Source organism: Streptomyces sp. NPDC029041 (assembly GCF_040637515.1).
GTDB lineage: Bacteria > Actinomycetota > Actinomycetes > Streptomycetales > Streptomycetaceae > Streptomyces.
In genome coordinates this window covers 503,424-617,139 of the sequence record NZ_JBEZWO010000001.1, presented here as the reverse complement: position 1 = coordinate 617,139, position 113,716 = coordinate 503,424, and the positions used below count along the sequence as shown (strand labels likewise).

The 113,716-nt window shown below is 72.2% G+C and carries 95 protein-coding genes, 1 tRNA gene and 8 pseudogenes; 51 read left to right on the top strand and 53 right to left on the bottom strand.

The genetic code is table 11. The features are described from left to right. Window positions 1-71 precede the first annotated feature (71 nt). Window positions 72-1,403 carry a DUF2254 domain-containing protein gene (locus tag AB0F04_RS02670; RefSeq protein ID WP_362036937.1) on the bottom strand — a complete coding sequence of 444 codons (1,332 nt, stop codon included), beginning with the start codon at window positions 1,401-1,403 and terminating at the stop codon, window positions 72-74. 142 nt (window positions 1,404-1,545) lie between these two features. On the opposite strand from AB0F04_RS02670, the gene AB0F04_RS02665 reads away from it, so the two are divergent. Then, window positions 1,546-1,630: transfer RNA gene (locus tag AB0F04_RS02665), tRNA-Leu, on the top strand. A 78-nt stretch (window positions 1,631-1,708) separates the two neighbouring features. On the opposite strand, the gene AB0F04_RS02660 is transcribed toward AB0F04_RS02665, so the two are convergent. Then, window positions 1,709-3,424 (bottom strand): helix-turn-helix domain-containing protein, encoded by a 1,716-nt coding sequence (locus AB0F04_RS02660; RefSeq protein WP_362036935.1) that lies wholly within the window; start codon window positions 3,422-3,424, stop codon window positions 1,709-1,711. A 306-nt stretch (window positions 3,425-3,730) separates the two neighbouring features. Here AB0F04_RS02660 and AB0F04_RS02655 point away from each other — a divergent pair, with 306 nt between their 5' ends. The 6 genes from AB0F04_RS02655 to fusA all read left to right on the top strand — a co-directional run bounded on the left by AB0F04_RS02655 (window position 3,731) and on the right by fusA (window position 11,770). After that, window positions 3,731-5,479, top strand: coding sequence for an FAD-dependent monooxygenase (locus AB0F04_RS02655; RefSeq protein WP_362037329.1), 1,749 nt, complete (start codon window positions 3,731-3,733; stop codon window positions 5,477-5,479). Between the two features lie 45 nt (window positions 5,480-5,524). Then, complete coding sequence (locus tag AB0F04_RS02650; RefSeq protein WP_362036933.1) at window positions 5,525-6,394, top strand: dioxygenase; 870 nt, start codon at window positions 5,525-5,527, stop codon at window positions 6,392-6,394. Next, entirely contained in the window at window positions 6,391-7,497 is a 1,107-nt protein-coding gene (locus tag AB0F04_RS02645) for a maleylacetate reductase (protein ID WP_362036931.1), read from the top strand. The genes AB0F04_RS02650 and AB0F04_RS02645 overlap by 4 nt, the downstream gene beginning before the upstream one ends. Window positions 7,498-7,506: 9 nt before the next feature. Then, on the top strand, window positions 7,507-8,349 hold the full coding sequence (locus tag AB0F04_RS02640; protein WP_362036928.1) for an NAD(P)H-binding protein: 843 nt from the start codon (window positions 7,507-7,509) through the stop codon (window positions 8,347-8,349). Between the two features lie 138 nt (window positions 8,350-8,487). Continuing rightward, window positions 8,488-9,402 carry a YceI family protein gene (locus tag AB0F04_RS02635; protein WP_362036926.1) on the top strand — a complete coding sequence of 305 codons (915 nt, stop codon included), beginning with the start codon at window positions 8,488-8,490 and terminating at the stop codon, window positions 9,400-9,402. 325 nt (window positions 9,403-9,727) lie between these two features. Continuing rightward, complete coding sequence (gene fusA / locus AB0F04_RS02630) at window positions 9,728-11,770, top strand: elongation factor G (RefSeq protein ID WP_362036924.1); 2,043 nt, start codon at window positions 9,728-9,730, stop codon at window positions 11,768-11,770. A 104-nt stretch (window positions 11,771-11,874) separates the two neighbouring features. Here fusA and AB0F04_RS02625 read toward each other — a convergent pair. Next, window positions 11,875-12,672, bottom strand: a pseudogene (locus AB0F04_RS02625) (coagulation factor 5/8 type domain-containing protein); the annotation flags it as partial. Window positions 12,673-12,674: 2 nt separating this feature from the next. Continuing rightward, window positions 12,675-13,133, bottom strand: a pseudogene (locus tag AB0F04_RS02620) (AAA family ATPase); the annotation flags it as partial. Between the two features lie 423 nt (window positions 13,134-13,556). Here AB0F04_RS02620 and AB0F04_RS02615 point away from each other — a divergent pair. Next, window positions 13,557-15,224 carry a hypothetical protein gene (locus tag AB0F04_RS02615; RefSeq protein ID WP_362036922.1) on the top strand — a complete coding sequence of 556 codons (1,668 nt, stop codon included), beginning with the start codon at window positions 13,557-13,559 and terminating at the stop codon, window positions 15,222-15,224. Window positions 15,225-15,369: 145 nt separating this feature from the next. On the opposite strand, the gene AB0F04_RS02610 is transcribed toward AB0F04_RS02615, so the two are convergent. Beyond that, a complete protein-coding gene (locus tag AB0F04_RS02610; protein ID WP_362036920.1) occupies window positions 15,370-16,932 on the bottom strand; it encodes a hypothetical protein in 1,563 nt (520 codons plus the stop codon). A 257-nt stretch (window positions 16,933-17,189) separates the two neighbouring features. Further along, the gene (locus tag AB0F04_RS02605) at window positions 17,190-17,477 is read right to left on the bottom strand and encodes a hypothetical protein (protein ID WP_362036918.1); all 288 of its coding nucleotides are present in this window, start codon (window positions 17,475-17,477) and stop codon (window positions 17,190-17,192) included. An 11-nt stretch (window positions 17,478-17,488) separates the two neighbouring features. Here AB0F04_RS02605 and AB0F04_RS02600 point away from each other — a divergent pair, with 11 nt between their 5' ends. Then, entirely contained in the window at window positions 17,489-18,454 is a 966-nt protein-coding gene (locus tag AB0F04_RS02600; protein ID WP_362037328.1) for a hypothetical protein, read from the top strand. Between the two features lie 321 nt (window positions 18,455-18,775). Here AB0F04_RS02600 and AB0F04_RS02595 read toward each other — a convergent pair whose 3' ends face one another. After that, a complete protein-coding gene (locus tag AB0F04_RS02595) occupies window positions 18,776-19,111 on the bottom strand; it encodes a hypothetical protein (protein WP_362036916.1) in 336 nt (111 codons plus the stop codon). Between the two features lie 120 nt (window positions 19,112-19,231). Beyond that, complete coding sequence (locus tag AB0F04_RS02590) at window positions 19,232-19,855, bottom strand: HD domain-containing protein (RefSeq protein ID WP_362036914.1); 624 nt, start codon at window positions 19,853-19,855, stop codon at window positions 19,232-19,234. 171 nt (window positions 19,856-20,026) lie between these two features. Here AB0F04_RS02590 and AB0F04_RS02585 point away from each other — a divergent pair, with 171 nt between their 5' ends. Then, window positions 20,027-20,569, top strand: coding sequence for a hypothetical protein (locus AB0F04_RS02585; RefSeq protein WP_362037326.1), 543 nt, complete (start codon window positions 20,027-20,029; stop codon window positions 20,567-20,569). 30 nt (window positions 20,570-20,599) lie between these two features. On the opposite strand, the gene AB0F04_RS02580 is transcribed toward AB0F04_RS02585, so the two are convergent. Then, complete coding sequence (locus AB0F04_RS02580) at window positions 20,600-21,559, bottom strand: ATP-binding protein (protein ID WP_362036912.1); 960 nt, start codon at window positions 21,557-21,559, stop codon at window positions 20,600-20,602. Between the two features lie 125 nt (window positions 21,560-21,684). On the opposite strand from AB0F04_RS02580, the gene AB0F04_RS02575 reads away from it, so the two are divergent. Continuing rightward, window positions 21,685-23,196 carry an ABC transporter substrate-binding protein gene (locus AB0F04_RS02575; protein WP_362036909.1) on the top strand — a complete coding sequence of 504 codons (1,512 nt, stop codon included), beginning with the start codon at window positions 21,685-21,687 and terminating at the stop codon, window positions 23,194-23,196. Between the two features lie 9 nt (window positions 23,197-23,205). On the opposite strand, the gene AB0F04_RS02570 is transcribed toward AB0F04_RS02575, so the two are convergent. Further along, window positions 23,206-23,607, bottom strand: coding sequence for a RidA family protein (locus tag AB0F04_RS02570; RefSeq protein ID WP_362036906.1), 402 nt, complete (start codon window positions 23,605-23,607; stop codon window positions 23,206-23,208). Window positions 23,608-23,734: 127 nt separating this feature from the next. Here AB0F04_RS02570 and AB0F04_RS02565 point away from each other — a divergent pair, with 127 nt between their 5' ends. Beyond that, window positions 23,735-24,115 (top strand): helix-turn-helix domain-containing protein, encoded by a 381-nt coding sequence (locus tag AB0F04_RS02565; protein ID WP_362036904.1) that lies wholly within the window; start codon window positions 23,735-23,737, stop codon window positions 24,113-24,115. A 20-nt stretch (window positions 24,116-24,135) separates the two neighbouring features. Here AB0F04_RS02565 and AB0F04_RS02560 read toward each other — a convergent pair whose 3' ends face one another. Further along, a complete protein-coding gene (locus AB0F04_RS02560) occupies window positions 24,136-24,897 on the bottom strand; it encodes a CDP-alcohol phosphatidyltransferase family protein (protein WP_362036902.1) in 762 nt (253 codons plus the stop codon). Between the two features lie 108 nt (window positions 24,898-25,005). Between AB0F04_RS02560 and AB0F04_RS02555 the strand changes: the two genes are divergently transcribed. From AB0F04_RS02555 to AB0F04_RS02535, 5 genes and pseudogenes are all read left to right on the top strand, one after another. After that, window positions 25,006-25,986 carry a zinc-binding alcohol dehydrogenase gene (locus AB0F04_RS02555; RefSeq protein WP_362036900.1) on the top strand — a complete coding sequence of 327 codons (981 nt, stop codon included), beginning with the start codon at window positions 25,006-25,008 and terminating at the stop codon, window positions 25,984-25,986. A gap of 170 nt (window positions 25,987-26,156) precedes the next feature. After that, window positions 26,157-26,555 carry a 6-carboxytetrahydropterin synthase gene (locus AB0F04_RS02550; protein ID WP_053675065.1) on the top strand — a complete coding sequence of 133 codons (399 nt, stop codon included), beginning with the start codon at window positions 26,157-26,159 and terminating at the stop codon, window positions 26,553-26,555. A 29-nt stretch (window positions 26,556-26,584) separates the two neighbouring features. Next, window positions 26,585-27,757: a glycosyltransferase family 4 protein gene (locus AB0F04_RS02545; protein WP_362037324.1), complete on the top strand. Its 1,173-nt coding sequence runs from the start codon at window positions 26,585-26,587 to the stop codon at window positions 27,755-27,757. Continuing rightward, window positions 27,754-28,881 (top strand): class I SAM-dependent methyltransferase, encoded by a 1,128-nt coding sequence (locus tag AB0F04_RS02540; RefSeq protein WP_362036899.1) that lies wholly within the window; start codon window positions 27,754-27,756, stop codon window positions 28,879-28,881. Before AB0F04_RS02545 ends, AB0F04_RS02540 begins: the two co-directional genes overlap by 4 nt. Further along, a pseudogene (locus AB0F04_RS02535) lies at window positions 28,878-30,173 on the top strand (lysylphosphatidylglycerol synthase transmembrane domain-containing protein); the annotation flags it as partial. The gene AB0F04_RS02540 and the pseudogene AB0F04_RS02535, both read left to right, overlap by 4 nt. Window positions 30,174-30,325: 152 nt before the next feature. Here AB0F04_RS02535 and AB0F04_RS02530 read toward each other — a convergent pair. Further along, window positions 30,326-31,054 (bottom strand): creatininase family protein, encoded by a 729-nt coding sequence (locus AB0F04_RS02530; protein WP_362036897.1) that lies wholly within the window; start codon window positions 31,052-31,054, stop codon window positions 30,326-30,328. A gap of 41 nt (window positions 31,055-31,095) precedes the next feature. On the opposite strand from AB0F04_RS02530, the gene ribA reads away from it, so the two are divergent. Beyond that, window positions 31,096-31,755: a GTP cyclohydrolase II gene (gene ribA, locus AB0F04_RS02525; protein WP_362036896.1), complete on the top strand. Its 660-nt coding sequence runs from the start codon at window positions 31,096-31,098 to the stop codon at window positions 31,753-31,755. A 144-nt stretch (window positions 31,756-31,899) separates the two neighbouring features. Further along, window positions 31,900-32,961 (top strand): saccharopine dehydrogenase, encoded by a 1,062-nt coding sequence (locus tag AB0F04_RS02520; RefSeq protein WP_362036894.1) that lies wholly within the window; start codon window positions 31,900-31,902, stop codon window positions 32,959-32,961. An 84-nt stretch (window positions 32,962-33,045) separates the two neighbouring features. On the opposite strand, the gene AB0F04_RS02515 is transcribed toward AB0F04_RS02520, so the two are convergent. Beyond that, window positions 33,046-34,305 (bottom strand): serine hydrolase domain-containing protein, encoded by a 1,260-nt coding sequence (locus AB0F04_RS02515; RefSeq protein WP_362036892.1) that lies wholly within the window; start codon window positions 34,303-34,305, stop codon window positions 33,046-33,048. A gap of 233 nt (window positions 34,306-34,538) precedes the next feature. On the opposite strand from AB0F04_RS02515, the gene AB0F04_RS02510 reads away from it, so the two are divergent. Beyond that, complete coding sequence (locus AB0F04_RS02510; protein ID WP_362037322.1) at window positions 34,539-34,949, top strand: VOC family protein; 411 nt, start codon at window positions 34,539-34,541, stop codon at window positions 34,947-34,949. A gap of 94 nt (window positions 34,950-35,043) precedes the next feature. Here the strand turns inward: AB0F04_RS02510 and AB0F04_RS02505 are convergent, their stop codons facing one another. Further along, window positions 35,044-35,709: a TetR/AcrR family transcriptional regulator gene (locus AB0F04_RS02505; protein WP_362036890.1), complete on the bottom strand. Its 666-nt coding sequence runs from the start codon at window positions 35,707-35,709 to the stop codon at window positions 35,044-35,046. Between the two features lie 124 nt (window positions 35,710-35,833). Here AB0F04_RS02505 and AB0F04_RS02500 point away from each other — a divergent pair. Then, window positions 35,834-35,995, top strand: a pseudogene (locus AB0F04_RS02500) (shikimate dehydrogenase); the annotation flags it as partial. A gap of 37 nt (window positions 35,996-36,032) precedes the next feature. On the opposite strand, the gene AB0F04_RS02495 reads toward AB0F04_RS02500, so the two are convergent. The 8 genes and pseudogenes from AB0F04_RS02495 to tkt form a co-directional block, all read right to left on the bottom strand. Further along, window positions 36,033-37,499, bottom strand: coding sequence for a membrane-associated oxidoreductase (locus AB0F04_RS02495; protein ID WP_362036889.1), 1,467 nt, complete (start codon window positions 37,497-37,499; stop codon window positions 36,033-36,035). A gap of 58 nt (window positions 37,500-37,557) precedes the next feature. Then, window positions 37,558-38,145: a histidine phosphatase family protein gene (locus tag AB0F04_RS02490; RefSeq protein ID WP_362036887.1), complete on the bottom strand. Its 588-nt coding sequence runs from the start codon at window positions 38,143-38,145 to the stop codon at window positions 37,558-37,560. A gap of 3 nt (window positions 38,146-38,148) precedes the next feature. Beyond that, window positions 38,149-39,033, bottom strand: a complete 885-nt coding sequence (gene gnd / locus AB0F04_RS02485) for a phosphogluconate dehydrogenase (NAD(+)-dependent, decarboxylating) (protein WP_362036884.1) — start codon at window positions 39,031-39,033, stop codon at window positions 38,149-38,151. Between the two features lies 1 nt (window position 39,034). Further along, window positions 39,035-40,699 carry a glucose-6-phosphate isomerase gene (gene pgi, locus AB0F04_RS02480; RefSeq protein ID WP_362036881.1) on the bottom strand — a complete coding sequence of 555 codons (1,665 nt, stop codon included), beginning with the start codon at window positions 40,697-40,699 and terminating at the stop codon, window positions 39,035-39,037. Then, entirely contained in the window at window positions 40,692-41,627 is a 936-nt protein-coding gene (gene opcA, locus AB0F04_RS02475) for a glucose-6-phosphate dehydrogenase assembly protein OpcA (RefSeq protein WP_362036879.1), read from the bottom strand. Before opcA ends, pgi begins: the two co-directional genes overlap by 8 nt. Next, window positions 41,624-43,297, bottom strand: a complete 1,674-nt coding sequence (gene zwf / locus AB0F04_RS02470; RefSeq protein WP_362036877.1) for a glucose-6-phosphate dehydrogenase — start codon at window positions 43,295-43,297, stop codon at window positions 41,624-41,626. The genes opcA and zwf overlap by 4 nt, the downstream gene beginning before the upstream one ends. Further along, window positions 43,294-44,440, bottom strand: a pseudogene (gene tal / locus AB0F04_RS02465) (transaldolase). Before tal ends, zwf begins: the two are co-directional and overlap by 4 nt. A gap of 19 nt (window positions 44,441-44,459) precedes the next feature. Next, a complete protein-coding gene (tkt, locus tag AB0F04_RS02460) occupies window positions 44,460-46,535 on the bottom strand; it encodes a transketolase (protein WP_362036875.1) in 2,076 nt (691 codons plus the stop codon). A gap of 157 nt (window positions 46,536-46,692) precedes the next feature. On the opposite strand from tkt, the gene AB0F04_RS02455 reads away from it, so the two are divergent. Next, a complete protein-coding gene (locus tag AB0F04_RS02455; protein ID WP_362036873.1) occupies window positions 46,693-47,574 on the top strand; it encodes an AraC family transcriptional regulator in 882 nt (293 codons plus the stop codon). Between the two features lie 51 nt (window positions 47,575-47,625). Here the strand turns inward: AB0F04_RS02455 and AB0F04_RS02450 are convergent, their stop codons facing one another. After that, on the bottom strand, window positions 47,626-49,020 hold the full coding sequence (locus AB0F04_RS02450; protein ID WP_362036871.1) for a glycoside hydrolase family 16 protein: 1,395 nt from the start codon (window positions 49,018-49,020) through the stop codon (window positions 47,626-47,628). A gap of 249 nt (window positions 49,021-49,269) precedes the next feature. Between AB0F04_RS02450 and AB0F04_RS02445 the strand changes: the two genes are divergently transcribed. From AB0F04_RS02445 to AB0F04_RS02430, 4 genes are all read left to right on the top strand, one after another. Beyond that, window positions 49,270-49,779 carry an SRPBCC family protein gene (locus AB0F04_RS02445; protein WP_362036869.1) on the top strand — a complete coding sequence of 170 codons (510 nt, stop codon included), beginning with the start codon at window positions 49,270-49,272 and terminating at the stop codon, window positions 49,777-49,779. Continuing rightward, complete coding sequence (locus AB0F04_RS02440) at window positions 49,772-51,391, top strand: NAD(P)/FAD-dependent oxidoreductase (RefSeq protein WP_362036867.1); 1,620 nt, start codon at window positions 49,772-49,774, stop codon at window positions 51,389-51,391. Before AB0F04_RS02445 ends, AB0F04_RS02440 begins: the two co-directional genes overlap by 8 nt. A 50-nt stretch (window positions 51,392-51,441) precedes the next feature. Further along, window positions 51,442-52,323, top strand: a complete 882-nt coding sequence (locus AB0F04_RS02435; protein WP_362036865.1) for an SDR family oxidoreductase — start codon at window positions 51,442-51,444, stop codon at window positions 52,321-52,323. Between the two features lie 74 nt (window positions 52,324-52,397). Beyond that, complete coding sequence (locus tag AB0F04_RS02430; protein WP_362036863.1) at window positions 52,398-53,249, top strand: oxygenase MpaB family protein; 852 nt, start codon at window positions 52,398-52,400, stop codon at window positions 53,247-53,249. Window positions 53,250-53,331: 82 nt separating this feature from the next. On the opposite strand, the gene AB0F04_RS02425 is transcribed toward AB0F04_RS02430, so the two are convergent. The 4 genes from AB0F04_RS02425 to AB0F04_RS02410 all read right to left on the bottom strand — a co-directional run bounded on the left by AB0F04_RS02425 (window position 53,332) and on the right by AB0F04_RS02410 (window position 57,299). Next, window positions 53,332-54,075 (bottom strand): IclR family transcriptional regulator, encoded by a 744-nt coding sequence (locus AB0F04_RS02425; protein WP_362036861.1) that lies wholly within the window; start codon window positions 54,073-54,075, stop codon window positions 53,332-53,334. Further along, window positions 54,072-55,451: a prolyl oligopeptidase family serine peptidase gene (locus AB0F04_RS02420; protein ID WP_362036859.1), complete on the bottom strand. Its 1,380-nt coding sequence runs from the start codon at window positions 55,449-55,451 to the stop codon at window positions 54,072-54,074. The genes AB0F04_RS02425 and AB0F04_RS02420 overlap by 4 nt, the downstream gene beginning before the upstream one ends. Further along, window positions 55,448-56,794: an MFS transporter gene (locus tag AB0F04_RS02415; RefSeq protein WP_362036857.1), complete on the bottom strand. Its 1,347-nt coding sequence runs from the start codon at window positions 56,792-56,794 to the stop codon at window positions 55,448-55,450. The genes AB0F04_RS02420 and AB0F04_RS02415 overlap by 4 nt, the downstream gene beginning before the upstream one ends. 79 nt (window positions 56,795-56,873) lie before the next feature. Further along, complete coding sequence (locus AB0F04_RS02410) at window positions 56,874-57,299, bottom strand: MarR family transcriptional regulator (RefSeq protein ID WP_362037320.1); 426 nt, start codon at window positions 57,297-57,299, stop codon at window positions 56,874-56,876. 210 nt (window positions 57,300-57,509) lie between these two features. On the opposite strand from AB0F04_RS02410, the gene AB0F04_RS02405 reads away from it, so the two are divergent. Genes AB0F04_RS02405 through AB0F04_RS02390 form a run of 4 tightly spaced genes read left to right on the top strand, consistent with a single transcriptional unit; the run spans window position 57,510 to window position 61,291 of the window. Then, window positions 57,510-58,427 carry an SDR family oxidoreductase gene (locus AB0F04_RS02405; protein ID WP_362036854.1) on the top strand — a complete coding sequence of 306 codons (918 nt, stop codon included), beginning with the start codon at window positions 57,510-57,512 and terminating at the stop codon, window positions 58,425-58,427. Window positions 58,428-58,438: 11 nt separating this feature from the next. Then, window positions 58,439-59,314 carry an amidohydrolase family protein gene (locus AB0F04_RS02400; protein WP_362036852.1) on the top strand — a complete coding sequence of 292 codons (876 nt, stop codon included), beginning with the start codon at window positions 58,439-58,441 and terminating at the stop codon, window positions 59,312-59,314. A 10-nt stretch (window positions 59,315-59,324) separates the two neighbouring features. Beyond that, window positions 59,325-60,827, top strand: coding sequence for a long-chain fatty acid--CoA ligase (locus AB0F04_RS02395; RefSeq protein WP_362036850.1), 1,503 nt, complete (start codon window positions 59,325-59,327; stop codon window positions 60,825-60,827). A gap of 8 nt (window positions 60,828-60,835) precedes the next feature. Next, window positions 60,836-61,291, top strand: coding sequence for a MaoC family dehydratase (locus AB0F04_RS02390; protein ID WP_362036848.1), 456 nt, complete (start codon window positions 60,836-60,838; stop codon window positions 61,289-61,291). Here the strand turns inward: AB0F04_RS02390 and AB0F04_RS02385 are convergent. The 9 genes from AB0F04_RS02385 to AB0F04_RS02345 all read right to left on the bottom strand — a co-directional run bounded on the left by AB0F04_RS02385 (window position 61,282) and on the right by AB0F04_RS02345 (window position 73,980). Then, complete coding sequence (locus AB0F04_RS02385; protein WP_362036846.1) at window positions 61,282-62,109, bottom strand: PaaX family transcriptional regulator C-terminal domain-containing protein; 828 nt, start codon at window positions 62,107-62,109, stop codon at window positions 61,282-61,284. The two genes, AB0F04_RS02390 and AB0F04_RS02385, sit on opposite strands and share 10 nt — an antisense overlap. Window positions 62,110-62,161: 52 nt before the next feature. Next, window positions 62,162-63,844, bottom strand: a complete 1,683-nt coding sequence (locus AB0F04_RS02380; RefSeq protein ID WP_362036843.1) for a PHP domain-containing protein — start codon at window positions 63,842-63,844, stop codon at window positions 62,162-62,164. Between the two features lie 21 nt (window positions 63,845-63,865). Beyond that, on the bottom strand, window positions 63,866-65,692 hold the full coding sequence (locus AB0F04_RS02375; RefSeq protein WP_362036841.1) for a LamG-like jellyroll fold domain-containing protein: 1,827 nt from the start codon (window positions 65,690-65,692) through the stop codon (window positions 63,866-63,868). A 52-nt stretch (window positions 65,693-65,744) separates the two neighbouring features. Continuing rightward, window positions 65,745-68,678, bottom strand: coding sequence for a glycoside hydrolase family 2 TIM barrel-domain containing protein (locus tag AB0F04_RS02370; protein WP_362036839.1), 2,934 nt, complete (start codon window positions 68,676-68,678; stop codon window positions 65,745-65,747). After that, window positions 68,675-69,622 carry an alkaline phosphatase family protein gene (locus AB0F04_RS02365; protein WP_362036837.1) on the bottom strand — a complete coding sequence of 316 codons (948 nt, stop codon included), beginning with the start codon at window positions 69,620-69,622 and terminating at the stop codon, window positions 68,675-68,677. The genes AB0F04_RS02370 and AB0F04_RS02365 overlap by 4 nt, the downstream gene beginning before the upstream one ends. 124 nt (window positions 69,623-69,746) lie before the next feature. Then, window positions 69,747-70,595 carry a carbohydrate ABC transporter permease gene (locus tag AB0F04_RS02360; RefSeq protein ID WP_362036835.1) on the bottom strand — a complete coding sequence of 283 codons (849 nt, stop codon included), beginning with the start codon at window positions 70,593-70,595 and terminating at the stop codon, window positions 69,747-69,749. Then, window positions 70,592-71,476: a sugar ABC transporter permease gene (locus tag AB0F04_RS02355; protein ID WP_362037319.1), complete on the bottom strand. Its 885-nt coding sequence runs from the start codon at window positions 71,474-71,476 to the stop codon at window positions 70,592-70,594. Before AB0F04_RS02355 ends, AB0F04_RS02360 begins: the two co-directional genes overlap by 4 nt. A 126-nt stretch (window positions 71,477-71,602) precedes the next feature. Beyond that, window positions 71,603-72,880 carry an extracellular solute-binding protein gene (locus tag AB0F04_RS02350; RefSeq protein WP_362036833.1) on the bottom strand — a complete coding sequence of 426 codons (1,278 nt, stop codon included), beginning with the start codon at window positions 72,878-72,880 and terminating at the stop codon, window positions 71,603-71,605. 47 nt (window positions 72,881-72,927) lie between these two features. Beyond that, complete coding sequence (locus tag AB0F04_RS02345) at window positions 72,928-73,980, bottom strand: carbohydrate kinase family protein (protein WP_362036831.1); 1,053 nt, start codon at window positions 73,978-73,980, stop codon at window positions 72,928-72,930. A gap of 149 nt (window positions 73,981-74,129) precedes the next feature. Here AB0F04_RS02345 and AB0F04_RS02340 point away from each other — a divergent pair, with 149 nt between their 5' ends. From AB0F04_RS02340 to AB0F04_RS02330, 3 genes are all read left to right on the top strand, one after another. After that, the gene (locus AB0F04_RS02340) at window positions 74,130-74,894 is read left to right on the top strand and encodes a DeoR/GlpR family DNA-binding transcription regulator (protein ID WP_362036829.1); all 765 of its coding nucleotides are present in this window, start codon (window positions 74,130-74,132) and stop codon (window positions 74,892-74,894) included. A gap of 184 nt (window positions 74,895-75,078) precedes the next feature. Then, window positions 75,079-76,419 carry a 6-phospho-beta-glucosidase gene (locus AB0F04_RS02335; protein ID WP_362036827.1) on the top strand — a complete coding sequence of 447 codons (1,341 nt, stop codon included), beginning with the start codon at window positions 75,079-75,081 and terminating at the stop codon, window positions 76,417-76,419. Between the two features lie 57 nt (window positions 76,420-76,476). After that, a complete protein-coding gene (locus tag AB0F04_RS02330) occupies window positions 76,477-79,518 on the top strand; it encodes a glycoside hydrolase family 38 C-terminal domain-containing protein (RefSeq protein WP_362036825.1) in 3,042 nt (1,013 codons plus the stop codon). A gap of 440 nt (window positions 79,519-79,958) precedes the next feature. On the opposite strand, the gene AB0F04_RS02325 is transcribed toward AB0F04_RS02330, so the two are convergent. Continuing rightward, window positions 79,959-81,227, bottom strand: coding sequence for an MFS transporter (locus AB0F04_RS02325; RefSeq protein WP_362036823.1), 1,269 nt, complete (start codon window positions 81,225-81,227; stop codon window positions 79,959-79,961). A 52-nt stretch (window positions 81,228-81,279) separates the two neighbouring features. Then, window positions 81,280-82,395, bottom strand: a complete 1,116-nt coding sequence (locus AB0F04_RS02320; RefSeq protein ID WP_362036821.1) for a DUF5937 family protein — start codon at window positions 82,393-82,395, stop codon at window positions 81,280-81,282. Between AB0F04_RS02320 and AB0F04_RS02315 the strand changes: the two genes are divergently transcribed. Both AB0F04_RS02315 and AB0F04_RS02310 read left to right on the top strand, forming a co-directional pair. Then, window positions 82,394-82,558, top strand: coding sequence for a hypothetical protein (locus AB0F04_RS02315; RefSeq protein ID WP_362036819.1), 165 nt, complete (start codon window positions 82,394-82,396; stop codon window positions 82,556-82,558). The genes AB0F04_RS02320 and AB0F04_RS02315 overlap by 2 nt on opposite strands. A gap of 77 nt (window positions 82,559-82,635) precedes the next feature. Continuing rightward, window positions 82,636-83,154 (top strand): cupin domain-containing protein, encoded by a 519-nt coding sequence (locus AB0F04_RS02310; RefSeq protein WP_362036817.1) that lies wholly within the window; start codon window positions 82,636-82,638, stop codon window positions 83,152-83,154. A 4-nt stretch (window positions 83,155-83,158) separates the two neighbouring features. Here AB0F04_RS02310 and AB0F04_RS02305 read toward each other — a convergent pair whose 3' ends face one another. Continuing rightward, window positions 83,159-84,298, bottom strand: a complete 1,140-nt coding sequence (locus tag AB0F04_RS02305) for an ATP-grasp domain-containing protein (RefSeq protein ID WP_362036815.1) — start codon at window positions 84,296-84,298, stop codon at window positions 83,159-83,161. A 258-nt stretch (window positions 84,299-84,556) separates the two neighbouring features. Between AB0F04_RS02305 and AB0F04_RS02300 the strand changes: the two genes are divergently transcribed. After that, window positions 84,557-85,417 (top strand): metallophosphoesterase, encoded by an 861-nt coding sequence (locus AB0F04_RS02300; RefSeq protein WP_362036813.1) that lies wholly within the window; start codon window positions 84,557-84,559, stop codon window positions 85,415-85,417. Continuing rightward, complete coding sequence (locus AB0F04_RS02295; protein ID WP_362036811.1) at window positions 85,414-86,073, top strand: 4'-phosphopantetheinyl transferase superfamily protein; 660 nt, start codon at window positions 85,414-85,416, stop codon at window positions 86,071-86,073. Before AB0F04_RS02300 ends, AB0F04_RS02295 begins: the two co-directional genes overlap by 4 nt. 36 nt (window positions 86,074-86,109) lie before the next feature. On the opposite strand, the gene AB0F04_RS02290 is transcribed toward AB0F04_RS02295, so the two are convergent. From AB0F04_RS02290 to AB0F04_RS02280, 3 genes are all read right to left on the bottom strand, one after another. Next, window positions 86,110-86,334, bottom strand: a complete 225-nt coding sequence (locus AB0F04_RS02290) for a hypothetical protein (protein ID WP_362036809.1) — start codon at window positions 86,332-86,334, stop codon at window positions 86,110-86,112. A gap of 177 nt (window positions 86,335-86,511) precedes the next feature. Continuing rightward, complete coding sequence (locus tag AB0F04_RS02285; protein ID WP_362036807.1) at window positions 86,512-87,042, bottom strand: toxin-antitoxin system, toxin component; 531 nt, start codon at window positions 87,040-87,042, stop codon at window positions 86,512-86,514. A 32-nt stretch (window positions 87,043-87,074) separates the two neighbouring features. Further along, on the bottom strand, window positions 87,075-87,734 hold the full coding sequence (locus AB0F04_RS02280; protein ID WP_362036805.1) for a helix-turn-helix transcriptional regulator: 660 nt from the start codon (window positions 87,732-87,734) through the stop codon (window positions 87,075-87,077). A gap of 238 nt (window positions 87,735-87,972) precedes the next feature. On the opposite strand from AB0F04_RS02280, the gene AB0F04_RS02275 reads away from it, so the two are divergent. The 7 genes and pseudogenes from AB0F04_RS02275 (at window position 87,973) to AB0F04_RS02245 (ending at window position 94,403) form a co-directional block, all read left to right on the top strand. Beyond that, window positions 87,973-88,632: a hypothetical protein gene (locus tag AB0F04_RS02275; RefSeq protein WP_362036803.1), complete on the top strand. Its 660-nt coding sequence runs from the start codon at window positions 87,973-87,975 to the stop codon at window positions 88,630-88,632. Window positions 88,633-88,700: 68 nt separating this feature from the next. Next, on the top strand, window positions 88,701-89,855 hold the full coding sequence (locus tag AB0F04_RS02270) for an FAD-binding oxidoreductase (protein WP_362036801.1): 1,155 nt from the start codon (window positions 88,701-88,703) through the stop codon (window positions 89,853-89,855). Next, window positions 89,852-90,148, top strand: a pseudogene (locus AB0F04_RS02265) ((2Fe-2S)-binding protein); the annotation flags it as partial. The gene AB0F04_RS02270 and the pseudogene AB0F04_RS02265, both read left to right, overlap by 4 nt. A gap of 287 nt (window positions 90,149-90,435) precedes the next feature. After that, on the top strand, window positions 90,436-91,800 hold the full coding sequence (locus AB0F04_RS02260) for an FAD-dependent oxidoreductase (RefSeq protein WP_362036798.1): 1,365 nt from the start codon (window positions 90,436-90,438) through the stop codon (window positions 91,798-91,800). Then, complete coding sequence (locus tag AB0F04_RS02255; RefSeq protein WP_362036796.1) at window positions 91,797-92,687, top strand: dihydrodipicolinate synthase family protein; 891 nt, start codon at window positions 91,797-91,799, stop codon at window positions 92,685-92,687. The genes AB0F04_RS02260 and AB0F04_RS02255 overlap by 4 nt, the downstream gene beginning before the upstream one ends. A 5-nt stretch (window positions 92,688-92,692) precedes the next feature. Then, window positions 92,693-93,694, top strand: a complete 1,002-nt coding sequence (locus tag AB0F04_RS02250; RefSeq protein ID WP_362036794.1) for a proline racemase family protein — start codon at window positions 92,693-92,695, stop codon at window positions 93,692-93,694. A gap of 37 nt (window positions 93,695-93,731) precedes the next feature. Continuing rightward, window positions 93,732-94,403 carry a GntR family transcriptional regulator gene (locus AB0F04_RS02245; RefSeq protein WP_362036792.1) on the top strand — a complete coding sequence of 224 codons (672 nt, stop codon included), beginning with the start codon at window positions 93,732-93,734 and terminating at the stop codon, window positions 94,401-94,403. A gap of 28 nt (window positions 94,404-94,431) precedes the next feature. Here the strand turns inward: AB0F04_RS02245 and AB0F04_RS02240 are convergent, their stop codons facing one another. The 3 genes from AB0F04_RS02240 to AB0F04_RS02230 are packed head-to-tail and all read right to left on the bottom strand — an operon-like array spanning window position 94,432 to window position 96,610. Next, a complete protein-coding gene (locus AB0F04_RS02240; protein ID WP_362036790.1) occupies window positions 94,432-95,367 on the bottom strand; it encodes a PDR/VanB family oxidoreductase in 936 nt (311 codons plus the stop codon). Continuing rightward, on the bottom strand, window positions 95,364-95,543 hold the full coding sequence (locus AB0F04_RS02235) for a hypothetical protein (protein WP_362036788.1): 180 nt from the start codon (window positions 95,541-95,543) through the stop codon (window positions 95,364-95,366). Before AB0F04_RS02235 ends, AB0F04_RS02240 begins: the two co-directional genes overlap by 4 nt. Next, the gene (locus AB0F04_RS02230) at window positions 95,540-96,610 is read right to left on the bottom strand and encodes an aromatic ring-hydroxylating dioxygenase subunit alpha (protein WP_362036786.1); all 1,071 of its coding nucleotides are present in this window, start codon (window positions 96,608-96,610) and stop codon (window positions 95,540-95,542) included. The genes AB0F04_RS02235 and AB0F04_RS02230 overlap by 4 nt, the downstream gene beginning before the upstream one ends. Before the next feature lie 161 nt (window positions 96,611-96,771). On the opposite strand from AB0F04_RS02230, the gene AB0F04_RS02225 reads away from it, so the two are divergent. From AB0F04_RS02225 to AB0F04_RS02210, 4 genes and pseudogenes are all read left to right on the top strand, one after another. After that, a complete protein-coding gene (locus AB0F04_RS02225) occupies window positions 96,772-97,152 on the top strand; it encodes a hypothetical protein (RefSeq protein ID WP_362036784.1) in 381 nt (126 codons plus the stop codon). Window positions 97,153-97,209: 57 nt separating this feature from the next. Continuing rightward, window positions 97,210-97,347: pseudogene (locus AB0F04_RS02220) on the top strand (LysM domain-containing protein); the annotation flags it as partial. A gap of 36 nt (window positions 97,348-97,383) precedes the next feature. Beyond that, a pseudogene (locus AB0F04_RS02215) lies at window positions 97,384-97,635 on the top strand (peptidoglycan-binding protein); the annotation flags it as partial. A gap of 311 nt (window positions 97,636-97,946) precedes the next feature. After that, entirely contained in the window at window positions 97,947-98,810 is an 864-nt protein-coding gene (locus AB0F04_RS02210) for a hypothetical protein (RefSeq protein WP_362036781.1), read from the top strand. On the opposite strand, the gene AB0F04_RS02205 is transcribed toward AB0F04_RS02210, so the two are convergent. Continuing rightward, window positions 98,789-100,072, bottom strand: a complete 1,284-nt coding sequence (locus AB0F04_RS02205) for an MFS transporter (protein ID WP_362036779.1) — start codon at window positions 100,070-100,072, stop codon at window positions 98,789-98,791. The genes AB0F04_RS02210 and AB0F04_RS02205 overlap by 22 nt on opposite strands. A 169-nt stretch (window positions 100,073-100,241) precedes the next feature. On the opposite strand from AB0F04_RS02205, the gene AB0F04_RS02200 reads away from it, so the two are divergent. Further along, window positions 100,242-102,293 (top strand): phosphocholine-specific phospholipase C, encoded by a 2,052-nt coding sequence (locus AB0F04_RS02200; protein WP_362036776.1) that lies wholly within the window; start codon window positions 100,242-100,244, stop codon window positions 102,291-102,293. On the opposite strand, the gene AB0F04_RS02195 is transcribed toward AB0F04_RS02200, so the two are convergent. Together AB0F04_RS02195 and AB0F04_RS02190 are read right to left on the bottom strand one after the other, a co-directional pair. Beyond that, window positions 102,283-103,230 (bottom strand): hypothetical protein, encoded by a 948-nt coding sequence (locus AB0F04_RS02195; protein ID WP_362036774.1) that lies wholly within the window; start codon window positions 103,228-103,230, stop codon window positions 102,283-102,285. The genes AB0F04_RS02200 and AB0F04_RS02195 overlap by 11 nt on opposite strands. After that, window positions 103,227-104,030, bottom strand: coding sequence for a phosphatase PAP2 family protein (locus AB0F04_RS02190; protein WP_362036772.1), 804 nt, complete (start codon window positions 104,028-104,030; stop codon window positions 103,227-103,229). Before AB0F04_RS02190 ends, AB0F04_RS02195 begins: the two co-directional genes overlap by 4 nt. A gap of 167 nt (window positions 104,031-104,197) precedes the next feature. On the opposite strand from AB0F04_RS02190, the gene AB0F04_RS02185 reads away from it, so the two are divergent. Beyond that, window positions 104,198-104,806 carry a TetR/AcrR family transcriptional regulator gene (locus AB0F04_RS02185; protein ID WP_362036770.1) on the top strand — a complete coding sequence of 203 codons (609 nt, stop codon included), beginning with the start codon at window positions 104,198-104,200 and terminating at the stop codon, window positions 104,804-104,806. 153 nt (window positions 104,807-104,959) lie between these two features. Here AB0F04_RS02185 and AB0F04_RS02180 read toward each other — a convergent pair whose 3' ends face one another. Next, window positions 104,960-106,261, bottom strand: coding sequence for a DUF2510 domain-containing protein (locus tag AB0F04_RS02180; RefSeq protein WP_362036768.1), 1,302 nt, complete (start codon window positions 106,259-106,261; stop codon window positions 104,960-104,962). 674 nt (window positions 106,262-106,935) lie between these two features. Here AB0F04_RS02180 and AB0F04_RS02175 point away from each other — a divergent pair. After that, a complete protein-coding gene (locus AB0F04_RS02175) occupies window positions 106,936-109,620 on the top strand; it encodes an AAA family ATPase (protein WP_362036766.1) in 2,685 nt (894 codons plus the stop codon). A gap of 195 nt (window positions 109,621-109,815) precedes the next feature. Here AB0F04_RS02175 and pcaD read toward each other — a convergent pair whose 3' ends face one another. Genes pcaD through pcaH form a run of 4 tightly spaced genes read right to left on the bottom strand, consistent with a single transcriptional unit; the run spans window position 109,816 to window position 113,608 of the window. Next, complete coding sequence (gene pcaD / locus AB0F04_RS02170; protein WP_362036764.1) at window positions 109,816-110,934, bottom strand: 3-oxoadipate enol-lactonase; 1,119 nt, start codon at window positions 110,932-110,934, stop codon at window positions 109,816-109,818. Next, window positions 110,931-112,226, bottom strand: coding sequence for a 3-carboxy-cis,cis-muconate cycloisomerase (pcaB, locus tag AB0F04_RS02165; RefSeq protein WP_362036762.1), 1,296 nt, complete (start codon window positions 112,224-112,226; stop codon window positions 110,931-110,933). The genes pcaD and pcaB overlap by 4 nt, the downstream gene beginning before the upstream one ends. Continuing rightward, entirely contained in the window at window positions 112,223-112,828 is a 606-nt protein-coding gene (pcaG, locus tag AB0F04_RS02160; RefSeq protein ID WP_362036760.1) for a protocatechuate 3,4-dioxygenase subunit alpha, read from the bottom strand. The genes pcaB and pcaG overlap by 4 nt, the downstream gene beginning before the upstream one ends. A gap of 6 nt (window positions 112,829-112,834) precedes the next feature. Next, window positions 112,835-113,608, bottom strand: coding sequence for a protocatechuate 3,4-dioxygenase subunit beta (pcaH, locus tag AB0F04_RS02155; protein ID WP_362036758.1), 774 nt, complete (start codon window positions 113,606-113,608; stop codon window positions 112,835-112,837). Window positions 113,609-113,716: the final 108 nt, after the last annotated feature.

Genomic DNA, 113,716 nt, shown 5'->3' with positions numbered 1-113,716 from the left:
CCGAGGGCCGGCAGAGGGCCGGTACGTGGGTGCGGCCCGACGTGGCGCGGCCCAGCGCTTCGAGACGTCGCTCAGCCGATGCCCTGCCGGTCCGGGCGCAGGGCGAAGTCCCGGTCCGGCACGGTCGCCGCCGCGAGATCGACGGCCTGCCGGAGCAGTTCGCGATGGCGCAGCAGCGGCTCGCGGCGCTCCGGCGGCGCGAGCAGGAGCAGGTCGTCGAGACCTGCCAGCATGCGCCGGGAGACCTGTGGGCTGCCGATGGCGCACCCCCGTGCCTCGGTGAACCCGAGATCCACCAGCTCGGTCCAGCCGGGCACGGGCTGCACCAGCCGCACCGCACCGGCCCGGTCCCGGTGCAGGGCGGCGTCCAGCGGGCGCCGGCTCAGCGCGGCCAGGAACTGGACGATGCGGTCCAGCGCCTGGACGGCGGTCGTCGGATCGTTGACCGCGGGGGACAGGCCGCGCAGCGCGATGTCGGACAACTGCCGCAGCCCGAAACCGAGATCCTGGTGGTAGGTCCGCTCCACCCCCACCGAGATCGCGTGGCGCAGCGCCCGGCGCGGCGGTACCGGCCCGCCGTGCACCGCCAGCACGGGCATGCCGGGCACCATGAAATCCCCGATCCGAGGAATCAGCCGCAGCACGACCCCGTGCTTGCGCGCCGCCCGCACCAAGCGCGCGATGTGCACGTCCCGCAGCACCCCGGCCCGGCCTTCGTGCGGCACCCACGCCGTCTCCGCGCCGAGCACCGCGGCCTCCTGCCCGCTCACCGGCACGGGCATCGAGGCGACCACCCGGAACGACTCCGAGGCGATCCGCGCGATCACATGGCTGATCCGCATCAGCCGCAGGGTCGCGTTCACGTACAGCACGAAGAGCAGCAGGCTCAGGGCGACCATGCAGAGCGTGAGAACCGACTGCACCAGAGGCACCGTCGTGACGGCCCGGGGATCGTCGACGGTGTCGAAGCTCGTCAGGACCAGGAGGGTCAGCACGAAGGTCGACAGGAAGACCGCGAAGGTCGCCTTGGTGATCCGGCTCCGCACGAAGAGCCGCACCACGCGCGGGGTGAACTGCCCGCTCGCCATCTGCACGGCCACCAGCGAGATGCTGAAGACCACACCGATGAAGGTCATCATCGCCGAGCCGACCGCGCTCACCACGGCCTTCGCGTCCTCGGCGAACCGCAGCAGCTCGCCGAGCGTGTCGTAGTCACGGTCCTGCCGGAGCGCGTCGACGATGGCCGTGTCGAGTGCCTCGGCCCCCACCCAGACCACGAAGACACTCACCATCGCCGCGGTGGGAGCGAACCAGAACGTGTCGCGCAGATGTTCCCTGAGCGGCGACAGCGCACGCGGTCGAAGCCCGCGCGGGGAGCCCTGCGTAACCATCCAGTCGCTCATGGTGTGACCCTAGACGCATCGGAGCGCAAGGTCCCGGACCCCCGCCAGGCGCACGGAAACGCAGGTGAAAGGCACTCCGAAAGCTTGGTATGGTTGTCCATGTCGCCGCGGGGAACACCCCTGGCACGGCGGCAGGCACCTGGTCCGGGTGGCGGAATGGCAGACGCGCTAGCTTGAGGTGCTAGTGCCCTTTATCGGGCGTGGGGGTTCAAGTCCCCCCTCGGACACAGAACAGATCAGCTCGGGCGGGTCGAGATCTTTCTCGACCCGCCCGAGCTGTTGTGTATCGCCCCCGGGCCGAGGGATCAGCGCCGGTACCCCCGCAGCTTGCGGTACAGCGTCGCCCGGCCGATCCCCAGCGCGGTCGCCGCGCGCGCCTTGTTGCCGCCGTGGCGGCGCAGCGCCTCCAGGATCGCGGCCCGCTCGGCATGTTCCATCGGGCTGAGCGGACGAGTGGCCGGTCCTTCCCGGACGGCGTCCGGCAGCTCCGCCCGGCGGACCGGCCCGGACACCCGCCGGTGCTCCGCGATGGCCCGTACGACATGGGCCAGCTCGGTGACGTTGCCGGGCCACGGGTACCGTTCCAGCGCGTGCAGGGCGTCCAGGGTCCAGGTCAGCGGGGGCTGCCCGGGTGCGGGGCGGGGAGTGAGGACCGGCAGGAGTTCCCGTACGTCCTCGGAGCGTTCCCGGAGCGGTGGCAGGGTCACCGAGCGGGCCGACAGTTTGTCCAGCAGGCGCTGCAGGCAGGGGCCGACGGGCGAGCCGGGTGTGTAGGTGATCAGCAGCCGGGTGTCCGGGTGCTGGTCGAGCAGGGAGTTGAGCGCGGCCACGCCGGGCTGCGCGAGGCGCTCGGCGTGCCGGAGCAGGAACGGGCGATCGGAGCGCCACGCGGGCAGGGCCTGGTCGAGGCCGGTGTCCCGCGCTGCGTCGGCGACCTGGACGGGGCCCGGCCCGAACAGCTCCCGCGCCAGCGCGGACTTGCCGGTACCGCGCTCACCGGTGAGCAGCAGCGGCTCCCGGGAGCGGGCCAGTTGCACGGCCCGCCCGACGGTGTGCCGCCAGGGGACCGAGGAGCCGGTCAGGGCGACCGGCGGGGACGAGGCCGAGGCCTTGGGAGCCGGATCGTCGAGCGGGTCCAGGGCGGCCAGGATCCCGATGGTCCTGCCGTCCACACGCACCGGAGTGACGCGTGCGGTGCACCCGGCTCCCTCCGGCAGCTCCGCGTAGCCCGTGACGTCCGATCCCCGCGCGTGGAGCGCCGTACGCTCCAGCACCCCGAGTACTTCGGGCGTCACCAGTCGCTGCGCCGCCTCACTGACCAGCCGGTTGCGGCCGTCGAGTGCCGTCACGGCCCGGTCCGGCCCCCGCGCCGCCCGCACATAGGCGTCCAGCAGCACCGATTCGTCCCACCCGGTCCGTGCCCGCAGTTCCGTCTCGATCGCCGTGACCGTCGCCTCGGCGAAGGCCGCCTGCGGGTGCGGGGTTCCGGCGGCGCACAGGGGTGTCGCGACGGTCAGGGTGCCCAGCACCTGACCGCTCTCCGGCCCGAGCACCGGGACGCTGACCGCTGACACGTCCTGCCACCGGTCGAGGAAGTGCTCGGGACCGTGCACCTCGGCCCGGCCCCGGGTGCGCACGGCGAGTGCCGCGCTGTTGTTGCCGACCTCCTGCTCCGACAGGACGGGGCACGTGCCGAACCCCGGTGCGCTTCCCGCCTTCCACAGCACACGCAGTCGCTCGTCGGTCAGGACGAGCAGCGCCCCGCCCCCGCCCAGTGCCGGGACGATCCGGTCGAGCACCGGCCGGGCGACGCCGAGCAGCGTCGGCTCCCCGGTGAGCGGGGGGCCTGCCGCCGGCTCCGCCAAGTCGTGGGGCACGCCGAAGAATCGCGCCCGCCGCCACGCCGCGACGACCTCCTCCGGCACGCCCCGGGGCAGCGGACGCCCCGACAGGAACCGCTCGCGGGCCAGGCGCAGCGAGGGCCGGGCGGTGGCTGTGGGGGAAGGGTCTGTGGTGGTCACGGCACGGCCCACCGTAGCGGGTTCGGTTGAACAGGAAACAACTGCGGTCCGGGTGCCGCCTTGGCAGGCGCCGCGGTGCCCCGTCATGGAGGAACAGGTGCCGTCTTCGCAGGCTCCGCGGTGCCCCTTCATGAGAGGAACCGGCGCCGCCCTTCGCAAGCTCCGCGCTGCCCGGTCGTAAGGAACCGGCGCCGCCCTTCGTCGGGATCCGGTGTCTCGTAATGAGACACCCGCGCGCGGCCGGAGCACTCCATGATCATGCACGTCCCGCAACCGTCGCCCGACCCCTTCTCGCAGGAGCGCCGCATGGCCACCGTCGTCCAGACCGACGTCCTGATCGTGGGCAGCGGCCCGGCCGGTGCCGCGGCCGCGCTGGCCCTGAGCACCTACGGCGTCCCCAACATCGTCGTGACCCGCTACGCGCGCCTCGCCGACACACCCCGCGCACACATCACCAACCAGCGCACCATGGAGGTGCTGCGCGACCTCGGCGTCGAGCAGGAGGTCGTCGCGCAGGCCACCCCCCAGCACCTGATGGGCAACACGACCTTCTGCACCAGCCTGGCGGGCCAGGAACTGGGCCGGGTGCGCTCATGGGGCAACGACCCGCTCGTGCAGGCCGAGCACGAACTCGCCAGCCCCACCCGCATGTGCGACATGCCGCAGCACCTCATGGAGCCGGTCCTCGTGAACGCGGCCGTCGCTCGCGGCACCCGGCTCCGCTTCGAGAACGAGTACCTCTCCCACACCCAGGACGCCGACGGCGTCACCGCCACCGTCCGCGACCGGCTGCGCGGGGACACGTACGAGATCCGCGCCAAGTACCTGATCGGCGCCGACGGCGGACGGTCGAAGGTCGCCGCGGACGCCGGGCTGCCGATGGACGGCCGGATGGGCGTGGCCGGCAGCCTCAACATCGTCTTCGAGGCGGACCTGAGCAAGTACACCGCCCACCGCCCCTCCACCCTCTACTGGGTCCTCGCCCCGGGCGCGACGGTCGGCGGCATCGGCGCCGGCCTGGTGCGCTGCGTGCGCCCCTGGAACGAGTGGCTGATCGTCTGGGGCTACGACGTGAGCGCCGGCGCCCCCGACCTGACGACCGAGTACGCCGAGTCGATCGTCCGGAAGCTCCTCGGCGACGACGACATCCCCGTGACCATCACGTCGTCCTCGGCGTGGACCGTCAACGAGATGTACGCGCAGACGTACGCGAACGGCCGGGTCTTCTGCGCCGGTGACGCCGTCCACCGGCATCCGCCGTCCAACGGTCTCGGCTCCAACACCTCGATCCAGGACGCCCACAACCTCGCCTGGAAGCTCAAGCTGGTCCTCGACGGCACCGCCCACCCCCGGCTGCTCGACAGCTACACCGCCGAACGCGCCCCCGTAGGGCGGCAGATCGTCACCCGCGCCAACCGGTCCATCCGCGAGACCGCCCCGGTCTTCGAGGCCCTCGACGGGCTCTCCCCGCAGACCCCCGAGCAGCTCTGGGCCAACATCGCCGCCCGCAAGGACGCCACCGAGGCCGCCGAGAAACAGCGGGAGAAGCTGCGCGAGGCGATCGCCTTCAAGGTCTACGAGTTCAACGCACACGGCGTCGACCTCAACCAGCGCTATCCGGCGGAGGCCTCCGCCGCCATCGTCCCGGACGGCACGCCCGACCCCGGCTTCAGGCGTGACCCCGAGCTGCACCACCAGCCGTCCACCCGGCCCGGCGCCCGGCTCCCGCACGCCTGGATCACGAGCGGCACCCGCACGCTCTCGACCCTCGACACCGTCGGCCGGGGCCGCTTCACCCTGCTGACCGGCATCGGGGGCGAGGGCTGGGTGCGGGCGGCCTCTGCCCAGGACATCGAGATCGCCACCGTGGTGATCGGCCCCGGCCAGGAGTACGAGGACCCCTACGGCGACTGGGCGCGCCTGCGTGAGACCTCCGACGCGGGCGCCCTCCTCGTCCGCCCGGACGGCTTCGTCGCCTTCCGTCACGCGTCCATCGCCCCGGACGCCGGGAAACTGCTCGCGGACGCGCTGCGGCGCATCCTCGGGCACGGGTGAGCGCGCCATCATGGAAGAAGCGGACGCCGACGACGAGGAGCCGGGATGACCACCGAAGCGACCAGGGCCGGCGTCACCGAGCAGGTCCTTGCCGGCCTGCGCGGGACCGCCGACCCGCGGCTGCGTGAACTGCTCACCGGCCTGGTCCGCCATCTGCACGACTTCGCGCGCGAGACCCGACTCACGCAGGAGGAGTGGGAACGGGCGATCGCCTTCCTGACGGCGACCGGCCGGGCCTGCACCGACACCCGGCAGGAGTTCATCCTGCTGTCGGACGTGCTGGGCCTGTCCATGCTGGTGGAGACCCTGAACGGCGACCGCGCGGCAGGGACCACCGAATCGACCGTGCTGGGCCCCTTCCACATGACCGAGTCGCCGCCGCGCGCGCTCGGCGACGACATCGACCTGGTGGGCGGCGGTGAGAGGTGCGTCGTCAGCGGCCGGGTGCGGTCCGCGGACGGCACCCCGCTGCCCGGCGCCGTCGTCGACGTCTGGCAGGCCGACGACCAGGGCTACTACGACGTCCAGCAGCCCGGCGTCCAGCCCGCGGGCAACGGACGCGGGCTGTTCACCGCCGACACCGGGGGCCGCTTCTGGTTCCGCACCTGCGTCCCGGCGGCGTATCCGATCCCCACCGACGGTCCCGTGGGCGAGCTGCTGCGCGCGACCGGGCGGCACCCCTACCGCCCCGCGCACATCCACTTCATCGCCGCGGCCCAAGGCCACATACCCGTCACCACGCACATCTTCGTGGCCGGCGGCGACTACCTCGACTCCGACGCGGTGTTCGCCGTGAAGCAGAGCCTCGTCCAGGACTTCACGGTGACCGACGACCCGGCCCTGGCCCGGGAGTTCGGCGTGGAGAACCCCTTCCGCCACGCCTGCTTCGACCTCGTGCTGGAGCGGACCGCATGACGTTCCAGGACGAGTTCAGCTACGAAACCCGGCCCCAGCGGGTGGTCTTCCGGCCCGGCGCGGCCGTCACCGCGACCCCGGGCGAGGCGGCGCGCCTGGGTCTCGGGCGGCTGCTCGTGGTGTCCGGCAGCCGGGGCGAGCGGGTGGCGCGGGCGGTCGCGGACGCGCTCGGCGACAGCTGCGCCGGGCTGCACGCCGAGGCGCGGATGCACGTGCCCGTCGAGGACGCCGACCGGGCCGTCGCAGCCGTCCGGGCGGCCGGGGCGGACGGCTGCGTCGCGGTCGGCGGCGGCTCGGCGATCGGGCTCGGCAAGGCGATCGCCCTGCGCACCGGACTGCCGCTGATCGCCGTACCGTCCACCTACTCGGGCTCCGAGATGACCCCGGTGTGGGGCCTGACCGAGCAGGGCACCAAACGCACCGGCCGCGACCCGGTCGTCCAGCCCCGCAGTGTCGTCTACGACCCCCGGCTCACCCTCTCCCTGCCCGTGCAACTGACCGTGACCAGCGGGATCAACGCACTCGCGCACGCCGTCGAGGCGCTGTACGCCCCGGACGTCTCACCGCTGGTGACGGTCATGGCCGAGGAGGGCGTCCGGGCGATGGCCGGGGCGCTGCCGCGGCTGGCCACCGACCCGGCGGACCTCGACGCGCGCAGCCGGGCGCTGTACGCGGCATGGCTGTGCGGCGCGTGCCTCGGCGCGACGACCATGGGGCTGCACCACAAGTTGTGCCACGTCCTCGGCGGCAGCTACGGCCTTCCCCACGCCGAGACCCACACCGTCGTGCTGCCCCACGCCCTCGCCCACAACGCCCCCGCCGCCCCGGAGGCGTTGACGGTCCTGCGCCGCGCCCTCGGCACCGACGACGTGCCCCGCGCCCTGTGGGACCTGGCCGGCCGCCTGGGCGCCCCGCGCTCCCTGGCCGAACTCGGCCTCACCGAGGCCGACCTCACCCCGGCGGCGACCCGGACCGCGGGCGAGCCGTACGCCAACCCGCGTGAGGTGACGGCGGAGGGGGTTCGCGGCGTACTGCTCACGGCGTACGAAGGAGGGCCGCCCGACTCCGGCTCGCGGACAGAAGGTGACCGCAAGCGTTCCTAGGGTCGTGGCATGACTCAGACGCAGAAGATCCTCGTCACCGGCGCCACCGGAACCGTCGGCCGTCAGGTCGTCGCCGAACTGCTCGACCGGGGGCACGAGGTGCGTGCCCTCACCCGTGACGCGGGGAAGGCCTCCTTCCCGCAGGGCGTCGAGGTCGTCGAGGGCGACCTGACCGAGCCGGACGGCCTGGCACCGGCTCTGGACGGCGTCACCGGCCTCCACCTGATCACCTTCGGGGGCGCCGCCTTCAGCCCGTTGGAGACCGGCCCCCGGATCCTGGAGCTGGCCCGCTCCGCCGGTGTCCGGCGCGTCACCGTGCTGCACGGCGGGGGCCCCACCCCGCTGGAGGACGCGGTGCGTGCCGCCGACGGAGTGGACTGGACCGTGCTGATGCCGGTCGAGTTCATGGCCAACGCCCGGGAGTGGGCGGACGGGATCGTGGCCGCGGGCGAGGTGCGGGAGCCGTTCGTCGACCGGCTGAGCGCCATGGTCCACGAGGGCGACATCGGGGCCGTCGCCGCGGTCGCGCTCACGGAGGAGGGACACGGCGGACAGGAGTACGTGATCACCGGGCCGGACGTGCTCACCGTCGGCGACAAGGTGAAGACGATCGCGGCGGCCGCCGGCCGGGACATCACCCTGATCGAGCTGACCGAGGAGGAGGCTCTCGCGGGGTGGCGGGCGGCGGGCCTGCCGGAGGACGTCATCGGCTTCCTGCTCATGGCGTACGGGAACACCCCCGAGGTGGGCCGCACGGTCTCGGACACCGTGGAGAAGGTCACGGGCCGGCCGGCGCGCACCTTCGCCGGGTGGGCCGCCGAGCACGCGCGTCTCTTCGGGGGACGCTCGTGACTGTCTCGTATTGAGACACCCGTACCCGGGCCCGGCCCGTCAAGATCGACAAGGGGGTGTGACCGCAGCAAGGTGCGGCCGTCGGCATGCGCTGAATCGCTGACCGCACGGCCGCACACCCGAAGAAAGGTGACCACCATGGCCCTCGCACTGCTCCGGCGCCGGTGGCTCAAGAACACCTCCGCCGCAGCGGCGGGCCTCGCCCTCCCCCTTCCCGACGGCGCGGGCTCCGTGGCCCGCGAGGTCGTCGACCCGATGGGCGCGCCCCTGGCGGCCGCGGACGTCACCGTCACGGCCCTGGACACCCACCGCGTCGCCGCACGCGGCACCACCGATCCGTACGGGTACTTCCTCGCGGCGCTGCCACCCGGCCGGTACAGCCTGCTCATCTCGGCGGAAGGCCTGCGGCCGCACCGCGAGACGATCGAGACGGGCCCGGGCGCCCCGACGGTCCCCGAGCGCGTCTGGCTGCAGGCCGCCGAGGCGCTCCAGTTGCCGACGCCCGGAACCTGGCTCTTCGACCCGCCGCACACGGCGATCCGGTTCATCGCCAAGCACGTCGGGATGGCCCATGTGCACGGCCGCTTCGAACGCTTCGAGGGCGGCATCCGGGTCGCCCCGGACATGGCCGACTCCCGCGTGCACGTCCGGATCGACGCCTCCAGCATCACCACCGGCAACACCACCCGCGACAACCACCTGCGATCCGCCGACTTCCTCGACGTCGAGCGCTTCCCGTACATCGACTTCACGAGCGCCCGCTTCGCCTACCGGGGCGGCACCAAGTGGACGCTGCAGGGCTCCCTCACGATGCACGGCGTCAGCCGCTCGGTGGCCCTGGACACGACGTACCTCGGCACCGTGAACGGCGGCTACGGCCAGGAGCTGCGCTGCGCGGCCCTGGCGACGGCGGAGCTGCACCGCGAGGACTACACGCTGAACTGGCGTTCCATGCTGGCCCGGGGCATCGCGGTCGTCGGCCCGACGGTCCAACTGGAGCTCGACGTCCAGGCCATGTACCGCACCCACGACACCCCGACCCCGCCGGAATAATCCCTCGCCTCCTTCCCTCCGGTCTCCCTACACTCACGGACGGACCCGGCGCCGCCCACTACCGAGCGCCGGGCGTCAACGCGACGACGAAGGGGGACGGCCATGCGTGACCACACCGCTGTCGCCGTCTCCCTGCCGCGCTACCAGGTGATCCTCGTGTCCTGCGTCGCTCCGGTGCCCGCCGCGCGGCGGCACCGGACGCCCGGGGCGAACGCCTGACCCCCGACGACCACTGACGAAAACGTCAGGTCCGGGTGCCGTCCGCCCGTCTCGCACCGGTAATCGCGCTGCCCCTTTCCTGAACCGCACCGAAAGGCCCCGGGCCGTGCGCACCCACTTCAACCCGCTCTCCGTCGTCCGCAACCTCGGCATCCTCGCCCACGTCGACGCAGGCAAGACCACCGTCACCGAACGGATCCTGTTCGCCACCGGCACTACCCACAAGCGCGGTGAGGTCCACGACGGCACCACCGTCACCGACTTCGACCCGCAGGAGCGCGACCGGGGCATCACCATCTTCGCCGCGGCGGTCAGCTGCGCCTGGGACGGTCACCGGATCAACCTCATCGACACCCCGGGGCACGTCGACTTCGCCGACGAGGTGGAGCGTGCCCTGCGGGTGCTCGACGGTGCGGTGGCCGTGTTCGACGCGGTCGCCGGGGTGGAGCCGCAGAGCGAGTCGGTGTGGCGGCAGGCCGACCGGTACGGCGTGCCGCGGATCGCGTTCGTCAACAAGATGGACCGTGCCGGGGCCGACCTCGACGCGGCCGTGGCGTCGGTCCGGGAGCGGCTGCACCCGGCGCCCCTGGTGGTGCAGCTGCCGATCGGAGCGGAGGACACCTTCACCGGCGTCGTCGACCTGGTGCGTATGCGCGCACTGCTGTGGGCCGATGACGGAACCGCCGAGGACGTGCCGGTCCCCGAGGGCCTGCGGGGCGAGGCCCTGGCGCGCCGCCGGTCGCTGGAGGAGGCCGTGGCGGAACTGCACCCGGGCGCGCTGGAGGAGTTCTGCGACACGGGCACACTGGGCGAGCGGACCCTCGTCTCGGCGTTGCGTCAGGTGACCCGTGACGGTGACGGCGTGGTCGTGCTGTGCGGCTCCGCGTACCGCAACCGCGGTGTCGAGCCGCTGCTGGACGCCGTCGTGGCCTATCTGCCGTCGCCCCTGGACGTGCCGCCGGTCAGGGGCACGCACGAGGGTGAGGAGCAGGAGCGGGCCGCCGACCCCGCGGCACCGGTGGCCGCCCTCGCGTTCAAGGTGCACGCCACCTCGACGGGACGGCTGACCTATCTGCGCGTCTACTCGGGCACGATCGAGAAGGGAGACACCCTGTGGGACGCGAGTGCGCGGCGCACCGAGCGGATCGGGCGGATCCTGCGCGTCCAGGCCGACCGGCACGCGCCGCTGGACCGGGCGGTCGCCGGGGACATCGTCGCCGTGGTCGGACTGAAGTCCGCCCGCGCCGGCGCGACCCTGTGCGCGCGGCACACCCCGCTCGTCCTCGAACCGCCCGGTGTGGCCGAGCCGGTGGTGTCGGCTGCGGTCGAGTCCCGCCGGGCCGGTGACACCGACCGGCTCGCGTCGGGGCTGGCGCGGCTGGCCGACGAGGATCCCTCGCTGGTCGTACGGACCGACCCGGAGACCGGGCAGACCGTGCTGTCCGGCATGGGCGAACTGCACCTGGAGGTGGCGGTGGAGAAGCTCCGGCGTGAGCTGGGACTGGAGGTCAACGTGGGCCGCCCACGGGTCAGTTACCGCGAGACCGTCGGTCGGGGCGTCTCCGGCCTGGTGTTCCGGCACGTCAAACAGGACGGCGGCGCGGGGCAGTTCGCCCATGTGGTCCTCGACGTGGAGCCGTACGAGGAGGGAGGTTTCGCGTTCCGCTCGGCCGTGGTGGGCGGGCGGGTGCCGCAGGAGTACGTGCGGGCGGTCGAGGCCGGCTGCCGGGACGCCCTGGCCGAGGGGCCGCTCGGCGGTCACCCGGTCACCGGGCTGCGCGTCACGCTCACCGACGGGGCGACCCATGTGAAGGACTCCTCGGACACGGCGTTCCGCACGGCCGGCCGGCTCGGCCTCCGGGAGGCCCTGCGCGCCTGCGCGATGGTCCTGCTGGAGCCGGTCGTCGAGGTCACGGTCACCGTGCCCGAGGACGCGGTCGGCGGTGTGCTCGGCGATCTCGCCGCCCGGCGGGGCCGGGTGACCGGCTCGGCCGCCCGCGGGGGTGCGGCGGTCGTCACCGCCACCGTGCCGCTGGCCGAACTGTTCGGCTACGCGACCCGGCTGCGCAGCCGCACCCAGGGCCGCGGCACCTTCACCGCCCGGCCCACCGGCTACGCGCCGGCGCCGGTGGCGACACCGGCCCGGTAGACCGGCCCGGCCCCTCCCTCCCCGACCGGAAGGGAGGGGCCGGTTCCGTCATGGGTACGACACCACCGGCCTCCCTCCCCGACCGGAAGGCAGGACCCGTTCCGTCACGGATAGGACACCACCGTCGACGGCACCGTGGACGTCCCCGACGTCGGCGATCCCGTGTCGTTGATGACGCGCTCGTACTGCCCGTTGCCGCCGAGCGAGACCACGAGCAGGTCGTGGAAGCGCACCCCGGGACGGTTCGGCGCGGCGAAGCCGTGGTGCTGCACGATGCCCGGGTCGACGTTGTAGTAGCAGTAGCTGCCCAGGCCCCAGCCCTCGTGGGTGGTAACGCCGTCCCCGACCCGGTAGGCGGCGTAGCCCTTGACCGGGCTGTTCTGGATCGCGGCCTGGTTCGGGGCGTCGTACGCCTTCTCGTTCTGGTAGAAGATCGTGCGCCCGCGCTCGCCGAACCACTGCACGTCGTACTTGTTGAAGTGCTCTACGAGCAGCCCGGTCGCCAGCACGTCGTGCCCGTTGACGACCACGCCGTAGTCCGCACGGTTGGTGTCCCAGCCCACGCCGTCGCCGTGGTCGGCGCGCCAGACCCAGGTGTGGTCGACGATGGTGTGCCGGCTGTTGACGACCATGCTGGTGGTGGCCTTGCCCGGGCCCGCCCCGCCGATGCGGACGAACACGTCCTGGACTTTCGTCGGGTTGTCCGCATGGTCGCGGGAGGCGCCGCGGGGGCCGATCTCCAGCAGGGTCGCGGAGTTGACCGGCCCGGCGTCGATGAGGAACCCGGCGAGCCGTACGCCGTCGACGTCGGCGACCTTCAGCGCGGTGACGCCGTTGCCGGGGATGAGCGTGGCGTATCCCAGGCCCAGCACCACCGTGCCCGCCCGGTCGACCCACACCGGCCCCGCACGTCGAGGATGCGGGCCTCCTCACCCGAAATGGTGATGCGCCGACCGCGCCCCTGCCTGCGTTTGAACGCGAAGCTCTCCTCACGGGAAAGGGCGTACGTGAGTCGCTTGCCGTCCCGGTTCGCCGGTAGGGACCGTCGCCGAATGGTGAGGTTGTATTCGTCCGGGGCGTTGAGGGTGGAATTGGTCGTCCAGGTCGCCTTGAGCTGGATCCGCATGGACGTCGGCGGCTTGTTCCCGCCCCAGAAGGCCACCTCGTCGAACCCGCCGCGCGTGTCGAGAGCGGGCTGGAGGTCGGTGCGGATGATGTCGGCAAGGAAGTCGAACACCTTCAGCACATTGGACTTGCCCGCGCCGTTCGGGCCCACCAACACCGTGAGTGGACCGAGCGGCACGGTCACGTCGCGCAGGCTGCGGAAGTTCTCGACGTGCAGTTCGAGGAGACGGCCAGGCATGGGACGAAACCTATCGGGTCGGTGATCGCGGTGCGGGCGCGTGCGGCGAATGCGGCTCCGCGCGGCTGCGTCCTCCGTCCTGTCCGCGCGCGGTCCGGTGGCGGGGCGAACGGACACGAGGAGCAGATCAGGCCGAGTCACTGACATCGGGCCCGGGATTCGACCTCCGGTGATCCGTCGTCGACGATGAGGTTCAGCGCCCTGTGCCAGAGAGCGGACACGCAGCCGAACTGCCATGGGACGGTATGTCAATCGCCACCGAAAGGCCGGGCGTCGAGCCGTAGACTTCGGCAGCGAACGCCGACGACGTATGGCCGTTGTGCGTCCTCGTGGGGAGGAAACCGAATGCAGGCCCCTTCGGAATCGGCGGAGACCGCCGCACCTGGGCAGAACGGTCAGAGCGATACCGCCGACTCAACCGTCGTGGACGATCCGACACCCGACTCGGACACCGACTCGACGACCGTGTCGACGGTCCTGGCCGAGGTGCTCCCGGGGGTTGCCGTCGTCCTCGGTGAGGTCCCGGCGGAGCTCGAGTCCGATCTGGTCGACTTCGGGCTCGTGCCCTCTGCCGACCGCGAGAAGATCTCCACGGTCCTCGCCTCGATCGGGAACGCGGCGACCGTGGCCGGCAACGTCGCCAACGCGTTCGCCGGTGCGCAGGGGCTCTACAGGATCAGCAGCGCGACGCAGGCCGTGTTGAAGGCAGGCGGAACGCTCGCCGTCAAGGACGGCGCGAACCTCGGAGCAGTGTTCCTCAATGGCAAGATCGTCGCTCAGGCCCGCCTCATCCCCGTGACGTCTGTGAGCACGGCACAGACCGTGGCGACGCTCGGGCCGGCGCTCACCATGGTGGCGTTGCAGATGCAGCTGAGCGAGATCACGGGCCTCGTGAGGACCAACATCGCGCTGACGAGCCAGGTGCTCACCACCATCCGCAACGAGCAGTGGGCCGAACTGACAGGGCTCGTCACCACCATCGAGCGCGCGATCGACCAGGCGCGGGCGGTCGGATCGGTCCCGGCCTCCCTGTGGGAGAACGTCGCGGGTAACGAGGCGTCGCTGAGCAAGCAGCTCGACCTGTACGGACGCAACGTCCGGGGCCACGTGGGGCAGATCGACCAGGCCGACGCACGCCGCCTGCGTGAGTACCTTCAGACGAACGCCGAGGCGATCCTCTTCGACGCCCACGCCCTGCTGTCCTCCCTCAAGGCATGGACCGGGTATCAGGCGCTCCGCGCCGGAAAGGCGAGAGCCGCGGGACGCGATGACGCCCACGAGGCACGGCTCGTGGACGTCATCGCGCACGACACCCGCACGGAGCTGGAGTCCTCCCTCGCCGAGACGACGCGCCTCGTCGAGGCGCTGACGCGAGAGCTGCGCATCATCGCCGAGCTTCCCGGACGCGAGACCCTGGCACCCTCACTGCCGGGGAAGCGGAAGGACGCGAAGGCGGCCCGCCAGACCTCCGCCCGTCTTCTGGAGGCGATCGAGCCTCTTGCCGACGCCCTTCGTCCGCCGGCCCCTCCACTCGAAGCTCCGGAGGTCGTCTGCGCCCCCGAATCGCTGAAACTCGAGCCGTACCTCCGCATCCTGCGGTGGTACGTCGAGGACGGTGAGACGCTGAGGGTGCTCGGGTTCCCCGACCAGCTCGACGCCCTCGGCCCGATCTCCGCCATCATCGGCGGGGCGAAGGAGAAGCTGGCGGCGGCGAGGGACAAGGCCGCAGCGAAGACACTCGTCGCCGTCACGGACCGCCGCATCATCATCAGCCAGACGAACGCCTTCCTCGAGCAGGGCGCGATCCGTCAGGACATCCCGATCGACCGAGTGCGATACGTCCGAGCAGCGACACAGGACAAGAGCGAGCGCCTGGCGATCGACCTCATCACGCGCGACGAAAGCATCCGGTGGCTCTTCCGCGCCGACATCGACAACACCCGAGTGGACGCGCTCGCCGCCGTGCTGGCCGAGTCGATGACGATTCCGGACGAGGAGCGGGAAGCACTTCGCCGGCGACGCCACGCTGCCCTTGAGGCGGGCGAGAAGGGCGAGAGTACCGGCACGAAGCCTACGGAGCCGCATGCCTAAGGGCCCGAACCAGGTCGCTTCCGGTAAGGAGTGCGCACAGCTCTACACCAAGCCCTTGACCGGCGGCACGTGGGGACCCGTGGGTGGGGCGCCGTCGCCCCGCCCACGGTCGCGGTCGCGGTCGCGGACGAGGGTGGGCGGGAGCTCAGTCCAGCAGGGGGCAGGTGAGGGGGAGGACGCGTTCGGTCAGCCGGCCGATGAGGTGGGTGTCGGTGAGGGCGGCGTCGGTGAGCCAGTCCGCTGCGGTCAGCCGGTCGGTCAGGTCCCGCAGTTCGCCGGAGCCGACCGGGACCCGGGTGGCGAGGGCGTTCAGGGTGACGCCCCGGCCGCCGGGTCCGAGGCGCCCCGCGTCGTCCGTCCACGTGGCCAGCGTCACGGCGAGCAACCGGGCGCCGGCGGGAGCCTTGGCCTTGCGGAGCTTCTTGTCCGAGACGACTCTCTGGGCCCAGCCGGAGAGCTTCGGGCGTGTCTTCCTGCCGAACATGAACGGGCCCGTCCCGTTCTCGTCGGGCACCAGGGAGGGGACGGTGACCGGGGTGGGGTTCTCCGGCCGGGAGGCGAGCAGGTCGCCGACGGTGCCGGGGAGGGACAGCCAGCCGCAGCCGGTCAGCTGCTCGACCAGGTCCTCCGGGTCGGTCAGGCCCAGCGCGTCGACGTCCTGGCCGACGAGATTGCCGGTGCCGGTGTGCGCGGTGCGCAGGGTCAGCATCAGCGCCAGCAGCCGTGCTTCCGCTCCGGGCAGCGGCGTGTGGCCGGCCACGTGCGCGAGGACGGAGCGCGCGTACTCCCACTGCGTCGGCACGGTCAGCAGGCGCGCCACGCCCGGTTCGTCGCCGTCCGGGACGCAGCCGGTGCGGTGCTGGTGCTGGCGTTGGATGACGGCGGCAGCCTGTTCGGCACGCTGGGCCTCCAGCCGCAAGGTGACGTCGCAACTGACGTCGGACCAGGTGAGAAAGGCGCGGGCCTTGCGTTCCTGGAGATCGGCCAGCAGCGCCAGGTCGGGCTCGGGGCGCTTCTGGTAGGCGCGGAAGAGGTCACCGAGCTCGGTGAGTTCGTCCCGCAGGGACACGGGCCGCAGGTCGTGCGGAATGACACGCCGGCCGATCCTCGCCTCCGGCTGGCGGCGGCGCCGAGCGGGTACGGGGCGGGGTGCGGGTACGGGGAGAGGCGCCGGACATCCCGTCCGGGTGGTGACCTGCTGGTGGGAGAACTGCGGCGTGCCCGCGCCGGTGCTCGCCGCTGCGGGGGCCGGGCGGCCGGTGGTCCGGGACGCTGAAAGAAGGGAGGTGGCCGCGGTCCGGGCCCCGGGAGTGGCGGCGGCACACCGTGAACAACACTCCAGGGCCTGCCACCAGCGTCCTGCCCGGTCGCTGATCACGGCCAGGACGACCGGTCCGCCGCACCGCCAGGGTTGTTCGGTACGCGCATGCCTGCTGGTGTCGGGCAGGTGGGTGCGGCAGCCGTCGGCCCGGCAGGCGCAGTAGGTATCGGCTCTGGGTGCGGGGGTGGCGCGCAGGTGCGCCTTCAGGTGGGCGATCGCGGCCCTACGGCCTGCCGCAGCGGAGGGCAGACGCCGCTCGGCACAGGCGGGTCGGCTGCACGAGACGCGCACCTCCGCGCTGCCTCGGCCGACGGGGTCCAGACGCACGATCCACCGGCGCCCCGGCACCCGGTCGTCCAGCTCGCTCCCTGCGGCGGCCTGTGTCATTCCGTTCTTCCTCCGTCTCCCGTGACCTGCGTGTCGCCGCCGCTTGTTGTTGTGCCGAGAGGTGTTCGGGCGGCGGGTTCACGGTATGCGGCACAGACGTGAGGGGGGATGAAATCGCACAGGGTGACGGCTTTCGGGTGACAACGCCGTCCGTTTCGGTGAACCCGGGCGCGACGGCCGTCACGACGACGGAGACGGGTCTGAACCGGTCGTTTCGTGAGCGTACTTGGGCGGCTGGGGGGGGACTGAGCTGTCGGTCAGCTGCCCTGGTAGATCGCGGTGCACAGCAGCGTGGCGCCGTCGTCCACCAGGTCAGCCCAGTAGTGCGTCGGGTCGCCCGCCGCCCGGCGGCAGTTGTTCGCGTTGGCGCCCGCCGGAGCGCGGTAGACGCCTGTGATGTGCATGATCTGGTTGTACGGGGCGGGTACCGGCCCGCGTCGGCAGGTCACGGCCGCCATCAGGGCGAGGGAGATCGAGTCGCCGGACTGCCGGCCGAGCATGCAGTAGTTGGCGTGGTAGACGCGGGTGAGGCCGGGCCGTCGCAAGGGGAGCCGCCATCACCGCCGCCGAGATCGACGGTCTGATTCCCGAGACGACCATCTCGGTGGCCACGAGTCACGACCTCGGCCTGTCCTTCGAGGCAGGAGGCCGGAGAGGATTTGCCCCGCTCATCCCCCGGTACTCGACACTTCCGGCGCGAGGGACACGTAGCGCCATGCCGGCGGTACGCGGAGCGTCCAAGGTCGTCCTCGAGATCGTGGAGGGCGACGGAGAGCGTGCCGCAGACGACCAGCGGACCTTTCCGCTGGCCCGGCTGGAACTCCCGGTGCCGCAGCCGAACGCGGAGCCGTCGAGCAACGTGTTCGACGTCGACTACCACTATGACCGCAGCGGCATCCTCAAGGTGCACGCCAGAGCACGGCACACAGGCACCGTCATGCTCGACGAGGAACTGGACTGCTTCGGTCCCGACGGGACGCCGATCGCACTAGGAGCCGACAGAGAACTGGAGCGGTTGCTCCGGCGCATCGACGAGCCCGCCCCAAGCCTCGCCTCGTCCGCCCCGCCGGAAACGGGGGCACCGACGATCGAGCCGGAGACGTGGGAGGAACCGGCGGGCGAGGGAGCTCCGGCACTGGTGGTCGACGGTCGCGGGATCATGACCGCAGGCCGCAGCGCCGCCTCTCCCCGGCCGCCGAGCAGGCGGCTTCTCGGCTCGGCTCTGCACGAGATCCGACGGCGCTACCCACAGCACCATGTGGTCGCCGTGATCGGCACGGACCTTGTGGATCTCGTCGAGTACGACGAGCAGGAGCTGCTGGAACGGGCCGTCCAGGAAGGGCTGATCGTCACCGTTCCGTCGGCCTCTCCCCAGGCGGTGCTCAGCGTGGCGCAGCAGCTCGACGCCGTGGTCGTATCCATGGACGACCTGCGCCGCCTGCGCCTTCCGTCCCCGTGGGTCGCGGAGAAGGAGCGGTTCGTCAAGGTGGCGCGGGTGGAACGCCACTGGGTGTTCACGTAGGCACCCGGCGGGTGCCGAGCTCAGGACCGGCACCCGCGGCAGGCATGCCCCTGGTCGGAGCCGCTTTTCATCAGTGTCCGATGAACGAGGACCCGCCTTCTCCTGACCGGGCTGCGTAAGGCGGTATGCGACGGGCCGGTTCTCCACCTTCACCAGCAGGCCCTCGCCGGCGAGGCCCCCGGAGGATCTGCCGGGTGTACTTGTCTTGCGGGTCGTGCCCCGCGTCGCGCAGTGCGCGACGCCCGCGTTCGGTGTCCCAGAGGCCGCCGCAACTCCGCACGGCCTTCTCAAGGTCGGCGCGCCGGCTGCCGACCGGTTCAGTCAACGCTCCGCTCCCTGTGCCTGCTCGCGGACCGCGACGGCGTGCGCCTTCCTCGTGTGGTTGGCGATGCTCGCCGGTGCGCCGACGTAGTCGCATGACGGACACTTCCGCCACACCCCTTCGGACACGGCACGCGCGCTCACCGAGTGTCCGGGCCCGTAGCCGTGGCCGTGCAGCAACTGGGCGACGGAGGAACCGTACTCGGCCGCGAGCAGTGCGGCTTCCGCCACTTTGTCGTGGCCGGGAGCGAAGAACGATCCGGCTCCGACCTTCTTGGCACAGCCGCACCAACAGGTTCCGGTCGCAGTGAGGTTGGGAAGAGGCTTCGTGGTCATGCCGTCACAGTAGGTCAGCTCTCGGTGGTGTAGGGGGCGTTCGTCGTGTTCGGTGCCTTCACCGAGCCCGCCGTGAGAGCACCGGAACCGGAGCCGCATGGCCTTCCGGCCATGCGGCCTCTACCCCCGAACCACGGCAGCCGTTGCGTCTTCCTCCGTCCCGAAGCCTGGCCCGGATGCGCTGAGATCGGGTTCGCCGAACTCACTTCGCAATGCCTCGAAAGCCGTCACCTTGTCCTCACCGAAGCGGCGGATGTAGGCGGCGTACTCGTCGGGGCAGAGGTATGCCTTGGGCTGGGACTTGGTGTGGAACTTGTCCGCGTACATCACGAGCCTCTCCTCCTCGGTCACCGCCACATAGTCGGCGGGAGGGAGGGGCAGCCCCTGGCTCACGATGTCGTGCCGGGTGAGTCCCACTCCGGTGTGGTGGGAGCAGAAGCGGCCGAGAGCTTCGGGGAAGCCCTCCGCTTCGAGGATCTCGTGGCCGAGCAGACCGTGCCGGATGTAGTTCCGGTGGTCCAGCCGTCCGTCGTCCTCGTAGAGGCGGTAGACGCCGATGTCGTGGAGGAGGCAGCCGGCGCGGACCAGCTCCACGTCGAGGTGCGCGAGGTGGGGCGCCGAAAGGAGCTGCTCGGCGATTCCCCAGACGATCTCGCAGTGCCTGTGGACGAGGGTGAACGCCTCGGTCGTGGGCGCGTACTTCTCGTGCAGCGCCCGGATCTCTTCAGGGTCCGGAATCCTCATCGGGGGAGCGTAACAACCGCTCGTCCGGCTGAGCCGGGAAGTTCCCGCGGCGGCCCGTTTCACGCGATCGGATGGTGCCCCGGATGGCGGGCACCTGCCCGGCCTGCGGGCCGTTCGAGCTGATGACGGGACTTGTCGTCCATTCTCAGCGCGATGACGGGAGCACACGAAATGGGCCTGCACTTCCACCGCAACGCCGACGGCACGACGACCGGGCGCAACGAGGCCAACGGCTTCACCGTGACACATGCCGACGAAGAAGAGGTGAAACGGCAGTTGTACGAGGACGCGGGGTGGGAGTACACGCCTCCTCCTCCGCCGGTTCCGCCCGGGTTCCATCGGTTCTCCTTGGTGCACGACGAATTCCGGGCCTCCGGGTTCGAGGACGAGAGGTACGCGCGGCTGAGGGAGCGTCCGCCGGAGGGGTGCGTGCCGGTCGACTGGGGGTGCTTCGCCCTGGAATGCGAACGGCCCGGGAAGACGCTCCTGGACGCGGTCGCCGGTACCGTCGCGGAGGTCCGCAGAGAGCACGGCCTGGTGATGAACAGCCTGGGTGTCGAGAAACCACAGGAATGGTTCGACGCGGACAGCAAGAACGGGCACGCCGCCACGATCGTCGCGCACTTGGTACTGATGGCGGCCGACCGCGCCCGACTGCTCGGTTACGGGCGCAAGGACGTGGCCCGGCTACTCGATGCCACGGGGATCGAGTAGCCGGAAGAGGTGTGGTCGGTGGGGTGCGCCTCAGGCCAGGGCGGTCGGCCCCGGCGCATAGGTGGGGTCCACCTGTGCCGCCAGGCCCTCGCCCGTACGCGCGTCCGCCCAGGCGTGGACGTTGCGCAGGTGGAACTCGACCGCGTGGCGGTGGAGCCGATTCCAGTCGCGGACCTCGGCGTCGACCGCCTCGCGCAGGACCGTGAGGGCGTGGCGGTTGTGCGGCTCCAGCGACGCCAGTGCGTCCGGGCCGGACACGGTCCTGCCCTGTTCCGCCGCGCGGATCCAGGGGGAGTGCACGAGGTGGGTCAGCAGGTCGTCGCCTACCTGCTCCTTGAGGAAGAGCAGATCGTCCTCGCCGGTGACCTTGTTGCCCACGACGGCGATGCGGATACCGAACTGTTCCGCGTGGTCGCGGTACTGGCGGTACACGGAGACGCCCTTGCGGGTCGGTTCCGCCACCAGGAAGGTGATGTCGAAACGGGCGAACAAGCCCGAGGCGAAGGCGTCCGCGCCGGCTGTCATGTCGACCACGACGTACTCGCCGGAGCCGTCCAGCAGATGCCCGAGGTACAACTCGACCGCGCCGAGCTTGGAGTGGTAGCAGGCCACGCCCAGGTCGGACTCGTCGAACTCGCCCGTCACCATGAGGGGCACACCCCCGGCCCGGCCGACGTGCCGCGCGTGCAGTTCGTCGTCGCCGAGCGGACGCAGCAGGCGGGATCCGCGGCCCGGCGGCGTCGTCTTGATCATCGCCTCGGGGGAGGGGATGCGGGGGTTGTCGCCCCGTAGGTAGTCCTTGATCTCGGCCATGTACGCGCCCAGGGGTGGGGCGGACTTCTCCTCGCCGCCCAGCGCCTCGGCCAGGTGCTGGTTGATGTCGCCGTCGACGGCGAGGACCGGGGCGCCGGAGCGCGCCAGGTGGCGGGAGAAGAGCGCGGACAACGTGGTCTTGCCGCTGCCGCCCTTGCCGACGAACGCGACCCTCACGACAGTCCCACCTTGTTGAAAATGGATTTCATGTGGCTAGGTTTAGAGAGTGCCCGTCGCCACTGTCAAATCGGCTGAGCCGATCGGGGGTTCACCTTGCTGCCTAGGATGTGCAGGTGCGTGTATTGAGCATCAAAGGTCCTCTTCGGTTCCTCCTCCCCGTCCTCCTCCTCCCCGGGCTGACCGGCTGCTTCGTGTCGCCCGAGGGCGCGTCGTCGCCGGGCGGCGTGACGTCGGGGTCGCGGTTGCGTGTCGCCCTCGCCTTCCCGCCCGCCGAGAACCTCTCGCCGTACGGAGCCGACGCCACGCTGCTCAGCCGGCTCGGCGTCACCGAAGGAGTGACCGCCCTGGACGCCAACGGTGCCGCGGCCCCCGCGCTCGCCCGGTCCTGGCGCCGGCAGAGCGATCGCACGTGGAGTTTCACTCTCCGCGAGGCAACCTTCCAGGACGGCACGGAGGTGACCCCCGCCGCCGTCGCCTCCGCCCTGACCCACGCCAAGAACGCCGAGCCCGCACCCGCCGCGCTCGCCGGGGTCACCTTCGACGCGAAGGCCGACGGCGACCACGGCATCCGCGTCACCACCGCCACGCCGGACCCCGTCCTGCCCCTGCGCCTGTCCAGTCCGAGCCTGGCCGTCCTTTCTCCGCGCGCATACGAGAAGAGGGCGCGCGGGAAGACGGCCGCCCCCACCTCGGTCGGCACTGCCACCGGGCCCTTCGAGATCACCGAGGTCAGCGGCGGCTCCGCCGCCCTCGACCGCTACGACGACCACTGGGGCGGACTCGCCCACGCCTCCGGCATCGACGCACGCTTCGTCAAGGACGGCACCGCCCGCGCCAACGCCGTGCGAACCGGCGACGTCGACATCGCCGAGGCGATCCCCGTCGCCCAGGCCGCCACACTCGACAAGGGCACCCTCGAGGAAGCCGGCACCACCCGGACCACCAGCCTGCAACTCAACACGGATAGCGGGCCCTTCAAGGACCCGCGGCTGCGCGCCGCGGCCCGCACGGCGATCGACTCCTCCGCCCTCGTCGAGGGCGTCTTCGAGGGGTACGCCGACCCGGGCGCCGGCCTCTTCGGACCCGCCGTCACCTGGGCCGAGAGCAAGCGGGTGAAACCGGCCGGGCGCGCGGAGCCCGCTCGCCCCGGCGGGGCGTCGATCACCCTCGCCACCTACGACAACCGGCCCGAACTGCCCGAGGCCGCCCAGGTCGTACAACAGCAGCTCCAGAAGGCCGGTTTCACGGTGAAGCTGGAGGTGCGCGAGTACTCACGGCTGGAGAGCGACGCGCTCGCCGGAAGGTTCGACGCGTTCATCGGCGCCCGCAACAGCCTCCTGGACACCGGCGACCCCGTCGGCGTCCTCGGCAGCGACTACACCTGCGACGGCGGCTACAACCCGGCCCGGCTGTGCGACAAGCGGGTCGACCGGGCCGTCACCGAGGCCATCGGGACCGACGGCACCGAGCAGCGGCAGGACGCCGCCATGGCCGCCGAGGCCGCGATCCTCGGCACGGACGCGGTCGTGCCGCTGGCCCACCAGCAGATCATCGCCGGTGTCTCCACCAAGATCCGGGGTGTGCTGCTCGACCCCTACGAGCGGACCCTCGTGGGTGCCGGAACGCGTCGCTGAGCGGACGGTTCAGGCGGGCAGCTTCGTGTCGATCACGCAGCTGATCTCGACGAGCTGCCCGGGGAAGGTCAGTTCGGTGACGCCGAGGGCCGTGCTGACCGGGCGGTGGGTGCCGAAGTACGCCCGGTTGCCCTTCGCGGCCACCTCGGCGTTCCGCACGAGGTCCACCGCGTACAGCGTCTGGGAGACGATCTGGTTGCGGGTGGCACCGTAGTGGGCCAGGACCTTGTCGAGGTTGGCGTGGGTCCCCTCGAGCTGGGCGGCGAAGTCGTCCTCCGGGTGGAAGGCGCCCGCCTCGTCGAACGAGAGCTGCCCGGAGACATGGACCAGGTCACCGGACCTGATCGCCTGGGCGTAGCCGAAGTGGCCCTCGGCCGGTATGCCGTGGTCGTAGACGTCGAGCGTGGTCATGTGCGGGTTCCTTCCGTCGGGCACGGACCGCGGGCAACGGGTCCGTGCTCTCTTGCGGTTACTCGGAAACCGTAGGAGAGTGACCGCCGACCTGGAAGAACGCACTTTTCGGTGACTGGGGAACCACATGGTGACCAAGCAGATCAGAGATTTGCCCGAGAACGCGGACCTGCGGAGGGCGGACTCCCTGGCCCGTGAGATCTTCTCCGACGTGGCCAACAAGTGGGCGCTGCTGATCATCGAGGCGCTCGGGGAACGCACCCTGCGCTTCAGCGAGTTGCGCGACGAGGTGGAGGGGGTCAGCCACAAGATGCTCACGCAGAACCTTCGGATGCTGGAGCGCAACGGCCTGGTCGACCGGAAGGTGCACCCCACCGTGCCGCCCAAGGTCGAGTACACGCTCACCGAGCCGGGCCGCGCGCTGCGCGCCACGGTCGACGCGATCTGCGGCTGGACCAACCGGTACCTCGGGCACATCGAGGCGGCCCGAGGGCGCTTCGGTACCTGACCGGCGAGGGCGGCCGGGCGTCAGCTCGCGACCAATTCCCGCACCTGACGGGCGGCCGCCGGCTCCTCGACCCGCGAGGTCCGGTACAGCCACAGCACATCCCGTCCGAACGACCAGACCAGCAGGCCCAGTGCCAGGGCCGCGACGCCGAAGTTGGCCGCGTAGGGGAGGAGACCGGCGCCCGCCAGCAGCAGGAGCACGCCCTGGAGCGCGGCGACGGTCTTGCGGGCGGTGCTCGGCGGGAGCGCGGCGGTCAGCCAGGGCCACACCTTGGCCGCGGCGACGAAGACGTAGCGCATGCCGCCGATCAGCAGGACCCACGGTCCCAGTTGCATCGACACGTACACGCTGAGCACCAGGATCAGGAAGGCGTCGACCTCCATGTCGAAACGCGCGCCCAGCGGGGTGGAGGTGCCGGTGCGGCGGGCGACCTTGCCGTCGACGCCGTCGAGGATCAGCGCCACCGCCGTCAGACCGACGAACAGCGACACCGGCGGTGAGCTCTGGAACGAGTCGGCGACCAGGGCCGTGACCCCGCCGACGAGAGTGGCCCGGCCGAGGGTGACCCGGTTCGCCGCGCCGAAGGAGCGCAGCCGGGAGCGGTGCAGGGCCCGGGAGAGCACCGCCCAGGTGGCGATCGCGAACGCGAGGCCGCTCAGCCAGCCCGCCGGCCCCATCCCGATCGCCGTGCCGATCAGGGCCAGCAGCAGGACCTGCACGCCCGCCCCCAGGGCGGTCTCCTGCTGTACGAGCCTCGCGTCGTAAGTGTTGTTCAGGGCCACCGAACACCCTCCGGCCGTGTGACAGAGTCGATCAACGCCGCTACGTTGTGCGCGGCCTGTGCACCCCTCGGTACGCAAGCAGCTTCCCGATCGTTCAGGAGGACTTCGATGAAGCACACCGGACGCGCGTTCTGGACCGACTCGCCTGGGCGAGGCGCGATCCGGGACGTCGCCCTGCCGGCGCCCGGCGAGGGCGAGGTGCTGGTCCGCACGCTGTTCTCCGGCGTGAGCCGCGGCACCGAGACGCTCGTCTTCCGCGGTGGCGTCCCCGTCAGCCAGCACACGGCCATGCGCGCGCCGTTCCAGGAGGGCGACTTCCCAGGCCCGGTGAAGTACGGCTACCTCAACGTCGGCGTGGTGGAGGAGGGGCCCGAGGAGCTCACCGGCCGCACCGTGTTCTGCCTCTACCCGCACCAGACGCGCTACGTCGTCCCGGCCGCAGCGGTCACCCCGGTGCCGGACACCGTGCCCGCCGAACGGGCCGTGCTCGCCGGGACCGTGGAGACCGCCGTCAACGCCCTGTGGGACGCCGCGCCCCTGGTCGGAGACCGCATCGCCGTGGTCGGCGGCGGCATGGTCGGCTGCTCGGTGGCCGCCCTCCTCGCCCGGTTCCCCGGGGTCCGCGTCCAGCTGGTCGACGCCGACCCGACGCGCGCGAAGACCGCCGAGGCGCTCGGTGTCGGCTTCGCCACCCCCGAGGACGCCGACGGGGACCTCGACCTGGTCGTGCACGCCAGCGCCACGCAAGCGGGCCTCACCAGGTCCCTGGAGCTTCTCGCCGCCGAGGGGACCGTGCTCGAGCTCAGCTGGTACGGCGACCGGCAGGTGAGCCTCCCGCTCGGTGAGGCCTTCCACTCCCGCCGGCTCGTCATCCGCAGCAGTCAGGTCGGCACCGTCTCCCCGGCCCGCCCGAACCGCACCTACGCCGACCGGCTGGCCGTCGCCCTCGACCTGCTCGCCGACCCCGCCCTCGATGCGCTGATCACCGGCGAGTCCTCCTTCGAGGACCTGCCGGACGTGCTGCCCCGGCTCGTCTCCGGCGAGGTTCCGGCACTGTGCCACCGCGTCCGTTACGACGAGAGCGATTGACGCATCGGCTGACGATTCGTTCCATCCGGTACGAGTTGGCCACGACAGGAGCGCCTGACCTGAGAAAAGACGTACGACAGGCTGAACAGGGGAAGGCAACGGGCCGTACTACTCGGCATCCCCGGCACCGAGAGCGGGGAACAGACGCGCCGCACCTGGAGGGTCGTCCGTTGTTCAGCATCACCGTCCGCGATCACATCATGATCGCCCACAGCTTCCGTGGCGACGTCTTCGGACCCGCGCAGCGCCTGCACGGGGCCACGTTCCTCGTGGACGCCACGTTCCGGCGCGAACAGCTGGACGAGGACAACATCGTCGTCGACATCGGGCTGGCCACCCAGGAACTCGGCGCCGTCGTCAGCGAGCTGAACTACCGCAACCTCGACAACGAGCCCGACTTCGCCGGAGTCAACACCTCCACGGAGTTCCTCGCCAAGGTCGTCGCCGACCGGCTCGCCGAGCGCATCCACAAGGGGGCGCTGGGCGAGGGCGCCAAGGGCATCGCGGGCCTGACCGTCACCCTGCACGAATCGCACATCGCCTGGGCGAGTTACGAGCGTGCGCTGTGACCGACACGACCGTCGAACGGCCCGAACACATGGGTCCGGCACCGGCACGGCTGAATTATGTTCCCGTGCAGCACGCCTCCCTGAAGAACGCCGAGATCATCCCCATGTCCCTGCGTACCGTGCACTTCGTACTGCCGGGCGGCATCGACGACCCGACGGCCCCCAGCGGCGGCAACGCCTACGACCGGCGGGTGTGCCTGGACCTGCCCGGCTTCGGCTGGCAGGTGACCAAGCACGCCGTGGCCGGTGACTGGCCCCAGCCGGGGGCCGACGCCCGTACGGAACTGGCACGCGCCCTGGCCGCGTTGCCCGACGGAGCCGTCGTGCTCCTCGACGGGCTGGTGGCCTGCGGCGTGCCGGAGATCGTGGTCCCCGAAACGGAACGCCTGCGCATGGCGGTCCTCGTCCACCTCCCGCTCGGCGACGAGACGGGCCTGGACGCCGCGGTCGCCGCCGAACTGGACGCCAGGGAGCGGACGGTGCTGCGGGCGGTGCCGGCCGTGATCGCCACCAGCGACTGGGCGGTCCGCCGCCTGGTCTCCCACCACGGCCTTCCGCCCGAGCGGGTGCACGTCGCCGCCCCGGGCGCGGACATCGCGCCGCTCGCGCCCGGAACCGACGGGGTCTCGCGCCTGCTGTGCGTGGCCGCCGTGACTCCGCGCAAGGGCCAGCACCGGCTGGTGGAGGCGCTGGCCGAGGTCGGCGACCTGCCGTGGAGCTGCGTGTGTGTCGGCTCCCTGACCCAGGACCCGGAGTACGTCGACCATCTGCGGTCCCTCATCGGCAGGCACGGACTCCAGGGCCGGCTGGAGCTGGCCGGGCCGAAGTCCGGCCCCGCGCTCGACGCGAGTTACGCCACGGCCGACCTGATGGTCCTCACCTCCTACGCCGAGACGTACGGCATGGCGGTGACCGAGGCGCTGGCCCGGGGCATCCCGGTGCTGGCCACGGACGTCGGCGGGCTGCCGGAGGCGGTCGGCCGCGCTCCCGACGGCGGGGTGCCGGGCATCCTCGTCCCGCCGGAGAACCCCGCCGCCATCGCCGCCGAACTGCGCGGCTGGTTCGGCGAGGCGGACGTGCGACGCCGCCTGAAGGCCGCCGCCCGCAGCCGCCGTGCCGCCCTCGACGGCTGGGCGACGACCGCACAGAGCCTGGCGGCGGTACTGCGCCGGCTCCCGACCGAACCCCGGAGGGCCGCATGACGAACCCGGCGACGACGACCCAGCAGAGCGGGGCGATCCCGGCACAGCCCGGGCCGAGGGAGATCACGGGCGTGACGGGCGGCGTGCTCCCGGGCGGCAAGCCCGGCCCGGGGCAGGCGGCCGCGACGGGCGTCACGGGCGCGGTTCCCGCCGGGAGCACGGGAACCCCGGGGCTGGGCTCCGGCGTGGAGTTCGTCCCGGGGTACGCCCCGGACGCCGTCATCCCCGGCGCCGGCCCCAGTGGCAGGCCCGGCTCGCGGCCGACCGTCAAACTGCGTGAGGCCGACCCGGACGACCCGCCCCGGTACGCGCCCGAGTGGCTGGAGCTGCGCGAGCCGGCCGATGCCGCCGCACGGGCGCACGACCTGCTCGACCCGCTGCGGATCCGGCTCGCCAACCTGCCGGGCAAGTCCGGCGTCGTCATCCACGACCTGGGCTGCGGCACCGGCTCGATGGGGCGCTGGCTCGCACCCCGGCTGGACGGCGCCCAGCACTGGATCCTGCACGACCGTGACCCCTACCTGCTGCACTTCGCCGCCGTCTCCTCCCCGCGCTCGGCCGCCGACGGCAGCCGGGTCACCGTGGAGACGCGGCGCGGTGACGTAGCCCGCCTCACCCCGGACGCCCTGCAGGGCGCGTCCCTGGTGACGGCGTCGGCCCTGCTGGACGTCCTCACGCGTGAGGAGATCGACACGCTCGCCGCGGCGTGTGCCGGAGCCGGCTGCCCCGCCCTGCTGACGCTGTCCGTCGCCGGGCGCGTGGAACTGACCCCGTCCCACCCGCTGGACGCGGAGATCGCCCGGGCGTTCAACGACCACCAGCGTCGCGACGGCCTGCTCGGACCCGACGCGGTCACCGTGGCGGCCGAGGCGTTCTCCGAGCACGGCGCGACCGTACGGCTGCACCCGAGCGCCTGGCGGCTCGGCCCCGAGCAGGCCCGGCTCACCGAGCAGTGGCTGCGCGGCTGGGTCGGCGCCGCCGTCGAGGAGCGCCCCGAACTGCGGGCCGAGGCCGACGTCTACCTCACCAACAGGCTGGCGGCCTGCGCGGCGGGCGAGCTGCGCGTCACCGTCCACCACGTCGACCTCCTCGCCCTGTCCCGCCCGGTGGGCGGAGCGTCATGAGCCCGCAGGCGACGGGAACGCGCCCGCCCGCCACGCTCACCGAGGCCCTCCGGTTGCCCGCGACCACCGGCGGCCTCCGGTTGCCCGCGCCTTCCGGCCCGGTGGTGGACACGGACCGGGGTGATGCGGCCATGCCGTGCCCGGTGGTGGGCGACAGCAGCGAGCCCGCCGCCTCGGCCCCGCCCGGCCCCACCCGGACGGCCGACGTCCCGACGAACCGTCACTACCGGGACCGCGAACGCCCGGACGACACCGGCCCGAACGGCATCAGCCCGGAGGACGCCGGTGGCCTGAACGGCACTGCTCCGGACGACACCGCCCCGAACGGCATTGCCCTGGACGGCATTGCCCTGGACGGTACGGCCCCGGAGGGCACCCGTGCCCCGGACGGCAGCGGCCTGGAGAGCGCCCGTGACCTGGACGGCTCCGGTACGCCGGCGCCAGGCCCGGTCCGCAGGGCCCTGGCCCGTCTCGGCTCCCCGAAGGTCCGTACGCACCTCGGCACCCTCGCCGGAGTCGCCATCCTGGGCGTGCTGTTCTGGCGCCTCGGTACCGGCGTCTTCCTGGACGGACTGCGGCGGATCGACGGGGTGTCGCTGCTGCTCGCGCTCGGCATCGGGCTCGTCACCACCGTGTGCAGCGCGTGGCGGTGGGCGATCGTGGCCCGGGGGCTCAGGATCCGGCTGCCGTTCGGGCCGGCCGTCGCCGACTACTACCGGGCGCTGTTCCTGAACGCGGCCCTGCCCGGCGGTGTCCTCGGCGACGTGCACCGGGCCGTGCGGCACGGGCAGAGCGAGGGGGATCTGCGGCGGGGCGTGAAGGCCGTCGTCCTCGAACGGACCGCCGGGCAGCTCGCGTTGTTCGCCGCCGGGGCCGTCGTCCTGCTGTCCATGCCGTCCCCGGTGCTGGACCAGGCCCGGAACATCGCCCCGCTCGCGGCCCTGACCTCCCTGGGGGCGCTCGCCGTCGTGCTCGCCCTGCGCATGAACCGCGCGGCACCCTCGCCCCGCGGCCGTAGGCTGCGCGCGTTCCTCGCCGAGGCCCGCGAGGGGCTGTGGTCGCGACGGAACGGGCCTGGAGTGGTTGTCTCCTCCGTGGTCGTGCTGGCAGGTTACGTCGCGATGTTCGTACTCGCCGCCCGGGTCGCCGGGACCACCGCCTCGGTGGCCGTCCTGCTGCCCCTCGCCGTCCTCGCCCTGCTGGCGATGGGCCTGCCGCTGAACGTCGGCGGCTGGGGGCCCAGGGAGGGCGTCACGGCCTGGGCGTTCGGCGCCGCCGGCCTGGGCGCGGGCCGGGGGCTCGCCGTCGCGGTCGTCTACGGCGTGCTCAGCCTCGTGGCGAGCCTGCCCGGCCTGATCGTGCTCGTCGCCCGCTGGTACGCGGGCCTGCGGGCCGGGGCCGGGGCGCCCCCCGGGGCCCCGGCGCCCCGGGCGCCCCGGGCGGACTACGCGTCGGAGGTCAGCATCGAGAAATACGCACCGAAGGAATCCGCCAGGCTCGCCAGCAGTTCCTTCCCCTTTTCCGCCGAACCCAGCGAAGGACGGCCGATGACACCGGAATCGGTATAGCCGGACATGCCGAGGGTGAGCAGATGACGCCGGTCGTCAGCGACGAAATCGGAAGTCTCATAACCGGGTCGGAGCATTTCGGGATGAGCGTGCAGAAGGATGGAGGTCTCGATTTCCCCCGCGTGCATGTCGGTGAGCAGCGAGGTGACCACACCCGCCCGCTCACGCGCCGCCTCCCAGTCCTCCGCGGCCGGGAAGAGCGCCATCCGCTCGCCGCGGGCGGAAGATTCCTGAACCACGTTGCCCAGTACGTAGTTGCCGCCGTGCCCGTTGACCACCACCAGGGCGTCGACACCGGACCGGCGCAGCGAAGCCGCAATGTCCCGTACCACCGCATGAAGGGTCACCGAGGAGATGCTGACGGTCCCCGGCCAGGCCGCGTGCTCGTGCGAGCACGAGATCGTCACCGGAGGAAGGAGGTGCACCGGATACGCGCCGGCTATCTCCCGCGCGACGGCACAGGCGACGAGCGTGTCGGTCGCCAACGGAAGAAACGCGCCGTGCTGTTCGAAGCTCCCCACGGGAAGCACCGCGACCTGCCGTGAGACGCCGGCAGCTCGCGTCCGTACGTCTTCCGTGGTGTCCGCCGGCACCAGATCACTCATATCGTCACGGCCTTTCGTCTCTGCTTAGGAACTCGAGAATCATGACAGACAACATTGGCGTACTCGGCAAGAAGGCACCGCAGCGGACCGGCGTGGAACGCGTCGTGAATGCCCCCTTGCCCACCGTGTACGGGAAATTCCAGGCGATCGGCTACATGGACCACGACCGCGGTGACGAACAGGTCGCGCTGGTCTACGGCGAGATCGGCGCGGACGACGTCCTCATCCGGCTGCACTCGGAGTGCCTGACCGGCGACGCCTTCGGCTCCCAGCACTGCGAGTGCGGCGACCAGCTCGACGCGGCGCTGCGCGCGGTCGTCACCGAGGGCGCCGGTGTCGTGGTCTACCTCAGAGGGCATGAAGGCCGCGGCATCGGCCTGCTCGGCAAGCTGCGCGCGATGGCCCTGCAGGCGGAGGGCCTGGACACGGTCGAGGCCAACCTCGCCCTCGGCCTGCCCGTGGACGCCCGCGACTACGGCGTCGCCGCACGGATCCTGCAGGACCTGGGTGTGCGGTCCGTGCGCCTGATGTCGAACAACCCGCGCAAGCGCGAGGCGCTGGTGGACCACGGCATCACCGTCGCCGAGCAGGTGCCGCTGCTCATACCGCCGTGCGAGAACAACATCACCTATCTGCGCACCAAGCGGGAGCGCCTGGACCACCACCTGCCCCATCTGGACGCGGTGGTCAGCTCTTCCTGACGGCCTCGAACCGGTTCCGGTCCCCCGACGTGACCTGGGCGAATCCGTACGCGACCCGGAGGCGGGCCGCGTACGCTTCGTGGCGTCCGCCCCAGAAGCGTCGGCCGTCGGCGGCCGACGCCTCACGCCGGAGGCCCACCTGGTATGACCGAGCTCCATCTGTGGCTGCGCCACGAGGCCCGAACGACCGAGCGACGCACTCCGATCGTGCCCGACGACGCCCGGCGGCTCGTCGGGCACGGAGTGGAACTGACCGTCGAGGAGTCCCCGCAGCGGGTCTTCCCGATCGAGGAGTACGAGGCGGCCGGCTGCCGGGTCGCGCCCGCGGGCTCCTGGACGACGGCGCCGCGGGACGCCGTCGTGCTCGGCCTGAAGGAACTGCCCGGCGATCCGGCTGAACTGACGCACCGGCACATCTTCTTCGGCCACGCCTACAAGGGGCAGCCGGGCGCGGCGGACCTGCTGGGCCGGTTCGCCGCCGGGGGCGGGGCGCTGTTCGACCTGGAGTACCTGGTGGACGACACCGGGCGGCGCCTCGCGGCCTTCGGATTCTGGGCCGGCTATCTGGGCGCCGCCCTCGCCGTGCTCCGCCACCGCGGCCGGCTGCGCGCACCGCTGACCCCGACCACCAAGGAAGACCTGGACGAGACACTGAAGCCGGACGCCGCCGACGCCGCGTTCACCGGCCTCGTCATCGGCGCCCTGGGCCGCAGTGGCCGCGGCGCCCGGGCGGCCTTCGCCACCGCCGGCGCCGATCCGACCTGCTGGGACCTCGCCGAGACCCGGGACCTCGACCGTGCCGCCCTGCTGCGTCACGACGTGATGGTCAACGCGGTGCTCGCCACCACCCCCGTCCCGCCCTTCCTGCGCGCACAGGACCTCGATGTCCCCGACCGCCGCCTGCGCACCCTGTGCGACGTCACCTGCGACGTCGGTTCCCCGCTCAACGTCCTGCCGGTGTACGACGACACCACCTCCTGGGACGAGCCGGTACGCCGGCTGCGCGACGATCCCCCGCTCGATCTGATCGCCATCGACAACCTGCCCTCCCTGCTGCCGCTGGAGTCCAGCACCGACTTCTCGGCCGCCCTGCTGCCCCAGCTGCTCGACTTCGGCGTCTCGGGGGCCTGGGGGCGCTGCCTGGACCGGTTCCATGACGCGTCCCGCGCGCACGGCCTCGACAAGGGGGAGCCCCTTGACCACTGAACCGGCACCGGCGAGCGGCCGCCGCGGAGACGGCCGCCCGGTCCGAGCAGTGGCTGCGTGAACTCGCGCAGGAGGGAGTGCAGTTCACTCTCCGCCCGGACCAGTGGCGGACCTTCGGTCCGTCAGGGCCTCGTGGACCAGCCGCTTGAGGTCTTTGAAGACCGTGTGGGACGTCCTGGGCCGCACCTGCGTCATGAACTGCACCGTCAGGTCGCGGCCCGGATCGACCCAGAACGTCGTCGTGGCCACCCCGCTCCAGCCGAAGGCGCCGAGCCCGGACGGGACGAGGGTGCGGGACGGGTCGATCACCACGGAGCAGTTGAGGCCGAAGCCGAGTCCCTCGTTGCCGGGCTCGTCGTGGGCGGGGCGGCTGCCGAAGGCCCGCAGGTCGGCGCCGCCGGGCAGGTGGTTGCGGGTCATCAGCTCCACGGTCCCCGGTTCGAGCAGCCGCACGCCGTCCAGTTCGCCCCGGCGGCGCAGCAGTTCCATGAAGCGGTGGTAGTCATGGGCCGAGCACACCATGCCGCCGCTGCCCGACAGGAACCGCGGCCGGCCGCGCAGCGGCAGCCCCGGGATCGGCTCGATGCCGCCGCCCTCCTTCTCCCCGTACATCTCCGAGAGCCGGGGCGCCTGTGCGTCCGTGACGTGGAAGCCCGCGTCCGTCATGCCGAGCGGTCCGAACACACGCTCGGCGCAGAACACGTCGAGCGGCTGCCCGGACACGACCTCGATGATCCGGCCCAGGACGTTGCTGGCCACCGAGTAGTTCCACTCGGTGCCCGGCTCGAACTGCAGCGGCAGACTCGCGTACACCTCGATGGTCTCGGCCAGGTCCGCACCCGGCGCCACCGACGACTCCAGGCCGGCCTCGCGGTACAGGGCGTCGACGGGGTGGGTGTGGTAGAAGCCGAAGGTCAGACCCGAGGTGTGGGTCATCAGATGCCGGACGAGTATCGGTCCGTCGGCCGGGCGGGTCTCGACGTCCGCCCCTGTGCCGCCGACGTAGACCCGCGGCTCGGCGAAGGCGGGCAGATGGTCGGCGACCGGGTCGTCCAGCGACAGCCGGCCCTCCTCGACCAGCAGCAGCGCGGCGACCGCGGTGACCGGCTTCGTCATGGAGTAGACCCGCCACAGCGTGTCCGGCTCGACCGGCAGCCCGGCCGCGATGTCGCGCAGGCCGTGGGTCGTCAGGTGCGCGACGCGTCCGGCGCGGGCGACGGACACGAGGAAGCCCGGCAGGCGCCCCTCGTCGACGAGCCGGGCGAAGTTCCGGTCCAGGCGGCCCAGCACCTGCGGATCCAGCCCCGCCTCACCCGGATCGACCTCTTGTCGCAGCTGTGCCATGGCTCGTCTCCCGTCGCGCTGGTCGAGGTGAGATCCGGCCTACCCCGCCGGGGCCGCCTCAGACCCCCATCGTGCTGCAGGAACGGTTCGATGTGCGCGGCAGCAGCGGGGCCGTGAGGCCAGGGAACCAGGACCGATGGCCGATGGCCGAGCGGGCGGCGGCTCCCTAGGCTCGGGACGCCGCCCCGGACACCAGGAGTACCGGGCCGGGACGACCAGGAGAAGAGGTCATGATGCCCGTGAACGGTCGCAGCCACATCCGTATCGCCCGTCCCTCCCGGGACCTCGCGGCGGCCGAGCGGTTCTGGGGCTCAGGGCTCGGGCTCGGTGTGCTGTGGCGGGCCGAGGGCGGTGACGGGCCCGGGGAGCACGATCTGCTGATGCTCGGCTGGCCCGACGCCGACTGGCACCTGGAACTCGTCCACGAGCCCGCCCGCCCGGTCGAGCCCCGCCCCACGGAGGAGGACCTGCTGGTCGTCTACGTGGACGGTCCCGTTCCGGACGACCTGGTCGCCCGCCTGGAGGCACACGGCGGCAAGAGGGTCGAGTCTCCCAACCCCTACTGGAACGAGTGGGGAGTCACGATCCAGGACCCGGACGGCTACCGCCTGGTCCTGTGCCGCCGAGCCTGGTCCAACAGCTGAAAGGGCGCCCCGAGGGACGCGGGGAACTGCGCGACCAGCGCCCCTGCACCCGCACAGGAGAGCCGCCGGTGGCAAAGGCTCGCGCGCCGGGCGTTCAGTGGACCGTACGCTCCGCCGTCAGATACGCGATCACCATGTCGCCCAGCATCGCCCGGTAGTGCGCGCGCTGCGCCCCGTCGAGCAGGTCGCGGCCGAACAGTGCGCCGAAGGTGTGCCGGTTGGCGACCCGGAAGAAGCAGAAGGAGGAGATCATCGCGTGCAGGTCGACGGCGTCGACGTCGGCCCTGAACAGGCCCGACTCCTGCCCCGACGCCAGGATCCGGCGGATCACGTCCAGGGCGGGGGAGCCGATCTTCCCGAGCATCTCGGAGCCGGCGATGTGCTGCGCCTCGTGGATGTTCTCGATGGTGACCAGGCGGATGAAGTCGGGGTGCTGCTCGTGGTGGTCGAAGGTCAGCTCCGCCAGACGCCGGATGGCCGCCACCGGGTCCGGATGGCCGACGTCCAGTTGCTGCTCGGCCTCCCGGATCACGCCGTACGCGCGCTCCAGCACGGCCGTGAACAGCTGCTCCTTGCCACCGAAGTAGTAGTAGATCATCCGCTTCGTGGTGCGGGTGCGGGCGGCGATCTCGTCGACCCGGGCCCCGTCGTAGCCGGCCCGGGCGAACTCCCGGGTGGCGACGTCGAGGATCTCGGCCCGGGTGCGGGCGGCGTCACGGATGCGCTCGCCGGGTGGTGCCGGTTCTTCGACGCTGGTCATCGCGTTCCCTCGGGCTCGGGGCCGGTGCCGGTGATTTTAGAAGCAGGGGCCCGTCCGTCCGCCGGGACGTCCCGGGTCCGTGCTGGGCTGGGTAGGGCCAACGTACTGCTTCGTACATCGGTGGGCGCTCGCCGCGCAGGCGAAGGCGCCGGGCGCGGTCGGCACCGTCGTCCTCGAGGACGGCCGCGCGACGGGCCACAACACGGACGTCACCGGCTTCGCCGCGTCGTTCGCTCGCGGGCTGCCCGACGCGCCACCGGAGCGGGTCGTGCAGCCGGGCGCCGGCTTCAGCCGCCCCCTCCGGAAGACACCGTCAGCCGGCCTCACTGACGGCTGACGCTCCGGGTGATGCCGGTGACGACGGTGGTGGCGAGGATCCAGCCCATGAGCACGAGGGCGTACGAGAGCCACTGGTAGCCGTCGGTGGGGGCGAAGGCGGTCTCCTGCCCGAAGGAGATCACCGGAAGCAGCAGGTCGAGGGTGTAGAAGACCGGGTTGAACTGCGGTGCCTCGTCCGGCTTCAGCGGCGCGGGATGGTGCAGCGCGTAGACGAGGGAGCCGGCCATCAGCAGCGACACCAGCCAGCCCGCGGCCCGCAGGGGGCGGAAGCCGTACCCGACGGTGGCGTCCTGCACATGACCCCACAGCCGGCCGTACCAGGGCAGGGTGGCGCGCCTGCGGCGCTGCTTGGCGAGCTGGACGAGGCGGGCGGCGGGGTCGTCGCCGATCCTGCGGTAGGCGGCGGTCAACTGCTCGTAGGCGTGCGGGACATAGCCCTCGCCGTCCCGCTCCAGCATCGCCAGCCGCCGCTCGGCCGGCTCGTGCGGGGTGAGGGAGGTGTAGACGAGGCTGTTGAGCAGGACCTCGTCGGGTACCACCTCCGGCTCCAGGAACAGCACCTCCATCTGGGCCCGGCGCAGGTTGAGGGTGCCCTCCATCCGGGGCCCCCTGCGCAGCCACAGTTCGCCGATGGTGCAGCTGCTGGCCCGCAGTGCCGCGTCCCCCGGATTCGCCAGCCGGGCGTGCGACAGGTCGAGACGGCCCGCTATGTGGGCGCCGCGCAGACCGATCCAGCCCAGCACGTCCGCTTCGCGCAGCCTGGTGTCACCCTCCACCGTGAGGGTCTCCGCGTCGAGGGCGACCGCACCGGCACCGGCTTGCAGGCGCGCCCCGTTGAGGTCGATCGTGCCGGCCACGGATGCGCCCGACAGCCGTACCTCGCCGAGCGTGCGCAGCCCCGGCGCCGACAGACCGTCGCCGATGGTCACATGGTTGAGCTGGAGCGCCGGCTGACCGGCCGGCGGCTCGTCGATGGCGGCCCCGTCCAGGAACAGCGCGCCGGAGACCTGCGCCCCGCCGAGCCGCACGGGCCCGCCGAACCGGCAGTCCGACAGGCGTAGCACACCCTCCACGCGCAGTGTCTCGGCGCCCAGGGCGGGCAGGGCGGAGCCGCGCAGGTTCAGCTGCCGCAGGCGCGCCGCGTACAGCACGGGTGTGTCCTCGAAGAAGCAGTCACTGAGGCGCACGGCGTGGTCGACGTCGGCGTACTGCAGGAGCAGTTCCCCGGTGATCCGCGCGCCGGCCAGCCGGAGGGCGGCGGTCTCCCCGTCCTCCTGCGGCGCGCTCAGCAGGAGTGCCCGCACCACGGCCGCCCGTACGGTCCGTTCGGGGCCCCAGTCCGCGCCCCGTGCCGGGTCCTCGTCCGCCGACTCCCGGAAGTCCACGTCCTGCCCCCGCGGGAAGGCGCGCCACACCCGCTCCTCGGCGGGCGTCATGTCGTCGATCTCCATCAGCCGGGACTCTGACGTGCCCGGCCGGAGGTGTCAACTCACCTCCGGCCGGGGCCGGTTACGCCCGGGTGTTCCACTCCGCGATCACGGGCCGGCCGTGCTCGGTCGACAGCCGGCTGACCGTCCCGGTCTCCAGCCGGAACAGCCGGCCCTCCGCCGGGGACAGGCCCAGCCGGCGGGCCGTCAGCACGCGGAGGAAGTGGCCGTGCGCCACCAGCATCACGTCCCCGTCGGGCAGCGACTTCTCCGCCCGGGCCAGCACCCGGTCGGCCCGTTCGCCGACCTGCTCGGGGGACTCGCCCGGCTCGCCGTCGGGGCCGGGCGGACCCCCGTCGGTCCACAGGTCCCAGTCGGGGCGGGTGCGGTGTATCTCCTCGGTGGTGACACCCTCGTAGGCGCCGTAGTGCCACTCGTGCAGGTCCGCGTCCCGCACGGTCCCGGTCAGGCCCGCGAGCTCGGCGGTGCGCACCGCGCGGCCCAGCGGACTGGTGAGGACCAGCGCGAAGGAGCGGTCCGCGAGGAGCGGGGCGAGCGAGGCGGCCTGCTCCTCACCGTGCGGGGTGAGGGGCAGGTCGGTGAAGCTGGTGTGCTGTCCGCTCCGGCTCCACTCCGTCTCGCCGTGACGGACCAGCAGCAGATCACCCACGTCCTACGCCTTCTTCGCGGACTCGACGGCGTGGCCGCCGAACTGGTTGCGCAGCGCCGCGATCATCTTCATCTGCGGCGAGTCGTCCTGCCGGGAGGCGAACCGGGAGTAGAGGGAGGCGGTGATCGCGGGCAGCGGCACGGAGTTGTCGATCGCGGCCTCCACCGTCCATCGCCCCTCACCGGAGTCCTGGGCGTAGCCCCGCAGTTCCTCCAGGTGCTCGTCCTCGTCCAGGGCCTCCACCGCCAGATCGAGCAGCCAGGAGCGGATGACGGTGCCCTGCTGCCAGGAGCGGAACACCTCACGGACGTTGTCCACCGAGTCCACGGCCTCCAGCAGCTCCCAGCCCTCGGCGTAGGCCTGCATCATCGCGTACTCGATGCCGTTGTGGACCATCTTCGCGAAGTGCCCGGCCCCGACCCTGCCCGCGTGGACGTAGCCGTACGGGCCCTCCGGCTTGAGCGCCTCGAAGATCGGCAGCAGCCGGTCGACGGTCTCCTTCTCGCCGCCGACCATCAGGGCGTAGCCGTTCTTCAGGCCCCACACGCCGCCGGAGACGCCCGCGTCGACGAAGCCGATGCCGCGCTTGCTCAGCTCCTCCGCGTGCTTCTCGTCGTCCGTCCAGCGGGAGTTGCCGCCGTCGACCACCGTGTCGTAGGGCTTCAGCAGGCCCGCGAGCTGGTCGATCACGTGCTGGGTGGGCTCGCCGGCCGGGACCATGACCCAGACCGTGCGGGGCGCCTCCAGCTGGTTGACGAGGTCGGCCAGACTGCTCGCGTCCGACTTCTCGGGGTTGGTGTCGTAACCGATGACGGTGTGGCCGGCGTTGCGCAGGCGCTCGCGCATGTTGCCGCCCATCTTGCCGAGACCCACAAGACCGATCTGCATGTCAGTTCACTTCCCGAAGTTTGCGGTAGGCGGCCACCAGGGCGGCCGTGGACGGGTCGAGACCGGGGACATCCGCGCCCGCGGTCAGGGCGGGCTCGACGCGCTTGGCGAGCACCTTGCCGAGCTCGACGCCCCACTGGTCGAAGGAGTCGATGTTCCACACGGCGCCCTGCACGAACACCTTGTGCTCGTAGAGGGCGATCAGCTGGCCGAGGACCGACGGGGTCAGTTCGGTGGCCAGGATCGTCGTGGTGGGGTGGTTGCCCCGGAAGGTGCGGTGCGGCACCTGTTCCTCGGGCACGCCCTCCGCGCGCACCTCCTCGGCGGTCTTGCCGAAGGCGAGGGCCTGCCCCTGCGCGAACAGGTTGGCCATCAGCAGGTCGTGCTGCGCCTTCAGTTCGTCGCTCAGTTCGGCGACGGGCCGGGCGAAGCCGATCAGGTCGGCCGGGATGAGCTTGGTGCCCTGGTGGATCAACTGGTAGTAGGCGTGCTGCCCGTTGGTGCCCGGCGTGCCCCACACCACCGGACCGGTCTGCCACTCCACCGCGTTGCCGTCACGGTCCACCGACTTGCCGTTGGACTCCATGTCGAGCTGCTGGAGGTAGGCGGTGAACTTCGACAGGTAGTGGCTGTAGGGCAGGACGGCGTGCGACTGGGCGTCGTGGAAGTTGCCGTACCAGATGCCCAGCAGGCCCAGCAGGAGGGGGGCGTTGGCCTCGGCGGGGGCGTTGCGGAAGTGCTCGTCGACGATGCGGAAGCCGTCGAGCATCTCCAGGAAGCGGTCCGGGCCGATCGCGATCATCAGGGACAGGCCGATCGCGGAGTCGTACGAGTAGCGGCCGCCGACCCAGTCCCAGAACTCGAACATGTTGTCGACGTCGATACCGAAGTCCGCGACCTTCTCCGCGTTGGTCGACAGCGCCACGAAGTGCTTCGCCACCGCCTTCTCGTCGCCTCCCAGGCCGTTCAGCAGCCAGGAGCGCGCGGAGGTGGCGTTCGTGATCGTCTCGATCGTGGTGAAGGTCTTGGAGGCGACGATGAACAGCGTCTCCGCCGGGTCCAGGTCGCGCACCGCCTCGTGCAGGTCCGAGCCGTCCACGTTCGACACGAAGCGGAACGTCAGCTCCCGCGCGGTGAACGGCCGCAGCGCCTCGTAGGCCATGGCCGGACCGAGGTCCGAGCCGCCGATGCCGATGTTGACGACGTTGCGGATCCGCTTGCCGGTGTGGCCGGTCCACTCCCCGGAGCGCACCCGGTCGGCGAAGCCGGCCATCTTGTCGAGCACGGCGTGCACGGCCGGGACGACGTTCTCGCCGTCGACCTCGATCACCGCGTCCCGCGGGGCGCGCAGCGCGGTGTGCAGCACGGCCCGGTTCTCGGTGGTGTTGATCTTCTCGCCGCGGAACATGGCGTCCCGCAGCCCGAACACGTCGGTGGCCGCGGCCAGCTCCTGCAGCAGGGCCAGTGTCTCGTCGGTGACCAGGTGCTTGGAGTAGTCGATCCGCAGGTCGCCCACGTGCACGACGTAGCGCTCGGCGCGCCCCGGGTCCGCCGCGAACAGCGCACGCAGGTCCGGCCGCGGCAGGGTGTCGGTGCGGTGGTCCTCCAGGGCGGTCCACTCGGGGCGCCGGCTGAGCCTGGGGGAGTCGGAGGGGGAGTCAGACATGAGCAGGGGTCTCCTCGGTCGCCTCGCCGTTCAGGGCGATGGCGTACATCTCGTCCGCGTCGAGGCGCCGCAGCTCCTCGGCGATCAGTTCGGAGGTCGCACGGACCTTGAGCGCGAGGGTGCGCGGCGGCTGGCCCGGCAGGGTCAGCGTGGCCAGCGGCCCCTCGGGGCGGTCGATGACGATCTCGCCGTGCTCGGTGCCCAGGCGCACGGCGGTCACGACCGGCCCGGCGGTGACCACGCGGTCCACCCGGACGTGCAGCCGCGCCTCCAGCCAGCGGGCCAGCAGCTCGGCGGCCGGGTTCTCCGCCTCGGCCTCCACCGCCGCCGAGACGATCCGCGCCCGGGCCTGGTCCAGCGCCGCGGCGAGCATCGAACGCCAGGGCGTCAGCCGGGTCCAGGCGAGGTCGGTGTCACCGGGCGCGTAGGAGCGGACCCGGGCCTCCAGGGTCTGCAGGGGGTTCTCGACGGCGTACAGGTCGGTGATCCGCCGCTGGGCCAGGGCGCCGAGCGGATCCTTCGAGGGCACTTCGGGGGCGTCCACCGGCCACCACACCACGACCGGCGCGTCCGGCAGCAGCAGCGGCAGCACCACCGAGTCGGCGTGCTCGGACACCTCGCCGTAGGTCCTGAGGATCACCGTCTCGCCGGTGCCCGCGTCGGCGCCCACCCGGACCTCGGCGTCCAGCCGGGAGGACTGGCGGTCGCGCGGGGTGCGGGCGTGCCGCTTGATGACGACCAGGGTGCGCGAGGGGTGCTCGTGCGAGGCCTCCTCGGCCGCCTTGATCGCGTCGTAGGCGTTCTCCTCGTCCGTGACGATCACCATCGTCAGGACCATGCCCACGGCGGGCGTGCCGATGGCGCGGCGGCCCTGCACCAGCGCCTTGTTGATCTTGCTTGCCGTGGTGTCGGTCAGGTCGATCTTCATGGCCTGCGCCAGCTCCGTCCGTCTCGTGCGAGCATCTCGTCGGCTTCCTCGGGTCCCCAGCTGCCCGAGGCGTACTGCGCGGGCCTGCCGTGCGTGGCCCAGTACTGCTCGATCGGGTCGAGGATCTTCCAGGACTCTTCCACTTCCTGGTGACGGGGGAACAGGTTGGCGTCGCCCAGGAGCACGTCAAGGATCAGCCGTTCGTACGCCTCGGGGCTCGATTCGGTGAAGGACTCGCCGTAGGCGAAGTCCATCGTGACGTCCCGGATCTCCATCGACGTCCCGGGCACCTTCGAGCCGAAGCGGACCGTCATGCCCTCGTCCGGCTGGACGCGGATGACGATCGCGTTGGAGCCGAGCTCCTCGGTGGCGGTGGAGTCGAAGGGGGAGTGCGGGGCCCGCTGGAAGACGACCGCGATCTCCGTCACCCGGCGGCCGAGGCGCTTGCCGGTGCGCAGGTAGAACGGGACGCCGGCCCAGCGGCGGTTGTCCACCTGGAGCCTGATCGCGGCGTAGGTGTCGGTCGTGGAGGAGGGGTCGATGCCGTCCTCCTCCAGATAGCCGCGCACCTTCGCGCCGCCCTGCCAGGCCGCCGCGTACTGCCCGCGCACGGTGTTCGCCCCGAGGTCCTGCGGAAGCCGCACGGCCTTGAGGACCTTCAGCTTCTCGGTGAGCAGCGAGGGGGCGTCGAAGGCGGCCGGTTCCTCCATCGCGGTGAGCGCCATCAGCTGGAGCAGGTGGTTCTGGATGACGTCCCGGGCGGCGCCGATGCCGTCGTAGTACCCGGCACGGCCGCCGATGCCGATGTCCTCCGCCATGGTGATCTGCACGTGGTCGACGTACGACCGGTTCCAGATCGGCTCGAACATCTGGTTGGCGAAGCGCAGCGCCAGGAGGTTCTGGACGGTCTCCTTGCCGAGGTAGTGGTCGATGCGGAAGACCTGCTCCGGATCGAACACGTCGTGCACGATGCGGTTGAGCTCCTCGGCCGATGACAGGTCGTGCCCGAACGGCTTCTCGATGACGGCGCGGCGCCAGGAACCCTCGGGGGCGCTCGCCAGCTTGTGCTTCTTCAGCTGCTGGACGACCTTCGGGAAGAACTTCGGCGGCACCGAGAGGTAGAAGGCGTAGTTGCCGCTGGTGCCACGGGAGGCGTCCAGCTCCTCCACCGCGGAGCGCAGCTGCTTGAACGCCGTGTCGTCGTCGAAGTCACCGGGGATGAACCGCATGCCCTCGGCGAGCTGCTGCCAGACCTCCTCGCGGAACGGGGTCCGGGCGTGCTCGCGGACCGCGTCGTGCACCACCTGCGCGAAGTCCTGGTCCTCCCAGTCCCGGCGGGCGAAGCCCACCAGGGAGAAGCCCGGCGGGAGCAGACCGCGGTTGGCCAGGTCGTACACCGCCGGCATCAGCTTCTTGCGGGACAGGTCGCCGGTGACGCCGAAGATGACGAGGCCGGACGGGCCCGCGATCTTGGGCAGACGGCGGTCGCGTGCGTCGCGCAGGGGGTTCTCGAAGTGGGTGTCGGCGTGCGCCGTACGGGGGGCGTGACCGCTCACCCCGCTCTGTTCGACCCCCGCCGCCTCCTGCGCGGCCAGGGCCTCCTTCTCCTCCTTGGTCCCCTTGGTCTCCTGTTCGGCCGTCTGGGGGATGCCCTCGATGCCCTCGCTCATTCCGCGTCAACTCCCTCGCTGTTCAAGGACTTGGTGACCGCGTCCAGCAGCTCCTGCCAGGCCACCTCGAACTTGGCCACGCCCTCGTCCTCCAGTTGCCGCACCACCTCGTCGTATGCAATGCCGAGCCGTTCGACGGCCGCCAGGTCCGCGCGCGCCTGGGCGTAACCGCCGGAGACGGTGTCGCCCTGGACCTCGCCGTGGTCGGCGACGGCGTTCAGCGTGGCCTCCGGCATGGTGTTGACCGTGCCCGGGGCGACCAGCTCGTCCACGTACAGGGTGTCCTTGTAGGCAGGGTCCTTCACACCGGTGGAGGCCCAAAGGGGGCGCTGCCGGTTCGCGCGGGCCCCGCCCAGCGCCTGCCAGCGCGCCCCGGCGAAGACCTGCTCGTACGCCTCGTACGCGAGCCGCGCGTTGGCCAGGGCGGCCCGGCCCTTCAAGGCGAGGGCCTCCTGGGTGCCCAGCAGCGTCAGCCGCTTGTCGATCTCGGCGTCCACACGGGAGACGAAGAACGAGGCGACCGAGTGGATCGCGGACAGGTCCCAGGCCTGCCGCCTGCGCCTTCTCCAGCCCCGCGAGATAGGCGTCCATCACCTCGCGGTACCGCTCCAGCGAGAAGATCAGGGTCACGTTGACACTGATACCCGCCCCGACGACTTCCATGATCGCGGGCAGGCCCGCCCGCGTCGCCGGGATCTTGATCATCACGTTGGGGCGGTCCACCAGCCAGGCCAGCTGCCGGGCCTCGGCGACGGTCGCCCGCGTGTCGTGGGCGAGGCGCGGGTCGACCTCGATGGAGACCCGGCCGTCCCGGCCCCCGGTCGCGTCGTACACCGGGCGCAGGACGTCGGCGGCGGCCCGGACATCGGCGGTCGTCATCATCCGCACGGCCTCGTCGACCGTCACCCCGCGCACCGCCAGGTCGGCGAGCTGCTCCTCGTAGCCGGCACCGGAGCCGATGGCGGCCTGGAAGATGGACGGGTTGGTGGTGACGCCGACGACGTTCCTCGTGGCGACGAGCTCGGCCAGGCTGCCGGACTCGATCCGCCGGCGCGACAGGTCGTCGAGCCAGATCGACACGCCCTCGTCGGATAGGCGCTTGAGTGCTCCCGCGTGCGCGGTCGCTTCGGACACAGTGATCATCTTCTTTCGGGCGGTCGGTTCAGCCACGGGCGGCGGCGAGGGACTCCCGCGCGGCGGCGACGACGTTCTCGGGGGTGAAGCCGTACTCGGCGAACAGGGTCTCGGCGTCGGCGGAGGCACCGAAGTGCTCCAGGGAGACGATGCGTCCGGCGTCCCCCGTGAACCGGTGCCAGGTCAGGCCGATTCCGGCCTCGACGGCGACCCGGGCCGTCACGGACGGCGGCAGGACGCTGTCCCGGTAGGAACGCGGCTGCTCCTCGAACCACTCCACGGACGGCATCGACACCACGCGGGTGGGCACGCCGGCGGCCTGGAGGAGTTCGCGCGCACCGGCGGCGACGTGCACCTCGGAGCCCGTGGCGATGAGGATCACCTGGGGTGTGCCGCCCTCCGCCTCGAACCGCACGTAACCTCCGCGTGCCGCGTCCGGGTCCGGCTCGTAGGTGGGCACGCCCTGGCGGGTGAGCGCGAGGCCGTGCGGGGCCGGAGCGGTGCCGTGCCGCTTGAGGATCTCGGCCCAGACGACCGCGGTCTCGTTGGCGTCCGCCGGGCGCACGACGTTCAGGCCAGGGATGGCGCGTAGCGCGGCCAGGTGCTCCACCGGCTGGTGGGTCGGGCCGTCCTCGCCCAGGCCGATGGAGTCGTGCGTCCACACGTACGTCACCGGCAGCTGCATCAGGGCCGACATCCGCACGGCGTTGCGCATGTAGTCGGAGAAGACCAGGAAGGTGCCGCCGTAGACGCGGGTGTTGCCGTGCAGGGCGATGCCGTTCATCTCCGCGGCCATGGAGAACTCGCGGATGCCGAAGTGCACGGTGCGGCCGTAGGGGTCGGCCTCCGGCAGCGGGTTGCCCGCGGGGAGGAAGGAGCTGGTCTTGTCGATGGTGGTGTTGTTGGAACCGGCCAGGTCCGCCGAGCCGCCCCACAGCTCGGGGACGACCGGGCCGAGCGCCTGAAGGACCTTGCCGGAGGCGGCACGGGTGGCGACGGCCTTGCCCGGCTCGAACACCGGCAGCGCGTCCTCCCAGCCTGCGGGCAGCTCGCCCTTGCTGACGCGGTCGAAGGTGGCGGCCCGCTGCGGGTTCTCGACCCGCCAGGCGGCGATCCGCTTGTCCCAGGCGGTGTGCGCCTCGGCGCCCCGGTCCAGGGCCAGGCGGGTGTGGGCCAGCACCTCGTCGGCCACCTCGAACGACCGCTCCGGGTCGAAGCCGAGGAGGCGCTTGGTGGCCGCGACCTCGTCCTCGCCGAGCGCCGAGCCGTGGGAGGCCTCGGTGTCGCGCGCGTTCGGCGCGGGCCAGGCGATGATCGTGCGCATCGCGATGATCGACGGACGCTCCGTCTCGGACCGGGCCGCCCTCAGCGCCGCGTACAGCGCGTGCACATCGACGTCGCCGTCCTCCCGCGGCTGGATCCGCTGCACGTGCCAGCCGTAGGCCTCGTAGCGCTTCAGCACGTCCTCGGAGAACGCGGTGGCGGTGTCGCCCTCGATGGAGATGTGGTTGTCGTCGTAGAGGAAGACCAGGTTGCCGAGCTTCTGGTGGCCGGCGAGCGAGGAGGCCTCGGCGGAGACGCCCTCCTGGAGGTCGCCGTCGGAGACGATCGCCCAGATCGTGTGGTCGAAGGGGGACTCGCCCTCGGGGGCCTCCGGGTCGAACAGGCCACGCTCGTAACGGGCGGCCATCGCCATGCCGACGGCGTTCGCGACGCCCTGGCCCAGCGGGCCGGTGGTGGTCTCCACACCGGCGGTGTGCCCGTACTCGGGGTGACCGGGCGTCTTGGAGCCGTGCGTGCGGAACGCCTTCAGGTCGTCCAGCTCCAGCTCGTAGCCCGCGAGGTAGAGCTGTGTGTAGAGGGTCAGCGAGGTGTGGCCGGGGGAGAGGGCGAAGCGGTCACGGCCGGTCCACTCGGGATCGACGGGGTCGTGCCGCATCACCTTCTGAAAGATCGTGTAGGCGGCAGGCGCCAGACTCATCGCCGTGCCGGGGTGGCCGTTGCCGACCCGCTGCACGGCATCCGCCGCCAGCAGACGGGCGGTGTCGACCGCACGCCGGTCGAGTTCGGTCCATTCGAAGCTGTCCGCTGTCTGCGTGCTCATCTTCAAGAAGTCCTCGATCGGTGCGGAGGTGCTGGCCTGACGCGTTCAAAATTAAAAGTCTGACTTTTATGCCGGAAGGTCGCCGTGTGCCAGCCTGTGGTGAAAGTGGGACACCCACCGGCAGCAGGGCGCACACACGGGGCGGGACGAGACGGACATGGCGGACAGAACCATCCAAGGCGGCGACGGAATCGATACGTTCCCCTTCCCGGTCGAGCTCAGCGTCGGCGGCGTCGGCATGCAGGTCGCCCCGATGGGCGACACCTGGCCGTCCGGCGTGCCGCTGGAGCGCGTGCACCGCATCGACTTCCACATCGTCCTGCTCTTCGGCGCGGGCCCGGTCCGGCACATGGTCGACTTCACCGAGCACGAGGCCGCGGCCGGGGACCTGCTGTGGATCCGCCCGGGGCAGGTCCACCGCTTCTCGCCCACCAGCGAGTACCGCGGAACCGTGCTGACCATGCAGCCCGGCTTCCTGCCCCGCTCGACCGTCGAGGCCACCGGCCTCTACCGCTACGACCTGCCACCGCTGCTGCACCCCGACCCGCCCCAACTCGCCGCCCTGGAAGCCGCGCTGACGCAGTTGCGGCGCGAGTACGAGGACACGGCCACGCTCCCGCTGAGCCTGCACACCGCCGTCCTGCGCCACACGCTGACGGCGTTCCTGCTGCGGCTCGCCCACCTCGCGGCGAGTTCGCCCGAGGCGCGGCGGCAGCGGTCCGACTCGACGTTCACCCTCTTCCGGGACGCCGTGGAACGGGACTTCGCCACCAACCACAGCGTCAGCGCCTACGCCGACGCGCTCGGCTACTCCCGCCGCACCCTGGTCCGTGCCGTGCGCGCCGCGACCGGGGAGACGCCCAAGGCCTTCATCGACAAGCGCGTGGTTTTGGAGGCCAAACGGCTCCTCGCCCACACCGATCTGCCGATCGGCCGGGTCGGCGTGGCGGTCGGCTTCCCCGATGCCGCGAACTTCTCCAAGTTCTTCCACCAGCACACGGACCAGACCCCGGCGGCGTTTCGCGCGGAGCTGCGCTGAGGACGGCGAAACGGGGCTCCGCGCACGCGCGAAGCCCCGTTGCACAACTCATCAGTGCCCGAAGGTGAACCAGTTGACGTTCACGAAGTCGGCCGGCTGGCCGCTGGTGAAGGTCAGATACACGTCGTGCGTGCCCGTCACGGCGCTGATGTTGGCGGGGACGGTCCGCCACGACTGCCAGCCCCCGGTGTTGCCGACCGCGAAGCTGCCGACGGGCGCGTTGCCCCGGCTGTCCAGCCGCACCTCGACCAGCCCGCTGACGCCGCCCGCCGCTCCGCTCGCGACCCGGGCGCTGAACTGCCGTGCCGCCGAGGAGCCGAAGTTCACGCCCTTGAAGTGCAGCCAGTCGCCGCCTGCCAGCGCTCCGACGTTCTGCCCGCCCCCGGAGTCGGACGTCGTCTCGGTGATCACCCCGGACTGGCCGTCGTAGGACTCGGCCTGGATGGTGCCGTAGGCGTCGCGGTCACCGGTCGGGGGAGGCGTGGTGCCGCCGCCGGACGACAGCACCTGCACGTAGTCGACGACCATCGCGTGCCCCGGCTGCGTCCCGGCGTCCGGGCCGCCGCCGAACGCGTCGGGGAAGCCGCCGCCCATCGCGACGTTCAGGATGACGAAGAAACCGTGGTCGGTGGCGTTCTTCCAGGTCGTCGCGTCGACCTGGTCGGCGCGCACCGTGTGGTAGTTGACACCGTCGAGGAAGAAGCGGATCTCCTCGACGCTCGTGGAGCGGTCCCACTCCATCCGGTACGTGTGGAAGCCGGCCTGGCAGGACGTGCCCTGGCAGGTGGTCGAGCCGCCGATGCCGCTGGTCTCGTTGCAGGGGCCGCCCGGGGACGTGCCGCAGTGCATCGTGGCGAACACCGTGTTCATGCCCTGGGTGTTCTCCATGATGTCGAGCTCGCCGATCGCCGGCCAGTTCCAGTAGTTGCCGCGGTAGGGGCCGCCCAGCATCCAGAACGCCGGCCAGTAGCCCTTGGCGGCGGCGCCGGTGACGTTCGGCACCTGGATGCGCGACTCGACGCGGAGCTTGCCTCCCGCCGGGGGTTGGAAGTCGGTGCGGTTGGTCTCGATCCGGCCGGAGGTCCAGTTGCCGGCGGCGTCCCGCCGGGGCGTGATGCGCAGGTTGCCGTTGCCGTCGAGCGAGACGTTGTCCGTGCTGTTCGTCATCGTCTCGATCTCGCCGGTGCCCCAGTTCGCGGGGCCGCCCGGGTAGCCCTTGCCGGTCGCGTACTGCCAGTTCGAGGTGTTGACGCCGGAGCCTGCGGCGCCGTTGAAGTCGTCCACGAACAGTTGCGTCCAGCCCGACGGGGGTGGGGGTGCGGACGCGTTCGCGGACGGGGTGGCGACCGCGGAGGCGGCCGCCGCGAGCCCGAGGGTGCTGACCACGGCGACGAACGCCCGCCGCAGCGGACCCCGTCTGGGGGAGGTGCCGGTGGTGTCGCTCATGTGGGGATGCCTCTCGGATGGGAGACGGGTGAGAGCAAGCCTGAGAGCGCTCTCAAAGTGCCGTCAATGTGCTCCACGTGCTCTGGGGCGTCAAGAGGTAAAGCCGGGATTGGTGCGGGGCGGTGCGTGAGTGCACTGCTTGAAGGGGGCCGCCGGATCAGGCCCTGCCCGGCCGCGTGCTGTTGAACAAGGGGTTCCGGGGCACTCGGGGCGACGACGGACTACCGGTCGAGGCAGCAGGAGGCATCCGTGGCCGTTCGCCATCACCTGATCCGAGTCGGCCCGGGCGCCGTGTGGGACGTCCTGGCCGACGGCGACCGCTACTCCGAGTGGGTGGTGGGCACCTCCGCGTCCCACCCGGTGCGCGGACACTGGCCACGCACCGGAGCGGCGATCCGCTACGAGGTCCCGCTCGGCCCGGTGCGGCTCACCAACGAGACGACCGTCCGCTACTGCGAGGAGGGTTCCCGGCTGGAGCTGGAGGCCCATGCCGGTCCGCTCGGCACGGCCCGCATCGCGATCGAACTGCGGCCCTGGGGCGAGCACTGCCTGGTGATCGTGGACGAGCATCCGCTGCGCGGCGCGGGAGGCCGGTTGCACAACGTCGGCTTCGAGGCGCTGATCCAGCTGCGTCACCGCGCCATGCTGGCCCGGCTGGCCCGGCTGTGCGAAACGGAGGCTCAGGTCCCGGGAGGCACCCGCCGCGGCCTCGGCCAGGTGACGGTCGGGACCGACACGGGTGGGGCCCGCGATGCCTGACGCCGTGGTGATCGGCGCGGGCCCCAACGGCCTGGTCGCCGCCAACGTCCTCGCGGACGCCGGGTGGCACGTCGAGGTGCTGGAGGAGCAGCCCGAGCCGGGCGGCGCCGTGCGCCACGACCGGGGCGTCGACCCCGCCTTCGTCAACGACCTGTTCAGTTCCTTCTACCCCCTCGCCGCCGCATCGCCCGTCCTGGCCGGGCTGCGCCTGGAGGAGCACGGACTGCGCTGGAGCCACGCGCCCAGCGTGCTGGCCCACCCCCTCACCGACGGCAGCTGCGCGGTCCTGGACCGGAACGTCGACGCCACCGCCGCGTCCCTCGACGCCTTCGAACCGGGCGACGGAGCCTCCTGGCGACGGCTGCACGACGTCTGGCAGGGCGTGCGCCCCGGCATCCTGGACGCCCTGTTCACCCCGTTCCCGCCCGTCCGGGCCTCGGCGCGGCTCGCCTGGCGGCTGCGGGCCGCGGGCGGACTGCGGATGGCCCGCTCCCTGGTGCTGCCGGTGCGCCGCCTGGGCGAGGAGGAGTTCCGCGGCCAGGGCGGGCGCCTGCTGCTGGCCGGCAACGCCCTGCACGCCGACCTCGCCCCCGAGTCGGCGGGCAGCGGCGGCTTCGGCTGGCTGATGACCATGCTGGGCCAGACCTACGGCTTCCCGGTCCCCGCCGGCGGCTCCGGCGCGCTCACCTCGGCCCTGGTGCACCGCCTGGAGAGCCTGGGCGGCCGGGTGCGCTGCGGGCAGCGCGTGGAGCAGGTCCTCGTCCGCGACGGGCGGGCCGTCGGCGTGCGCACGGCGGCCGGTGACGCGGTGCGGGCCCGCCGGGCGGTGCTGGCGGACGTGTCGGTGCCCGCCCTGTACGGCGACCTCCTCGACCCCGCGCACCTGCCCGCCCAGGTCCTCGACGACCTGCGGCGCTTCCAGTGGGACTTCGCCACGTTCAAGGTGGACTGGGCGCTCGACGGCCCGGTGCCCTGGCAGACCGAGCAGGCCTCCCGGGCCGGTACCGTCCACCTGGCCGACGGCATGGACGAGCTGACCCGGTTCGCCGCGCAGATCGCCATGCGGGAGGTCCCCGACCGGCCGTTCGTGATCTTCGGCCAGATGACCACCTCGGACGCCTCCCGTTCCCCGCAGGGCACCGAATCGGCCTGGGCCTACACCCACATCCCGCACGAGATCCGCGCCGACGCCGCCGACGAGGGCATCACCGGCCGCTGGGACACCAAGGACCAGGAGCTCATGGCCGACCGCGTCGAACGCCAGGTGGAACGCTTCGCGCCCGGTTTCCGCTCGCTGATCCGCGGCCGCCGCATCCTGGCTCCCCCGACCCTGGAGGCGCTCGACGGCAATCTCGCGGGCGGCGCCATCAACGGGGGCACCACCGCCATGCACCAGCAGCTCGTCTTCCGGCCGCTGCCCGGCACCGGTCGCCCGGAGACGCCGGTGCCGGGTCTGTACCTCGCCTCCTCCGGAGCCCACCCGGGCGGCGGGGTGCACGGAGCGCCCGGCGCCAACGCCGCCCGGGCCGCCCTGCGCCGCAACCGGCCCCCCGGCCTGGCCCGCGCCCAGCGGCTCCTGGCCCGCCGCGACCGCACCGGAGCCAAGCGCTGACTCCGTCTCCCTGCGAGGGACGGGCCCGGCGCCGCAAGGAAGGGCAGCCCATGCACAGCAGTCCGCTCGCCGAGCGCACGATCGTCGTCACCGGAGCCGCCCGCGGCGTGGGCGCGGCACTGGCCCGCGAAGTCGCCCGGCGCGGTGCCCGGGTGGCGCTCGTCGGCCACGAGAAGACCGCCCTGGACGCGGCGGCCGCCTCGCTGCCGGGCCCCGCCCTCGCCCTGGAAGCCGACGTCACCGACCTCTCCGCGCTGGAAGACGCGGCACACGCCGTGCGGGCCCGCCTCGGCCGCCCCTCGGCCGTGGTGGCGAACGCAGGAATCGCCGAGGGCGGCTCGCTGCTGGACTCCGACCCGGCGGCCTGGCGCCGCGTGATCGACGTCAACCTCACCGGCAGTGCCCACACCGCCCGGGCGTTCCTGCCGGACCTGCTCGACACGGCCGGCTACTTCCTCCAGGTCGCCTCCCTGGCGTCGATCGGCGCCGCCCCGCTGATGAGCGCCTACTGCGCCTCCAAGGCGGGGGTCGAGGCCTTCGCGCACTCCCTGCGGGCGGAGGTGGCGCACCGCGGGGTCGGGGTCGGCATCGCCTACCTCAACTGGACGGACACCGACATGATCCGCGACGCCGACCGGTACACGGTCCTGCGGGAGCTGCGCCTGCACATGCCTGCGCCGGCCCGCCGCGTGTACCCGGTGGAGGTCGTCGCCGCCCGCCTGGTCGGAGGCATGGAGCGGCGGCGTACGGCCGTCTACGCCCCGCCCTGGCTGCGACTGGCCCAGCCGATCCGGCCCGCCATGCCCCCGGTGGTCCTGCGCGTGGCGCGCCGCGCGCTGCCCCGTCTGGAGGCCGCGGGACCGGTCCGCTACACGGGCCCGCTCGGCGCCGGCGGCCTGGCCGACCGCGCGGCGGCCGGCGAGCGGAACTGACGGGGGTCGTCCGGCCACATCCGGATCCGCACGGTCATGCCGGACACTGGTCAGCAGGGGAAGGGAGGCCGACCGTGCTGACCGGAGTCCGAGAACAGCTGGGCCAGGCCCTGTTCCGCCGCGTCGCGGGGCCGGGCGGGCCGGCGACCCGTGCCCGTATCCACCACACCCCCGGCCCGCGCTGGTTCGGGCCGGACCGGCCGATCCGCACGGTCCACGGCGACGCCTCGATGTTCATCGGCGGGCTGACCGCGCTGCTCCTGCAGTCGCTGCACCCCCTCGCGATGGCGGCCGTCGCCGGCCACTCCGGCTTCCGCGGCGACCCGTGGGGCCGGCTGCAGCGCACCAGCACCTTCCTTGCCGTCACGACGTACGGCACCGCCGCAGACGCCCGGCAGGCGGTCGACCACGTCCGCGGCATCCACGAACGGATCCGCGGCACGACGGCCGAGGGCGTGCCGTACCACGCGGCCGACCCCCACCTGCTCGGCTGGGTGCACGCCGCCGAGACGGACAGCTTCCTGCGCGCGCACGAACGCTACGGGGCCCGGCCGCTGGACGCCGCGGGGTACGACGCCTACGTCGCCGACACCGCGCGCGTCGCCGAAGCGCTGGGAGCGGCCGACCCACCGCGAAACCGCACCGAACTGGCCGAGCGCCTGACGGCCTACCGGCCCGAACTGCGGGCCACCGCCGAGGCCCGGGCGGCCGCCCGCTTCCTGCTGTTCCAGCCTCCCCTGCCCCTGGCCGTCCGGCCCTTCTACGGCGGGCTGGCCGCGAACGCCGTCACCCTGCTGCCGCCCTGGGCACGCGGCATGCTGTGGCTGCCCCGGGTGCCGGTCGTCGAGGACCTCGCCGTACGCCCCGCCGGCCTGGCCCTGACCCGGACCATCCGCTGGGCCATGACCCCGGCCCGGGAAGCCTGAACCCGGGGAACCTTCCCGGCCGGTCGAACCCCGGCGTCGTTCAAGGCTGCCGTCCCGGCGCCCGCGAGATCCCCCGCGCCGCTCAGGGCTGCCACCCCAGCGCCCGCGAGATCCCCCGCGCCGCCATCCGCACCGCCGGGCCCAGGACCGGTACCTGGGCGTCGGCGTGGGGCACCACGATCGACACGGCGGCGGTCACGCTGCCGTCGGCGCCGCGCACCGGAGCGGCCACCGACAGGGCGTCCTCGGTGACCTGGCGGTCGCTCACCGCCATGCCCGACCTGCGCACCTCGGCGAGGACCCGCCGCAGCCGCTCCGGCTCGGTGATCGTGTACGGGGTGAAGGAGGCGAGGTCGCCCGCGCAGTACTCCTTGCGGAACACCGGGTCCCCGTGGGCCAGCAGGGCGAGGCCGACCCCGGTGGCGTGCAGCGGCCAGCGGGCGCCGACGCGGATGTGCACCCCCACCGCCGACCGCCCCGACAGCCACTCGATGTAGACCACGTCCCGGCCGTCCCGCACGGCCAGCTGCACGTTCTCGTGTGTCGCCTCGTACAGGTCCTCCAGGTACGGCAGGGCGATCTGCCGCAGCGCGAGGCCGCGCGGGGCCAGCGCGGCGAGCTCCCACAACCGCAGGCCTACGTGGTAGACGCCGGACTCGTCCCGCTCCAGGGCGCCCCACCCGGTGAGCGCGCCCACCAGCCGGTGCGCGGTGGTCAGGCTCAGCCCGGCCCGCCGGCTGATGTCCGTCAGGCACAGCGCCGGATGCTCGTGGTCGAAGGCCGCGAGCACGGACAGCAGCCGGTCGGGCGCGGTGGGGGCGGTCATGGCCGGGCGGCTCCCGGGTGAGCGAGGTCGTAGGGGCGGGGGTAGGTGCTCGGACGGTACGGGAGGTAGCGGGGCTCGGTCGTCGGATCCTCCGCCCTCGCACGGGAGTTGAGGGCGCCCGGCGAGGTGTCCCAGCGGCCGGTGTCCAGGCGGTGCTCCAGGGTGTGCAGGGCGGCCAGTGTCTCGCCCGGGCCGAAGGTGCAGTGGCCCGGGGCGTCCACGTAGGCCTGGCGCAGGAGCCCGGCGGCGCCCGAAGCGGTGGCGGCCCGCCGGTAGGCGCTCTGCGACTGCACCGGGATCAGGGCGTCACCGGTGGTGTGGATGGTCAGCTGGGGGTCGGTGAGGCGGCCGGAGAGCACGCTGGTGTTCCGCATCCACCGCACCGCCGACGGGTCGGCGGAGACCCGGGGTGCCCGGTCCAGGGCCATGAGGTCCGTGCGCAAGGACAGTCCCGCCTCCTTGTAGAGCTCCGTCACCTCTTTGTACAGCGGGGACCGGGCGAGCATCGAGGAGTAGTCGACGCCCGTGTTCCAGGACGGGTTGCCGCCCGCCCGGCTCTCGGCCTCCTGCCGCCAGGCGAACGCGGGCCGCTGGAGCAGACCCCGTACGGCGGCGTACTGGTTGGACTGCGCCGTCTTCCAGTCGCCGGGCCCCGGTTCGGTCTGAGCGGGGTCGTTGTGGCCGGGGATGTTGTGCAGGGCCGCGGCCAGGGCGATCCGGGCCCGGCCCCCGGGCGTCTGCTGGGCCGCGTCGACCTTCGAGGTGAGCGCCTTGCCGGCGGCGACCGCCTCGGCCTGGTCGGCGAAGCCAGCGAGCCGCACACCGGAGTCCGGGGCGAGCAGGGTGCGCAGCGCGAACACCGGGTCCAGGGTGCTGTTCCAGTTGGCGATTCCGCCCTGCACCAGACCGCACATCGACAGCGAGCCGTCGAACCGGCCGCCGTGCCGCTCGGCGAGCATGCTGGTGACGAAGCCGCCGTACGAGGTGCCCCAGGCGAGCGTCCGCCGGGCCGTGCCGAACTTTCGGGTGAAGAGGTCCAGCGTGGCGAGCTGGTCGGGCACCGCCTCGGTGATCGCCCAGCCGTTCGTCGCGTACGAGGAGCCGATCAGGGCGTAGCCCTGGGCCAGCAGCGTGTCGCGGGCGACGGAACGGGGGGCGTTCTCGGGCGGGTTGGGGGCTCCGGCCGGGGTGTAGCCGTGGCTGTAGAGCAGGACCGTGCCGTTCCAGGACGCGGGGACGTCCATCACGTACGCGGCGCCGGACGGGAGACGGCCCTCCAGGTGGGTGTCCGTGGTGGCGGCCTGCGCGGGCAGGGCGGTCGCGGCCAGGGGCAGGCAGGCGGTGGTGGCCGTCAGCAAGGCGAGGCGGATCCTCAACGCGGGGTTCCTTCCAGGGCGGGGGCGGCGGCGGGGGAGTCGAGGGTGTCCGTGTGCGTCTCGCGCAGCCGCCACACCGTGATCGCGGTGACGGCCGCGCCCGCGCACAGCAGCAGCGACACCGGGGTGCTGCCGCCGCCGAAGGAGGCCAGCAGACTGCCGGCGATCAGCGGGGAGAACCCGGCGCCGATCAGGGTCGCCCCCTGGTAGCCGAGGGAGGCGCCGGTGTAGCGGACGCGGGTGCCGAACATCTCGGTGAGCAGGGCGCCCAGGGGGCCGTACATCGTCGACTGGGCGACGCCGTGGCCGAGCGCAAGAGCGAGGATCAGCAGGCCGGGCGAGCCGGAGTCGACCAGGGCCAGCACCGGGAAGGCGAGCGCCGCCGAGCCGACGGCACCGGCGAGCACCACGGGCCGGCGCCCGACCCGGTCCGACAGGGCGGAGGCGGCGGGCAGGACGACGAGGGCCACACAGGAGGCGACGGTCACCGCGGTCAGCACCTGCGGCCGGGTGTACCCCTGGTCGACGGCGTAGGAGATCATGAAGCTGGTGAGCAGCGACTGGGCGGTGAACGCGCCGATGCCCACGCAGGCGGCCAGCAGCACGGGCTTCGGGCGGCGCAGCACCTCCACGATCGGGGGCCGGTCCACCGGCTCCCTCCTGACCTGCGCGAACAGCGGACTCTCGGCGACCTTCAGACGCACGAACAGGCCGACGCCCAGCAGCACGATGCTCAGCAGGAACGGCACCCGCCAGCCCCAGGAGCGGAAGTCGTCGTCCGGCAGGGTGGCGACGAGCGTGACCACCCCGGCCGACAGCACGGATCCGAGCGGGGCGCCGAGCTGGGTGAAGCTGGACCACAGGCCGCGCCGGGAGCCTCGGGCGTGCTCGGCGTGTTCGACGACCATCAGCATCGCGCCGCCCCACTCGCCGCCGATCGCGATGCCCTGCACCACGCGCAGGGCGACCAGCAGCACCGGCGCCCAGACGCCGATGGTGTCGTACGTCGGGAGCAGGCCGATGAGGAAGCTGCCGGAGCCCATCAGGACCATGGTCAGCAGCATCATCGACTTGCGGCCGATCCGGTCGCCGAAGTGCCCGAAGACGATGCCGCCGAGCGGTCGCGCGAGATAGCCCGCGGCGAACGTGCCGAACGCCGCGACGGTGCCGACGGCCGGGTCGGCCCGTGGGAAGAACAGTTCGCCGAAGACGAGCGCGGCGACGGTGCCGTAGACGAGGAAGTCGTAGAACTCGACGGTCGTGCCGAGCAGGCCGGACACGGCGACCCGGCGCAACTGCCGGGAATCGGGGGAGGGTTGGGGACTGGACGGAGTTGGCTGCACGGTGGGCTCCCTGGGGACGGGGCGCGGTTGGCCGTGAAGTTATGCATCCATCGTGCAGCCGTCAATCATTTGCACAACATCAGTTGCGGCCGTCCTCCGCGATCCGCAGCAGCAACGCGTGCAGCGTCTCCCGCTCGGCCGGGTCCAGCGGGCCGAGCAGTTCACCGGTCACGCGCAGGCCGTCCTCGTCGGTGTCGCGCAGCACGTCGCGGCCGCTGTCGGACAGCACGACGATCCGGCTGCGGCGGTCGTCCGGGGAGGGGCGGCGCTCGGCCAGGCCCAGCTTCTCCAGGTCGTCGACCAGGCCGACGATCGCGCTCGGGTCGTAGCCGAGCCGCGTGCTCAGTTCGCGCTGCAGGGCGCCGTCGGTGGTGGCCAGGAAGCGCAGCACCGCGTAGTGGCGCAGGCGCAGGCCGGACTCCTGGAGGCAGGCGTTGAAGAGCTGCCCCGAGCGCAGACCCAGGCGGTACAGCAGGTAGCCGGTGTCGGCGTGCAGTCCGCGCATCCACGGCTCGTGGGCGTCGATGGGCTTCGGGGTGGCGTTCTGGCGTGCGATGGCGGGCTCCCTGGGCTCGGTGCTGCTTCCTGCTGATTCCAGCATCCCGCACCCATGGGTGGGGAACAACTATTGACGTCAACAATTATTGCTCTTAGCTTCGATCTCGCAGTCGACCCCGCGCGACGCCCAGTCGAACCCGTGTGAAGGGACCCACCCGTGCCCAGCATCGATCTCTCCGGCAAGGTCGCCGTCGTCACCGGCAGCGGCCGCGGCCTCGGCCTCGCCTATGCCCACGCCCTGGCCGCCCACGGCGCGTCCGTGGTCGTCAACGACGTCGACGAGGCGGTGGCCGAGGCGGCCGTGAAGTCCCTCGGGGAAGCGGGCGGCAAGGCCGTCGCCGAAGTCGTCCCGGTCGGCACCTCCGAAGCCGCCGAGCGGCTGGTGAACCGCGCGGTCGAGGAGTTCGGCCGGCTCGACGTCCTCGTCACCAACGCGGGCATCCTGCGCGACAAGGTGCTGTGGAAGATGACCGACGAGGACTTCGACGCGGTGATCACCACCCACCTCAAGGGCACCTTCACCTGCGCCCGCGCCGCCGCCGTGCGGATGCGGGAGCAGGGCGAGGGCGGCTCGCTGATTTTGGTCGGCTCCCCGGCCGGGCAGCGCGGCAACTTCGGCCAGACGAACTACGCCGCCGCCAAGGCCGGCATCGCCGCGATGGCCCGCACCTGGTCCATGGAACTGGGCCGCGCGAACATCACGGTCAACGCGATCGTGCCGGTCGCCGCCACCGCGATGACCGAGACCATCCCGGCCTTCGCTCCGTACGTCGCGGCCATGAAGAGCGGCAAACCGTTGCCGGACTTCCTGCGCAAGGGCGAGGGCTTCGGCACCCCCGAGGACTGCGCCGCCCTCGTGCCCTTCCTCGCCTCCGAGGCCGCCCGGGGCATCACCGGCCAGGCCATCGGCATCGGCGGCGACAAGGTGGCACTCTGGTCCCATCCGCAGGAGATCAAGGCGGCGTACGCCGACGGCGGCTGGACCCCGGACACCCTGGCCGACGCCTTCCCCACGTCGGTCGGGGCCGAGCTCCAGACGGTCGGCATCCCGGCGCCGAAGTTCCCGGAGGCGTGATGGACCGCTCGATGAACGTCGACGACCTGGTCGCGATCGACGTCCACACCCACGCCGAAGTGTCCTCCAAGGGCCACTCCTCCCTGGACGACGACCTGCACGACGCCTCCTCCGCCTACTTCAAGGTCGAGGGCAAGCGCAAGCCGACGCTGGAGGAGACCGCCGCGTACTACCGCGAGCGGAAGATGGCCGCCGTGATCTTCACGGTCGACGCCGAGTCCGCGACCGGCACCGCGCCCGTCCCGAACGAGGAGGTCGCCGAGGCGGCCGCCGCGAACTCCGACGTCCTCATCCCCTTCGCCTCCATCGACCCCTTCCGGGGAAAGGCGGGCGTCCGGCAGGCCCGCCGTCTGGTCGAGGAGTACGGGGTGAAGGGCTTCAAGTTCCACCCCAGCATCCAGGGCTTCTTCCCCAACGACCGGGCGGTGGCGTACGGCCTGTACGAGGTGATCGAGGAGACCGGCGCGATCGCCCTCTTCCACACCGGCCAGACGGGCATCGGTGCCGGGGTCCCCGGCGGGGGCGGCATCCGGCTGAAGTACTCCAACCCGCTGCACGTGGACGACGTGGCGGCCGACTTCCCGCACCTGAAGATCATCCTGGCGCACCCGTCCTTCCCCTGGCAGGACGAGGCCCTGGCGGTCGCCACCCACAAGCCGGGCGTGCACATCGACCTGTCCGGCTGGTCGCCGAAGTACTTCCCGCCGCAGCTCGTGCAGTACGCGAACACCCTGCTCAAGGACAAGGTGCTCTTCGGCTCCGACTTCCCCGTCCTCACCCCCGACCGCTGGCTCGCCGACTTCGGCAAGCTGACGATCAAGGACGAGGTCCGGCCGAAGATCCTCAAGGAGAACGCCGCCCGCCTGCTCGGGCTGACGAAACCGTAGGGGGCGTGACATGCGCAACGAGGGACTGGGGTCGTGGCCCGCACGCCGGGCCCGCAAGACCCCGCACCGCACCGCCCTGATCCACGACGGGTCCGCCACCGACTACGGCACCCTCCACGCCCGCACCACCCGACTGGCCCACGCCCTGCGCGCCCGGGGCGTCCGCCGCGGCGACCGCATCGCCTACCTCGGCCCGAACCACCCCTCCTACCTGGAGACCCTGTTCGCGGCCGGCACGCTCGGCGCCGTCTTCGTCCCGCTCAACATCCGCCTCGCCGGACCGGAGATCGCCTACCAGCTCGCCGACTCCGGCGCCCGGGCCCTGGTCTACGGCCCCTCCCACGCGGGGCTGGTCGCGGGCCTGCCCGGCAGCACGGACGTCCGCCTCTACCTGGAGGTCGGCGCAGAGTACGAGGCGGCCGTCACCGAGGCGCCCGGGGAGCCGATCGACGAACCCGTCGGTGCCGACGACACCTGCATCATCATGTACACCTCGGGCACGACCGGCCGGCCCAAGGGCGCCATGCTCACCCACGGCAACCTCACCTGGAACGCCGTCAACGTCCTCGTCGACACCGACCTGATCGCCGACGAACGCGCCCTGGTCTCCGCCCCGCTGTTCCACACCGCGGGCCTGAACATGCTCACGCTGCCGGTCCTGCTCAAGGGCGGCGCCTGCGTCCTGGTCGAGGCCTTCGACCCCGACGCCACCTTCGACCTCGTCGAACGGCACCGCATCACCTTCATGTTCGGCGTGCCCACCATGTTCGACCAGGTGGCCAGGCATCCGCGCTGGCCGGACGCCGACCTCTCCTCGCTCCGCATCCTCACCTGCGGCGGCTCCCCGGTCCCCACCCCGCTCATCGCCGCCTACCAGGAACGCGGACTGACCTTCCTCCAGGGCTACGGCATGACCGAGGCCGCCCCCGGCACGCTGTTCCTGGACGCCGAGCACGCCGTGAGCAAGGCGGGGTCGGCGGGTGTGCCGCACTTCTTCAGCGACGTCCGCGTCGTCCGGCCGGACCTGGCACCGGCCGATGTCGGAGAGGTCGGGGAGGTCGTGGTGCGCGGTCCGCACGTCATGCCCGGCTACTGGGGGCTGCCCGAGGAGACCGCCGCCTCCTTCGCGGACGGCTGGTTCCGCAGCGGCGACGCCGCACACGTCGACGAGGACGGCTACGTCCACATCGTCGACCGCATCAAAGACATGATCATCTCGGGCGGTGAGAACGTCTACCCCGCCGAGATCGAGGACCGGCTCCTCGCGCACCCGGACATCGCCGAGTGCGCGGTGATCGGAGTGCCGGACGACAAGTGGGGCGAGGTGCCGCGCGCCGTCGTCGTGCCCCGCGAGGGCGCCTCCCTCGACCCCGACGAGGTGCTCGCGTCGCTCGCGGGCCGCCTCGCCAAGTACAAGATCCCCAAGTCGGTGGTCCTCGCGGACGAACTCCCGCGCACCGCCTCCGGAAAACTCCTCAAGTCCCGTGTCCGTACGCGTTACGGCCAGAGCTAAGGATCCGCATGAGCATCACCGTCAACGGTCTCGACGAACTCAAGAAGCTCGCCGGCAGCGACCTCGGCACCAGCGAGTGGATCGAGGTGACGCAGGAGCGCATCGACACCTTCGCCGACGCCACGGGCGACCACCAGTGGATCCATGTGGACCCCGAGCGCGCCAAGGACGGCCCCTTCGGCGCACCCATCGCGCACGGCTACCTCACGCTGTCCCTCTTCATCCCCCTGTTCACCGAGCTGCTGGACGTCCAGGGTGTGACGACGAAGGTCAACTACGGCCTCAACAAGGTGCGTTTCCCCTCACCCGTCAAGGCCGGCTCCCGCATCCGCCTGGCGGCGAAGCTCGCCGAGGTCGAGGAGGTGCCGGGCGGGGTGCAGATCACCGTCGAGGGCGCCATCGAGATCGAGGGCGGCACCAAGCCCGCGGCGGTGCTCCAGAGCCTGTCGCGGTTCTACGCCTGAGGCCGCGTGGGCACCAGGTCCAGAAGGCGTTCCGAGGCGTCGCGCACGAGCGGTGAGAGCCGCTCGTGCACGGTCCGGAACGTCTTCTCGGCCTGTTCGGCCGGCCAGTCGTCCGGCAGGTGCCCCACGGGCAGCCGCGGATCGCGCCGGACGATCTGCAGCCACTCCGTCTGCAGCCGCAGCCGCAGCACGAGGGCGTCGTCGGCCTCCGGCAGGTCGTCCTCCCACCCCTGCCAGCGCCGCGTGAACCCCGCGTAGCGTCCGGCCAGGTCGGACAGCTCCCACGTCTCCTCGATCATCCGGCCGATGTCCATGCCGGCGTCCGCGTGCGCCCGGAAGACCTTCACATGCGCGGACAGGCCGAGCTCGGCCACCAGCGCCGACACGTCGACCTCACCGGGGGCGATCCACAGGCCGTTGAAGAGCGGGCCGAAGCCGCTCCAGGCCAGCCGGGAGCGCAGGTCGTGCCGCTGGCGCTGCCAGGACTCAGGCAGGGAGAAACCGAGCAGCGTCCAGGTGCCGTCCCACTGCCGGTTGACGGCACCCGCCTGCCAGATCCGCTGCGCGCCGTCGCGCAGCACCGCCTCCGAGCGCTCGGTCAGCCCGAAGTACATCCGGCGTCCCTCGCGCTGCCGGCGCAGCAGGTCGCGGCCCGCCATGCGGCTCAGCGTGGAGCGCGTCGCCTGCTCGCCGATCCCGGCCCGGGCGAACACGTCGATGACGCTGCCCGAGTACACGCACACCTCACGGCCGAGCACCTGGTCGCCCAGGAACGTCAGCATCAGGGACTGGGGCCGCAGCGGCTCTTCACCGGTCACGCGGCCCACGGTACCTCCGCTCCATCCGCCGGTGACCTGCTGGTACGCCGGGTCAGTACCCTTCGACGTCCACGAACACAGGGTTGGCGTAGAACCAGGTGTCCGCCCACGGATCACCGTCCCCCGGCGTGTGCGGGACCGGCCCGTGCGGGTCGACCGACGCGCCGAGGTAGCCGGGGCCGTTGTGGTTGCCGTCGCTGCCGCGCAGCCGGACGTAGAAGGACTCCTCCCCGGCGGTCAGCGGGATCCGCAGGGTGTAGGTGCCCTTCCGGCCGGAGACGTCCTCGGTCCGGACGACCCGCGTGTCCGGGGCCTTCCAGGTGTCGCGGTCGGTGACCGGCCCGCGCACCGCGCCGTGGATGACGTCCACATGCGCCAACTCGGGCAGGATCCCCTGAGGGTTGGGCCGGGAGGCGGTCGTCACCGTGACGTTCAGGGTGAGCCTCTCGCCCTTGCGGACCCGCAGCCGGCCGCCGAGCGTCACGCCCCGGCCCCGGTCGCGGTCCCGCGTGAGGCGCACGTCGAGCCCGTCGAGCAGATGCCCGTGGTCCAGCCAGACCCGGCCCGCGCGCATCCCCGACATGACCGCGCGGTAGCCGTACCGGGTCACGCCCACGTGGGTACGGCTGAACTGGCCGGGCCAGAAGTCGCTGCCCGGCTGCGGGGTGCCGGTGTCCACCGGGTCGGGCAGCTTGCCCGTGTTGTCGAAGTTCCGCCCGGGCTGCCAGTCGCCGTTCCTCCAGGTGTCGAAGACGATCCGATGGGCGTCGGAGTTGGTGGTGACCGAGAACAGCCGGCCCTCGGCGAGCAGCGAGTCCCACAGACCGCCGACGGTCGCGGTCGCCCAGTCGAAACCGCCGTAGGTGAGGTAGGCGTCCGCGGGGTAGCCGGGCCAGGACTGCGTGGACGGCTTGTTCTCGTACTCGCCGCGGATCGACGCGGCACCTCGCCATCCGGGGATGGCCGCGCCCTGGGCGCCGGGCGCGCCCTCCATGCCGATCACGATCCCGGGCGCCGTGTCCCGCCAGTTGCGCAGCTCGTGCGGGGAGTCGATGCCGAGACGCATGGGATGGTTCGCGAGCACCAGCACGTCGTCGATGTAGCCCGAACGCCGCTGCTCCGCCAGCCACTCGAGCCCCTTGAGGGCATGCGCCTCGTTGCGTGCGGTGTCCGCGTCGGCGGGACCGCCCTTGTCGTAGGCGAGGAGCTTGCCGTCGTAGGCGCTCTCGAAGCGGGTCAGCACGTCGACCTCGTGCGGGCCGGGCGCGGTGAACACCGTGCAGTGCTCGGCGGCCGGGATGTACCACTCCAGGCCCTGGAAGATCAGCTGACGCGGGTTCTGCGCCCGCGCCTTCACGATCTCCCGGTGCTCCAGCGCGGCCCCGAAGCCAGCGTGCCCGACGTTGGAGTGCTCGGTGAACACCATCCAGTCCAGGCCGTACTCCGCGCTCTTCGCGGCCAGCTGGGAGAAGGTGTACTTGGCGTCGTGGCTGTAGACGGAGTGGATGTGGTGGTCGCCGACGAGGTAGGCGAGGCGGGGGTCCTCACCGCCCAGCGGCCCGCCGTCACCGGCGGCGAAGGCCTGGGCCCGGCCGGTCGCCGCCGAGCCGAGGGCGAACGCGGCGCCGAACAGGCCCGCGCGGCGCAGCAGCCCCCGGCGGGACACGCCCTGCGGGTCGAGGGCGGCGGGGGAGACGGACGGATCGGCCCAGGTGGGCAGTTGCTGCTCGGTCATGACGGCCGGCCCTTCGGGATCTCAGTGGTTCATGAAGGAGGTGACGGGAAGTGCCCGGGCGACGATCCGGACGTCGCCGAGCCGGCCGTGGAGGATCTGGTCGATCTTCCCGCCGTACTCGTAGCCGCCCAGCAGCCACGGGAGGCCGACGGAGGTGATGCCGACGGAGGAAGCCTTGGGGTTGCGGACCACCGGACAGCCCTCGACGTACAGCGTGGTGTGCCTGCCGTCGTTGACGACCGCGAGGTGCCACCAGGTCTCCAGCGGCGTCTCCTGGCCCCAGTTGGTGGCGATGCCCTGCTGGTTGAGCGGGCGCATCGCCCACTGCGGCTCACGGTCGTTGGACAGCGACAGCGTGGCCAGCGGCTCGTCCGGGTCGTCGGCACTCTTCCCGGCGGCGCCGCCCGTGCCCGTGCGGGAGACCAGACCCGACCAGGCGTTGTGGTCGGGGTCCCAGTCGGCGGGCAGGCGGTAGAACGCCTCGATGGTGTAACCGTCCTCGAAGGTGGCCTTGTTCAGCGGGGCGCCGTCGACCGTGCGCAGGTAGGCGCCCTTCAACGGGGACTTGAAACCCTGGAACTCCAGGCTGCCGTGGCCCGGCTGGTCGGGGTGGTGGTCGGCCGACCAGCCCAGTGTGCCGCCGCCCACCGCGACGAGGGAGAGGTCGTTGCCCCGCCCGGACAGGTCACGGACCGTGCCGTCCACCGGCTTCTCGAAGCGCCAGTACGCCACGGTGCCGGGGACGAGCACCTGTGAGGCGGGCCGGGCCGGCCGTGCGGGCACGGGCGCGAAACCGGAGAAGCGCTCCTCGAAGTCGATCTCGACGGAGAACCGGTCGGCGTCGCCGCTCAGCTCCATCTCCTGCCGCTCCAGCTCGTTGAGCCCCTTCGCGGCCCGGCCCAGGATCCAGGGCGAGAGCGTCTCCACGTCGATGACCCCGCGGTCCAGGTCGAACCGGTAGAGACGAATCATCGCCGCACCGCCGAAGTAGCGGTTCTGGTAGTTCGTCAGATGCAGATGGACGTCATGCCCGGCCGCGTTCTTGCGCGTCGCCCGCCCGGCGGGCCAGTAGTGCCCGCCGAGGGCGAGGAAGATCTGGTCGTGGTCCTCGATCAGCTGGTCCCACAGCTGCTGCCCGTTGTCCGACAGCGTGTCGTCCTCGACGACCAGTTCGTGGGTCGTGAGGATCACCGGCGTCCTCGGGTGCTTCGCCAGGACGTCCCTCGCCCACGCGTACCCCTGCGGCGACAGCCGCCAGTCCAGCGCGAGCACCAGCCACTGACGGCCGCCCGCCTCGAACCGGTGGCAGGTGTTGTAGCCGTCCGGGGAGGCGCCGCCGAACGTCGGCTTCCCCTCGAACCGCCGCGGCCCGAAGGCGTCGAGGTACGGGGTCGCACCGCGCTGGTCGGTCGTCGACGACTTCACGTCGTGGTTGCCGGCCAGGACGCTGTAGCCGACACCCCGCCGGTCCAGCACCCGGAACGCCTCGCCGATCGCGGCGAACTCCTCCTTCGCACCGTTCTGCGTGAGGTCGCCGAGGTGGGAGAGGAAGACGATGTTCTCCTGGCCGCCGTGCTCCAGCAGATAGCGCAGCGACGCCTCCACCGGGGCCCTGTCGATGCTCGGACCGTCGAAGAGGTACTGCGTGTCCGGCATCACCGCGAGCGTGAAGCGGCGGCTGCGCGGGTCGGGGCGCCGGCTCGCGGGCGCCGCCTGCGCGGTGCCGCCCGGCAGCGCGGTCAGCGCGGCCGCCGTCGCGCCGAGCAGCGCGGTGGCGCGGAGGAAGCCGCGTCTTCCGGCACCGGCCTGGGGCGCTTCGCCCGGGTCGTGGTCATGCGAAACGCACATGGGGGCTCCATGGGGTGACTGACAGTCGGTGACTGGGAGGGAGGAAGAGAACTCAGAGGACGCGCAGCGTCCAGCTCCAGCGGTGGACACCGGACGGGACGAGGTGGGAAGCGAAGGTGTCGGGCCCGCACGAGGCCGTGCCGAGCCCGCGATGGGCCGCGTCGATGTGCACCACGCACCCGGCCCGCGGCACCAGTTCGTCGTGGTGCGCGACGGCGGCCAGGTCGGCTGCGCGATGCCGGGTCACGGAGACCTGGCGGGCCCGGTCCAGCCGCACCGCGAGGCCGGTGGCGTCGGGCGCGGACAGGGTGAACCGGCGCACGCCGTGCCGCCCACCGCTCTCCTGGGGCCGCAGATACGGCGTGAACAACTCGTCCACCGGCAGGCGGTGGTGGCCGACCGGCGCGCCCGCGGCCCGGTCCGGATACGACTCCCAGGGGCCCTGTCCGAACCACTCCAGGACGTTCAGCCCGGGGGCCGTCTCGAACACGGTCCCCACCCGGGCCACGTCGTACAGCGCCTCGGGCAGCTCGGCGCACTCCTCGACGAGCAGACCGTCCTCCACCGCGGTCACCACCTGCTCGTGCCGGACGGTCCCACCCGCGCACAGATAGCCGGAGACCACGGCCACCCGGCCCGGGGCACGCCGCACGGAGACGACCTCGCGGGCGGGCGCGTCCAGCCCCCAGTCCCGCCAGCGGGCCGCCATGCCGCCCAGCTCGTCGTTGTCCGTCGGTGCCCGCCACAGCGACAGCGTGGGAGCGGCCGTCAGCAGCGGATGGACCAGCAGCCCGTCCTCGTCGACCTCCACCGAACGGTCCGGGACGCGGGTGGGCCGGACCGGGAGCGCCGCCCGCAACCGCACCTGCGGCAGGCACACGACCGTGCCGCGCGGTGCCCACGGTTCGTCCCGGGCCGTCGTGACCCGCAGCGTCAGCCAGGCTTCGCCGCCGTTCTCGGGCAGCTCGAACGGCAGCGGCACGGCGGCCGTCTCGCCGGGCCGCAGATCGGGCAGCTCGGCCGGAGCCGTCAGGGTCGGGCCGTCGGCGAGGGACAGCTCCCACTCGCCGGACAACCAGTCCAGGCCCCTGAAGTGCTGGTGGTTGCTCAGCACCACGCCCTCGTGCCGGAAGCTGTCGATCCGTACCGGCGCCGCGATCTCCCGGTGCTCGAACATCACCGGCTTGGGCGTGCGGTCGGGAAAGACGACGCCATCGGCGATGAAGGCGCCGTCGTGGTCGGTTTCACCGAAGTCGCCGCCGTACGCCCAGCGATGCCCGGGCGCGGCGACACCGTTGTCATACAGCCCGGCGCCCCCACGCCCGGCCGGTCTGCCGTCGTTCACACGCTGGAGGATGCCGTGGTCCCAGAACTCCCAGATGAACCCGCCCTGAAGACCCGGGGTGGTCTCGATGGCCTCCCAATGGTCCGCGAGCGTGCCGTTGCTGTTGCCCATCGCGTGCGAGTACTCGCACTGGATGAGCGGCTTGGTCTGGGTGCCCGACATGGCGTGCGCGATGCACTCCTGCAGCGGCGCGTACATCGGGCAGGCGATGTCGGAGGCCAGGTCCGGATCGGCCCAGCCGCGCTTGGCCGCGCCCTCGTACTGCACCGGCCGGGTCGGGTCGTGGCGCCGCACCCAGCCCGCCGCCGCGTCGTGGTTCGCCCCGTAGTCGGACTCGTTGCCGAGCGACCAGACGATGACGGACGGGTGGTTCTTGTCCCGCAGCACCATCCGTGAGACCCGGTCCACGAAGGCGTTCAGGTAGCGCGGGTCGTCGGCGATCTCGTGGGCGTGGTCGTGGGACTCGATGTCCGCCTCGTCGACGACGTAGAACCCGAGCTCGTCGGCCAGGTCGTACAGGGCCGGGTCGTTCGGGTAGTGCGCGGTGCGGATCGCGTTGAAGCCGAACCGCTTCAGCAGGACGAGGTCCGCCCGCATGTCGTCGTACGTCACCGTCCGCCCGGTCAGCGGGTGGAAGTCGTGCCGGTTGACGCCCCGGATGAACACCCGCTCGCCGTTGACCAGCAGGTCCCGTCCGGCGATCTCGACGTCGCGGAAGCCGACCCGGTGCCGGGAGGTGTCGGCGACCGTGCCGTCGGCGCGGTGCAGGCGGACGGTCAGGCCGTACAGCTCGGGCGTCTCGGCCGTCCAGGTGCGCACCTCCGGTACGGAGGCACGCAGCCGGGCCTCCCCCAGGAAATCGGAGACCCGCTCGTCCTCGGCGTTGGCGCGGTCGAACTCGGCGTCCTGCGTGAGCAGGTGCCCCTCCAGCTCCCCGCTGACGTACCAGCCCTCGGGCAGCGCCCCGTCCGCGTCCCGCACCCGGCAGTCCACCAGCAGGCCGCCGTCCCGCCGGGCGCGCACGGTCACGTCCGCGAGGTGCAGCCGGTCGACGGCGTACAGCAGCACCGAGCGGGTGATCCCGCCGTGCCACCACTGGTCCTGGTCCTCGATGTGCGAGGCGTCCGACCACTTCACGACGGTCAGCCGTAGCGCGGCCCGCTCCCCGGGCCGCACCAGGCCCGTCAGGTCGAACTCGGCTGCCAGGTGCGAGTCCTTGGAGATCCCGACGGGCCGCCCGTCCACGTGCACCAGCAGCACGCTCTCGGCCGCCCCGACCTGGAGCACGATCCGCCGCCCGGACCACTCGGCGGGCACGTCCACGAAACGCTCGTACACCCCGGTCGGGTTGGCGGCGGGCACCTGCGGCGGGAACGCGGCGAACGGCATACGGACGTTGAGGTACCGCGGCAGGTCGTCCGTGCCCTGCACGGTCCAGACGCCGGGGACGTAGGACGACGACCAGACCTCCCCGAGCGGGGCGTCGGGCGCGGGCAGCAGCTGGAAGCGCCAGTCGCCGTCGAGGGTGACGGCTGCGGGGCGCCGGTCGACGGCGTTCATCGGCAGCCGGCGCCAGGAGGTCACCTCGGGCGCTTCCCAGGGGCGCAGGGCGATCAGGGGATCGGGACGTTCGTCGGTCATGACCCTTCCGGAGTCGGTGCGGTGGGGCGGGGCAGGACGCGGCCCTGCAGGCCCCAGGCGGGGTCGGCGGGGATGCCGAGACGGTCCAGGACGGTGGGGGCGACGTCGACGAGGCGGGGCGTGTCGAGCCGGGTTCCCCGGGGGTCTCGGCCGCTCCCGTGACCTCCGCCGCCTCCCGGCTCGGCGAGGATGACGAAGACCTCCCGTTCGGCACGGGAGTCGCCGCCGTGGCCGCCGGAGTCGAGGTGGCCGTGGTCGGTGGTGATCAGCACGGTCCAGCGCTCGGGGGCGCGTCGGGGATCCGCCGCCCTTGCCCCGATCGCGTCCAGCAGGTGTCCGAGGTGGGTGTCCTGTGCGTGGAGGGCCCGGTCGTAGGCGGGGGAGAGGGGCCCGGTGGCGTGGCCGGCCTCGTCGGTGGCGCCGAAGTACACGAACATCACGTCCGGGTCGCCCTTGCCGAGCCAGCGCAGGGCGGTGCGGGCGACGCGGCGGTCCGCGGTCTCGTACCCCCGGAATTCGCCGTTGTACCGCACCCGTCGGCCGATGGCCCGGCCGAGGGTGCCGCGGCGGACCAGGGCCGGCCAGGACACGGCGGCCGCCGTGCGCAGACCGGGCCGGGCGGTGGCGGCGCGGGTCAGGAAGTCGGGGTAGCGGGCGTAGGCGGCACCTTCGAAATCGTTGCCGGTGACGCCGTGGCGGTCGGGCCACACCCCGGTGAGGATGCTCGACCAGCCGGGGCCGGAGTCGGTGTAGGCCGTGCCGGTCGGGGGATCGTCGTTCGCTCTGCCGTAGGGCAGCAGGCTCGTGCCGACGGCGCCGTCGGCCATCAAGGTGTGCAGGACCGGGGCGTTGGCCGGGGAGCGGGTCAGGCGGTCGTAGCGCAGGCCGTCCATGCCGACGACGAGGACCTTGGGGTGTCGGGCCTCGGTGTTGACGTCCGTCACTGGGTGCCTCTCTTGAATGGCTGCCAGGAGAGCTCGGGACCGGCCGCCGGTTTCTGGCTGCGCGCCGTTGTGGCTGGTCGCGCAGTTCCCCGCGCCCCTTACGGGGCGCCACCCTTCGGGTTGTTCAGCTGCCCTGCACCGCCCCCTCCGTCGCGCCCGCGATGAAGCCGCGGGCGAAGAGCGTGAAGACGACGACCAGGGGCACGGACGCCATCAGGACGCCGGCCATGACCATGCTGTAATCGGTGGTGTGACCGACGTGGAGCTGGGCCAGTGCCACCTGGAGGGTGAGGTGGCTGGGGTCGTTGAGCACGACCAGGGGCCAGATGTAGTCGTTCCAGGCGCCGACGAAGGCGTAGATGGCGAGGAAGGACAGCGCGGGCCTGATCATCGGCAGCACGATGTTCCAGTACTGGCGGAAGAATCCCGCCCCGTCGATGCGCGCGGCGTCGAGCAGCTCGTCCGGCACGCCGTTCTCGATGTACTGGCGCAGCCAGAAGATGCCGAAGGCGTTGGCGAGGGCGGGCAGGACCAGGGCCTTGAGGGTGCCGACCCAGCCGATGTCGGACATGAGGATGAACTGCGGCAGGACGGCCAGCTGGAGCGGCAGCATCATGAACCCGACCAGCAGGGCGAACAGCGTCTTGCGGCCGGGGAAGTCGAACTTGGCGAAGGTGAACGCCGCCAGGGAGTCCACGAACAGGACCAGGACGGTCGTGACGGTCGCGACGACGAGCGTGTTCAGCATCGAGCCGAAGAAGTCGATGGTGTCCAGCACGTGCCGGATGTTCTCCAGCAGGTGGGAGCCGAAGGTCAGCTTGGGCGGGCTCTTGTAGATGTCCTCGGTGGTGTTCGTCGCCATGACGACGGTCCACACGAACGGGAAGACCGAGACCAGGACGGCCAGGACGAGGACGAGGTGCGCGGTCAGGCCCTTGGGGCGCCGGGACCGCCTCGGGACCACTGCGGTCATGACTTCCTCCCGCGCTGGACGACCCGCCAGTTGACGACGACCAGCACCATGATCAGTACGAAGAAGGCCCACACGATGGCCGCGCCGTAGCCGTAGTCGTTGTTGACGAAGGCCGACTGGTAGAAGTACAGAAGCGTGGTCAGGCCGGCCTGGCCGGGGCCGCCGAGGTTCGGGTTGGCGGCGTTGCTGCCGAACAGGACCTGGGGTTCGCTGAAGCTCTGCAGGCCGTTGATGGTCGAGATGATGACGGTGAACAGGATGATGGGCCGCATGATCGGCATGGTGATCTGGAAGAACGTCCGGATCGGCCCCGCCCCGTCGAGCCTGGCCGCCTCGTAGATCTGGGTGGGGATGGCCTGGAGCCCGGCCAGGTAGATGATCATGTTGTAGCCGGTCCACATCCAGGTCATCAGCAGCGCGATGACCAGCTTGATCAGCCACGGATTGCTCAGCCAGGGGACGGGTGGGATGCCGACCGTGCCGAGGATCGCGTTGACCAGGCCGAAGTTGTTGCTGAACACCGCACCGAAGAAGATCGACACGGCGACGATCGAGGTGACGTTCGGTATGTACAGGGCGATGCGGTAGAAGCTCTTGAAGCGGCGCACCGAATGCAGCAGCGTCGCCAGCACCAGGGCGCCGAACAGGGTGGGGACCGTGGACAGCACCCAGATCACCAGGGTGTTGCGGATCGACAGCCAGAAGACCGGGTCGTCCCAGAGGAACCGGAACTGCTGCAGGCCCACGAACTGCACGGTGCCCAGGCCGTCCCAGCGCTGGAAGGCGAGGTAGAGCGAGTAGAAGACCGGGAAGAACGAGAAGACGCCGAAGATCAGGAAGAAGGGCGAGATCGCCAGGTACTGCCGCCAGTGCGACAGCACCCGGCGACGCCCTGGCCGCACGGTGTCCGCGGGCGGCGTGCGCCGCGGGCGGAAGCGGGCCGGGCCGGGCCCGCCGAGGTGCCGGGGCACCGCGGCGGAACCGGTGACCGGGGGTGACGCCATCGCTCAGCTCACCCCCTGCCGCCGGGCGATCTGCTTGGCCTGACTGACCGCGTCCTTCCAGGCGTCGTCGGGCTTCTTGCCCTTCGCCTCGATGCTGGACAGCTCGGTCATGAAAGGCGCCATGACGGCGGCGTCGGCGGGTGCCTCGTAGGCGGCCGGGATGGCCTTGGCGGCCGGGCCGAAGACCTCGATGATCTTCTGACCGCCGAAGAACGGGTCACCGCCCGTCATCGCCGGCATGGAGTAGGCCGCCGGCGCGGCGGGGAAGATGGCGGCGTCGGTGAAGCCACGGGCGTCGTTCTCCGGGCTGAGGATCCAGCTGATGATCTTGAACGCCTCTTCGGGGTTTCGGCACTGCCGGGGCAGCGCCAGGTAGGAGCCGCCCTGGTTGGCCGGTCCACCGGGCATCGCGCAGACCCGCCACTTGCCCTTGGTCTTCGGGGCCGCCTGCTCGATGTCCAGGGCGTGCCAGGCGGCGCCGAGTTCGGTGGTCAGGGTCTTGCCTATCGCGGCGTTCCACGTGTTGTCGTTGATCTTGGCGTCGAGACCGAGGGTGTAGGGGCGGACGGCCGTGGTCCACGCCTTGCGGATGTGGTCCTGGTCGCCGATGAAGTGGTTGTCCTTGTCGATGAACCGCTCGGTGCCCTGCCCGACCGCCATGGTGAAGACAGAGCCGATGTTGTTCACCAGGTAGGTGCCGGGCACCTTCTTGCGCAGCTCGGTGCCGAGGGCGAAGTAGTCGTCCCAGGTCCCCGCCCGGGCGGCGACCTTGTCGGGGTCGGTGGGCAGCCCGGCCTTGTCGAACAGGTCCGCGCGGTAGAAGAGGGCGGTCGGGCCGATGTCGATCGGGAAGCCGATCTGCTTGCCGTCCTCGGTCCGGGCGAGCTTGGTCTTCCAGTCCAGGTACTGGGATGCGATCTTCTTGAAGCCCAGGTCGTTCAGATCGAGGAAGCGGCCGGCGTTGGGCAGGAAGGACGCCATGTCCTCGCCCTTGATGCCGGTGATGTCGGGCACCGAGGCGCCCGCCGCGAGGGTGGTGGTGAGCTTCTGCTTGAAGTCGCCGCCTATGGAGGCGGTGGTCAGTTTCACCTGGCCGCTGAAGTGCGTCTTCGCCTCGGCGACCACCTTGTCGCTGAGCGCGCCTCCCCAGTACCACATGGTGAGGTTCTTGCCGTTCTTGCTGCCGGTCGATCCCGATCCGCCGCCGCAGGCGGCGGTCAGACCGGAGGCGGCCGCGGTGAGCGCGGCTGCCTGGAGGAAGCCTCTACGAGAAAGGTCCACGGGTCACTCCTGTTGTTCCTGTTCGACGTACCGGAGGGGTGTGCGGGTCAGTGCGGCCCTTCGGAGGCGCGCGGACCGACGGGGGTGTGAGGGGCGGGCGGGGTGACGGGGGCGTGGTGCACGGGCGGCCCGGGATCGGCCGGGACGCGGTCGGCCAGGAAGCCGTAGGCGTGGCGCAGTTCCGGGTCGCTCAGGGTCCGCCACCAGTGGGCGACGCCGTACCAGCCGGGCGCCGCGAGGGCGCCGCCGTGGTGCCGGACGGACAGCCCGGCCGCGAGCACCGCGAACCGCAGCCGCTCCGCCAGCGGCCAGCCGCCGAGTGACGCCGCGACGAAGCTCGCGCCGAAGACGTCGCCGGCGCCCGTCGCGTCCAGGACCTCGGTGTCCAGCGCCGGGACCTCGGCGTACTCGCCGGTGATCTGGTCGACGGCGATGGCGCCGTCCCCGCCGCGGGTCACCACGGCGACCGGCACCAGCTCCGTGAGCGTGCCGAGCGCGGCCAACGCACTGTCGGTGCGGGTGTAGGCCATCGCCTCGGTCTCGTTGGGGAGAAAGGCGTGGCACAGGGCCAGCTGGTCGAGGAGGGCCCTCGACCACTCCTGGGTGGGGTCCCAGCCGACATCGGCGTAGATCTGCGTGCCGTTCGCGGCGGCCTTGGCGAGCCACTCGCGAGGCCGGGCCTCGAGGTGCACCAGGGCGGTCCGCGCGTCGGGCGGGTCGCCCATCAGCACGTCCTGCGAGTACGGCGGCTCCTGACCGTGGGTGAGCAGGGCCCGGTCGTGGCCGTAGGCGACGGAGACGGTGACCGGGGTCGGCCAGCCGTCCGCCGTGCGCGAGAGCGAGAGGTCGACGCCTTCCTGGCCGCCCAGGACGTCCCGGCAGTGCTCGCCGTAGAAGTCGTCTCCGAACACCGTGGCCAGACGGGTGCGCAGGCCGAACCGGGAGGCGGCCACGGCGAGGTTCGCGATGCCGCCCGGGCCGCAGCCCATGCCCCCGGTCCAGATCTCCTCGCCCGGTGTGGGCGGCCTGCCGAGCCCTGTGAGGACGAGGTCGAAGAAGAGCAGCCCGGTCAGCAGCACATCGGGCCGGTCGTCGTCCACGGATGCGTCCTCTCGCTCACGGCTTCGACGGAGATCGTCAAAACTCTTCATTTCGGTGACCGGAATCGTGCGCCGCTCGGCGAGATTGGTCAATACCCGAGCAGAAATAAGCATGGCGATGATTGGAGATGACGAGTAATGTGCACGCCGTGCTGGCTGAACGACGACACCAACTCATCCTGCGGGCCCTGCGTGCCGGCGGGCCCGCGGCCGTGACCGACCTCTCGGAGCAGCTGGGCGTGAGCCCTGCCACAATCCGGCGTGACCTGGTCAAACTGGAAGAAGACGGACTGCTCACCCGCGTGCACGGCGGCGCCGTCGTGGAGGAGGGCGACCAGCCCTTCGCCGAGGTCGCCGAGGTGCGCGTCACCGAGAAGGACGCCATAGCCGAACGCGCCGCCGCGATGGTCGGGGACGGTCAGTCGGTGCTGCTGGACATCGGGACGACGGCCTACCGGCTGGCCCGGCAGCTGCACGGCCGGCGGCTCACCGTGATCACCAGCAATCTGGTGGTCTACGAGGAGCTCGCCGACGACGAGGGCATCGAGCTGGTCCTGCTCGGCGGCATGGTCCGCCGCGAGTACCGCTCCCTGGTCGGCTTCCTCACCGAGGACAACCTGCGCCAGCTGCACGCCGACTGGCTCTTCCTCGGCACCAGCGGGGTCCGGCCCGGCGGGCAGGTCATGGACACGACGGTCGTGGAGGTGCCGGTCAAGCGCGCCATGATCAAGGCCGGCGAGAAGGTGGTGCTGCTCGCCGACGCGGCGAAGTTCCCCGGGCACGGGATGGCGAAGGTCTGCGGTCCCGAGGACCTGGACGCGGTGGTGACGAACGAGCCGGTCGACGCGGTGACGCTCACCTCCTTCCAGGAGGCGGGCGTCGAGGTGGTCGTGGCGGGAAAGGTGCAAGCTTGAACTCTCAGCCGGCCGACGGGCACCCGGACCGGGTCGCCCCGCCGTTGCGTGCACAACGGCCACTCACACTCCCGACACCGCCCGGGCTGGATCCGACCCGGGGTTCTGAAGCACGTACAAGGAGGTGGCGCGTGTCCGGTTCCCGCTCCATGCCGCGCACGGCCCGCCGAATCGGAGGAACCCGGTGAAGCTGACGATTCTGGGCGGCGGAGGATTCCGCGTGCCGCTGGTGTACGGGGCGCTCCTCCAGGACCACGCCGAGGGCCGGGTGACCCGGGTCGTCCTGCACGACCTGGACGCCGGGCGCCTGTCGGCGGTGACCCGTGTCCTCGCCGAGCAGGCGGCCGGAGTGGCCGACGCGCCCGAGGTGAGCGCCACCACCGACCTCGACGAAGCCCTGCGCGGCGCCGACTTCGTGTTCTCCGCGATCCGCGTCGGCGGCCTGGCGGGAAGGGCGAACGACGAACGCGTGGCCCTGGCCGAAGGGGTGCTGGGCCAGGAGACCGTGGGCGCGGGCGGCATCGCCTACGGCCTGCGCACGGTCCCGGTCGCCGTCGACATCGCGCGGCGGGTGGCCCGGCTCGCGCCCGACGCCTGGGTCATCAACTTCACCAACCCGGCGGGCCTGGTCACCGAGGCCATGTCCCGCCACCTCGGCGACCGCGTCATCGGCATCTGCGACTCCCCGGTCGGTCTGGGCCGCCGCATCGCCCGGGTGCTCGGCGTCGAGAACCCGGCGGAGGCGTGGATCGACTACGTCGGTCTCAACCACCTCGGCTGGGTGCGCGGCCTGCGCGTCGCCGGCCGGGACGAGCTGCCGCGCCTGCTCGCGGATCCCGACCTGCTCGGCTCGTTCGAGGAGGGCAAGCTCTTCGGCACCGACTGGCTGCGCTCCCTGGGCGCGATCCCCAACGAATACCTGCACTACTACTACTTCAACCGCGAGGCCGTCCGCGCCTACCAGCAGGCCGAGAAGACCCGCGGCGCCTTCCTGCACGACCAGCAGGCCCGCTTCTACGCCGAGATGGCCAACCCGGACGCCCCCGCCCTCACGGTCTGGGACCGCACCCGCGCCGAGCGCGAGGCCACGTACATGGCCGAGAACCGCGAGACCGCGGGAGCCGGCGAACGCGACGAGGACGACCTGTCCGGCGGCTACGAGAAGGTGGCCCTCGCGCTGATGCGGGCGATCGCCCGGGACGAGCGCACCACCCTGATCCTCAACGTCCGCAACCAGCGCACGCTGTCGGTCCTCGACACCGACGCCGTCATCGAGGTGCCCTGCCTCGTCGACGCCAACGGGGCCCATCCCGTCACCGTGGACCCGCTGCCCGGCCACGCCACGGGCCTGGTCTGCGCGGTCAAGGCCGTCGAGCGCGAGGTGCTGGCCGCCGCCGACTCCGGCTCCCGCGCGACCGCCGTCAAGGCCTTCGCCCTGCACCCGCTCGTCGACTCCGTCAACGTGGCCCGCAGGCTGGTCGAGGGCTATACCGAGGTCCACCCCGGGCTGGCGTACCTTAGGTGAGCACCGAGAGGTAAGCGCTTTCCCCGCCGCTCTTCCCCCGCTTCCTGGAGACACCCCATGCACGACGAAAGCCGCCGCATCGAGGAGCGCGTGCAGCGCCTTCACGACCAGCGCATCAAGTCCGCGATCTACGCGGCCACCGTCCCCTTCGAGGTGGAGGCCTGGCAGGCCCCGGGGGAGCCGGTCCCGTTCGAGGAGGCCGCCGCCGCCTCCTACGAGCCGTTCGCGATGGGCACCCCGTGGGGCCCGCCCTGGGGCACCACCTGGTTCCGGATGCGCGGACAGGTGCCCGCCGAGTGGGCCGGAAGGCGTGTCGAGGCCGTCATCGACCTCGGCTTCGTCGGCGACTGGCCCGGAAACCAGGCCGAGGCCCTCGTCCACCTCACCGACGGCACCCCCCTGAAGGCCGTCAACCCGCTCAACCAGTACGTGGCGATCGCCAACCCCGCGCAGGGCGGCGAGACGGTCGACTACCTGGTCGAAGCGGCCTCCAACCCGGACATCCTCGCGGACGACTTCTCCAAGGTCACCTGGCTCGGCGACAAGCTGACCGCGGGCGACAAGCCCCTCTACACCTTCCGCAGCGCCGACATCGCGATCCTCGACGAGGAGGTCTGGCACCTCGACCTCGACGTGCAGGTGCTGCGCGAGCTCATGCTGGAGCTCGGCGAGCACGACCCGCGCCGGCACGAGATCGCACACGCCCTCGACCGGGCGATGGACCTCCTCGACCTCGACGACGTCTCCGGCTCGGCCGCCGCGGTGCGCGAGGCGCTGAAGCCGGCCCTGTCCAGGCCCGCGCACGCCAGCGCCCACACGATCTCCGGCGTCGGCCACGCCCACATCGACTCGGCCTGGCTGTGGCCGATCCGCGAGACCAAGCGCAAGACGTCCCGCACCTTCTCCAACGTCACCTCGCTGGCGGACGAGTACGACGACTTCATCTTCGCCTGCTCCCAGGCCCAGCAGTACGAGTGGGTGCGCGACCACTACCCCAAGGTCTGGGCCCGCATCCAGGAGTCGGTCAAGAACGGCCAGTGGGCGCCGGTCGGCGGCATGTGGGTCGAGTCCGACGGCAACCTGCCCGGCGGCGAGGCGGTTGCCCGCCAGTTCGTGCACGGCAAGCGGTTCTTCATCGAGCACTTCGGCATCGAGACCAAGGGCGTGTGGCTGCCGGACTCCTTCGGCTACAACGCGGCCTACCCGCAGCTCGCCAAGCTCGCCGGCAACGAGTGGTTCCTCACCCAGAAGATCTCCTGGAACCAGACCAACACCTTCCCTCACCACACCTTCTGGTGGGAGGGCATCGACGGCACCCGGATCTTCACCCACTTCCCGCCGGTCGACACCTACAACGCCCGCTTCAGCGGCGTGGAGATGTCCCGCGCGGTCCGCAACTACGCGGAGAAGGGCGGCGCCTCCCGCTCCCTGGCCCCCTTCGGCTGGGGCGACGGCGGTGGCGGCCCCACCCGCGAGATCATGGAACGCGCCCGCCGGCTGGCGGACCTGGAGGGCTCCGCGAAGGTCGTCGTCGAGCACCCCGACGCGTTCTTCGCCAAGGCCCGCGAGGAGTACCCGGACGCACCCGTGTGGGTCGGTGAGCTCTACCTGGAGCTGCACCGCGCCACCTACACCTCCCAGGCCCGCACCAAGCAGGGCAACCGCCGCTCCGAGCACCTCCTGCGCGAGGCCGAACTCTGGGCGACCACGGCCGCCCTGCACGCGCCCGGCTACACCTACCCGTACGAGAAGCTGGACCGGCTCTGGAAGACGGTGCTGCTGCACCAGTTCCACGACATCCTGCCCGGCTCCTCCATCGCCTGGGTGCACCGCGAGGCCGAGGCCGAGTACGCCCGCGTCGCGCGGGAGCTGCACGCGCTGACCGCCGAGGCGGTGTCCGCGCTGGGCGCCGGCGAGACCCGCGTGTTCAACACCAGCCCCTACGACCGGGCCGACGTGGTCCGCACGGCCGACGGCGCACCGGTGTACGTGGAGGTGCCCGCGAACGGCTCCGCACCCCTCGCCGACTCCGCACCCCCGCAGCCGGTGACGGTCGACGGCCGCGTCCTCGACAACGGACTGGTCCGGGTGGAGGTCGCCGAGGACGGCACGCTGTCCTCCGTCCGTGACCTGCGCGCCGGCCGCGAGGTCCTCGCCGAGCCGGGCAACCTGCTCCGCCTGCACACGGACCTGCCCAACTGCTGGGACGCCTGGGACATCGACAAGCACTACAAGAACCGCTACACCGACCTGCTGGACGCCTCGTCCGTCACCGTCGTCGAGCAGGACCCGCTGATCGGCGCCATCCGCGTCGAGCGGTCCTTCGGCAAGGGCTCCACGATCACCCAGACGATCACGGTGCGCGCCGGCAGCGCCCGCATCGACATCGAGACGGACATCGACTGGCACGAGACCGAGAAGATCCTGAAGGCGGCCTTCCCGGTCGACATCCGCGCCTCGCACTCCTCCGCCGAGATCCAGTTCGGCCACATCCAGCGCCCGACCCACACCAACACCACCTGGGAGGCGGCCCGCTTCGAGGTCTCCGGCCACCGCTGGGTGCACCTCGGCGAGCCGGGCTACGGTGTCGCGGTCATCAACGACTCGACGTACGGCCACGACGTCTCCCGCACGGTCCGCGAGGACGGCGGCACCACGACCACCGTCGGCCTCAGCCTGGTCCGCGCCCCGCGCATCCCGGACCCCGAGGCCGACCAGGGCCGTCACCGCTTCACCTACGCGCTGCTGCCCGGCGCGACCATCGACGACGCCGTCGCCGAGGGCTACGCCCTCAACCTGCCGCTGCGGGTGGCCGACGCGGCCGGCGCCCCCGCACCGGTGGTCTCCGCCGTGGGCGAGGGCGTGACCGTGGAAGCCGTCAAGCTCGCCGACGACGCCTCCGGCGATGTCGTCGTCCGGCTCTACGAGTCCCGCGGCGGCCGCGCCACCGGCACCCTGCGCACCGGGTTCCCGCTCGGCGGCGCCCAGGTCACCGACCTGCTGGAGCGCCCGCTGCAGGACGCCGAGGTCACCGACGGGGCCGTCGCCCTCACGCTGCGGCCCTTCCAGATCCTCACCCTGCGCCTGCGAAGGGGCTGACGTCATGGCCCTGCAGTCGTGGTTCGAGGGCGCCAGGCTCGGCATCTTCGTCCACCGTGCTTGCCGGGCAGGGTGTCCGGCCCTTCAGGGCGGGCCGGGGTGGATGCCCGCTCCCCGGTAGCGGGGCAAGGGAAGCCGAATCGCCGCCAGGCGATTCGGCTTCTCGGGAGAGACGCAGGTGAGGCCGACCTCGAGCGCGCGCACCGCGCGCCCGGTACGTCCGGAACCTTGCTTGGTGGCACTGCGTTCCCACGCACTGTTGCCTCGGCAGTACGACCACCAGAAGGTCCTGGCGACCACAACAGTGGACGCCAGGGGCCGGGCCCTCTGGTTGATCTGCTCCGATGCGGAACTCCGGCCAAGTCGTTCGGCAGGCCCTACCCCCAGCCACACACCCGGCCCTACGACGCGCTCCTCGTCATCAATGCCGATCCGCGCAGTCATTCCGGTTTGGCCGTGATCACCGCTGCTCCTTCCGGTGCCGCGACGTTTGCCGTGCCGTCGGCCGTGGCGAAGGGATCCTGACCGGGCTGCCGTGCGCCGACGCATGCGAGGGCGAGCGTGGCGGTCACGGCCAGGACGACAACAGCGGCCCCCGAGAGCAGGAAGGCGTTCTCGACTCCGGCGAGGGTGATGGCGGTCGAGGCCACGAAGGGGGAGATCGCCAGGGCTCCTGCCACCCCGGCCTCCCACAGGCCGAGCGCCTTCGCCAGATGACGGCTCGGTATGCGCTGCTGCACCAACGCGATCAAGGGAATGTCCGTGAGGGCCGAGGCCAGCCCCGTGGCGGTCAGGAGAACGGCCGCCACAGCATGGGAGGTGACCGTTCCCAGCGGAGCCCGGAAGACCCCGAGCAGGGCCCACGCCAGCACCGCGGCCAGTGCGAGTCTGCGGATGCGCAGGCCGGCCAGGAGCAGGGCGCCCACCACTTCGGCGACCCCGGCGACGCCCAGCAACAGACCGTACTGGCCGCCCTGCCCCACGACCGCGACAAGCCCGACGGTCAGGAAACCGTTGGTCAGGGCGAGGGCGAGCACGAAGGTCACGATGACCACGAGTACGTCGGGAGCGGCCCGCACTGCCCTGAGCCCGGCGCCGAGATCGGACCACAGCCCCGTCTGACCGCTGGTCGGGGCGGGGCGGGTCACACGGATGGCGGCCACGGCGGCCGCCGACCCCAGGAAGGTGAGTCCGTTCACCACCAGCACAGACTGCAGCGAGCCGAAGGCCAGCAACGGCGCGAGCATCAGCGGGCCGACGAAGAAGGCGGCCCGGAAGGCGACTTGCAGCAGCCCGTTGGCCTGCTGGAGGCGGGCGTCCGGCACGATCTGCGGGACGATCGCGTTGCGGGCCGGGGCGAACGGGGCGCCGATCAGCGCCAGCAGCGCCGTGGTCGCCACGAGCAGGGACAGGTTCAGCAGGTCGAGGGAGAGCAGGACCGAAGCCACGGCCACCACGGCGACCCGGGCCAGGTCGGTGGCGATCATCAGCTTCCGGCGGTCGCGGCGGTCGGCGTACGAGGCGACGACGAAAGTGGCCACGAACGCGGGCGCGAACGCGGAGACGCTCACCACGGCGACGGCCGTGGGGTCCTTCGTCAGTGACCAGGCCAGCCAGGCGGTCGCGGCGGTGTACAGGCCGTCGCCGAAGCGCGAGATGCCCTGGCCGGCGAAGAGAAGCAGGAAGTTGCGGTCCCTCAGCAGTGACATGCGGCCACTGTCGGGTTCCGTCGCGGGCCTGATCCACTTATTAGGCAGATGGCTAATCAGTCGCCTCGCCGTCGTCGTGCAGGAAGCTCTCCAGGCTGGGGGTCAGGCCCGCCACCTGCCCGGGCGCAAGCCGGTACAGGACGTAATAGCCCTCACGGCGGCGCTCCAGCAGGCCCGCGTCCGCCAAGACGCGCAGGTGCTTGGACAGGGCGGCCTCGCTGACGCCGACGAGCGGGGCCAGCTCCTGTGTGCTGCGCGGGCGTTCGGCGAGCAGGCGCAGGGCGCGCAGCCGAGTGTCGTCGGCGAGCGCGCGAAGTGTGCCGACGAGCCTGGCCGGCGGAATCCGCGGGCGGGCTTCCCGGACGATCGAGGAGACGGGGAAGACGAGCCCGAGGGGCCACGGACCGTCGCAGTTGACGCGTACGTGCGGCCACACATAGGCGCTGGGGGCGAGCACGAGTGTGTCGTCCGGGCCGATGGCGACCTCGTGGTCGTGCGGCCGCTCCAGCCAGAAGCGTTCGGTCTGAGGATCGCTGCGCACCTCCGGCCACAGGCCGCGCAGCATCCCGTACAGACCGCGCTGCTCGATCTGGTGTCCGGCCTCGCTGACGCCGGCGGCGAGTTCGGGTTCGAGCCGTGCCCATTCCTCCTCGAACGCCTCCCGCCAGTAGCGCTCCAGCAGGCTCAGGAACCGTTCGAGCAGCGCGCGGGGGTCGTCGAGGAGCATCGCGGCCATCGCCTCGTCGCTTTCCCGTGCGAGGCGCTCCCGCAACAGGCGGCGTACCTCCGGTTCGTCCAGCATGTGCGGATCCCTGCCCTCGCCGCTGCCCGGCCAGGGCGTGAGCAGAGGGACGGCGAATTCCAGCCGGACCAGCTCCGGATCCGCCCCGCGCAAGCCGGCCAGTTCGTCCTCGAAGTCCGTCAGCCGGCCGATCGGCTGCGGAAAGAGAAACTCGGGAAAGTACGAGCGCACCGCATAGGAGAACGCCTCGATCTCCCGCTTCAGCGCCGGGGACAGCTTGCGCATCGCACGCACCCAGCCGTGCTGGACAGGGTGGTGCTTGGGCTCCACCAGCACATGGAGACTCAGCACGGCCTCCATCGTCGGCGAATAGGCGAACCCCACCCGCTCCGCACCGCCGGCAGGGACCCGGAACACGATCGTCATGACCCGTCATCCTTGCCGCACGGCGTCCACGACGGGAGTCGCGCCGCGCCGCCGGACCCTCTGCACCGCTGACCCGCACGCGCCGGGCGGCCAGGCGGCGAGTGTGAGTCGCCGCATGGACGTCCGGCGGCTCGAGTACTTCCGCATCCCGTCGATCACCTGACGGCGCTGAATTGACCCATGATTGTGGCCCCGGAATGCCCCCTGCCATGGGTCGCCCGGCTCCGTAGGGTCATTGTCATGACGACGACGCAGAACAAGACGGAAAACAGCAGCGGCTTCGCGCCGGTCCTCACCCGCGCCGCCGAGGCCGAGACGACGCGCGACCCCAGCAGTGTGATGACCCTGCTCGCGGACTCCGGGAACACCGGCGGGCGGCTCACCAGCTACCGGTCGACGTTCGCCGAAGGTGCCGTCGGCGCCCCCGCCCACCTGCACACCGAGGCGTCCGAGATGTTCTACGTCATCGACGGTGCGCTCCAGGTGCTGGTGGGCGAGGAGATCACCGTGCTGGAGGCGGGCGACTTCCTGCTGGTGCCGCCGCACACCCCGCACGCCTTCGCCGCCGCGCCCGGTGCGACAGCCGACGTGCTGTTCGTCTTCACCCCGGGCGCGGGACGCTTCGACTACCTGCGGCTCCTGGGCCGGGTGATGCGCGGCGAGGCCGACCCGCAGGAGATCAAGGACTCCTCGGAACGCTTCGACAACCACTACGTCGACAGCCCCGTCTGGCGCGAGGCGCTCGCGGCGAGGGTCTGACGGCTCAGAGGGGCAGCGCCTGAGCGGCCGCCCCGAGGGAGCCGGCCTGCTCGGCCGGGGCGGGGGCGGGTACCGCCGGGAGCGGTTCCGTCGTCTCGGACCGCTGCTGCGGCAGCAGCGACACCGGCCGCAGCGGACGCGGCCCCGACACCACCGTGTAGTCCTGGCCCAGGAACGGCGGGACCATCTCGCCCGGGTCCTCGCCGAGCGCCAGCTGCACGGCGGCCCAGGGGGCGTTGACTCCGCACTGGGACAGCTGGTGCAAACCGCCGGCCGGGCGGGTGTTGACGTCCATGAGCACCGGCCGGTCGCCGAACATCCGGAACTGGATGTTGGACAGGTAGTGCAGCCCGAAGCCCTCGGCGATCCGACGGGCCGGGTCCAGCCACTGCTCGTGCAGGGTGAAACCACGGCGGCGGCCGTTCTTGGTGCGGCCCACCGCCAGCCGGACCCGGTTGTCCGGGCCGGTCAGGCAGTCGACCGACACCTCGGGCTGCTCCAGGCGCGGCATCACCAGCCAGTCCACCGGCTCCTCGCCCTGCCGCAGCGCCTCCAGCACCAGATCGAGCGGCACGTACGGGCTGGGGAACCCGCTCAGATGCATCAGCGAGAACGGCGTACGCGTGATCACGCGGAAGCCGACGCCGCCGGCCCCGGACGCGGGCTTGAAGCAGGCCTTGTGCCCGCCCGCCTCCAACTCCTCGACCGCCGCGACGAGTTCGTCCTCCGAGCGGACCCGGTACCACGGCGGCACCGGCACACCGATCGACCGGACCGCCTCGTAGGCGATCACTTTGTCGTGGAAGACGGCCACCGCCTCGGGCGGCGGCGCGAGCAGCGCCGTGCCGGCCGCCTCGAACTCGGCGCGGTGCGCCACGATCGCCGACTGGTGCAGCCGGGGCACGAACACATCGATGCCCCGCCGTGCGCACTGGTCCAGCGCGTACTCGACGTACCCGGCGGGGGAGAGGTTCCCGGGCTCCAGCTCGGCGGTGTCGGCGGCCGCCAGCACCGGCGAGTCGGGGTCGCCGTGCGTGGCATGGATCTCGACCGCCCGGTCGCCGGGATTCCTCCGCAGCTGATCCATGAAGAACACGTTCTCCGCGTACGTGCGGTTGAGCCAGACGCGTACGCGAGAGACCATGCAGGCCGCCTTTCACGGTTCGCGGGCAGGGCTGAGCAGCCCGTGCCCGGGCAGGAGAAGGGAGGGACACCAAACCGCCCCTGCGGAAGGGACGTTCGTAGCGGTGGTGTTGGGCCAGATCATACGGCTTCGGCGGGCCCTGTCGTGCAACGCGCGTGTGAAGGAATTCTCCCGCCGCGGCCCTCGGGCCGCTCTTGTCCCGGTCGGCCGGATGTGATCTCTTAATGACCTCCGGGGCGCGCTACAGGGGGGCGAGAGGTGACGTCGAGGGCCGGTGGCGCCGCGCAACTGCTGGCCATCAGCGATCTGCACATCGGCTACCCGGAGAACCGGGCCCTGGTCGAGGACATGCGGCCCGGGACCGACGACGACTGGCTGCTCGTCGCCGGGGACGTCGCGGAGACCGTGGTGGACATCCGCTGGACCCTGAAGACGCTCGCGGGCCGCTTCCGCAAGGTCGTCTGGGTGCCCGGCAACCACGAACTGTGGACCCATCCGAGCGACGCCGTCACGCTGCGCGGCCTCGCCCGGTACGAGCACCTGGTCGAGATGTGCCGCGAACTCGGCGTGACGACACCGGAGGACCCCTACCCCCTCTGGGAGGGCCCCGGCGGCCCGGTTGCCGTCGCCCCGCTGTTCCTGCTGTACGACTACTCGTTCCTGCCCGCCGGCTGCACCACCAAGGCGCAGGGCCTGGAGTACGCGCGCAGCACCGGGATCGTGTGCACCGACGAGCACCTGCTGCACCCCGATCCGTACCCGAGCAGGGAGGCATGGTGCCGGGCCCGGGTCGCCGCGACCGAACGCCGGCTCGCCGAACTGCCCGGCGACCTGCCGGTGATCCCGGTCAACCACTATCCGCTCCACCGGCATCCGATGGATGTGCTGTGGCACCCCGAGTTCGCCATGTGGTGCGGCACGGACCTGACCGCGGACTGGCACCGCAGATTCCGCGTGCACACCATGGTCTACGGCCATCTGCACATCCCCCGCACCACCTTCCACGAGGGCGTGCGCTTCGAGGAGGTGTCCGTGGGCTATCCACGCGAGTGGCGCAAGCGGTCCCGGCCGCCGGGACGGCTGCGGCGGATCCTGCCCGGGGCGGGCGGACAGCGGTGATCGAGGAACTGCTGCCGCAGACGGTGGTCGGTGTGGAGGCGTACGGGTACGAGGACGCGGACACCCCGCTGTACCCCGAGGAGGCGGCCCTCCTGACCCGGGCGGTCGACAAGCGCCGCAGGGAGTTCGCCGTCGGGCGTTCCTGCGCCCGCAGGGCCATGGAGAAGCTCGGAGTCGAGCCGCAGCCGATCCTGCCCGGGGAACGCGGCGCCCCCCGTTGGCCGGAGGGGCTGACCGGCAGCATGACCCACTGCGACGGCTACTGCGCCGCCGCACTGGTCCGCGTCACCGACCTGGCCTCGCTCGGTATCGACGGCGAGGTCCACGCCCCGCTGCCCGAAGGCGTCCTGCCGTCCGTCTCCCTGCCGGCCGAGGCCGGCCGGCTGCGACGGCTCGCGGCCGAACACCCCGACGTGCACTGGGACCGGCTGCTGTTCAGCGCGAAGGAGTCCGTCTACAAGGCGTGGTTCCCCCTCACCGGGAAGTGGCTGGACTTCATGGAGGCCGACATCGAGCTCACCGCCGACGGCACCTTCCGCGCTGAACTGCTCGTCCCCGGTCCATGGGTGGGGGACCGCCGCCTCGGCCACTTCGACGGCCGCTGGACGGTGGGACGTGGCCTGATCGCGACGGCGATCGCCGTACCGCACACCTGACCCCGCTCCCCGGCACCCGCCCGGTGGCACCCCGGGTCAGGGGCCCGGCTCCGGACACCAGTTCTCCAGGAGGCGGAAGAAGGCCTCCTCGTTGCCGGTCAGTCCGGCCCGCCCCAGGGCCTGCTCCGCCTCGGCCAGCACCGCGGGCGGGACGAGCGGCGGGCCGCCCTCCACGTCGAAGGCGGCCCGGACGGTGTGCAGCAGCCGCAGATAGGCCTGGACGGCGGAGCGTTCACGATCGGTCAGAACGGCGGTGGGCATCGGTCGGCTCTCCCCGTGTCGGCGTCGTCGGTCCCGCGCCCTCGCGGCGCGTGCGCGCCCCGCACAGCGATGGCGCACCTCCAGCTTGCCGCCCACCACTGACAATCCGGTCCCGTCGCCCTCCGGTTCGCCCGCTCGGCGGAGGCGGTCCGCGCCTCGCGCCGCGCGTGCGGCCCGTCAGCCCTGCGGTCCGCGGTATCCCAGCGACGCCTCGATCCGCCCCGCCAGATGGTCTCGCTGCACCGGCCCCCGCGAGGAGGAACCGGCCAGCCACGCGCGGCACTTGCTGGCGAGCAGCAGGCCGAAGCTCTCGGCGTCCCGCTCGTCGTCGAGGTCGAAACGGGTGCGCGCGGCGACCTTCAGCACGGTCGCCTGGAGATCGGCCCCGTTCTCGAGCAGCCTGGCCGCGACGGCCGCGCCCTCCACGTGGTGGGAGCAGTGTCCCGCCTTCATGTGCCACAGCTCATGGCCCAGGATCACCAACTGGTGGTCGGGGGCGGTGCGTTCCTCGATGACGACCAGGTCCTGCTCGGCCATGTCCAGCCAGAGCCCGCTGGCGGTGCCGGGCGGGAACGCGGCCGTGCGGAAGCGCACGGGGCGGCCGCGGCGTCTGCTCATGCCGTCGCACAGGGCGGCGTACAGCTCCTCGGGCGGAGCGGGCGCGGGGAGGGTCAGCTCCGCGACCAGCTCGCCGCACAGACGGCGCATTTCCCTACCGATGCCCACAGTTCTCCCCACGGTCACGACTCGGGCCGCTTGACGCTCTCCAGGAGCATGTCCAGCCACTCCGCGACCTTGTCGCGGTGCTGGTCGGTGGGCAGTTGCGCGGCACGCCAGGCGATGCCGCGCACGCCGTGGTCCTGCAGCAGCCGCTCCAGCGGGTCGTCCTGTGCGGCGGCCGCCTGCCGCTCACGGTCGGCGAGCTTCTGCAGCAGGTCCTGCTCGGTGTGCTGGAGGGCGCTGACGAGTGCCTCGGGGTCCTCGGCCGTCAGGAAGCCGGCGTGCACCCGGAAGAACCGCTGGAGGGCGTCGCAGTGCTCCATCGTCGGCCGGCGGTCGCCGTTGATGAGGGCACCGGCCTGCTGGCGGGACATGCCGGCGCCGTCGGCGATCTCCTGCTGGGTGTACTTGCGGCCGTTGGGCTTGAGCCGGGTCCGGCGCAGCAGGTCCAGCCGCTGCAGGAACCGGGCCTGCACATCGGGCTCGCCCGCGGGCCTGCCGCACAGCAGGGCCTTCACCACCGGCTCCGGGACACCGGAGGCGACGGACAGCCGGCCGGTGTCGAAGACCTCGGCGTGCGGCACGCCGAGCCGGTCGGCGAGCGCGCCGACACGGGAGACGACGGCCGGCAGCACGGCCGTCGGCGTGACGCCCGGACCTTCGACGAAGCCACCCGTCACCGACAGATCTCCTACGTATCTCACAGGCTTCTCACAAGTGGATGCCGTGACCTACCCCGGCGTGAACTTCCCGGAGCGTAGCCGGTGGTTCGAACTCACATCCAGGTCTCGCCACAACTGTGGCCAATTTCAGCCGTCAACAGGCATGAAATGCCACGATAGTTGACACGCCTCCGCCCGGGGCAGCAGGATCGGGGCGCCGCGTCAAGGCCGCACAGGCAAGAGGGGTGACCTCCGGATGGCATATCAGGCAGGAGGGCAGCGGCCGGCACCGCGGCCCCTCCCCGAGACTCCCGAGGCCCAGGCCTACCTGGAGGACTACGCCGGGCTTCTGGAAGGTGTCCCCTTCCCCGCGCTCGTCGTCGACCACTGCTGGGACGTGGTGCTCAGCAACGGCGCCTTCCGGTCACTTTTCCGTGCGGCCGGACCGCACCCGACGGCGATGCCGGACGACAACTTCCTCAGGTTCGTCCTCTTCCACCCCGACGCCCCCGCGGTCCTCGGCGATCACGAGGCGAGCTGGTGCCTGCCGATGCTCGCGCACTTCGCGCGGACCGTGGAGAGCCACGGACCCGACCACGGCCTGCAGGCCATCCGCCGGGACATCGCCCAGGACCCGATCATGGAGGCCGCCTACCGGCACGGCCTGCCGCACTGGATCCGCGCGGTCGGTGAGAGCGCCGTCGAGCAGGACGGTGCGGTACGGCCGCTGCTGCACCCGGACCCGCACCGGGGCGCCACGGAGTGCCGGGTCGTCGTCGAGACGTCCAGGACGCTCGAGGAACTGGGCTGCGCCCGGGTCACGTTCGTGCTGCGCGAGGCCCGCCGCGCCGCGTCCCGGGAGCGCCGCACCCGCCGTACCGCCTCCCACCTGAGGGTCGTCCCCACGGCCGACTGACCCACCGGGTGCCCGCCCGCTCTGTCGGCCCCCTTCCCGGGCGGTGTGGTGTGTGACATAGTACTGGCGTGAGCGAGTCGCTGACCTGCGATGTCGTGGTGGTCGGAGCCGGAGCGGTCGGTGCCGCCGCCGCCCTGTACGCGGCCCGCGCGGGACTGGACGCCGTCGTGGTGGACCGGGGCCCGGTGGCCGGCGGCACGACCGGAGCGGGGGAGGGGAACCTCCTCGTCTCGGACAAGGAACCCGGGCCCGAGCTCGAACTGGCCCTGTTGTCCGCCCGGCTGTGGGCCGACCTGGCGCAGGAGGGACTGGGCGGGGCCGTCGAGTACGAGGCCAAGGGCGGTGTCGTCGTCGCCCGCACGGACCGGGCCCTGGCCGGGCTGGAGAAACTCGCGGCGGAGCAGCGTGCGGCCGGCGTGGAGGCCCTCCCGGTGCCGTCCGACCGGCTCACCGACCTGGAGCCGTACCTGACCCCGGGCCTCGCGGGCGGCGTGCACTACCCGCAGGACGCCCAGGTGATGCCCGCCCTCGCGGCGGCGCACCTGCTGCGCGCGTCGAAGGCCCGGGTGCTCACCGGCCGGGAGGTGACCGGAGTCCTGCGCGGCCCGGGCGGCGCCGTGCGCGGTGTGCGGACCGACCGGGGCGATGTCCACGCCCCCGCGGTCGTCAACGCGGCCGGAACCTGGGGCGGTGAGGTGGCGGCCCGCGCGGGAGTGTCCCTTCCCGTGCTGCCCCGACGGGGGTTCGTCCTGGTCACCGAGCCACTGCCGCCCCGCATCCGGCACAAGGTGTACGCCGCCGACTACGTGGCCGACGTCGCCAGCGACTCGGCGGCACTGCAGACCTCCCCCGTGGTCGAGGGCACCCGGGCCGGACCGGTCCTCATCGGCGCCAGCCGTGAACGGGTCGGCTTCGACAGGTCGTTGCCGCTCCCCGCCGTGCGTGCGCTGGCGGCCGGGGCGACCGGGCTCTTCCCCTTCCTGGCCGGAGTCCGGGCGGTGCGGACCTACGCCGGCTTCCGGCCGTATCTGCCGGACCATCTGCCCGCGATCGGTGCCGACCCGAGGGCACCCGGCCTCTTCCACGCCTGCGGGCACGAGGGCGCGGGCATCGGACTCGCCACCGGCACCGGGCAGCTGATCGCCCAAGTGCTGACCGGGCGGACGCCCGGCCTGGATCTCGGCCCGTTCCGGCCCGACCGCTTCACCGAGGAGGCCGCATGAACCCACTGCAGGTGGCGGGGGCCGGGCCGGGCCCCGCCTTCACGGTCACCTTCGACGGACGGCCGCTGAGGGCGCTGCCCGGGCAGACGGCCGCCGCCGTGCTGTGGGCGGCGGGCGTCACGTCCTGGCGCACCACGCGCGGTGAGGGCCGTCCACGCGGGGTCTTCTGCGGGATCGGCGTCTGCTTCGACTGCCTGGTGACCGTCAACGGACGGCCCAACCAACGCGCCTGCCTGGTGCCGGTGCAGCCGGGGGACGCCCTGGGCACGCAGGAGGGGACGGGCCACGGGGACGTGAGGGCTACGCAGAGCGCGGCGGGCCACCGCGGGGACGCGATCGGCACGCCGGACGGCATGAGCCCGGGGGACGCGATCGGCACGCCGGACGGCATGAGCCCGGGGGACGCGATCGGCACGCCGGACGGTTCCGAGCCCGGGGAGGCGCGGCATGCGGACTGACCGGGGGGACGTGATCGGCACGCCGGACGGTTCCGGGCCTGCGGAGGCGCGGCATGCGGACTCACCCGCGGGACGTGATCGGCACGCCGGACGGGACGGGACGGGGCCCGGGGAGGTGCGGCGTGCGGACTGATCTCGTGGTGATCGGGGCCGGACCGGCCGGGCTCGCCGCCGCCCTGGCCGCCTCCGCGCGCGGCGTACGGGTCGCGCTGGTCGACGCCGCGTCAGCCCCCGGCGGGCAGTTCTACCGGCAGCCCGCCGCAGGGCTCGGCGCCGCGCGGCCCGAGGCGCTGCACCACGACTGGCGGACCTGGGAGCGGCTGCGGGACGGACTCGCCGCCAGTGCCGTGCGCGTCCTGACGGAACATCACGTGTGGTGCGTGGAGCGGACGCCGGAGAGCTTCACCGTGCACTCCCTGCTGGGGCCGGACCAGGAGGAACCCGCCGAGGTGCACGCCCGCGCCGTGCTCCTGGCCACCGGCGGCTACGAGCAGGTGCTGCCCTTCCCGGGCTGGACCCTGCCGGGTGTCGTCACGGCCGGGGGAGCCCAGGCCATGCTCAAGGGCGCGCTGGTGGTGCCCGGGCGCCGAGCCGTCGTGGCGGGGACCGGGCCGCTGCTGCTGCCCGTGGCGACCGGGCTCGCCGCGGCCGGCGTCGAGGTCGCCGCGCTCGTCGAGTCGGCCGCCCCGGGCCGCCTCGCCCGCCACGCCCCCGCCCTGGCCGGCAAGCTCCCCGAAGGCGCCGCACACGCCGCCCGGCTGCTGCGCCACCGCGTCCCGGTCCTCACCCGGCACACCGTCGTCCGCGCCCACGGCGACGACCGGCTCACCGGTGTCACGGTCGCCGCGCTCGACGCCGAGGGGCGTGTCCGGCCCGGCACCGAGCGGCACCTGCCCTGCGACACCCTCGCCGCCGGTCACGGCATGCTCCCGCACACCGACCTCGCCCAGAGCCTCGGCTGCCGCCTCGACGGGCTCACCGTGGCCGTCGACCCCGAGCAGCGCACGGACGTGCCCGGAGTGTGGGCGGCCGGCGAGGCCACCGGCATCGGCGGTGCCGCCCTCGCCCTCGCCGAGGGGCACATCGCCGGGTGTTCCGCCGCCGCCCACCTGCGGGGAACCGCCCCCGGCCCGGCGCCCGCCGCCCTCAAGGCCCGTACGAAGCTCAGACGATCCGCCGCCGCCCTCGAATCCGCCTACCAGCCGCCCGCGCACTGGACCGAGCAGCTCACCGACGACACCGTGATCTGCCGCTGCGAGGAGGTCACCGCGGGGTCCGTGCGCGAGGCCCTGGACCTCGGAGCGGGCGACGAACGCACCGTGAAGCTGCTCAGCCGGGCCGGGATGGGCTGGTGCCAGGGCCGCATGTGCGGCACCGCGATCGCCGCACTCGCCGGCCGCGCGCCCACCCCGGCCAGACGCCCCTTCGCCCGTCCCGTGCCGCTCGGCGTCCTCGCCCGGCAACATTCCCAGGAGGGACCCTCATGACCGAACCCCGCCCCTGGCGCGGCGTCCTCGTCGCCACCGCGCTGCCGCTGAACGACGACCTCTCGGTGAACCACGACCGGTACGCCGAGCACTGCGCCTGGCTGGTCGGCAACGGCTGCGACGGCGTCGTGCCGAACGGCTCCCTCGGCGAGTACCAGGTGCTCACACCCGAGGAGCGGGCCCGGGTCGTCGAGACGGCCGTCGCCGCGATCGGCGGGGAGCGCGTGATGCCCGGCGTCGCCGCCTACGGGTCCGCCGAGTCCCGCCGCTGGGCCGAGCAGGCCGCCGAGGCCGGGTGCCGCGCGGTGATGCTGCTGCCCCCGAACGCCTACCGCGCCGACGAGCGTGCCGTCCTCGCCCACTACGCCGAGGTCGCGCGGGCGGGCCTGCCGGTCGTCGCCTACAACAACCCGATCGACACCAAGGTCGACCTCGTGCCCGAGCTGCTCGCCCGGCTGCACGGCGAAGGGCACATCCAGGGCGTGAAGGAGTTCTCGGGTGATGTCCGCCGGGCCTACCGGATCGCCGAACTAGCCCCCGAGCTGGACCTGCTGATCGGCGCGGACGACGTCCTTCTGGAACTGGCCGTCGCCGGCGCCAAGGGCTGGGTGGCGGGCTACCCGAACGCGCTGCCGCGGTCCTCGGTCGAGCTGTACCGGGCCGCCGTCGGCGGTGACCTGGACACCGCCCTGCCCCTGTACCGGCAGCTGCACCCGCTGCTGCGCTGGGACTCGCGGGTGGAGTTCGTCCAGGCCATCAAGCTGTCCATGGACCTCGTCGGCCGCCACGGCGGTCCCTGCCGCCCGCCGCGGGTGCCGTTGCCACCCGAGCAGGAGGCCGCCGTCCGGGCCGCCACCGAGAAGGCCGTCGCGGCCGGACTGAGCTGAGGACCATGCGCAGCACACTCGTCCTGCACGCCGTCGACTCCCACACCGAGGGCATGCCGACCCGCGTGATCACCGGCGGCATCGGCACCATCCCGGGTGCCACGATGAACGAACGACGGCTGTGGTTCCGCGAACACCGCGACGACGTCAAGCGGTTGCTGATAAACGAGCCGCGCGGCCACTCCGCCATGAGCGGCGCGATCCTCCAGCCGCCGACCCGGCCCGACTGCGACTGGGGCGTCGTCTACATCGAGGTCTCCGGCTATCTGCCGATGTGCGGGCACGGCACCATCGGTGTGGCGACCGTGCTGGTCGAGACCGGCATGGTCGAGGTCGTCGAGCCGGTCACCACCATCCGGCTCGACACCCCGGCCGGTCCGGTCGTCGCCGAGGTGGCGGTCGAGGACGGGGCCGCGAAGGCGGTCACCCTCCGCAACGTCCCCTCCTTCGCCGTCGGTCTCGACCGCGAGGCCACCCTCGCCGACGGCCGGACGGTGACGTACGACCTCGCGTTCGGCGGCAACTTCTACGCCATCCTTCCGCTGGAGCGGTTCGGCCTGCCCTTCGACCGGTCCCGCAAGGACGAGATCCTCGCCGCGGGCCTGTCCCTCATGGCCGCCGTCAACGCCGAGGAGCCGCCCGTCCACCCGGAGGACCCCTCCATCCGCGGCCTCCACCACGTCTACCTGGCAGCCCCGGGCTCGACCTCCCGCCACTCCCGGCACGCCATGGCCATCCACCCCGGCTGGTTCGACCGCTCGCCCTGCGGCACCGGCACCAGCGCCCGCATGGCCCAGCTGCACGCGCGCGGTGAACTCCCGCTGCACACCGAGTTCGTGAACGAGTCCTTCATCGGCACCCGCTTCACCGGCAGACTGCTCGGCACGGCAGAGGTCGCCGGCCGCCCGGCCGTGCTGCCCAGCTTCACCGGCCGCGCCTGGATCACCGGCACCGCCCAGTACCTGCTGGACCCCGAGGACCCGTTCCCGGCGGGATTCGTCCTGTAGGCCCCCGCACACGCACACGAGAGGAACCCCGACCGTCATGGCTCCGCAGCACACCCCCGCCCTGCCCGTGCTGGGCAGCAGGAAGCCCAGTCACCGGGAGCGGGTCGCGGACGCGCTGCGGGCCGCCCTGATCGCCGGTGAACTGCGACCCGGCGAGGTCTACTCGGCCCCCGGCCTCGCCGCCCGCTTCGGCGTCTCCGCCACACCGGTGCGCGAGGCCATGCTCGACCTGGCCAAAGAAGGCCTGGTCGACACCGTGCCCAACAAGGGCTTCCGGGTCACCGCCGTCTCCGAGCGGCAACTCGACGAGTACACCCACATCCGGGCGCTGATCGAGATCCCCACGACGGCGGACCTGGCCCGCACGGCCGCCCCGGTGGCCCTGGAGGCGCTGCGCCCGGTCGCCCAGGAGATCGTCGCCTCCGCACGAGCCGGCGACCTCATCGCCTATGTCGAGGCCGACCTGCGCTTCCACCTCGGCCTGCTGGCCCTCGCTGGCAACGGCCATCTCGTCGACGTCGTACGCGACCTCAGACGCCGCTCCCGCCTCTACGGCCTGACGGCGCTCGTGGAGCAGGGGCGGCTGGAGGCGTCGGCCGAGGAGCACCTGGAGATCCTGGACGCGCTGCTCGCCCGCGACGAGGAGGCCGTACGCGCCGTGATGGCCCGGCACCTCGGACACGTCCGGGGCCTGTGGGCCGCGCCCTGAACAGCCCGGGCGGACAGGGCGGGGCCCTTCACAGGTCCAGGACGAGACGCTTCCCGCGGCAGCGGGACACGCAGATCATCATGGTCTCGCCGGCCGCGCGCTCGTCGTCCGTCAGCACCGAGTCCCGGTGGTCCGGCTCGCCGCCCAGGACATCGGTCTCACATGTGCCGCAGGTGCCCTCGGTGCAGGAGTACAGCACCTCGGCCCCGGCGGCGCGCACGGCGTCGAGCACGGACACGTCCGGCGCGACGGTGAGCGTCCGCCCGCTCCGCGCGAGCTCCACCTCGAACGCCGTGTCGCCGCCGGTCTGCCGCTCCTTCGGCCGGAACCGCTCGACGCGCAGCACCCCGGACGGGCACCGGGCCTCGACCGCGTCCAGCAGCGGCCCCGGACCGCAGCAGTAGACGAGGGTCCCCTCGGGTACGTCGTCCAGCACGGACGGCAGGTCCAGCAGGCCCGACTCGTCCTCGGGCACGATCGTCACGCGGTCGCCGTAGCGGGCGAGTTCCGCCGCGAAGGCCATGGAGTCGCGGGTGCGCCCGCCGTACAGCAGCGTCCAGTCGGCGCCCGCCGCCTCGGCCGCCGCCACCATGGGCAGGATCGGCGTGATGCCGATGCCTCCCGCGACGAAGCGGTACCGGGGAGCGGGCTCCAACGGGAAGTTGTTCCGGGGCCCGCGCACCCGCACCTTGGCGCCCTCGCCCAACTGCTCGTGCACATGGGCGGATCCGCCCCGCCCCGGTCGCTCGCGCAGTACCGCGATCCGCCAGGCCGACCGGTCCGCCGGATCGCCGCACAGCGAGTATTGCCGCTCCAGACCGGGCGCCGGCAGGACGTCGACGTGAGCGCCCGGGGCCCACGCCGGGAGCGGCTCGCCCAGCGGATGGCGCAGGGTGAGGGCCAGCACACCGTCGGCCGCGAACTCCCGGCGCTCGACGACGAGTTCGGACTCGTACATGCTCATGAACCGCTTCCTCGTGGCTCGTCGACCAAGTGTCCCTGCGGGTGGGCGAGCATCCACTCCCACATCTCGACGGGGTCCTGCGCGGTGTGCTCACGGCCGCAGTGGCACGTGCCGTGCAGGGTGTCGGTGCCCGGCAGCCAGGCGATGCGGTAGACCTCGCCGGTCGGTGCGGTCACCGGACCTGCTCCGCGGGCTTGTCGCCCTGCTCCACCAGCCGGGCGAGGATGCGGCGGGCGGCCAGGCCACCGGTGTCGATGTTGATGCTCAGCTCCTGGTAGCCGGTGCGTTCGGTGCCGAGAGTCTTCTGCAGCAGGTTGAGCGCGGTGACGTCCTGCATCACCACCGTGTGGTTGTTGCCCCGCAGGAACTCGGTGACCTCGGCGTCATCGGTCGCCCAGTCCCGGGAGACCGCCCAGAAGTCGTACACCGTGCCGTCGCCGGACGGCGTGATCGCGTACGTGATCTCGGTGTGGAAGCCGTTCGGGTCGCTGCCGTCCGCCTCGGGCAGCACCCCGACCGGGGCGATACGGCTGTGCAGCAGATACAGACAGGGGGCGTGGTACTCGATGTCCTGCCAGCGGGTGATCCGGCCCTCGATGCCGGTCGACCTGGCGTAGAACGGCGGGCACGCGGCGTCGTCCATGTGCCGGCTCACCCGGACGATCCCGGCGCCCTCGTCGACCTCGGTGGTGATCGGTGTCTCGGCGACCTCGGGGGTGCCGATGTAACCGCCGTGCAGATACGTCTCGTGGGACAGGTCGAGGAGGTTGTCGACGAGCAGCCCGTAGTCGCAGTCGATGGGCTCCATGCCGCGCACGGTGACCCAGCCGGGGGAGTCGAGGTGCCGGGCGCGGGGGATGGTCTGTGGATCGGCGAGCGCCGGGTCGCCGATCCACACCCAGATCAGCGAGTCCTGCTCGACGACCGGGTAGGAGGCGATCCGGGCGGTGCGCGGCACTCGCTTCTGCCCGGGCACGTACACGCACGTACCGGACGTGTCGTAGGTGAACCCGTGGTACCCGCACACGATCCGGTCCCCGTCCAGCCGCGTCGGCGCTTCCGACAAGGGGTAACGGCGGTGCACACAGCGGTCGTGCAGGACGACCGGCGTCCCGTCCTCCTCGGTCCGGTAGAGCACGAGCGTCTCACCGAGGATCGTCCGGCCGAGCAACTCCCGCCCCACCTCGTGGCTGTAGGCGGCGACGTACCACTGGTTCCTGGCGAAGGCGGTCATGTGAGGCATGGGGTTCCCGTCCCTGTCGGCGGGGCGTCGTCGCCCCGCGTGCCGTGGTTGGACTCAGGGTCCTGACGGGTGTGGCTGTCACGCAAGGCGGCTTCCGTCAGGCGGAAATCTCTCCGTGAAAGAGCTGGTCAGGGCGTGACAGTGAAACCGCGCAATCGCACTTGAGTCGCTGGACGGCGTTGTCGTGCGAGGCAATTGATGAGCACACACCCCTGCCCGGCCCGGACATCACCGAGAACCCGTCAGCTGCTCGCCCCCGCGCCGCCCAGGGTTTCACGCTGCTCCGCCCGACCGAGGCGAGGGCCACCGCGCCGGTCGAGGACTCCGCCACCCGCTTTCTGCGCGATCTGCATCTCGAACGCGGCCCGCTGTCACGGGAAGAGGCCGTCACCCGGCTGCGGACCTGGGCCGCGGAGCAGGAGTCGTTTCATGAGGACGTCAAGAATTCCGCCGCCGAGCATGGAATGGCGCGACAGGCGACGTTCTGTGACAGCTGGACGGGCCTCCCGCCGGGCGGATGCGGTTGCCGCGTCAAAGAGTGAAAGCGCAACGGATTCCCCCGACTTCTTCATCACTGGAAATGCGCTTAATCTGGACATATGGAAAAGAAACAGTTCTATGTGGTCAAGAGTGGTGACACCCTTATCAAGATCGCGTCCATGCACCATGTGACGCTCGACCAGATCCTCGAGTGGAATCCCGAGATCGAGAATCCCGACATCATCCATCCCGGTCAGCGAATCCGTGTGGCGGCACCGGACGTCCACGGGGATTTCGAACCGTTCCCGGGCGCCGACTTCTTCCAGTCCTCCGTCACCAGCCCCGTCATCGAGGCCATGGGCTTCCGCCTCATCGAGGAGGACTGTTCGGCGTACGCCGGCGGGCCCGACTCCCAGTGGAGCGAGGCGGACCGGAAGTCGTACGCGATGTGGCAGCGCAAGCTCGGATTCAAAGGCCACGACGCCGACGGCACGCCGGGCCGGAAGTCCTGGGAGAGGCTTCACGTACCCGCCGTCTTCGAGTGATCGGCCTCGCGTCGGGCCGCCCGCCGCGGACGGCCTGGCGCGCACGGGCGCGGGCGCGAATCGCCTATCTCGAAGCGGAACTGGAACACGAAAGTGCCAGAAGGGCTCGCGGCGACCGGGCGGCGCTCATCGAGGGGATGCGGGGGCATCTCGAGAAGGCCCGCGTGGCCGCGGACGAGGATTTCGGCTGGCGGAAACTGTGGTCGGGATCGGCTGCCCGTGAGGGCGTTTGCTCGAATATCCGCAACGCCGAGGTGTTGCTGATTCAACTGGTTTCCGACGAAGAAGCCGCAGGTCGCGTCAGTGAGATCATGGCGCTGGTCAAGGATCATCTGGACGCGGACGACCCCCGGCGGGTCCGGCTGGCCCTGCGCCTGCGTCCCATCATCTCCGGTGACGTCACCGCGAGCGACCGGGACCTCATGGCCCGGGCGCTCGACGCCGCGTACTGCAGCCTGGACGACGAACTGGCCCGGGTGCGCAGTCTGCGCAACATCCTCTGGGCCGCGACGGTCCTCGTGGTGATCGGGGTGGTGAACCTGGCCCTCTACGGCTGGCTCTCGCCCAGTTCGCTGAGCTTGTGCTTCTCGCCGCAGGGCGGCTCCGGAGACAAGGTCACCGTCGTGTGCCCCACCTCCGAGCACTACGGCCGGCCGGCCGACACCGACGTGAGCAAACTGGCCGGCGCGACGGACATCCTCACCGTGGAGATCGCCGGACTCGCCGGTGCCGCCCTCACCGTCATCGCGTCGCTGCGCCGCATCCGGGGCACCGACTCCCCCTACATGCTGCCCCTGGCGTCGGCGGTGCTGAAGCTGCCCACCGGCGCCCTGTCGGCCTTCCTCGGGCTGCTGCTGATCCGGGGTGCATTCGTCCCCGGACTGAGCGACCTCGACAGCAGGGCGCAGGTCCTCGCCTGGGCCGCGGCCTTCGGCGCCGCACAGCACCTGGTGACGCGACTCGTCGACGACCGCGCCCAGATGACGCTGTCGGAGGTCGGCCGGACCACGGACGCCGTGATCAATCCGGAGAGAGTCGCCGTCAGGGAAGGACCACCGGCGTCCGCCCCCGGCTCGCCCAACGGTGCCGGACCGCACGACGGGCTGCACGGGCCCGACGGAGACGGCGAACCGGTCCCCGACGGCGGATCACCTCACCGCCGCAGCGGCGCGTGAGCCGTCTCCGGCAGCCGCAGGTACACCACCGACGACACCAGGCAGATCACCGCCACGTACCAGGGGAACAGCCCCGCGTGGCCCTGCTCCTTGAACAGCGTGCCCACGTACGGGGCCGTGCCGCCGAAGAGGGCCACCGTCAGGGAGTAGGGGAAGCCGATGCCCGCCGCGCGGACCCGGGGCGGGAAGATCTCCGCGTTCACGGCCGCGCTGATCGAGGTGAACCCGGTCAGCAGCACCATGCCCGCGCACTGCACGAGCAGCAGCACGGTGAACGAGTCGCTCAGGAGGTGCAGCAGCGGCACCGCGAGCAGCGCGAAGCCCAGGCCGAAGAACAGCAGCAGGGGGCGGCGGCCGAAGCGGTCCGAGAGCAGACCGCCGAGCGGCTGCAGCAGGGCGAAGAACGCCAGTGAGATCGTGCCCGCGAGCAGCGCGTCCGACTTCTCGACACCTGCGTTCAGTTCGGCGTACGTCGGCAGATACGACGTCCACGTGTAGTAGGCGATGGTGCCGCCCGCCGTGATGCCGGCGATGAGCAGCGACTCGCGCGGGTGCCGGCGCAGCGCCTCGAACAGGCCCGGGCGCGGGCCCTGCTGCTGCTCGGCGCTGCGGGTCTCCTGCGCGCCCTGCCGGATCCAGAACCCGACCAGACTCAGCACGGCGCCGAGCACGAACGGCACCCGCCAGCCCCAGCCGTTCATCTGCCCGTCGCTCAGCGTGTCCACGAGCAGGGTGGCGACGGCGGAGGCGACCAGCTGCCCCACCGTCGTCGACACGTACTGGAAGCTGGAGAACAGCCCGCGCCGGCCGGGGCCCGCCGACTCCACCAGGAAGGTCGTCGACGCCGCGAACTCGCCACCCACGGAGAGTCCCTGCAGCAGCCGGGCGAGGACGAGGACCACCGGCGCCAGGACACCCACGGCCGCGTAGGTCGGGGTGAGCCCGACCAGCAGGCTGCTGCCGCCCATCAGCAGGATGGTGACCGTGAGGGCGGCCCGCCGCCCGTGCCGGTCCGCGACCGCGCCCATCAGCAGACCGCCCACCGGCCGCATGAAGAACCCCACCGCGAACACCGCGAACGTGGACAGCAGCGGCACCAGCGAGTTGTCCGCACTCGTGGGGAAGACCTGGGCGGCGATGTAGGTGGCCAGAAACGTGTAGGCGTACCAGTCGTACCACTCCACCGCGTTGCCCACCGAGGCGGCGAGGAGCTGGCGAACGGGCCGTTTCGTGGGCGGGGAAGCCGTCTGCGTCTCTGTCACGCCCCTCACCCTCCCCCGGCGACGCCCCGGCACACCGTCCGTACCGGCGACTTTCACACGAGTGTCACGTGCCCCTTCCTTGGCGTTTGGTGTCCCTGAAACACTCCTTCCGCGCAGATTCCGTCAGGTACCGGCCATCCCGCACCTCAGGATGAGAGGTCTGTCCTTCATGTCCGAAGTAAACCGGCGCCGCTTTCTCCAACTCGCGGGTGCCACCACGGCCTTCAGTGCCCTGTCCGCCAGCATCCAGCGCGCCGCCGCCCTTCCGGCGAACCACCGCACCGGGTCGATCGAGGACGTCGAGCACATCGTCGTCCTCATGCAGGAGAACCGTTCCTTCGACCACTACTTCGGCACCCTGAGAGGCGTCCGCGGCTTCGGCGACCCGCGTCCGGTCACCCTCGGCAACGGCAAACCGGTCTGGCACCAGGAGAAGGACGGCAAGGAGATCCTGCCGTTCCACCCCGACGCCGACGACCTCGGCATGCAGTTCCTGGAAGGCCTGCCGCACTCCTGGCCCGACGGCCACCAGGCCTACGACGGGGGCAGGTACGACCGGTGGGTGCCTGCCAAGGGCACCACGACCATGGCGTACCTGACCCGCGAGGACATCCCCTTCCACTACGCCCTCGCCGACTCCTTCACCGTCTGCGACGCCTACCACTGCTCGTTCATCGGCTCCACCGACCCCAACCGCTACTACATGTGGTCCGGGTACACCGGCAACGACGGCACCGGCGGCGGCCCGGTCCTCGGCAACGACGAACTCGGCTACGGCTGGACGACCTACCCCGAGCGCCTGGAGGGGGCCGGCATCTCCTGGAAGATCTACCAGGACATCGGCGACGGCCTCGACGCCCAGGGCTCCTGGGGCTGGATCCAGGACGCCTACCGAGGCAACTACGGCGACAACTCGCTGCTGTACTTCGACAAGTACCGGGACGCCAAGCCGGGCGACCCCTGGTACGACAAGGCCCGCACCGGCACGAACGCCAAGGCGGGCGAGGGCTACTTCGACCTGCTGCGCGCCGACGTCAAGGCGGGCAAGCTGCCGCAGATCTCCTGGATCGCCGCCCCCGAGGCCTTCTCCGAGCACTCCAACTGGCCCTCGAACTACGGCGCCTGGTACATCGCCCAGGTCCTCGACGCCCTCACCTCCAACCCGGAGGTCTGGTCGAAGACCGCCCTGTTCATCACCTACGACGAGAACGACGGCTTCTTCGACCACGTGGTGCCGCCGCTGCCGCCGAAGGACGCCTCCCGCGGCCTGTCCACCGTCGACGTCTCCCTCGACCTCTTCCCGGGCGACGCCAGGAACACGGCCGGCCCCTACGGACTCGGCCCCCGGGTGCCGATGCTGGTCGTCTCACCGTGGAGCAAGGGCGGCTACGTCTGCTCCGAGACCTTCGACCACACCTCGATCCTGCGGTTCATGGAGCGCCGCTTCGGTGTGCGCGAGACGAACATCTCGCCCTGGCGGCGCGCCATCTGCGGTGATCTGACGTCCGCGTTCGACTTCTCCCGCAAGGACGCGCGCCCCGCCCCGCTGCCCGGCACCGACGGCTACGAGCCGCAGGACCGCGAACGCCACCCGGACTACAAGCCGGTCCCGCCCGCCGACCCGCGCATGCCCCGCCAGGAGCGCGGCCTGCGCCGCTCCCGGCCGCTGAAGTACGCCCCGCACGTGGACGCCTCGGTCGACACCGCGGGCGGGAAGCTCACCCTCACCTTCGCCACCGGGGCGAAGGCCGGCGGCGCCTTCCATGTCACCTCCGGCAACCGCGCCGACGGCCCCTGGATGTACACCACCGAGGCCGGCAAGGCGCTCTCCGACACCTGGAACTCGGCGTACTCCGGCGGCTCCTACGACCTGACCGTGCACGGTCCGAACGGCTTCGTGCGCGTCTTCAAGGGCTCGAACAAGGCGGCAGGCTGCGAGGTCACCGCTCGCCACACCGGCGACGACATCGAGCTGACCTTCACCAACAAGGGCTCCGGCGCGGTCCGTCTGAAGCTCACCGACGCCTACGGCGGCAGGCCCGCGACCGTCACCGTCCGTCCGGGCGCGAAGGTGTGCCGGACCGTCGAACTCTCCGGCAGCCGCCGCTGGTACGACCTGACCGTCACCGCCGAGGGTGACAAGGCGTTCCTGCGGCGGTTCGCCGGGCACGTCGAGAACGGGCAGCCGGGGGTGAGCGACCCGGCGATCATCACCGCGTAGCGGGAGTGAGGTGCCCCGGATCGTGCGGCCGGGGCGCCAGCGCCGGTTCGGGCGTGGCCGAGCCGGCCTCCAGAGCCAGGACCGCGGCCACCGGATGGTCGTCGCCGGCCGGGACCGCCGGGGGTGCCGTCCGGGTCAGCAGCACCACGCCCCAGGACGCGAGGCCCGCCCCCGCGAGCGCGAGCAGCATGCCCGCGGGGCCGCCCTGAAGGCGTTCGCCGAGCAGCGACAGGCCGATCACCGCGGCGGCCATCGGGTTGGAGAGGGTCACCATCGCGAGGGGCCCGCCCAGACCGCCCCGGTACGCGGTCTGCGACAGCACCAGCCCGCCGGCCGCGAAGGCCGCCACCAGCAGGGCCACGCCGACCACCTGGACACTCAGCACGGAGCCGGACCGGTCGGTCGCGGCCACCGTCACGGTCTGTGTGAGGGCCGAGGCGACCCCGGAGGCGAGACCGGAGGCGGTCGCGTGCCGCAGCCCGGGGCGGGCGCCGGGCCGGGACAGCACCCCGATGAACGCCGCGGTGGCGCCCGCCACCACCAGTGCCTCGGGGACGCTCAGCACACCGCCGGGCGCCGGACCGGACGCCGTGACCAGGATCGCGCCCAGGCCCAGGAGGGTCAGGGCGGTGCCCTTCCACTCGCGCGCGCTCACCCGCCGTCCGGCCATCCGCGCTCCCATGGGCACCGCCGCGACCAGGGTGAGCGCGCCGAGCGGCTGCACCACGGTCAGCGGGCCGTACCGGAGGGCGACGACGTGCAGCAGGGCGGCCGACGCGTTCAGCCCGACCGACCACCACCAGGCGCCGCTGCCGAGCAGGGCCGCGGTGCCCGCGGCCGGGGAGCGGGAGGCGAGCCGCTCCTGGGCGACCGCGGCGGCGGCGTAGGCGACGGCGGAAACGAGGGACAGGGCGACGGCGATCACCACGGCGTTCATCGGCCGGCTCCCGCGAACGCCTGCTCGTCCCGCTGCGCCGGTACGAGGCGGCCCGGCGTCCGTCCGGCGGTGCTCGCCGTGCGGTGCGGCAGGTGGATGAACGCGAGGGCGAGCCCGAGCAGGGCTGCGGCCACGAGCGCGTCGAGCCAGTAGTGGTTGGCGGTGCCGACGATCACCAGCAGGGTCAGCAGGGGATGCGCCGACCAGAACCAGCGCCACCGCGAGCGGGTGGCGACGATCAGCCCGATCGCCACCATCAACGCCCAGCCGAAGTGCAGCGACGGCATCGCCGCGAACTGGTTCGACAGCGAGTCCGTCGTGGGATTGCCGTACACCGACGGCCCGTACACCCGCGCCGTGTCGACCAGGCCGGTCGCGGCCGTCATGCGGGGCGGGGCGAGCGGGAACAGCAGATGCAGCACCAGTGCGGCGGCCGTGACCGCGGCCAGGATCCGGCGGGCCCAGACGTAGTGGACCGGCCGGCGCAGGTAGAGCCAGACCAGGAAGGCGGCGGTGGCGGGGAAGTGGACGGTCGCGTAGTAGGTGTTCGCGAGGTGCGCCAGGCCGTCACCGTGCAGCAGGAGCGACTGCACCGCGCCCTCGCCGGGGAGATGGACCGCCCGTTCGAAGTCCCACACGCGGTGCGCGTTGCGGAAGGCCTCGCCGGTGTGGCCGGTGGCCGGCTGCCGGCCGAACTTGTAGACGAGGAAGAGCCCTGCGACGAGCAGGATCTCCCGGACGAGCGGCGGTCGCGCTACGGCGTCGGACCCCGCCGGTGCAGGCTCGGTGCGGGCATTCATCCCCCGGCCCCTTCGGTGACGGTGGTGCTCTTATCGGTACGAGAGCGTACCGATACGCCAGTGTACCGATACGGTGGCGTACCGGTACACTGGCGTATCGATAGACGTGGAACACACCGTCGGCCGGGAACGCTCCGGCCGCCCGAGGGAAACCAGGAGCCCCGCCCATGACGTCGCAGGCTGCGGACCGGCCCGAGCCGCTCGGTGCCACGCGCCGCTCCAAGATCACGCCCGAGCGTGAGCAGGAGTTCTACGACGCCGTGCTGGAGCAGCTCCGGGAGTTCGGCTACGACTCCGTCACCATGGAGGGGATCGCCGCCAGCACCCGGTGCAGCAAGTCCACGCTCTACCGCCAGTGGAAGACCAAGCCGCAGCTGGTGGCGGCGGCGCTGCGCTCGCACCGGCGGACGCGCCGCATCGACACCGGCTCGCTCGCCGGGGACCTGCGGGAGGCGGCCCGGGCGGCGGGAGAGCTGTCGGGCCGGGACACCAAGCTCCTCCAGGCGCTCGCGCACGCGGCCCCTCAGGACCCGGAGCTGCAGCGCGCCTTGCGCGAGGCGCTGGTCGAACCGGAGATCGCCGCGCTGAAGGAGATCATCCGGCGCGGGGTCGAACGGGGGGAAGTGCCCGCCGACCACCCGGCGCTGGAGTACATCCCGGCACAGATGTTCGGCGTCCTGCGCATCCGGCCCGTCCTGGAGGGCGAGTACGCGGACCCGGACTACCTGGTCCGGTTCGTGCAAGCCGCCGTGCTGCCGGCCCTGGGCCTGACCTGAAGCCCGGGCCGCCGTCCGCCGGATGACCGGACGGTGACCCGACCGCGCCGACCCGTGGGGACGGGGGCGGCGCGCACCCCCCGGCCGGGTGGGGCGCCCCTGTGAGCGGCGGGGGCGCCCCACCCGGCCGGCCGGGCCGCGGGGCGCCGGGCCTCAGACGTCCTGGCCGTTGCCGCTGCCCGTGGCCACCTTGATGCCCTTGGTGATGTCGTCGAGCACGGTCTCCTTCTGGTCCGCGTCGACGCCGAACCGCACGACCACCATCAGCTTCGCGTTCGCGGGGGAGGGGAACGCGAGCGACTCCACGATGCCGTCGGCGCCCTTGCTCGTGACGGCCTTCCAGCGGACCAGGTAGCCCTGCTGCCCGGCCACGGTCACCGCCTTGGAGTCCAGCACGTCGTGGGAGGTGATCCCGCCGTAGGACTTCCCGCCGTAGGACTCCTCGGCGTTCTTCGCGATGTCCGCCTTCGCGATCTCCTCGGCGGTGGCGCCCTTGGTGCCCAGCGCCAGGGCCGGGGCCGAGTAGGCGCCGCCCTTGGTGCAGGTCGAGGAGGTGTCGCCGGGGCACTTGTAGGACTCGTCGGACGTCACCTGGGCGCCGGCCTGGGCCTGCTGGCCGTACCAGCCCTTCGGGATCGGCAGACTGATGCCGCTGACCGCATCGGTCACCGAACCGCTCCTGATCTTCGGCGGCCGGGACTGCTCGGGCCGCGGACTCTGCCCACCGGACCCCCCGTCGCCGCCGTTGCCTCCGGACCCTCCCGGGCCGCCCGGTCCGCCCTGGCCTCCGGGGGCGCCGGGCCCGCCGGGCGCCTGCGAAGTGGGCGAACCGCCGCCGCCGTTGTCCGTCAACGCGTAGACGCCCACGCCGATGCAGGCGAGGACGACTACGGCAGCGGCGACGGCGGCACCTATCCGCAGCCGCCGCCCCTTACCGCCGGGAGGCGCGGTGGGGTAGGCGGGGTAGCCGGCATACCCGGCGGACCCGGCGAACGCGCCGGTCCCCGGCTGCCCGGCAGCACCCGCGTAACCGGCGGCTCCGGAACCCCAGGCCCCCGGGTGCTGCCCGGCCCCGGCCTGCCCGGCCGGGTGCGGCTGCGCGGCGGCCGGTGTCGCGGCGCCGGGCGGACCGGATTCCGCTGTCCCGGGGGCAGTCGGGGCTGCGGCCCCCGCGGTCCGCCCGGTTTCCGGCCCCTCGGCCCCGTTCCGGTCGTCGGCGGCAGCCGGCCGCTCCGCCGGTGCCGGGGTCTCGGCGGGCGGCGCGTCGGGTGCCGTCCGCCGCGGCGATGCGGAGCCGGCGGACGCCGGGCCCGTCGGGGGACCCCAGGTCGCGGGCGGCTGCGCCGGGCGGATGCGGTCCGTCCAGGCCCGGCCGTCCCACCAGCGCTCGGTGGCGGGCCCGTCACTTGTCTGTCCGGGATCGGCGTACCACCCGGGAGGAGTCTCCTGCGTCATGCCCCCACCGTATGAGGCGTCGGTGAAAGAGGCATGAGAGGAGTCGGAACCGGCTGTTCCGGCAGCGGTCGCGTCGGGCCGCCGGGCCGCCCCTGGCGGAAGCCCCGCGTCCCGGCCCGGGGGAAGCGCCACCGGCACACCGGCCCCCGTGCTCGCCGGTCCCGTGCCCGGCAGGCCGTGCAGCTCGGTGCCCCGGGTCCGGCGAAGCCGAATGCCTCCTCGGCGTCGGACGGCAGACCGAGGTCGTCCGAAGTGCGCCCGGCCGAAAAGCGCCGCCCTGACGGGACAGAGGAAGAGGACGAGGGCGAAGGACGCGTACGTCCTGACCAGAGGCCCGGCCTTGCTCCGCCCTCCGGTGTGCGCAACCTGCCGCGATGATCGTCGCGGAGCAGTCGTGGACGCCGAACCCGTACCACTCCGCAGGAGGGCCACCGCCCCGCGGCGATCCCCCGTGGGGCCGCGCCACGTGCGCCGGGTCGCTGACTGGACGTCACCTTTCGTGTGTTTACGAAGCGTTGACCCGAAGGTGGCTGGTGACAGGACAAGTGCGTCGCCCGGCCGCACCCGGTGTCACCCGTCACGGCAAGAGGTGCACCGACCACCCTCCACTCTGGCAATCGGACGGCTACGCTCGATGTCTGTACGTCGTTCGGGCGACTTGGGGAGGGAGCGGGATGACGGAGGTACGGCCCACGGCCGCGGCCTCGGCTTCCCTGTGGGAGCGCGACGAGGAGGTCGCCGCCGTCGAGCGGGCGGTCGACAGCCTGTGCGCGGACCGTTCCTCGTCCGGCGGGCTGCTGGTCTTCCGCGGCGAGGCCGGACTCGGCAAGACCGCCCTGCTGGCCGAAACCCGCCGCATCGCCGAGGCCCGCGGCTGCACGGTCTGGTCGGCACGCGGCGGCGAGACCCTCAGGTCGGTCCCCTTCAACGTGGTGCGTCAGTTGCTGCAGCCGGCGCTGGTGTCGATGCTGCCGGAAGAGGCGCGCGAGTACCTCGGCGACTGGTACGACATCGCCGGCCCCGCCCTCGGCATCGCCGAGCCCGGCGACCGGCAGGCGGACCCGCAGGGCGTGTGCGACGGCCTGGTCGCGGCCGTGCGCCGGCTCGCCCGCCGCGACTGGCCACTGGTGCTGATGATCGACGACGCCCACTGGGCGGACCAGGAGACCCTGCACTGGCTCGCGGGACTCGCCGAGCGCCTCGACGAGATGTCCGTCCTGGTTGTCGTCACCCGCCGCACCGAAGAGGTCTCCGGCGCGAGCGCCCGCCACCTCGACACCGTCGCCGCCGCCGCGCAAGGCCCCGCCACGACCCTGAGCGCCCTCACCCCAGACGCGACGGCCGGACTCACCCGCGCCACCCTCGGGGAACATGCCGACGCCGCGTTCTGCCGCGAGGTCTGGGCCGTCACCGCGGGCAACCCCTACGAGACCGTCGAACTCCTCGCCCGAGTGCAGGACAGCGAACTCGAACCGGTCGAGGCCCGGGCCGGTGAACTGCGCGACCTGAACCGCTCGGCCCGCGGCGGCGGCCTCGTCGCCCGCCTGGAGGAACTCGGCATCGACGCCACCAGGTTCGCCTGGGCCGCCGCCATCCTCGGCACCGGCATCTCCATCGACCTGGTGGCCAAGCTCGCCACCCTGCGGCCGGACGACGCCCGCCACTGCGCCGAACTGCTGCGCACCGCCCGGATCCTCACCGCGCCCGACCCCGCGACCGGCCACAGCACCGAGGGCGACCTCGAGTTCGTCCACCCGCTGATCGCCACCGCCGTCTACAACTCCATCCCCGACGCCCTGCGCACCGCCATGCACGGCATCGCTGCGCGGATCGTCACCGACGAGGGACACAGCGCCGCGACGGCCGCCCGCCACCTCCTGGAGGTCCACCCGGACGACGACGAGGAACTCGTCACGCAACTGCGCGAGGCAGCCCGCGAGCACCTCGCCGTCGGCGCCCCCGACGCGGCCCGCCGCTGCCTGGAACGCGCCCTGAAGGAACCGCCCCGGCCCGAGTCGCACCCGCAGGTGCTGTACGAACTGGCCGAAGCCACCTTCCTCACCGCGCCCGCCCGCACCATCGGCCACCTGCGGGCCGCGCTCGGCATGCCCGGCCTCCACGGCGGCCAGCGGGTCGACGCCGTCTTCCGGCTCTCCCAGGCGCTGCTCCACAACGACCAGCTGGAGGAAGCCGTCCGCACGGTCGAGGCGGAGGCCGCCCGGCTCCAGCCGGGCCCCGACCGGATGCGGCTGCAGGCCGCGCAGTTCATGTGGGAGGGGCTGCACGCCGGCGAGGCGGCCTCCCCCGGCCGCTCCCAGCGGCTCGCCGACCTCGCCCGCCCCTGCACCGGCCGGGACAACTCCGAACGCGCCCTGCTCATCCTGCGCGGCTTCGACGCCCTGATGCACGGCGAGAACGCCGAGGAGGTCGCCGAGCTGTGCGACCGTGCCCTCGTCAACGGCCGCCTCGCCCCCGGACTGGGCTGGACGGACACCGAGTGGGGCATCGAGCTGTTGCTCATGCTGGCCAACGCGTACGGCTTCACCGACCGCCTCGACCGCGCCGAGACCCTCTACAACGAAGCGCTGCGCGCCTACGAGACGGCAGGCTGGAGCGGCGGCCACCTCGCCCTGGCCCACGCCTACGTCGGGATCGGCCACCGCAGGCGAGGCCGTCTGAAGGAGGCCGAGGCGTCCCTGCGCGAGGCGCTGCGCCTGGCCGAACGCGTCGGCCGCGGCCTGCCCCTGTACTGGTCCGCGACCTGCAGCCTCGTCGACACCCTGCTCGCCCGCGGGCACGTCGAACAGGCCTGGGACGTCGCCGAACGGCACGGCTTCGCCCCGCCCTACCCGTCCACCATCGTCCTGCCCGATCCCCGCTCGGTGCGCGGCCGGCTGCTGCTGGCCGTCGGCCGCACCAAGGACGGCATCAACGAACTGGAGGCCGCGGAGAAGGCGGCCGCGGCGCGCGGACACCACAACCCCGTGCTGGTCCCCTGGGCGGCCGACCTCGCCCGCGCCCTGCGCACCGAGGACCCGGCCCGGGCCGCGCGGCTCGCCGTCGACGTACGCCGCCAGGCCGAGCGATTCGGCACGGACACGGCGATAGGGGAAGCCCTGCGCTGCGCCGCCGACCTGGAGACCGGCCAGCGGGCGGTCCGGCTCTACGGCCAGGCCGTCACCTACCTGGAGGCCTCGCCCTGCCAGTACGAACACGCGGCGGCCCGCATCGAGTTCGGCATCGCCGCCCGCTCGGCGGCCGACCTGCGCCGGGGCCTGGACCTGGCGGTCTCGTGCGGGGCCGACGCACTGGCGCAGCGGGCACGTGCCGCGCTCACGACGGGTGTCGGCCCGGCGTAGCGCGGGCGCGGTGCAGCGGGCCCGGCTCGCCGGCGGCGGAGACCTCCGGGCGGCTCAGAACGGGTGAGCCGGACGGCCTCCCCCGCACACCACCATCGCGGCAGCCGTCCGGGGCTCGCCTCCATGGCCGGGGCGGCGAGGCAGGAGCCTGCCGGACCGGCCGGGCTCATGACATGCGGGCTCGTGCTCCGGTCCTCACGAGGTGCCGTCCTCTTCCGCCAGGACCCGCTGGGCCGTCGCGAACGCCGAGTTCGCCGCCGGCACCCCGCAGTACACGGCCGTCTGGAGCAGCACCGCGCCGATCTCCTCCGGGGTGAGGCCGTTGCGCCGGGCCGCGCGGACGTGCATGGCCAGCTCGTCGTAGTGGCCGTGTGCGACCAGCGCGGTGAGGGTGATCATGCTGCGCTCACGGCGGGACAGCGTCGGATCGGTCCATATCTCGCCCCACGCGTAGCGCGAGATGAAGTCCTGGAAGCGGGCCGTGAACGGTGTCTGGCGGGCCTGCGCCCGGTCGACGTGCTGGTCGCCGAGCACCTCGCGTCGTACCGCCATGCCCAGGAGGGCGCCCTGACCGAAGTGAGCGCGCAGGGCGGTCAGCACCGCCTCCGGACACTGGGCGGGGGCCAGGTGCGAGGCGCCCGGCAGCTCCACGAGCGTCGCGCCCGGCACGGCGTCGGCGATTTCCCGCAGATGCGCGGGGGGCGTCGCGGGGTCCTCACGGCCGGCGACCAGCAGGGTCGGCACGGTGATCTCCGGCAACCGGTCGCGCAGGTCGAACGCGGCGAGCGCGTCACAGCACGCGGCGTACGCCTCCGGGTCGGCGTCCCGGTGGTCCCGGACCAGGCGCGGCACGGTGAAGTCGCCGGCGAACCAGCGCGCGCCGGCGTTGTCCGCCAGCCCGGCCAGCCCCTCGCGCCGTACCAGCGCGGCCCGCTCCTCCCACGGCCCGGACCCGTTGAAGTGGGCCGACGAGCAGATCGCGGCGAGCGACGTCAGGCGCTCCGGACGGTGCACCGCGAGATACAGTCCCACGGCCCCGCCCAGCGACACGCCCGCGTACGCGAACCGCTCGATGCCGAGCGAGTCTGCGAGCGCCAGCACCTGCGCGGCGAGGTCACCGACGCTCGCGCCCGCCCGGATGAGACCGGCCGCAGAACCGCCGTGCCCCGGCAGGTCCCAGCGCACCACCCGATGGGTGATCGACAGCTCGGGCGCCACGTCGTCCCACAGGGCGTACGACGTGCCGAGGGAGGGGCCGAGCAGCAGCGGGGGAGCGGAGGCGGGCCCTTCGGCATGGTGATTCAGAAGTGTCAACGTCGCTCCAGAGCACGGTCGGTGAGGACTCCGGCGGAGCCCGTGTAATGGGACGGATCGAGATCCACCCCGGCCAGCTCGGGCGCCTCGGCCAGCGGTTGCCCCTCCGAGGCCAGCCTGGTGAGGAGCTCCTTGGCGCCGGCGCGGCCGAGCACCGGGGTCAGTTCGGCGGACAGCCGCTCCGAGACGATCAACCCGTGCGTGATGTCCAGGTGTTGGCGCATGGCCTCGGGCCTGACCCGCAGCCCCTCGGCCAGTTCGGCGGCGTCACGAGCGGCACCGCCGGTCAGCCGCAGCAGATCCCGCAGCGGTTCCCACTCGGCGTGCCAGGCCCCGGCCGGGCGTTCGTCCTCCGCGGCCATCGCCCCGTACAGCGTCGCCGCGAGCTGGGGCGCCCGGCGCGCGACGGAGGCGATCAGGGTGGACCGTACGGGGTTGGACTTGTGCGGCATGGCGGACGAACCCCCGCCGCTGCCCTCCGCCACCTCGGCGATCTCGGTGCGCGACAGGGTGAGGACATCGACGGCGAGCTTGCCCAGCGCGCCCGCCGTGAAGGCGAGGCATCCGGCGAGGTCGGCGACCGGTGTCCGCAGGGTGTGCCAGGGCAGTCCGGGTGCCCGCAGGCCGAGTTCCCGGGCGTACGCCTCCGGCAGCCCGGCCGGATCGCTCGCGCCGTACGCCCCGAACGCCGCCAGCGTTCCGGCCGCGCCCCCGAGTTGGACGGGCAGCGACTCCCGGACGGCCCGCACCCTGTCCCGCGCGTCCAGGACCAGTGACCGCCATCCGGCCGCCTTCAGCCCGAAGGTGGTCGGCACGGCGTGCTGGGTGAGGGTCCGCCCCGGCATCGCGGTGTCGCGGTGCTCGGCGGCCAGCCGGGACAACGCCCGTTCGCCACGGCCGAGGTCGGCGAGGACCAGGTCGAGGGTCCGCGCGGCGACCAGCATCGTCGCCGTGTCCATGATGTCCTGGCTGGTCGCGCCCCGGTGGACGTAGGGCCCGTACGCCTCGCCCGCGGCCCTGGTCAGATCCCCGACCAGCGGGATGACGGGATTGCCGCCCGTGCGGGCGGCTTCGGCGAGAGCCCGTACGTCGAAGGCACCGGTGCGGGCGGCCTCGGTGACCGCAGCCGCCGCCTGGGCAGGGGCGAGCCCCATGGCGGCCTGGGCGCGGGTCAACGCGGCCTCCGCGTCGAGCAGCGCCCGCAGGTATGCCTCGTCGCCGGTGGCGGCCGCGGCCTCCGAGCCGGCCCAGCCGGGGGCGAGCAGGCCGGTGTCGCCGGGGTGCGCTGTCACGTGAACTCCAGGAAGACCGTCTCGCCTTCGCCCTGAAGACGGATGTCGAAACGGTACGTGCCGCTCCCTTCCTCAGCTGCGATCAGCGTGTCGCGCCGAGCGTCCTCCAGCCCGGACAGCAGCGGGTCGGCCGCGAGCACCGCCGCGTCGCCCGGCAGGTAGATGCGGGTGTACAGGTGCACGAGCAGCCCGCGCGCGAACACGCACACGCTGAGGTACGGGGCGCTGCGCCCCCGTGCGCCGGGCCGCAGCGTGCGCGCGTACCAGTGGCCGTTCGCGTCGGTCTGGATGCGCCCCCAGCCCGTGAACTCCACGCCGTTGCGCCCGAGGAAGCCGCCGGAGGCCGGGTCGCGCCGCATGGAGCCGTCGGCCGTCGGCAGGTTGCCGTCGGGGTCCGGCCCCCACAGCTCGATCAGGGCGTCCGGCAGCGGGTTGCCCTCGCCGTCGGTGACGTACCCGTGCACGGTGACGGTGTCCGGATGCCCGAGGGGCGCGATGTCCTCGCCGCCGCGGAACGGCAGGGCGTGGCCGTAGAACGGGCCGACGGTGTGCGAGGGGGTGGGCAGCACGGTGTCGGGCCGGCTGGTGTCGATCTTCGTCATGGCCGCTCAGCGCCCTTCTTCGATCCAGGTGGCCTGTGGGCCGTCCAGCACGATGTCCCAGTGGTAGCCCATCGAGAACTCCGGTACCGACAAGCTGTGGTCGTACGTCGCGACCAGCCGCTGCCGGGCGGCGTCGTCCGTCACGGACTGGATGATGGGGTCGTAGGGGAACAGGGGGTCGCTCGGGAAGTACATCTGGGTCACGAGCCGCTGGGTGAACGCCGTGCCGAACAGCGAGAAGTGGATGTGCGCCGGCCGCCAGGCGTTGACGTGCTGGCGCCAGGGGTAGGGGCCCGGCTGGACGGTGGTGAAGCGGTAGTGGCCGTCGTCGTCGGTGAGGGTGCGGCCCACACCGGTGAAGTTGGGGTCGAGCGGGGCGTCGTGCTGCTCGCGCTGGTGGGCGTAGCGGCCCGCGGAGTTGGCCTGCCAGATCTCCACGAGCTGACCGCGCACCGGGCGGCCGTCGCGGTCCAGCAGCCGTCCGGAGACGGTGATGCGCTCGCCGATCGGCTCGCCGCCGTGCTGCCGGGTGAGGTCGTTGTCGATCTCGGTGATGTCCCGCTCCCCGAAGGCGGGGGAGGACAGCTCCACCAGCTCCGGGTCCTTGCCGACGTCGATGGTGACCGGCGGCTGCTTGGGGTGCCGGAGCACCGAGGACCGGTACGGCGCGTAGTCGCGGCGCGGCTGGTGCTCGATCGGTCCCCCGTCCGCGAGCCGCTTCTCGTACGCGGCGCGCTCGGCCGCGATCTCCTGATCGATGTCGTGCTGAGTGAGAGTCATGGAAATCCCTCAGGTAACGGCTGCCGCGCCCCACAGCACCGCGCGCCGATGGCGCCACGCACCCCACGACGTCATGCCGCTTATTCGCGAAAACACCCGCGATTCCCT

Coding starts and splice junctions, on each gene's coding strand:
- AB0F04_RS02670 (WP_362036937.1), bottom strand. CDS start 1,403: ATGAGCGACTGGATGGTTACGCAGGGCTCCCCGCGCGGGCTTCGACCG.
- AB0F04_RS02655 (WP_362037329.1), top strand. CDS start 3,731: ATGGCCACCGTCGTCCAGACCGACGTCCTGATCGTGGGCAGCGGCCCG.
- AB0F04_RS02650 (WP_362036933.1), top strand. CDS start 5,525: ATGACCACCGAAGCGACCAGGGCCGGCGTCACCGAGCAGGTCCTTGCC.
- AB0F04_RS02645 (WP_362036931.1), top strand. CDS start 6,391: ATGACGTTCCAGGACGAGTTCAGCTACGAAACCCGGCCCCAGCGGGTG.
- AB0F04_RS02640 (WP_362036928.1), top strand. CDS start 7,507: ATGACTCAGACGCAGAAGATCCTCGTCACCGGCGCCACCGGAACCGTC.
- AB0F04_RS02635 (WP_362036926.1), top strand. CDS start 8,488: ATGGCCCTCGCACTGCTCCGGCGCCGGTGGCTCAAGAACACCTCCGCC.
- AB0F04_RS02610 (WP_362036920.1), bottom strand. CDS start 16,932: ATGACACAGGCCGCCGCAGGGAGCGAGCTGGACGACCGGGTGCCGGGG.
- AB0F04_RS02595 (WP_362036916.1), bottom strand. CDS start 19,111: ATGACCACGAAGCCTCTTCCCAACCTCACTGCGACCGGAACCTGTTGG.
- AB0F04_RS02590 (WP_362036914.1), bottom strand. CDS start 19,855: ATGAGGATTCCGGACCCTGAAGAGATCCGGGCGCTGCACGAGAAGTAC.
- AB0F04_RS02585 (WP_362037326.1), top strand. CDS start 20,027: ATGGGCCTGCACTTCCACCGCAACGCCGACGGCACGACGACCGGGCGC.
- AB0F04_RS02570 (WP_362036906.1), bottom strand. CDS start 23,607: ATGACCACGCTCGACGTCTACGACCACGGCATACCGGCCGAGGGCCAC.
- AB0F04_RS02565 (WP_362036904.1), top strand. CDS start 23,735: ATGGTGACCAAGCAGATCAGAGATTTGCCCGAGAACGCGGACCTGCGG.
- AB0F04_RS02555 (WP_362036900.1), top strand. CDS start 25,006: ATGAAGCACACCGGACGCGCGTTCTGGACCGACTCGCCTGGGCGAGGC.
- AB0F04_RS02545 (WP_362037324.1), top strand. CDS start 26,585: ATGGGTCCGGCACCGGCACGGCTGAATTATGTTCCCGTGCAGCACGCC.
- AB0F04_RS02540 (WP_362036899.1), top strand. CDS start 27,754: ATGACGAACCCGGCGACGACGACCCAGCAGAGCGGGGCGATCCCGGCA.
- AB0F04_RS02530 (WP_362036897.1), bottom strand. CDS start 31,054: ATGAGTGATCTGGTGCCGGCGGACACCACGGAAGACGTACGGACGCGA.
- ribA (WP_362036896.1), top strand. CDS start 31,096: ATGACAGACAACATTGGCGTACTCGGCAAGAAGGCACCGCAGCGGACC.
- AB0F04_RS02520 (WP_362036894.1), top strand. CDS start 31,900: ATGACCGAGCTCCATCTGTGGCTGCGCCACGAGGCCCGAACGACCGAG.
- AB0F04_RS02515 (WP_362036892.1), bottom strand. CDS start 34,305: ATGGCACAGCTGCGACAAGAGGTCGATCCGGGTGAGGCGGGGCTGGAT.
- AB0F04_RS02510 (WP_362037322.1), top strand. CDS start 34,539: ATGCCCGTGAACGGTCGCAGCCACATCCGTATCGCCCGTCCCTCCCGG.
- AB0F04_RS02505 (WP_362036890.1), bottom strand. CDS start 35,709: ATGACCAGCGTCGAAGAACCGGCACCACCCGGCGAGCGCATCCGTGAC.
- AB0F04_RS02495 (WP_362036889.1), bottom strand. CDS start 37,499: ATGGAGATCGACGACATGACGCCCGCCGAGGAGCGGGTGTGGCGCGCC.
- gnd (WP_362036884.1), bottom strand. CDS start 39,033: ATGCAGATCGGTCTTGTGGGTCTCGGCAAGATGGGCGGCAACATGCGC.
- pgi (WP_362036881.1), bottom strand. CDS start 40,699: ATGTCTGACTCCCCCTCCGACTCCCCCAGGCTCAGCCGGCGCCCCGAG.
- opcA (WP_362036879.1), bottom strand. CDS start 41,627: ATGAAGATCGACCTGACCGACACCACGGCAAGCAAGATCAACAAGGCG.
- zwf (WP_362036877.1), bottom strand. CDS start 43,297: ATGAGCGAGGGCATCGAGGGCATCCCCCAGACGGCCGAACAGGAGACC.
- tkt (WP_362036875.1), bottom strand. CDS start 46,535: ATGAGCACGCAGACAGCGGACAGCTTCGAATGGACCGAACTCGACCGG.
- AB0F04_RS02455 (WP_362036873.1), top strand. CDS start 46,693: ATGGCGGACAGAACCATCCAAGGCGGCGACGGAATCGATACGTTCCCC.
- AB0F04_RS02450 (WP_362036871.1), bottom strand. CDS start 49,020: ATGAGCGACACCACCGGCACCTCCCCCAGACGGGGTCCGCTGCGGCGG.
- AB0F04_RS02440 (WP_362036867.1), top strand. CDS start 49,772: ATGCCTGACGCCGTGGTGATCGGCGCGGGCCCCAACGGCCTGGTCGCC.
- AB0F04_RS02435 (WP_362036865.1), top strand. CDS start 51,442: ATGCACAGCAGTCCGCTCGCCGAGCGCACGATCGTCGTCACCGGAGCC.
- AB0F04_RS02425 (WP_362036861.1), bottom strand. CDS start 54,075: ATGACCGCCCCCACCGCGCCCGACCGGCTGCTGTCCGTGCTCGCGGCC.
- AB0F04_RS02410 (WP_362037320.1), bottom strand. CDS start 57,299: ATGCGCGGACTGCACGCCGACACCGGCTACCTGCTGTACCGCCTGGGT.
- AB0F04_RS02400 (WP_362036852.1), top strand. CDS start 58,439: ATGAACGTCGACGACCTGGTCGCGATCGACGTCCACACCCACGCCGAA.
- AB0F04_RS02395 (WP_362036850.1), top strand. CDS start 59,325: ATGCGCAACGAGGGACTGGGGTCGTGGCCCGCACGCCGGGCCCGCAAG.
- AB0F04_RS02390 (WP_362036848.1), top strand. CDS start 60,836: ATGAGCATCACCGTCAACGGTCTCGACGAACTCAAGAAGCTCGCCGGC.
- AB0F04_RS02380 (WP_362036843.1), bottom strand. CDS start 63,844: ATGACCGAGCAGCAACTGCCCACCTGGGCCGATCCGTCCGTCTCCCCC.
- AB0F04_RS02375 (WP_362036841.1), bottom strand. CDS start 65,692: ATGTGCGTTTCGCATGACCACGACCCGGGCGAAGCGCCCCAGGCCGGT.
- AB0F04_RS02370 (WP_362036839.1), bottom strand. CDS start 68,678: ATGACCGACGAACGTCCCGATCCCCTGATCGCCCTGCGCCCCTGGGAA.
- AB0F04_RS02360 (WP_362036835.1), bottom strand. CDS start 70,595: ATGACCGCAGTGGTCCCGAGGCGGTCCCGGCGCCCCAAGGGCCTGACC.
- AB0F04_RS02330 (WP_362036825.1), top strand. CDS start 76,477: ATGCACGACGAAAGCCGCCGCATCGAGGAGCGCGTGCAGCGCCTTCAC.
- AB0F04_RS02325 (WP_362036823.1), bottom strand. CDS start 81,227: ATGTCACTGCTGAGGGACCGCAACTTCCTGCTTCTCTTCGCCGGCCAG.
- AB0F04_RS02315 (WP_362036819.1), top strand. CDS start 82,394: ATGACCCGTCATCCTTGCCGCACGGCGTCCACGACGGGAGTCGCGCCG.
- AB0F04_RS02320 (WP_362036821.1), bottom strand. CDS start 82,395: ATGACGATCGTGTTCCGGGTCCCTGCCGGCGGTGCGGAGCGGGTGGGG.
- AB0F04_RS02310 (WP_362036817.1), top strand. CDS start 82,636: ATGACGACGACGCAGAACAAGACGGAAAACAGCAGCGGCTTCGCGCCG.
- AB0F04_RS02305 (WP_362036815.1), bottom strand. CDS start 84,298: ATGGTCTCTCGCGTACGCGTCTGGCTCAACCGCACGTACGCGGAGAAC.
- AB0F04_RS02290 (WP_362036809.1), bottom strand. CDS start 86,334: ATGCCCACCGCCGTTCTGACCGATCGTGAACGCTCCGCCGTCCAGGCC.
- AB0F04_RS02285 (WP_362036807.1), bottom strand. CDS start 87,042: ATGCGCCGTCTGTGCGGCGAGCTGGTCGCGGAGCTGACCCTCCCCGCG.
- AB0F04_RS02275 (WP_362036803.1), top strand. CDS start 87,973: ATGGCATATCAGGCAGGAGGGCAGCGGCCGGCACCGCGGCCCCTCCCC.
- AB0F04_RS02255 (WP_362036796.1), top strand. CDS start 91,797: ATGACCGAACCCCGCCCCTGGCGCGGCGTCCTCGTCGCCACCGCGCTG.
- AB0F04_RS02250 (WP_362036794.1), top strand. CDS start 92,693: ATGCGCAGCACACTCGTCCTGCACGCCGTCGACTCCCACACCGAGGGC.
- AB0F04_RS02245 (WP_362036792.1), top strand. CDS start 93,732: ATGGCTCCGCAGCACACCCCCGCCCTGCCCGTGCTGGGCAGCAGGAAG.
- AB0F04_RS02240 (WP_362036790.1), bottom strand. CDS start 95,367: ATGAGCATGTACGAGTCCGAACTCGTCGTCGAGCGCCGGGAGTTCGCG.
- AB0F04_RS02230 (WP_362036786.1), bottom strand. CDS start 96,610: ATGCCTCACATGACCGCCTTCGCCAGGAACCAGTGGTACGTCGCCGCC.
- AB0F04_RS02210 (WP_362036781.1), top strand. CDS start 97,947: ATGGCGCTGGTCAAGGATCATCTGGACGCGGACGACCCCCGGCGGGTC.
- AB0F04_RS02200 (WP_362036776.1), top strand. CDS start 100,242: ATGTCCGAAGTAAACCGGCGCCGCTTTCTCCAACTCGCGGGTGCCACC.
- AB0F04_RS02195 (WP_362036774.1), bottom strand. CDS start 103,230: ATGAACGCCGTGGTGATCGCCGTCGCCCTGTCCCTCGTTTCCGCCGTC.
- AB0F04_RS02190 (WP_362036772.1), bottom strand. CDS start 104,030: ATGAATGCCCGCACCGAGCCTGCACCGGCGGGGTCCGACGCCGTAGCG.
- AB0F04_RS02185 (WP_362036770.1), top strand. CDS start 104,198: ATGACGTCGCAGGCTGCGGACCGGCCCGAGCCGCTCGGTGCCACGCGC.
- AB0F04_RS02180 (WP_362036768.1), bottom strand. CDS start 106,261: ATGACGCAGGAGACTCCTCCCGGGTGGTACGCCGATCCCGGACAGACA.
- AB0F04_RS02175 (WP_362036766.1), top strand. CDS start 106,936: ATGACGGAGGTACGGCCCACGGCCGCGGCCTCGGCTTCCCTGTGGGAG.
- pcaG (WP_362036760.1), bottom strand. CDS start 112,828: ATGACGAAGATCGACACCAGCCGGCCCGACACCGTGCTGCCCACCCCC.
- pcaH (WP_362036758.1), bottom strand. CDS start 113,608: ATGACTCTCACTCAGCACGACATCGATCAGGAGATCGCGGCCGAGCGC.